101 protein-coding genes, 2 tRNA genes and 2 pseudogenes (1 of these 105 running past the window's edge) are annotated in these 113,582 nt (G+C 67.3%); 70 read left to right on the plus strand and 35 right to left on the minus strand.

Annotation, left to right across the window (positions count from 1 at the left end; all coding sequences use genetic code 11):
- From ACVK00_RS29870 to ACVK00_RS29885, 4 genes and pseudogenes are all read left to right on the plus strand, one after another.
- A pseudogene (locus ACVK00_RS29870) lies at positions 1-267 on the plus strand (DoxX family protein); the annotation flags it as partial.
- A 53-nt stretch (positions 268-320) separates the two neighbouring features.
- Positions 321-1,235: a VOC family protein gene (locus ACVK00_RS29875; RefSeq protein ID WP_228907353.1), complete on the plus strand. Its 915-nt coding sequence runs from the start codon at positions 321-323 to the stop codon at positions 1,233-1,235.
- Complete coding sequence (locus ACVK00_RS29880; protein ID WP_284892785.1) at positions 1,232-1,927, plus strand: YoaK family protein; 696 nt, start codon at positions 1,232-1,234, stop codon at positions 1,925-1,927. Before ACVK00_RS29875 ends, ACVK00_RS29880 begins: the two co-directional genes overlap by 4 nt.
- Positions 1,924-3,468, plus strand: a complete 1,545-nt coding sequence (locus ACVK00_RS29885; protein ID WP_284892783.1) for an alginate export family protein — start codon at positions 1,924-1,926, stop codon at positions 3,466-3,468. Before ACVK00_RS29880 ends, ACVK00_RS29885 begins: the two co-directional genes overlap by 4 nt.
- Before the next feature lie 213 nt (positions 3,469-3,681).
- On the opposite strand, the gene ACVK00_RS29890 is transcribed toward ACVK00_RS29885, so the two are convergent.
- On the minus strand, positions 3,682-5,268 hold the full coding sequence (locus ACVK00_RS29890) for an acid phosphatase (protein WP_284892782.1): 1,587 nt from the start codon (positions 5,266-5,268) through the stop codon (positions 3,682-3,684).
- A 221-nt stretch (positions 5,269-5,489) separates the two neighbouring features.
- Here ACVK00_RS29890 and ACVK00_RS29895 point away from each other — a divergent pair, with 221 nt between their 5' ends.
- The 3 genes from ACVK00_RS29895 to ACVK00_RS29905 all read left to right on the plus strand — a co-directional run bounded on the left by ACVK00_RS29895 (position 5,490) and on the right by ACVK00_RS29905 (position 7,834).
- A complete protein-coding gene (locus ACVK00_RS29895; RefSeq protein WP_284892780.1) occupies positions 5,490-6,839 on the plus strand; it encodes a cytochrome-c peroxidase in 1,350 nt (449 codons plus the stop codon).
- 127 nt (positions 6,840-6,966) lie between these two features.
- Positions 6,967-7,353: a hypothetical protein gene (locus ACVK00_RS29900; protein ID WP_212120517.1), complete on the plus strand. Its 387-nt coding sequence runs from the start codon at positions 6,967-6,969 to the stop codon at positions 7,351-7,353.
- A 10-nt stretch (positions 7,354-7,363) separates the two neighbouring features.
- The gene (locus ACVK00_RS29905; RefSeq protein ID WP_284892776.1) at positions 7,364-7,834 is read left to right on the plus strand and encodes an NUDIX hydrolase; all 471 of its coding nucleotides are present in this window, start codon (positions 7,364-7,366) and stop codon (positions 7,832-7,834) included.
- Between the two features lie 158 nt (positions 7,835-7,992).
- Here the strand turns inward: ACVK00_RS29905 and ACVK00_RS29910 are convergent, their stop codons facing one another.
- Positions 7,993-9,702, minus strand: a complete 1,710-nt coding sequence (locus tag ACVK00_RS29910) for a glutamine--tRNA ligase/YqeY domain fusion protein (protein WP_284892774.1) — start codon at positions 9,700-9,702, stop codon at positions 7,993-7,995.
- 254 nt (positions 9,703-9,956) lie between these two features.
- On the opposite strand from ACVK00_RS29910, the gene ACVK00_RS29915 reads away from it, so the two are divergent.
- Both ACVK00_RS29915 and ACVK00_RS29920 read left to right on the plus strand, forming a co-directional pair.
- Complete coding sequence (locus tag ACVK00_RS29915) at positions 9,957-10,166, plus strand: ornithine acetyltransferase (protein ID WP_011656605.1); 210 nt, start codon at positions 9,957-9,959, stop codon at positions 10,164-10,166.
- Positions 10,167-10,328: 162 nt separating this feature from the next.
- Complete coding sequence (locus ACVK00_RS29920) at positions 10,329-10,877, plus strand: RBBP9/YdeN family alpha/beta hydrolase (protein ID WP_228907361.1); 549 nt, start codon at positions 10,329-10,331, stop codon at positions 10,875-10,877.
- 96 nt (positions 10,878-10,973) lie between these two features.
- Here ACVK00_RS29920 and ACVK00_RS29925 read toward each other — a convergent pair whose 3' ends face one another.
- Positions 10,974-12,194 (minus strand): CaiB/BaiF CoA transferase family protein, encoded by a 1,221-nt coding sequence (locus ACVK00_RS29925; RefSeq protein ID WP_175668439.1) that lies wholly within the window; start codon positions 12,192-12,194, stop codon positions 10,974-10,976.
- Positions 12,195-12,430: 236 nt separating this feature from the next.
- Here ACVK00_RS29925 and alaS point away from each other — a divergent pair, with 236 nt between their 5' ends.
- Positions 12,431-15,055, plus strand: a complete 2,625-nt coding sequence (gene alaS / locus ACVK00_RS29930) for an alanine--tRNA ligase (RefSeq protein WP_284892768.1) — start codon at positions 12,431-12,433, stop codon at positions 15,053-15,055.
- 137 nt (positions 15,056-15,192) lie between these two features.
- Here alaS and ACVK00_RS29935 read toward each other — a convergent pair whose 3' ends face one another.
- A complete protein-coding gene (locus ACVK00_RS29935; protein WP_284892745.1) occupies positions 15,193-16,107 on the minus strand; it encodes a LysR family transcriptional regulator in 915 nt (304 codons plus the stop codon).
- A 124-nt stretch (positions 16,108-16,231) separates the two neighbouring features.
- Between ACVK00_RS29935 and ACVK00_RS29940 the strand changes: the two genes are divergently transcribed.
- The 8 genes from ACVK00_RS29940 (at position 16,232) to ACVK00_RS29975 (ending at position 23,232) form a co-directional block, all read left to right on the plus strand.
- Positions 16,232-17,470, plus strand: coding sequence for a YbfB/YjiJ family MFS transporter (locus ACVK00_RS29940; protein WP_284892742.1), 1,239 nt, complete (start codon positions 16,232-16,234; stop codon positions 17,468-17,470).
- Between the two features lie 119 nt (positions 17,471-17,589).
- On the plus strand, positions 17,590-18,126 hold the full coding sequence (locus tag ACVK00_RS29945; RefSeq protein ID WP_166726760.1) for an NUDIX domain-containing protein: 537 nt from the start codon (positions 17,590-17,592) through the stop codon (positions 18,124-18,126).
- A 130-nt stretch (positions 18,127-18,256) separates the two neighbouring features.
- A complete protein-coding gene (locus tag ACVK00_RS29950; RefSeq protein WP_284892739.1) occupies positions 18,257-18,694 on the plus strand; it encodes an acyl-CoA thioesterase in 438 nt (145 codons plus the stop codon).
- 13 nt (positions 18,695-18,707) lie between these two features.
- The gene (locus tag ACVK00_RS29955) at positions 18,708-19,646 is read left to right on the plus strand and encodes a branched-chain amino acid ABC transporter permease (protein WP_284892737.1); all 939 of its coding nucleotides are present in this window, start codon (positions 18,708-18,710) and stop codon (positions 19,644-19,646) included.
- Complete coding sequence (locus ACVK00_RS29960) at positions 19,639-20,865, plus strand: branched-chain amino acid ABC transporter permease (protein ID WP_284892735.1); 1,227 nt, start codon at positions 19,639-19,641, stop codon at positions 20,863-20,865. The genes ACVK00_RS29955 and ACVK00_RS29960 overlap by 8 nt, the downstream gene beginning before the upstream one ends.
- Positions 20,862-21,611, plus strand: coding sequence for an ABC transporter ATP-binding protein (locus ACVK00_RS29965; RefSeq protein ID WP_284892733.1), 750 nt, complete (start codon positions 20,862-20,864; stop codon positions 21,609-21,611). The genes ACVK00_RS29960 and ACVK00_RS29965 overlap by 4 nt, the downstream gene beginning before the upstream one ends.
- Positions 21,608-22,312 carry an ABC transporter ATP-binding protein gene (locus ACVK00_RS29970; protein ID WP_284892731.1) on the plus strand — a complete coding sequence of 235 codons (705 nt, stop codon included), beginning with the start codon at positions 21,608-21,610 and terminating at the stop codon, positions 22,310-22,312. Before ACVK00_RS29965 ends, ACVK00_RS29970 begins: the two co-directional genes overlap by 4 nt.
- 173 nt (positions 22,313-22,485) lie before the next feature.
- Positions 22,486-23,232 (plus strand): glucose 1-dehydrogenase, encoded by a 747-nt coding sequence (locus ACVK00_RS29975; protein ID WP_284892729.1) that lies wholly within the window; start codon positions 22,486-22,488, stop codon positions 23,230-23,232.
- A 22-nt stretch (positions 23,233-23,254) separates the two neighbouring features.
- Here ACVK00_RS29975 and ACVK00_RS29980 read toward each other — a convergent pair whose 3' ends face one another.
- The 5 genes from ACVK00_RS29980 to ACVK00_RS30000 form a co-directional block, all read right to left on the minus strand.
- A complete protein-coding gene (locus tag ACVK00_RS29980; protein ID WP_228907372.1) occupies positions 23,255-23,761 on the minus strand; it encodes a heme-degrading domain-containing protein in 507 nt (168 codons plus the stop codon).
- A gap of 86 nt (positions 23,762-23,847) precedes the next feature.
- A complete protein-coding gene (gene iolB / locus ACVK00_RS29985) occupies positions 23,848-24,666 on the minus strand; it encodes a 5-deoxy-glucuronate isomerase (RefSeq protein ID WP_354122959.1) in 819 nt (272 codons plus the stop codon).
- Positions 24,667-24,710: 44 nt separating this feature from the next.
- Positions 24,711-25,640 carry a myo-inosose-2 dehydratase gene (gene iolE, locus ACVK00_RS29990; RefSeq protein ID WP_228907373.1) on the minus strand — a complete coding sequence of 310 codons (930 nt, stop codon included), beginning with the start codon at positions 25,638-25,640 and terminating at the stop codon, positions 24,711-24,713.
- A gap of 61 nt (positions 25,641-25,701) precedes the next feature.
- Positions 25,702-27,585 (minus strand): 3D-(3,5/4)-trihydroxycyclohexane-1,2-dione acylhydrolase (decyclizing), encoded by a 1,884-nt coding sequence (gene iolD, locus ACVK00_RS29995; protein WP_228907374.1) that lies wholly within the window; start codon positions 27,583-27,585, stop codon positions 25,702-25,704.
- A 46-nt stretch (positions 27,586-27,631) separates the two neighbouring features.
- Complete coding sequence (locus ACVK00_RS30000) at positions 27,632-29,587, minus strand: bifunctional 5-dehydro-2-deoxygluconokinase/5-dehydro-2-deoxyphosphogluconate aldolase (protein WP_284892723.1); 1,956 nt, start codon at positions 29,585-29,587, stop codon at positions 27,632-27,634.
- Between the two features lie 307 nt (positions 29,588-29,894).
- On the opposite strand from ACVK00_RS30000, the gene ACVK00_RS30005 reads away from it, so the two are divergent.
- From ACVK00_RS30005 to ACVK00_RS30040, 8 genes are all read left to right on the plus strand, one after another.
- The gene (locus tag ACVK00_RS30005; protein ID WP_166725356.1) at positions 29,895-30,821 is read left to right on the plus strand and encodes a sugar ABC transporter substrate-binding protein; all 927 of its coding nucleotides are present in this window, start codon (positions 29,895-29,897) and stop codon (positions 30,819-30,821) included.
- A gap of 68 nt (positions 30,822-30,889) precedes the next feature.
- Entirely contained in the window at positions 30,890-32,464 is a 1,575-nt protein-coding gene (locus tag ACVK00_RS30010; RefSeq protein WP_228907376.1) for a sugar ABC transporter ATP-binding protein, read from the plus strand.
- 26 nt (positions 32,465-32,490) lie between these two features.
- Positions 32,491-33,516, plus strand: a complete 1,026-nt coding sequence (locus tag ACVK00_RS30015) for an ABC transporter permease (RefSeq protein WP_006753148.1) — start codon at positions 32,491-32,493, stop codon at positions 33,514-33,516.
- A 37-nt stretch (positions 33,517-33,553) separates the two neighbouring features.
- Entirely contained in the window at positions 33,554-34,468 is a 915-nt protein-coding gene (locus ACVK00_RS30020) for a sugar phosphate isomerase/epimerase family protein (protein ID WP_175697073.1), read from the plus strand.
- Positions 34,469-34,531: 63 nt separating this feature from the next.
- Positions 34,532-35,545: a Gfo/Idh/MocA family protein gene (locus ACVK00_RS30025; protein ID WP_284892719.1), complete on the plus strand. Its 1,014-nt coding sequence runs from the start codon at positions 34,532-34,534 to the stop codon at positions 35,543-35,545.
- Between the two features lie 58 nt (positions 35,546-35,603).
- Positions 35,604-36,530, plus strand: a complete 927-nt coding sequence (locus ACVK00_RS30030) for a TIM barrel protein (protein WP_126227584.1) — start codon at positions 35,604-35,606, stop codon at positions 36,528-36,530.
- Between the two features lie 63 nt (positions 36,531-36,593).
- The gene (locus ACVK00_RS30035; protein WP_228907380.1) at positions 36,594-37,766 is read left to right on the plus strand and encodes a Gfo/Idh/MocA family protein; all 1,173 of its coding nucleotides are present in this window, start codon (positions 36,594-36,596) and stop codon (positions 37,764-37,766) included.
- Between the two features lie 280 nt (positions 37,767-38,046).
- The gene (locus tag ACVK00_RS30040) at positions 38,047-38,931 is read left to right on the plus strand and encodes a MurR/RpiR family transcriptional regulator (RefSeq protein WP_284892715.1); all 885 of its coding nucleotides are present in this window, start codon (positions 38,047-38,049) and stop codon (positions 38,929-38,931) included.
- 61 nt (positions 38,932-38,992) lie between these two features.
- Here the strand turns inward: ACVK00_RS30040 and ACVK00_RS30045 are convergent, their stop codons facing one another.
- Positions 38,993-40,513, minus strand: a complete 1,521-nt coding sequence (locus tag ACVK00_RS30045; protein ID WP_166725363.1) for a CoA-acylating methylmalonate-semialdehyde dehydrogenase — start codon at positions 40,511-40,513, stop codon at positions 38,993-38,995.
- Between the two features lie 110 nt (positions 40,514-40,623).
- Here ACVK00_RS30045 and ACVK00_RS30050 point away from each other — a divergent pair, with 110 nt between their 5' ends.
- The 7 genes from ACVK00_RS30050 to ACVK00_RS30080 all read left to right on the plus strand — a co-directional run bounded on the left by ACVK00_RS30050 (position 40,624) and on the right by ACVK00_RS30080 (position 48,008).
- Positions 40,624-41,559: a LysR family transcriptional regulator gene (locus ACVK00_RS30050; protein WP_006759565.1), complete on the plus strand. Its 936-nt coding sequence runs from the start codon at positions 40,624-40,626 to the stop codon at positions 41,557-41,559.
- A gap of 128 nt (positions 41,560-41,687) precedes the next feature.
- Positions 41,688-41,915 (plus strand): sulfurtransferase TusA family protein, encoded by a 228-nt coding sequence (locus ACVK00_RS30055; protein WP_006753156.1) that lies wholly within the window; start codon positions 41,688-41,690, stop codon positions 41,913-41,915.
- A 229-nt stretch (positions 41,916-42,144) separates the two neighbouring features.
- Positions 42,145-42,627: a peptidase gene (locus ACVK00_RS30060; protein WP_284892702.1), complete on the plus strand. Its 483-nt coding sequence runs from the start codon at positions 42,145-42,147 to the stop codon at positions 42,625-42,627.
- Positions 42,628-42,895: 268 nt separating this feature from the next.
- Positions 42,896-43,600, plus strand: coding sequence for a response regulator transcription factor (locus tag ACVK00_RS30065; RefSeq protein ID WP_166725289.1), 705 nt, complete (start codon positions 42,896-42,898; stop codon positions 43,598-43,600).
- Entirely contained in the window at positions 43,597-44,958 is a 1,362-nt protein-coding gene (locus ACVK00_RS30070) for a FecR family protein (RefSeq protein WP_228907382.1), read from the plus strand. Before ACVK00_RS30065 ends, ACVK00_RS30070 begins: the two co-directional genes overlap by 4 nt.
- 10 nt (positions 44,959-44,968) lie before the next feature.
- Positions 44,969-47,356 carry a CHASE2 and HATPase_c domain-containing protein gene (locus ACVK00_RS30075; protein WP_284892699.1) on the plus strand — a complete coding sequence of 796 codons (2,388 nt, stop codon included), beginning with the start codon at positions 44,969-44,971 and terminating at the stop codon, positions 47,354-47,356.
- A gap of 37 nt (positions 47,357-47,393) precedes the next feature.
- Positions 47,394-48,008 carry a DUF4136 domain-containing protein gene (locus ACVK00_RS30080; protein ID WP_166725286.1) on the plus strand — a complete coding sequence of 205 codons (615 nt, stop codon included), beginning with the start codon at positions 47,394-47,396 and terminating at the stop codon, positions 48,006-48,008.
- Between the two features lie 55 nt (positions 48,009-48,063).
- On the opposite strand, the gene galU is transcribed toward ACVK00_RS30080, so the two are convergent.
- Together galU and ACVK00_RS30090 are read right to left on the minus strand one after the other, a co-directional pair.
- Positions 48,064-48,948, minus strand: a complete 885-nt coding sequence (gene galU / locus ACVK00_RS30085; RefSeq protein ID WP_166725285.1) for a UTP--glucose-1-phosphate uridylyltransferase GalU — start codon at positions 48,946-48,948, stop codon at positions 48,064-48,066.
- Between the two features lie 87 nt (positions 48,949-49,035).
- On the minus strand, positions 49,036-51,903 hold the full coding sequence (locus ACVK00_RS30090) for a valine--tRNA ligase (RefSeq protein WP_284892695.1): 2,868 nt from the start codon (positions 51,901-51,903) through the stop codon (positions 49,036-49,038).
- 214 nt (positions 51,904-52,117) lie between these two features.
- On the opposite strand from ACVK00_RS30090, the gene ACVK00_RS30095 reads away from it, so the two are divergent.
- Genes ACVK00_RS30095 through ACVK00_RS30105 form a run of 3 tightly spaced genes read left to right on the plus strand, consistent with a single transcriptional unit; the run spans position 52,118 to position 55,595 of the window.
- Complete coding sequence (locus tag ACVK00_RS30095) at positions 52,118-54,481, plus strand: UvrD-helicase domain-containing protein (RefSeq protein WP_228907386.1); 2,364 nt, start codon at positions 52,118-52,120, stop codon at positions 54,479-54,481.
- On the plus strand, positions 54,478-55,287 hold the full coding sequence (locus tag ACVK00_RS30100) for a 5'-methylthioadenosine/adenosylhomocysteine nucleosidase (protein ID WP_228907387.1): 810 nt from the start codon (positions 54,478-54,480) through the stop codon (positions 55,285-55,287). Before ACVK00_RS30095 ends, ACVK00_RS30100 begins: the two co-directional genes overlap by 4 nt.
- Before the next feature lie 11 nt (positions 55,288-55,298).
- On the plus strand, positions 55,299-55,595 hold the full coding sequence (locus ACVK00_RS30105; protein ID WP_228907388.1) for a hypothetical protein: 297 nt from the start codon (positions 55,299-55,301) through the stop codon (positions 55,593-55,595).
- Between the two features lie 69 nt (positions 55,596-55,664).
- Here the strand turns inward: ACVK00_RS30105 and ACVK00_RS30110 are convergent, their stop codons facing one another.
- On the minus strand, positions 55,665-56,903 hold the full coding sequence (locus tag ACVK00_RS30110) for an MFS transporter (RefSeq protein ID WP_284892691.1): 1,239 nt from the start codon (positions 56,901-56,903) through the stop codon (positions 55,665-55,667).
- Between the two features lie 395 nt (positions 56,904-57,298).
- On the opposite strand from ACVK00_RS30110, the gene ACVK00_RS30115 reads away from it, so the two are divergent.
- A complete protein-coding gene (locus ACVK00_RS30115) occupies positions 57,299-58,972 on the plus strand; it encodes a methyl-accepting chemotaxis protein (protein WP_354122960.1) in 1,674 nt (557 codons plus the stop codon).
- 18 nt (positions 58,973-58,990) lie between these two features.
- On the opposite strand, the gene ACVK00_RS30120 is transcribed toward ACVK00_RS30115, so the two are convergent.
- The 4 genes from ACVK00_RS30120 to ACVK00_RS30135 are packed head-to-tail and all read right to left on the minus strand — an operon-like array spanning position 58,991 to position 63,906.
- The gene (locus ACVK00_RS30120; protein ID WP_006755503.1) at positions 58,991-59,869 is read right to left on the minus strand and encodes an efflux RND transporter periplasmic adaptor subunit; all 879 of its coding nucleotides are present in this window, start codon (positions 59,867-59,869) and stop codon (positions 58,991-58,993) included.
- Positions 59,870-59,881: 12 nt separating this feature from the next.
- Positions 59,882-60,085: a DUF1656 domain-containing protein gene (locus ACVK00_RS30125; RefSeq protein WP_006755504.1), complete on the minus strand. Its 204-nt coding sequence runs from the start codon at positions 60,083-60,085 to the stop codon at positions 59,882-59,884.
- A complete protein-coding gene (locus ACVK00_RS30130; protein WP_228907391.1) occupies positions 60,082-62,283 on the minus strand; it encodes an FUSC family protein in 2,202 nt (733 codons plus the stop codon). The genes ACVK00_RS30125 and ACVK00_RS30130 overlap by 4 nt, the downstream gene beginning before the upstream one ends.
- Before the next feature lie 15 nt (positions 62,284-62,298).
- Complete coding sequence (locus tag ACVK00_RS30135; RefSeq protein ID WP_284892684.1) at positions 62,299-63,906, minus strand: efflux transporter outer membrane subunit; 1,608 nt, start codon at positions 63,904-63,906, stop codon at positions 62,299-62,301.
- 157 nt (positions 63,907-64,063) lie between these two features.
- Between ACVK00_RS30135 and ACVK00_RS30140 the strand changes: the two genes are divergently transcribed.
- Both ACVK00_RS30140 and ACVK00_RS30145 read left to right on the plus strand, forming a co-directional pair.
- On the plus strand, positions 64,064-65,005 hold the full coding sequence (locus ACVK00_RS30140) for a LysR family transcriptional regulator (RefSeq protein WP_228907393.1): 942 nt from the start codon (positions 64,064-64,066) through the stop codon (positions 65,003-65,005).
- 97 nt (positions 65,006-65,102) lie between these two features.
- Entirely contained in the window at positions 65,103-65,288 is a 186-nt protein-coding gene (locus ACVK00_RS30145; protein ID WP_166726478.1) for a hypothetical protein, read from the plus strand.
- A 56-nt stretch (positions 65,289-65,344) separates the two neighbouring features.
- On the opposite strand, the gene ACVK00_RS30150 is transcribed toward ACVK00_RS30145, so the two are convergent.
- Genes ACVK00_RS30150 through wrbA form a run of 4 tightly spaced genes read right to left on the minus strand, consistent with a single transcriptional unit; the run spans position 65,345 to position 68,649 of the window.
- Positions 65,345-66,172, minus strand: coding sequence for a metallophosphoesterase (locus ACVK00_RS30150; protein ID WP_284892681.1), 828 nt, complete (start codon positions 66,170-66,172; stop codon positions 65,345-65,347).
- A gap of 25 nt (positions 66,173-66,197) precedes the next feature.
- A complete protein-coding gene (locus tag ACVK00_RS30155; RefSeq protein WP_284892811.1) occupies positions 66,198-67,619 on the minus strand; it encodes an FAD-binding oxidoreductase in 1,422 nt (473 codons plus the stop codon).
- Between the two features lie 20 nt (positions 67,620-67,639).
- A complete protein-coding gene (locus ACVK00_RS30160) occupies positions 67,640-68,032 on the minus strand; it encodes a DUF2069 domain-containing protein (RefSeq protein WP_284892679.1) in 393 nt (130 codons plus the stop codon).
- Complete coding sequence (gene wrbA / locus ACVK00_RS30165) at positions 68,029-68,649, minus strand: NAD(P)H:quinone oxidoreductase (RefSeq protein WP_228907396.1); 621 nt, start codon at positions 68,647-68,649, stop codon at positions 68,029-68,031. Before wrbA ends, ACVK00_RS30160 begins: the two co-directional genes overlap by 4 nt.
- Before the next feature lie 144 nt (positions 68,650-68,793).
- On the opposite strand from wrbA, the gene ACVK00_RS30170 reads away from it, so the two are divergent.
- Complete coding sequence (locus ACVK00_RS30170; RefSeq protein WP_228907397.1) at positions 68,794-70,125, plus strand: YihY family inner membrane protein; 1,332 nt, start codon at positions 68,794-68,796, stop codon at positions 70,123-70,125.
- Between the two features lie 18 nt (positions 70,126-70,143).
- On the opposite strand, the gene ACVK00_RS30175 is transcribed toward ACVK00_RS30170, so the two are convergent.
- Entirely contained in the window at positions 70,144-70,461 is a 318-nt protein-coding gene (locus ACVK00_RS30175; RefSeq protein ID WP_228907398.1) for an Mpo1-like protein, read from the minus strand.
- A 157-nt stretch (positions 70,462-70,618) separates the two neighbouring features.
- Between ACVK00_RS30175 and ACVK00_RS30180 the strand changes: the two genes are divergently transcribed.
- The 3 genes from ACVK00_RS30180 (at position 70,619) to aroC (ending at position 74,449) form a co-directional block, all read left to right on the plus strand.
- Positions 70,619-71,074: a CBS domain-containing protein gene (locus tag ACVK00_RS30180; RefSeq protein WP_006755543.1), complete on the plus strand. Its 456-nt coding sequence runs from the start codon at positions 70,619-70,621 to the stop codon at positions 71,072-71,074.
- A gap of 142 nt (positions 71,075-71,216) precedes the next feature.
- Positions 71,217-73,151 carry an MFS transporter gene (locus ACVK00_RS30185; RefSeq protein ID WP_228907399.1) on the plus strand — a complete coding sequence of 645 codons (1,935 nt, stop codon included), beginning with the start codon at positions 71,217-71,219 and terminating at the stop codon, positions 73,149-73,151.
- Positions 73,152-73,348: 197 nt separating this feature from the next.
- Positions 73,349-74,449 (plus strand): chorismate synthase, encoded by a 1,101-nt coding sequence (aroC, locus tag ACVK00_RS30190; protein ID WP_284892652.1) that lies wholly within the window; start codon positions 73,349-73,351, stop codon positions 74,447-74,449.
- Positions 74,450-74,518: 69 nt separating this feature from the next.
- Here the strand turns inward: aroC and ACVK00_RS30195 are convergent, their stop codons facing one another.
- On the minus strand, positions 74,519-75,595 hold the full coding sequence (locus tag ACVK00_RS30195) for a LacI family DNA-binding transcriptional regulator (protein ID WP_284892650.1): 1,077 nt from the start codon (positions 75,593-75,595) through the stop codon (positions 74,519-74,521).
- A 238-nt stretch (positions 75,596-75,833) separates the two neighbouring features.
- On the opposite strand from ACVK00_RS30195, the gene rbsK reads away from it, so the two are divergent.
- The 3 genes from rbsK (at position 75,834) to ACVK00_RS30210 (ending at position 79,138) form a co-directional block, all read left to right on the plus strand.
- Positions 75,834-76,763 (plus strand): ribokinase, encoded by a 930-nt coding sequence (rbsK, locus tag ACVK00_RS30200; RefSeq protein ID WP_284892648.1) that lies wholly within the window; start codon positions 75,834-75,836, stop codon positions 76,761-76,763.
- Between the two features lie 63 nt (positions 76,764-76,826).
- The gene (locus ACVK00_RS30205) at positions 76,827-78,146 is read left to right on the plus strand and encodes an MFS transporter (RefSeq protein WP_284892646.1); all 1,320 of its coding nucleotides are present in this window, start codon (positions 76,827-76,829) and stop codon (positions 78,144-78,146) included.
- A gap of 44 nt (positions 78,147-78,190) precedes the next feature.
- Positions 78,191-79,138 (plus strand): dihydrodipicolinate synthase family protein, encoded by a 948-nt coding sequence (locus tag ACVK00_RS30210; protein ID WP_228907404.1) that lies wholly within the window; start codon positions 78,191-78,193, stop codon positions 79,136-79,138.
- Between the two features lie 112 nt (positions 79,139-79,250).
- Here the strand turns inward: ACVK00_RS30210 and ACVK00_RS30215 are convergent, their stop codons facing one another.
- Positions 79,251-80,924, minus strand: coding sequence for an electron transfer flavoprotein-ubiquinone oxidoreductase (locus ACVK00_RS30215; RefSeq protein ID WP_284892643.1), 1,674 nt, complete (start codon positions 80,922-80,924; stop codon positions 79,251-79,253).
- A gap of 178 nt (positions 80,925-81,102) precedes the next feature.
- Between ACVK00_RS30215 and ACVK00_RS30220 the strand changes: the two genes are divergently transcribed.
- Together ACVK00_RS30220 and ACVK00_RS30225 are read left to right on the plus strand one after the other, a co-directional pair.
- On the plus strand, positions 81,103-81,879 hold the full coding sequence (locus tag ACVK00_RS30220; RefSeq protein WP_006753332.1) for an SDR family oxidoreductase: 777 nt from the start codon (positions 81,103-81,105) through the stop codon (positions 81,877-81,879).
- Positions 81,880-81,911: 32 nt separating this feature from the next.
- A complete protein-coding gene (locus ACVK00_RS30225) occupies positions 81,912-82,343 on the plus strand; it encodes an acyl-CoA thioesterase (RefSeq protein WP_284892641.1) in 432 nt (143 codons plus the stop codon).
- A gap of 106 nt (positions 82,344-82,449) precedes the next feature.
- Here ACVK00_RS30225 and ACVK00_RS30230 read toward each other — a convergent pair whose 3' ends face one another.
- Entirely contained in the window at positions 82,450-82,995 is a 546-nt protein-coding gene (locus ACVK00_RS30230; RefSeq protein WP_011656664.1) for a PAS and helix-turn-helix domain-containing protein, read from the minus strand.
- Between the two features lie 223 nt (positions 82,996-83,218).
- Between ACVK00_RS30230 and ACVK00_RS30235 the strand changes: the two genes are divergently transcribed.
- Positions 83,219-83,923 carry a CoA transferase subunit A gene (locus ACVK00_RS30235; protein ID WP_006753329.1) on the plus strand — a complete coding sequence of 235 codons (705 nt, stop codon included), beginning with the start codon at positions 83,219-83,221 and terminating at the stop codon, positions 83,921-83,923.
- A gap of 1 nt (position 83,924) precedes the next feature.
- Positions 83,925-84,566, plus strand: coding sequence for a CoA transferase subunit B (locus ACVK00_RS30240; RefSeq protein ID WP_175655837.1), 642 nt, complete (start codon positions 83,925-83,927; stop codon positions 84,564-84,566).
- Between the two features lie 77 nt (positions 84,567-84,643).
- Here ACVK00_RS30240 and ACVK00_RS30245 read toward each other — a convergent pair whose 3' ends face one another.
- The 3 genes from ACVK00_RS30245 to ACVK00_RS30255 are packed head-to-tail and all read right to left on the minus strand — an operon-like array spanning position 84,644 to position 86,975.
- Complete coding sequence (locus ACVK00_RS30245) at positions 84,644-85,357, minus strand: SDR family oxidoreductase (protein ID WP_284892636.1); 714 nt, start codon at positions 85,355-85,357, stop codon at positions 84,644-84,646.
- A 38-nt stretch (positions 85,358-85,395) separates the two neighbouring features.
- Complete coding sequence (locus ACVK00_RS30250) at positions 85,396-86,406, minus strand: polysaccharide deacetylase family protein (protein WP_284892634.1); 1,011 nt, start codon at positions 86,404-86,406, stop codon at positions 85,396-85,398.
- A gap of 11 nt (positions 86,407-86,417) precedes the next feature.
- Positions 86,418-86,975 (minus strand): ester cyclase, encoded by a 558-nt coding sequence (locus tag ACVK00_RS30255; RefSeq protein WP_284892632.1) that lies wholly within the window; start codon positions 86,973-86,975, stop codon positions 86,418-86,420.
- 138 nt (positions 86,976-87,113) lie between these two features.
- Here ACVK00_RS30255 and ACVK00_RS30260 point away from each other — a divergent pair, with 138 nt between their 5' ends.
- The 13 genes from ACVK00_RS30260 to ACVK00_RS30320 all read left to right on the plus strand — a co-directional run bounded on the left by ACVK00_RS30260 (position 87,114) and on the right by ACVK00_RS30320 (position 100,067).
- The gene (locus tag ACVK00_RS30260; RefSeq protein ID WP_284892809.1) at positions 87,114-88,019 is read left to right on the plus strand and encodes a LysR family transcriptional regulator; all 906 of its coding nucleotides are present in this window, start codon (positions 87,114-87,116) and stop codon (positions 88,017-88,019) included.
- Positions 88,020-88,151: 132 nt separating this feature from the next.
- On the plus strand, positions 88,152-89,048 hold the full coding sequence (locus ACVK00_RS30265; protein ID WP_284892630.1) for an alpha/beta fold hydrolase: 897 nt from the start codon (positions 88,152-88,154) through the stop codon (positions 89,046-89,048).
- A gap of 81 nt (positions 89,049-89,129) precedes the next feature.
- Positions 89,130-89,483, plus strand: coding sequence for a RidA family protein (locus tag ACVK00_RS30270; protein WP_006758848.1), 354 nt, complete (start codon positions 89,130-89,132; stop codon positions 89,481-89,483).
- Between the two features lie 39 nt (positions 89,484-89,522).
- On the plus strand, positions 89,523-91,742 hold the full coding sequence (locus ACVK00_RS30275) for a RelA/SpoT family protein (RefSeq protein WP_228907413.1): 2,220 nt from the start codon (positions 89,523-89,525) through the stop codon (positions 91,740-91,742).
- Between the two features lie 96 nt (positions 91,743-91,838).
- Positions 91,839-91,915, plus strand: a tRNA-Val gene (locus ACVK00_RS30280).
- A gap of 271 nt (positions 91,916-92,186) precedes the next feature.
- Positions 92,187-94,094, plus strand: coding sequence for a threonine--tRNA ligase (gene thrS, locus ACVK00_RS30285; protein WP_284892807.1), 1,908 nt, complete (start codon positions 92,187-92,189; stop codon positions 94,092-94,094).
- A gap of 49 nt (positions 94,095-94,143) precedes the next feature.
- Complete coding sequence (gene infC, locus ACVK00_RS30290; RefSeq protein WP_166721564.1) at positions 94,144-94,668, plus strand: translation initiation factor IF-3; 525 nt, start codon at positions 94,144-94,146, stop codon at positions 94,666-94,668.
- A 190-nt stretch (positions 94,669-94,858) separates the two neighbouring features.
- Positions 94,859-95,056 (plus strand): 50S ribosomal protein L35, encoded by a 198-nt coding sequence (gene rpmI, locus ACVK00_RS30295; RefSeq protein ID WP_004191477.1) that lies wholly within the window; start codon positions 94,859-94,861, stop codon positions 95,054-95,056.
- A gap of 30 nt (positions 95,057-95,086) precedes the next feature.
- Positions 95,087-95,446, plus strand: coding sequence for a 50S ribosomal protein L20 (gene rplT, locus ACVK00_RS30300; protein WP_006052502.1), 360 nt, complete (start codon positions 95,087-95,089; stop codon positions 95,444-95,446).
- Between the two features lie 148 nt (positions 95,447-95,594).
- Positions 95,595-96,608 (plus strand): phenylalanine--tRNA ligase subunit alpha, encoded by a 1,014-nt coding sequence (gene pheS, locus ACVK00_RS30305; protein WP_006753318.1) that lies wholly within the window; start codon positions 95,595-95,597, stop codon positions 96,606-96,608.
- A gap of 96 nt (positions 96,609-96,704) precedes the next feature.
- Positions 96,705-99,134, plus strand: a complete 2,430-nt coding sequence (pheT, locus tag ACVK00_RS30310) for a phenylalanine--tRNA ligase subunit beta (protein ID WP_284891920.1) — start codon at positions 96,705-96,707, stop codon at positions 99,132-99,134.
- A gap of 72 nt (positions 99,135-99,206) precedes the next feature.
- Positions 99,207-99,593 (plus strand): integration host factor subunit alpha, encoded by a 387-nt coding sequence (locus ACVK00_RS30315; RefSeq protein WP_006753316.1) that lies wholly within the window; start codon positions 99,207-99,209, stop codon positions 99,591-99,593.
- A gap of 60 nt (positions 99,594-99,653) precedes the next feature.
- On the plus strand, positions 99,654-100,067 hold the full coding sequence (locus ACVK00_RS30320; RefSeq protein WP_228907416.1) for a MerR family transcriptional regulator: 414 nt from the start codon (positions 99,654-99,656) through the stop codon (positions 100,065-100,067).
- A gap of 77 nt (positions 100,068-100,144) precedes the next feature.
- On the opposite strand, the gene ACVK00_RS30325 is transcribed toward ACVK00_RS30320, so the two are convergent.
- Both ACVK00_RS30325 and ACVK00_RS30330 read right to left on the minus strand, forming a co-directional pair.
- Positions 100,145-102,355, minus strand: a complete 2,211-nt coding sequence (locus ACVK00_RS30325) for a hypothetical protein (protein ID WP_354122961.1) — start codon at positions 102,353-102,355, stop codon at positions 100,145-100,147.
- 354 nt (positions 102,356-102,709) lie between these two features.
- A complete protein-coding gene (locus ACVK00_RS30330; protein ID WP_284891915.1) occupies positions 102,710-103,588 on the minus strand; it encodes a tyrosine-protein phosphatase in 879 nt (292 codons plus the stop codon).
- Between the two features lie 341 nt (positions 103,589-103,929).
- Here ACVK00_RS30330 and ACVK00_RS30335 point away from each other — a divergent pair, with 341 nt between their 5' ends.
- The 3 genes from ACVK00_RS30335 to bamC all read left to right on the plus strand — a co-directional run bounded on the left by ACVK00_RS30335 (position 103,930) and on the right by bamC (position 106,243).
- Positions 103,930-104,643 (plus strand): methyltransferase domain-containing protein, encoded by a 714-nt coding sequence (locus tag ACVK00_RS30335; RefSeq protein ID WP_284891913.1) that lies wholly within the window; start codon positions 103,930-103,932, stop codon positions 104,641-104,643.
- A 173-nt stretch (positions 104,644-104,816) separates the two neighbouring features.
- Positions 104,817-104,893: transfer RNA gene (locus ACVK00_RS30340), tRNA-Pro, on the plus strand.
- 141 nt (positions 104,894-105,034) lie between these two features.
- A complete protein-coding gene (gene bamC, locus ACVK00_RS30345; protein ID WP_284891911.1) occupies positions 105,035-106,243 on the plus strand; it encodes an outer membrane protein assembly factor BamC in 1,209 nt (402 codons plus the stop codon).
- A 669-nt stretch (positions 106,244-106,912) separates the two neighbouring features.
- Here the strand turns inward: bamC and ACVK00_RS30350 are convergent.
- From ACVK00_RS30350 to ACVK00_RS30360, 3 genes are all read right to left on the minus strand, one after another.
- Positions 106,913-107,170 (minus strand): hypothetical protein, encoded by a 258-nt coding sequence (locus ACVK00_RS30350; RefSeq protein WP_006758856.1) that lies wholly within the window; start codon positions 107,168-107,170, stop codon positions 106,913-106,915.
- 136 nt (positions 107,171-107,306) lie between these two features.
- Positions 107,307-107,591 carry a hypothetical protein gene (locus ACVK00_RS30355; protein WP_284891909.1) on the minus strand — a complete coding sequence of 95 codons (285 nt, stop codon included), beginning with the start codon at positions 107,589-107,591 and terminating at the stop codon, positions 107,307-107,309.
- A gap of 222 nt (positions 107,592-107,813) precedes the next feature.
- Positions 107,814-108,488, minus strand: a complete 675-nt coding sequence (locus ACVK00_RS30360; protein WP_350227432.1) for a YdcF family protein — start codon at positions 108,486-108,488, stop codon at positions 107,814-107,816.
- Between the two features lie 199 nt (positions 108,489-108,687).
- Between ACVK00_RS30360 and ACVK00_RS30365 the strand changes: the two genes are divergently transcribed.
- Positions 108,688-109,005 carry a hypothetical protein gene (locus ACVK00_RS30365; RefSeq protein ID WP_006754206.1) on the plus strand — a complete coding sequence of 106 codons (318 nt, stop codon included), beginning with the start codon at positions 108,688-108,690 and terminating at the stop codon, positions 109,003-109,005.
- A gap of 191 nt (positions 109,006-109,196) precedes the next feature.
- Here ACVK00_RS30365 and ACVK00_RS30370 read toward each other — a convergent pair whose 3' ends face one another.
- Together ACVK00_RS30370 and ACVK00_RS30375 are read right to left on the minus strand one after the other, a co-directional pair.
- Positions 109,197-109,448, minus strand: a complete 252-nt coding sequence (locus tag ACVK00_RS30370; RefSeq protein WP_006758859.1) for a hypothetical protein — start codon at positions 109,446-109,448, stop codon at positions 109,197-109,199.
- 202 nt (positions 109,449-109,650) lie between these two features.
- Positions 109,651-110,046: pseudogene (locus ACVK00_RS30375) on the minus strand (transposase); the annotation flags it as partial.
- A 432-nt stretch (positions 110,047-110,478) separates the two neighbouring features.
- Here ACVK00_RS30375 and ACVK00_RS30380 point away from each other — a divergent pair.
- From ACVK00_RS30380 to scpB, 3 genes are all read left to right on the plus strand, one after another.
- Positions 110,479-111,381 carry a LysR family transcriptional regulator gene (locus ACVK00_RS30380; protein WP_166721490.1) on the plus strand — a complete coding sequence of 301 codons (903 nt, stop codon included), beginning with the start codon at positions 110,479-110,481 and terminating at the stop codon, positions 111,379-111,381.
- Positions 111,382-111,445: 64 nt separating this feature from the next.
- Positions 111,446-112,648, plus strand: coding sequence for a pyridoxal phosphate-dependent aminotransferase (locus tag ACVK00_RS30385; RefSeq protein ID WP_284891648.1), 1,203 nt, complete (start codon positions 111,446-111,448; stop codon positions 112,646-112,648).
- Positions 112,649-112,919: 271 nt separating this feature from the next.
- Positions 112,920-113,582, plus strand: the 5' portion of a protein-coding gene (gene scpB / locus ACVK00_RS30390; protein WP_354122962.1) for an SMC-Scp complex subunit ScpB. 360 nt of this gene lie beyond the right edge of the window; the window shows 663 of its 1,023 coding nt (coding positions 1-663); the start codon lies at positions 112,920-112,922; its stop codon lies off the right edge, out of view.

A 113,582-nucleotide genomic window follows, 5' to 3' on the forward strand; every position in this document is an offset into this window, starting at 1 on the left:
GCGCTGTGGGCGGCGCTGGCGGTGGCGGTGGAGATCGGCGGCTCGCTGTGCGTGGTGTTTCGCCGCTTCACGTGGCTCGGCGCGGGCAGCCTCGGTATGCTGACGCTGGTCGCGATGGCCGTGGCGAACGATTTCTGGAACCGCTCGGGCGCCGAACATTTCATGGCGCTGAACAGTTTTTTCGAGCATCTTGGGCTGATCGCGGCGCTTGTGCTCGCGACCATCCTCGACGATGCGCGGCAACCGGCCGACGATGGCCGCGGATGACCGGGATTGCCCGAGCCGATCCATCCTCTGATGAAACAACAAGGACTTCCGTTATGAAAACCCTTCGTTCCGCGCTGCTGGCGCTGACGATTGCCTGCGGTCTCGTCGCCGCGCCCGCCGCGTTCGCGAAACCGCCCGTGCCGCCCGCGGCTACGCCAACGGTGGCCGTTGGTCCGCAGTACGACACGACGCACGTGTGCGTGGCACCCGACGACTTCGACCGCTTCACCGACAGCGTCGTCGCGACGTTCGGCGGCACCAAGTCGAAGCAGGGCGTGTTCCAGGTCACGCCGACGCCGAGCCAGACGATGTCGCAGCTCGTGCTGACGCCGGTCGGGACGATCTCGGTGTTCGGCTTCAAGACGCCGATCCCGTATCCGTTCTGTGCCGAGCGTACCGGCTATCTCGTGACCGACATGGACGTCGCTGTGAAGTTGGCCCGCGAGCACGGTGCCGACGTGATCGTCGACACGTTCCCGGATCCGATCGGCCGCGATGCGATCATCGCGTGGACGGGCGGCGTGAAGATGCAGCTCTACTGGCATACCCAGGCGCCGCACTACGACGCGTTGCAGACCATCCCCGAGAATCGCGTCTACGTGTCGCCGCAAAGCGTGCGCAAGTTCGTGCACGATTTCGTCAAGTTCTCCAAGGGCAAGGTGGTGTCCGACAACCTGAAGGCGCCGGGCGTCGAGATCGGTCGCCCGAACGACACGTACCGCCGCATCCGCATCGAATCGGGCTTCGGCAAGATGACCGTGCTCGTGACGGACGGCAGTCTGCCGTACCCGTTCGGGCGCGAGATGACGGGCTACGAAGTGCCTGACCTCGCCGCCACGCTGAAGAAGGCCGAAGCCGCGGGCGTGACCGTGCTCGTGCCGCCGTTCTCGTCCGATGGCCGCGACGCGGCGCTCGTGCAGTTCCCGGGCGGCTACGTCGCCGAGATCCACGCGAGCGCGGCGCGATGAAGCACGAGGACACGATCCTTGCCGCGGTGGCCGGCTTCGTCGATACGCTGAGCTTCGTCGCGCTGTTCGGGCTGTTCACCGCACACGTGACGGGCAACTTCGTGCTGATCGGCGCGGGCATCGCGGGCTTCGGCCAGGGCGTGGTGCTGAAGCTCAGCGTGTTTCCCGCGTTCGTGTGCGGCGTCGTCGCGGCGAGCCTGATCGCGCGATCGATGTCCGGGCGGCCCGGCTGGCAGGGCACGCGCGCGCTGCACACGGTCCAGGCCGTGCTGCTGCTCGGCTTCTGCGCGGCCGGCCTGTGGGCGACGCCCGTCACGCAATCCGACAGCCTGCCGGTGCTCGTGGCCGGCATCGTCGGCACGTTCGCGATGGGCGTGCAGAACGCGCATCCGCGCGTGATGGCGCGCGCCGGCGTGCCGAACACCGTGATGACGGGCAACGTCACGCAGGCGATTCTCGATGTCGTCGATCTGCTGTCGGCCGGCACGACCGACAGCGCCCGCGTGGCGGCGCGCGCACGCTTCGGCAAGATGCTGCCGGCGATCGTCGCGTTCGCGCTCGGTGCGGCCGGCGGTGCGCTCGGGTTCCGTTGCATCGGCTTTGCGGCGCTGCTCGCGCCTGTCTGCGCGCTGGCGACGCTTGCGCTGGGTGCGGCCCAAGCGGCTGCACCGGCCACGCAGGAGCGCGCATGATCGGGCGAGAGGCGGGCAGGCACCGGACACATCACAGCCGCCGCTTCGAGCGAGCAGCCCGTCTGTCGATCGTGGCGGGGCTGTTGGTCGCGGGCGCCGACGCGGCGCTCGCGGAGACGGCGGCGGCATCGACTTCGACGCCGGCGCAAGAACCGGCGCCGGCTTCGGCTGCGTCATCGGTTTCTACATCGGCAACGACACCCGCGGCGACCACTGCATCGACCTGCACGGCCAAGCGGCCGACGGTGCTGTTCAACCGCTGGCAGGAAGACTGGTCGGTGCTCGCGAATCCATGCGTGCCGCGCGCGCCGCTCGACGGGCTGAAATACATTGCGCTCGGCAATGATCCGGCATCCTATCTTTCGCTCGGCGTGAACCTGCGCGAGCGGCTGGAGATCAACGACGCGCCGCTGTTCGGGATCGGCTCCGCGCAATCGGATACGTACCTGATCCAGCGCGTCGAAGTGCATGCCGATGCGCATCTCGGCCAGCACTGGCAGTTCTTCGCGCAATTGCAGGACGCGCGCGCGTTCGGCAAGAACACGGTGTCGCCGGTCGACCGGAACCCGCTCGATCTCGAGCAGGCGTTCGCGACCTACACGGGCGCGCTCGGCGGCGGCACGTTCAAGTTCCGCGTCGGCCGGCAGGAGATGGCGTTCGACTTGCAGCGCTTCATCGCCGCGCGCGACGGCCCGAACGTGCGTCAGGCGTTCGATGCGGTCTGGGCCGATTACGAATACGGGAAGTGGCGCTTCATCGGCTATGCGACGCAGCCGGTACAGAACCGCAACGCATCCGATTTCGACGACGTGTCCAATCGCAATCTCACGTTCAGCGGCGTGCGCTTCGAGCGGCAGTCGGTCGGGCCGGGCGACCTGTCCGGCTACTGGTCGCGGTACAACCGCAAGAACGCGCGCTTTCTCGACGCGAGCGGCCCCGAGCATCGCGACGTGTGGGACCTGCGCTACTCGGGCACGCAGGGCCGTTTCGACTGGGATCTCGAGACGATGCTGCAGACCGGGACGGTCGGCAACAACACGATCGGCGCATGGGCCGTCGGCTCGATCGCCGGCTACCGGCTCGACGCGCCGTGGTCGCCGCGCATCGCGCTGCAGGTCGATGCGGCATCGGGCGACCGGCATCCGCAAGACGGCCGCGTCGGCACCTTCAATCCGCTGTTTCCGAACGGCTATTACTTCACGCTGGCCGGCTTCACGGGCTACTCGAACCTGATCCACGTGAAGCCGTCGGTGACGCTGAAGCCGTCGCCGAACCTGTCGCTGCTCGGCGCGTTCGGTTTCCAGTGGCGCGAGACGACCGGCGACGCCGTCTATCAGCAGGCGAACGTCGCGGTGCCTGGCACCGCGGGCAAGGGCGGCCTGTGGACGGGGATGTACGTGCAGCTGCGCGCGGACTGGACGATCGCCGCGAACCTGATCGGCGCGGTCGAGGCCGTGCATTTCCAGGTCGGCGACGCGATCCGGCAGGCGCGCGGGCACAACGCGGACTACGTCGGCGTCGAACTGAAGTATGGGTGGTAGCGCGCGGCGGACACGCGGTTCCGCCGGAGCGGGCGGCCGCTGCCGCCGCCGAATGCGGGCGCGATGATGCTGGCGCTCGCGCTCGATGACGCCGGCCTCGCGCGCGCACGAGCACGCGACGCATGAAAAAGGGCGACCCCGCGTGAGCAGGGTCGCCCTTCGTTCGTCCGGGCCGGCAGCGCGGCCGGCCCGTTCGCGGTGATGGTGATGCCGTTACAGGTTCGGCGACAGCGCGAGCGCGTTCGTCAGGTCGCCCATCGGCTGCGCGCCGTTCGTCTTCAGCGCGTCGTCGCGCTGCTGCAGGCCTGCGAGGCGCGGCAGCGAGAAGCGGCGCGTGATGAAGCGCAGGATCGAACCCGTGTCGTACTGCGTGTGGTCCACGAAGCCCTTCTTCGCATACGGCGATACGATCAGCGCCGGAATGCGGGTGCCCGGGCCCCAGCGATCGGCGGTCGGCGGCGTGGCATGATCCCAGAAGCCGCCGTTCTCGTCGTACGTGACGACGACGACCATGTTCTTCCACTGCGGGCTTGCCTGCAGGTGCGCGATCACGTCGGCGATGTGCTGATCGCCGGAGGTGACGTCCGTGTAGCCAGGGTGTTCGTTCAGGTTGCCCTGCGGCTTGTAGAACGCAACCTGCGGCAGCGTGCCCGCGTCGATCGCCTTGATGAACTCGGCACCGTTCGCGCCGCCGTCGAGCAGGTGCTGCGCGCGGCTCGCGGCGCCCGGCGCCTGGTTCGCGAAGTAGTTGAACGGCTGATGGTGCGGCTGGAAGTTCGGCGTCGACAGATCGGCGCCGTAGATCACGTTCGACGTGCCGTTCTGGCTCGCCTGCAGCGCCTGGCCCCATGCGCCGCCATACCATGCCCACGAGACCCCCGCGTTGGTCATCAGGTCGCCGATGTTGGTCGCCGTCTGCGGCGGCATCGTCGACGCATTGGCCGGATCGGCGAGCAGCGGATCGCCGCCCGTGGCGGCCTTGTTGCCGCTCGGCTGGTACGCCGGCTGCATCGTGTTGACGCCATAGAAGTCAGGCGTCAGCGCGCCGTCGTTGACGAACTTCGGCGGGCCGCTCAGTGCGGAGGCCGGCGAGTTCGTGGCGACCTTCAGCGACTTGCCGTCGGCGTTCAGGACTGCGATCTTGCCGGCCGCCGGACTCTTGTCGGCGTTCGCGTAGAACGGCGCGCACGCACAGATCAGGTACTGGTGGTTCAGGAACGAGCCGCCGAACGCGCCCATGAAGAAGTTGTCGGCCAGCACGTACTGCTGCGCGATCTTCCACAGCGGCAGCTTCGACGGATCCGCCGTGTAGTGGCCCATCGTCAGGCCGCCCGCATCGGTCCATGCGGCATACATGTCGTTCTTGCCGCCGTCGATCTGCATCTGGTCCTGGTAGAAGCGGTGCACGATGTCGCGCGTCGCGATGCTCATCGACTGGTTGAAGCCGTTCGGATCGTCGATCGCGAACGGCGCGTTCGGCAGGTTCGCCGTCATCGCCTCGGTGACGGCCGGCGTGATGCCGGTGGCGGTCAGGCCGCCCCAGATCTTCGGCAGCGTCGCCATCGTCGAACCGTCGCGATCCTTCTGCACCGAGTTCGCGGCCGTCGCGTTCTGCAGACCGTTGGCACCCGGGAAGTTGCCGTACAGGTTGTCGAAGCTGCGGTTTTCCGCATAGATGACGACGACGTTCTTGACGGCCGACAGGCCTTGCTGCGTCACATCGTCGCCGCCGCAGGCGGTCAGGCTGAGCGCGGCCGCGAGGGCGATCGGCGTGTAGCGAATCCAGGCGTGCTTCTTCATGCGATGTTCTCTCTTTCGTCGTTTGTCGCGTGTGGGAACCGGGTTGGCGCAGGGCCGGCGCACGATCTTCGAGGCATCGGCCGGCTGCGCGCATTATCTGGAATCGATTTGACAGGCAGGTGTAGGGGTGCTTTCGATTAACTGTCGGTCGAACGTCATGTAACAGTCACGGAACTGACATAAGCTCCGGCCGATTGCCCACCGCTACAAGAAGAACGACGATGCACACCCTTCTGAAACCCGTCGCGTCCGCGCGATCGCTGATCGCTGCCGCGGCAACGCTGACACTCGTTGCGGGATTCGCGGCGCTCGCCGGTTGCGATGCGCGGCCCGGAGCGAATGCGCCGGCCGTGCCCGTCGTCCCGGCGGCACAGGCTGCTCCGGCCGCTCCGGCGGTCGCGCCGGCCAGCCAACCGCAAACGCGCGCGCAGGTATTCGAGGGCGTCAAGCAGATGACGGCACTCGGCAAGCAGTTGTTCTTCGATCCGTCGCTGTCGGGGTCCGGCAAGCTCGCGTGCGCGTCGTGCCATAGCGCCGAGCATGCGTTCGGGCCGCCGAACGCGCTGTCGGTGCAACTCGGCGGCGACGACATGCACCGCACGGGCTTTCGCGCGGTGCCGTCGCTGAAGTACCTGCGCGGCATTCCTCCGTTCAGCGAGCACTTCCACGATTCACCGGACGAGGGTGACGAAAGCATCGACGCGGGTCCGACCGGTGGGCTGACCTGGGATGGCCGCGTCGACACGCGCGATGCGCAGGCGCGCATTCCCCTCACGTCGCCATTCGAGATGAGCAGCTCGCCGGCGCGGGTTGCGAAGGCCGTTCGCGCCGCACCCTATGCCGATGCGTTCCGCCATGCGTTCGGCGACCGGGTCCTCGCCGACGACCAGGCGACTTTCGGCGCGGTGCTGCGCGCGCTCGACGCATTCCAGCAGCAGCCGGCGCTGTTCGATCCGTACACGAGCAAGTACGACGCGTATCTCGCCGGCCACGCGCAGCTCACGCCTGCGGAGCTGCACGGGCTGCAGCTGTTCAACGACGAGAAGAAGGGCAACTGCGCGAGTTGCCACGTGAGCCAGCGCACGCTCGAAGGCGGTCCGCCGCAGTTCAGCGATTTCGGCCTGATCGCGATCGCGGTGCCGCGCAACCGCGCGCTGCCGGTCAATCGCGATCCGCGCTTCCACGATCTCGGCGCGTGCGGCCCCGAGCGCACCGACCTGAAGGGCCGCGACGAATTCTGCGGACTGTTCCGCACGCCGTCGCTGCGCAACGTCGCGCTGCGCAAGACGTTCTTCCACAACGGCGTGTACCACTCGCTCGAGGACGTGATGCGCTTCTACGTCGAGCGCGACATCCATCCGGAGAAGTTCTATCCGGTCGTGCACGGCAAGGTGCAGGTGTACGACGATTTGCCGAAGCGCTACTGGCCGAACATCAACCGCGAGCCGCCGTTCGACCGCAAGCGCGGCGACGCGCCCGCGCTGAACGCGGCCGAGATCAAGGACGTGATCGCGTTCCTGAACACGCTGACCGACGGATATCAACCGGTGGCCGCGTCGGCTGCGCGCTAGAAGGCGTTCCTTGCGGCACGCATGCTATGCTCGCTCGCTGACGGGCGTGGCGCGTGCCGGATGGCCGGCCCCCGGTTCGCCGGCCGCGCGCCACGCCGTTCGATCGAACATCCAAGGAGAACAACACATGTCGATGCGTGCATCCCTTTCAGTCGTCACGCGCGTGCTGGCCGGCGCCGCGTGCGCAGCCGCGATGCTGCCCGCCCACGCACAAAGCAACCTGGGCTTCCTGAGCGACACGCCGCTGACCTACTTCAGCAAGACCGACCGCGCGTCGCTGACCAAGGCCGTCGCGCAGGTGCGCGACGAAGGCAAGGACGGCGAGACCACGACGTGGCAGAGCAACGGCCGCGGCACGCAGATCGATGCGAAGCTCACGCCGTCGACGTCCGAAACTGACGGCAAGACCTGCCGCGAAATCGCGACCGAAATCACCGCGAAGGGCCAGTCGATGACGCTCAAGCCGGTCTTCTGCAAGACTGCCGCAGGCAAGTGGCAACTGCAGAAACGCTGAGCGCGGTGCGATGAAGCGTAGCAGTGCGCCGCGCACGGTATCGTGCGGCGTCGTGATTCTCGACGGGGCCGGCCGCGTATTCCTCGCGCATGCGACGGATACCACGCACTGGGACATCCCGAAGGGGCAGGGCGAGCCCGGCGAGTCGCCGGTCGACGCGGCGCTGCGGGAGTTGCGCGAGGAAACCGGCATCGAGTTCGCGCCGGCGCGCCTCGTCGATCTCGGCCGCTTCGCGTACCGTCACGACAAGGACCTGCACCTGTTCGCGGTGCAGGTCGCCAACGACGAGATCGATCCCGCGCACTGCACGTGCACGTCGCTGTTCCCGAGCCGTCGCGACGGCTCGCTGATTCCCGAGATGGACGCGTATCGCTGGACCGCGCCCGGCGACGTCGATACGTATGCGAGCCGCAGCCTCGCGCGGCTGTTTCGCACGACGCTGTCGCTCGCGGACCTGCATCGGCGCTTGACGGGCGCGTGAGCGCTGCGGCTTCGATGTCGCGGATGGCACGAATGGCACGAATGGCGCGAATGGCACGAATGGCGCGCACGCAATAAAAAACCGACCCCGAGGGTCGGTTTTTTTTCATCGTCGCGCGACGTCGGCTCGACGTCGCACGCCGCGCGCGCCGCAGGCCGTCAGGCCGGCTTGCCCCAGCTGTCGCGCAGCCCGACGATCCGGTTGAACACGGGCTTGCCCGGTTTCGAATCGACGCGGTCGGCAACGAAATAGCCGTGACGCTCGAACTGCAAGCGCGTTTCCGGCGCGACATCGCCGGCGCCCGGTTCGACGTAGGCCTGCGCGATCTTCTTCGAATCGGGGTTCAGTGCCTCGAGGAAGTTCGCGCCGCCCGCGTCCGGGTGCGGCTCCTTGAACAGCCGGTCGTAGATCCGCACTTCGGCCGGCTGCGCATGCTTCGCGCTGACCCAGTGGATGTTGCCCTTGACCTTGTACGTGTTCGCGCCTTCCGTGCCCGACTTGCTGTCCGGGAAGTAGTTGCAGTGCACGGCCGTCACGTTGCCGTTGGCGTCCTTGTCGAAGCCCGTGCACTCGATCACGTAGCCGTAGCGCAGGCGCACCTTGTTGCCCGGGAACAGGCGGAAATAGCCCTTCGGCGGGTTCTCGACGAAGTCCTCGCGTTCGATCCACAGCTCGCGCGAGATCGGGAACGTGCGCACGCCGCGCTCCGGATGATGCGGATGCACGGGGGCCGTGCACGCTTCCTCGAGGTCTTCCGGATAGTTGTCGATCACGAGCTTCAGCGGATCGAGCACGGCGACCGAGCGCGGCGCCTTGTCGTCGAGATCGTCGCGCAGCGCGCCTTCGAACACGCTCATGTCGATCCACGAATCGACCTTCGTCACGCCGATCCGCTCGCAGAACAGGTGGATGCTCTCCGGCGTGAAGCCGCGGCGGCGGATCCCGACGATCGTCGGCATGCGCGGATCGTCCCAGCCTTCGACGTGACCTTCGGTGACGAGCTGCAGCAGCTTGCGCTTGCTGGTGATCGCGTACGTGAGGTTCAGGCGCGAGAATTCGATCTGTTGCGGCAGCGGACGCGTGAACATGCCGGCATCCGCGAGTTCGTTCAGCACCCAGTCGTACAGCGGGCGGTGATCCTCGAACTCGAGCGTGCACAGCGAGTGCGTGATGCCCTCGAGCGCATCCGAGATGCAGTGCGTGTAGTCGTACATCGGATACACGCACCATGCGTCGCCGGTGCGGTAGTGGTGCGCGTAGCGGATCCGGTAGATCACCGGGTCGCGCATGTTCATGTTCGGCGACGCCATGTCGATCTTCGCGCGCAGCACGTGCTCGCCTTCCTTGAACTCGCCGGCCTTCATCCGGCGGAACAGGTCGAGGTTGTCCTCGGGCGAACGGTCGCGGTACGGCGACGGCTTGCCGCCTTCGGTCAGCGAGCCGCGGTTCGCGCGCATTTCGTCGGCGCTCTGGCTGTCGACGTACGCCTTGCCGCGCTGGATCAGCAGCTCGGCGAATTCGTACAGCTTGTCGTAGTAGTCGCTCGCGAAATACTGGTGATCGACCGCATCCTTGCGCCAGTCGAAGCCGAGCCAGCGCACCGCGTCGACGATCGAGTCGACGTACTCGACGCTTTCCTTTTCCGGATTCGTGTCGTCGAAGCGCAGGTGGCACACGCCGCCGTAGTCGCGCGCGACGCTGAAGTTCAGGCAGATGCTCTTCGCATGGCCGATGTGCAGATAGCCGTTCGGCTCGGGCGGGAAGCGCGTTTCGACGCGGCCGCCCCATTTGCCGGTGCGGTTGTCGTCGTCGATGATGTTGCGGATGAAGTTGGAAGCCGCGGGGGCGTCGTTACGTTCGGTGCTCATGCGGTTGGCGTCAGGTTGTGTCGGCGCGTCGCGCCGGTTTAATCCTGTAATTCTACCTGAGCGGGGTCCGTCCCGCGCGGGTTGCGCCGCCGCAAGGCCCGGTTCGCGCTGCGTACCGCAATATCTCGATAATGTGTCGGCTGTAACACGACGTAAATCGGTTTGCCCGGCGCGTTCGGCTTTTCCTATGATGGCTTCACCGAGTCAATGCCGCCGGTCGGCCTTTTTGCCTGGCGGGAGGAAGCCAACAATCAATGATGAAGAAGACCACTTTTCTCGTTCGTACCGCGGTAATCGTCGCGGTCCTGTCGCAACTCGGCGCATGCGCGATGACGCATACGCAACGTAACGCCGGTATCGGCGCGGCCGCGGGCGGCGCGCTGGGCTACCTGATCACGGGCGGCCCGGTCGGCACGGTTGCCGGCGCGGCGGCAGGCGGCCTGGTCGGCGCCGGCGTGCGCTGATCGACGCCGGCGCGCATGCGCGCCGGCCGGTCGTGACGGCGTTCGCCGCGCGTCACGACCTCGCACATCCCTTCCGCGATTCGACAGGCAACATCAGGGAGGAACGGGTGTGCGACACTTCGTCGACATCACATAACGACTTCATTCGTCGACGAATCCTCCATGAGCGACTCTCCCGTTTTCGTGCTGCCGGGCTACGGCAACTCCGGTCCGTTCCACTGGCAAAGCCGCTGGGAGCGCGCCGACGCGCGTTTCGTGCGCATCGCGATGCCCGACTGGGACCGTGCGTTCCGCAACGGCTGGTGTCTCGCGCTCGATCGCGCGGTCGAGGCCGCGCCGGGCCCGGTGTTGATCGCCGCGCATAGCCTCGGCACGCTGACCACCGCATGGTGGGCGACCCGCTACGCGCGGCCGGCCGCGCTCGCGAAGGTGCGCGGCGCGCTCCTTGTCGCGCTGCCCGATCCGGCCGGGCCCGGGTTTCCGGCCGACGCGCACGGCTTCGGGCCGGTGCCGCACGAACGGCTGCCGTTTCCGACCTGCGTAGCCGCGAGCAGCGACGATTCGTACGGCTCGCTCGCGTTCGCGCGCGGCTGCGCGCACGCGTGGGGCAGCGCCTTCCATGATCTCGGCCCGCGCGGCCACCTCAACGCGGACAGCGGGCTCGGCGACTGGCCCGACGCACGCGGCTGGCTCGACGCGCTCGCGCGTTAGCCATCGATTCACTGGCCATTGGCTATCGGCCGTCGGCCGCACGCCGCCGCGCCGCCGCGCCGCCGAAGGCGCCGCGACGCACACGTCCCGGCGGGCTCAGATCGCCTGCTTCGCCTTGAGCGCCGCAATGCGCGCCGCGTCGTAGCCGAGCATGTCGCGCAGCACCGCTTCGGTCTGCGCGCCGAGCAGCGGCGGGGCCGTGCGCGCATCGGGCGGCGTCGCGCTCATCCGGATCGGATTGCGCACGAGCTTCACGTCCGCGCCGCACGGATGCGGCAGCGACACCTGCATTCCGCGCGCGACCACCTGTTCGTTGTCGAACACTTCGTCGAGTTCGTTGATCGGCCCGCATGGCACGCCGGCCGCTTCCAGCGTGCCGATCCAGTCGGCCTTGCCGCGTGTCTTCACCATCTCCGCGAGGATCGGCACCAGCGTGTCGCGATGGCGCACGCGCGACGGGTTGGTCGCGAACCGTTCGTCGTCGGCCAGCTCGGCCCGGCCCCCGGCCTCGACAAACTTGCGGAACTGCCCGTCGTTGCCGACCGCGACGATGATCCAGCCGTCGCTCGTCTGGAATGTTTGATACGGCACGATGTTCGGGTGCGCGTTGCCCCAGCGCACCGGCGGCTTGCCGCTCGCGAGGAAGTTGGTGTTCATGTTCGCGAGCAGCGCGACCTGCACGTCGAGCAGCGCCATGTCGATGTACTGGCCTTCGCCCGTGCGGTCGCGGTGCGCGAGCGCGGCGAGCACCGCGATCGTCGAATAGAGTCCCGTCGCGAGATCGGCGATCGCGACGCCGGCCTTCTGCGGGCCGCCGCCCGGCTCGCTGTCGCGCTCGCCGGTGATGCTCATGAAGCCGCCGATGCCCTGGACGATGAAGTCGTAGCCCGCGCGATGCGCGTACGGGCCCGTCTGGCCGAAACCCGTGACCGAGCAGTAGACGAGATCGGGCTTCACCGCGCGCAGCGATTCGTAGTCGAGCCCGTATTTCGCGAGCTGCCCGACCTTGTAGTTCTCGAGCACGACGTCGCTTTGCGCGGCGAGCTCGCGCACGATCTGCTGGCCTTCCGGCGTCGCGATGTCGACCGTGACCGAGCGCTTGTTGCGGTTCGCCGCGAGGTAGTAAGCGGCCTCGGCGGTATCGGCGCCGGCTGCGTCCTTCAGGTACGGCGGTCCCCAGTGGCGCGTGTCGTCGCCGGCGCCGGGGCGCTCGACCTTGATCACGTCCGCGCCGAAATCGGCAAGGGTCTGCGCGCACCAAGGGCCCGCGAGCACGCGGGTGAGGTCCAGCACGCGGATATGGCTCAGGGCACCCATCGTCGAATCGTCTCCTTTCATGGCTTGGCGTCGGGCAACGCGGATCGGCATGCCGACCATCTTAAGGCGAATCGGCCGCGCGGGTGGCCCAGGCAGGTCGTCCGGCACGGCGGGCCGCTGCCGTCTGGGCCGCCGGTCGGTATCGTATAATCGATCGTTTACGATATTTGCCCGCCGTGCGTCCGCGAGGACGGCCGGCGTTTGAAGCCGTCTCAGCCAGACATTCCCCGCACGCCATGAAAGCTGCCGAAATCCGCGAGAAATTCCTCAAATTCTTCGAATCGAAGGGCCACACGATCGTCCGCTCGTCGAGCCTCGTGCCCGGTAACGACCCCACGCTGATGTTCACGAACTCGGGCATGGTCCAGTTCAAGGACGTGTTCCTCGGCACGGACCCGCGTCCGTACTCGCGCGCCACGACGGCGCAGCGCAGCGTGCGCGCGGGCGGCAAGCACAACGACCTCGAGAACGTCGGCTACACGGCGCGCCACCACACGTTCTTCGAGATGCTCGGCAACTTCTCGTTCGGCGACTACTTCAAGCACGACGCGATCCGCTTCGCGTGGGAACTGCTGACCACGGTCTACCAGTTGCCGAAGGACAAGCTGTGGGTCACCGTCTACCAGGAAGACGACGAAGCCTACGACATCTGGGCGAAGGAAGTCGGCGTGCCGACCGAGCGGATCATCCGGATCGGCGACAACAAGGGCGCGCGCTACGCGTCGGACAACTTCTGGACGATGGGCGACACCGGCCCGTGCGGCCCGTGCACGGAAATCTTCTACGACCACGGCCCGGACGTGTGGGGCGGCCCGCCGGGGTCGCCTGAGGAAGACGGCGATCGCTACATCGAGATCTGGAACCTCGTGTTCATGCAGTTCAACCGCGACGCGCAGGGCAACATGACGCGCCTGCCGAAGCAGTCGGTCGACACGGGCATGGGCCTCGAGCGCCTCGCCGCGGTGCTGCAGCACGTGCACAGCAACTACGATATCGACCTGTTCCAGAACCTGATCAAGGCCGCCGCGCGCGTGACCGAGATCAGCGATCTCACCAACAACTCGCTGAAGGTGATCGCCGATCACATCCGCGCGTGCTCGTTCCTGATCGTCGACGGCGTGATTCCGGGCAACGAAGGCCGCGGCTACGTGCTGCGCCGGATCGTGCGCCGCGCGATCCGCCACGGCTACAAGCTCGGCCGCAAGGGCTCGTTCTTCCACAAGCTGGTGGCCGACCTCGTCGCCGAGATGGGCGCGGCCTATCCGGAGCTGAAAGAAGCCGAGCAGCGCGTGACCGACGTGCTGCGCCAGGAGGAAGAGCGCTTCTTCGAGACGATCGAGCACGGGATGTCGATCCTCGAGGCCGCACTCGCCGACGTCGAAGCGAAGGGCGGCAAGGTGCTCGACGGCGAACTCGCGTTCAAGCTGCACGACACCTACGGCTTCCCGCTCGACCTCACGGCCGACGTGTGCCGCGAGCGCGGGATGACGGTCGACGAGCCGGCATTCGACGACGCGATGGCGCGCCAGCGCGAGCAGGCACGCGCGGCCGGCAAGTTCAAGGCCACGCAGGGCCTCGAATACACGGGCGCGAAAACCACGTTCCACGGTTACGAGGAAATCGCGTTCGACGACGCGAAGGTCGTCGCGCTGTACGTCGACGGTTCGGCCGTCAACGAAGTGAAGGCCGGCCAGGATGCGGTCGTCGTGCTCGACCACACGCCGTTCTACGCGGAATCGGGCGGCCAGGTCGGCGACCAGGGCGTGCTCGCGAACGCCGCGACGCGCTTCGCGGTGGCCGACACGCTGAAGGTGCAGGCCGACGTGGTCGGCCATCACGGCACGCTGGAGCAGGGCACGCTGAAGATCGGCGACGTGCTGCGCGCGGAAATCGACGCGCACCGCCGCGCCCGCACGCAGCGCAACCACTCGGCCACCCACCTGATGCACAAGGCGCTGCGTGAAGTGCTCGGCGCGCACGTGCAGCAGAAGGGTTCGCTCGTCGACGCGGAGAAGACCCGTTTCGACTTCGCGCACAACGCACCGATGACCGACGACGAAATCCGTCGCGTCGAACAGATCGTCAACAACGAAATCCTCGCGAACGCGCCGGGCATCGTGCGCGTGATGCCGTACGACGAAGCGGTGAAGGGCGGCGCGATGGCGCTGTTCGGCGAGAAGTACGGCGACGAAGTGCGCGTGCTCGATCTCGGTTTCTCGCGCGAACTGTGCGGCGGCACCCACGTGCATCGCACCGGCGACATCGGCTTCTTCAAGATCGTCGTCGAAGGTGGCGTCGCGGCCGGCATCCGCCGGGTCGAGGCGATCACCGGCGACAACGCGGTGCGTTACGTGCAGGAACTCGATGCGCGCGTGAACGAAGCCGCGGCCGCGCTGAAGGCGCAACCGTCGGAACTCACGCAGCGCATCGCGCAGGTGCAGGACCAGGTGAAGTCGCTCGAGAAGGAACTGGGCGCGCTGAAGTCGAAGCTCGCGTCGAGCCAGGGCGACGAGCTCGCGCAGCAGGCCACCGAAGTCGGCGGCGTGTACGTGCTGGCCGCGACGCTCGACGGCGCGGACGCGAAGACACTGCGCGAAACGGTCGACAAGCTGAAGGACAAGCTGAAGAGCGCGGCGATCGTGCTGGCGGCCGTCGAAGGCGGCAAGGTCAGCCTGATCGCGGGCGTCACGCCGGATGCGAGCAAGAAGGTCAAGGCCGGCGAGCTCGTGAACTTCGTCGCGCAGCAGGTCGGTGGCAAAGGCGGCGGCCGTCCGGACATGGCGCAGGCAGGCGGCACGGAACCGGCGAACCTGCCGGGCGCGCTCGCGGGCGTCAAGGGCTGGGTCGAAGAACGTCTTTGATCGTCCCGGCTGATGCGATGCGGTCGAACTGAGCGCATCGCATCCATCGCATGAAAAAACGACCCGATCGGCACGTGTGCCGGTCGGGTCGTTTTGCTTTGTGCCGGTACTGCCTGCGCTGCCGGTCAAGGCCCGGCTCAGGCTGGCGCCACTATCGGCGCCGTGGCTGCATCGTCCGGCTGCCTTGCAGCCTCGCCGAGCGCATCGCGCAGCGCGGCGAGTGCCGCCGACGCGTAACCCTGCCGCCACGCGAGCACCGTATCGATCCCTTCGAGTTCGGCGATCGTGTGGGCCGTGACGTTGCCGGTTTCCGGCTGCAGATCGAGCACCGACCTCGGCGCGACCGCGACGCCCGCGCCAGCCGCGACGCACGCGACGATCGCGTGATACGAACCGAGTTCGAGCACGCGCGCGGCTTTCACCCCGTGCGCCGCATACCATTGCTCGACGTATTTCCGGTACGTGCAGCCGCGCTCGAAAGCGATCAGCGTCGGCAGGATCACGTCGCGCGGCGTGCGCACCGGCGGATGGCCGCGCGGCGTCAGCAGCACGAGATCCTCGCGGTAGATCGGCACCGTCTCGAACGTGTCCGGCAGCGTGTCCGGTGCGGGCGGACGCGCGAACAGCGCCGCGTCGACCTCGAAGTCGCGCACCCTGTCGATCAGCCAGCCGGTCGTGCCGGTCACGAGTTCCAGCGATACGTCGGGCCACGCATGGTGATAGCGCGCGAGCACGGTCGGCAGCCGGCTCGCGGCCGTGCTCTCCATCGTGCCGAGCCGCAGCCGCCCGCGCGGCGTGTCCTCGCGCACCGCGTCGCGCGCCTCGTCGGCAAGCGCGAGCAGCCGCTCCGCGTACGGTAGCAGCGTGTGCCCGGCCGGCGTCAGCACGAGCCGGCGGCCGTCGCGCACGAACAGCGCCGCACCGAGTTCCTCCTCGAGCTGCTTGATGCGCGTCGTCACGTTCGACTGCACGCGATTGAGCTTCGCCGCCGCACGCGTGACGCCGTTCTCGCGCACGACGGCCCGGAAAATCGCCAGTGCCGCCAGGTCCATGATTCTCTCCGGGAGATATGTGGATTCTTTATTATTCATTTTTAGAGAATGTTTGGTCAAGCTACGATACAAGCGTTCCGATTTCCGTTTCGGCCGGCGCGCACCGCGTGCGGCCCATGCCGCCATGTCCCGTTCCGATGCTCCGAGTGCCGCCGCCGCCGGCGCCCACCTGTCCGATGACGCCGACCGCCGCGCCCGCGCGGCCGCGCTCGCCTGCATGATCGGACTCGCGGTCGCGCTCGGCGTCGGCCGCTTCGCGTTTACGCCGCTGCTGCCGTTGATGCTCGCCGACGGCTCGATCGGCCTGAAGGCCGGCAGTTGGCTCGCGTCGGCGAACTACGCGGGCTATTTCGTCGGCGCGGTCAGCTGCGCGGCGGTGCGGGTCGCGCCCGCGCGGATGGTGCGCTTCGGGCTCGCCGCCACCGTGCTGCTGACCGCCGCGATGGGCGTCGGCCATCTGCTTTCAGCATGGCTCGTGGTGCGCTTCGTCGCGGGTGTCGTCAGTGCGTGGACGTTCGTGTTCGTGTCGCAATGGGGGCTGCGGCGGCTCACCGAGCTGCACGCGCCCGAGTGGAGCGGGGTGATCTACGCGGGACCCGGTGTCGGCATCGTGCTGACGGGGCTGATCGGCAGCGCGCTCGCCGGCCATCGCGCGGCGCCCGGCTGGCTCGGCTTCGCGGCGCTGTCGGCGGTGCTGTCGGTCGCGATCTGGCGCATATTCGGCACCACGCCGGCAGTTGCGCCGCCGGCCGCGCCCGCCCGGCCTGCGGCGACGGCCGCGGCACCGCACGACGCGCGGCGCCATCGGGCCGACGCCGCGTGGCTCGTCGTGCTGTACGGGATGCCGGGCTTCGGCTACATCATCACCGCTACGTTCCTGCCGGTGATCGCGCGCGCCGCGCTGCCGGCCGGCTCGCCGTGGCCGGACCTGTTCTGGCCGATGTTCGGCGCGGCGCTGATCGTCGGCGCGATCGCCGCCGCGCGGCTGCCCGGCCACTGGGACAATCGGCTGCTGCTCGCCGCCGGCTGCGCGACGCAGGCGCTCGGAATCGCGGCGGGCATCGTGTGGCCGAATGCAGCCGGGTTCTCGGTCGGCAGCGCGCTGCTCGGCCTGCCGTTCACCGCGATCACGCTGTTCGCGATGCGCGAGGCGCGGCGGCTGCACGGCGAGCGCGCGGCCGGGCTGATGGGCTATGCGACCGCGTCGTATGGGGTCGGACAGATTCTCGGTCCGCTCGTCGCCGCGCCGCTGACCGCGCGTTTCGGGTCGTTCTCGCCGGCGCTGTGGGTCGCGGCGGGCGCGTTGCTCGTCGGGGCCGCCGGCTTTGCGGCGACCGCCGCACGCGGGCGCGCGCGACCCTGACGTCATCGGGGCCGGATCGTCTGCGGCGCGGGCAAACTCGCTAGAATGAAGCCTTTCCCGCGCCGAGCGGGCGTGAGGCGGCCTGCGGGCCGCCGCCGACGTCCGCCAGATCCCCATCGATGACCACCGCCGACTACCGTTTTTGCCCGCGCTGCGCGAGCCCGCTGACCGAGCGCGCCGATCCCGAACACGAGGGCGGCCGCGTCCGCCAGGCCTGCCCGGACGACGCGTGCGGCTACGTGCACTGGAACAACCCGCTGCCGGTGGTGGCCGCGATCGTCGAACTCGACGGCAAGATCCTGCTCGCGCGCAACGCGGCCTGGCCGGACGGGATGTTCGCGCTGATCACCGGCTTCCTCGAGAACGGCGAGACGCCCGAGGACGGCATCGCGCGCGAGGTGTTCGAGGAAACCGCGCTGAAGGCCGAGCAGGTCACGCTCGTCGGCGTCTATGAATTCATCCGCAAGAACGAGCTGATCATCGCGTACCACGTGCGCGCATCGGGCACCGTCGCGCTGTCGCCGGAACTGCTCGAATACCGGCTCGTCGATCCGCCGCGGCTGCGCCCGTGGCGGGCCGGCACCGGCTACGCACTGGCCGACTGGATGCGCGCGCGCGGCCTCGATTTCGAATTCGTCGATCGAGCGGGGCAGTGACGGCCCGCGCCGCTCCCGATATTTCATCCGTCGCGCCGCGCACGCTCGCGTCGCGGCACCTCGCCGATTCCCGGCGTGCCGTCCCGCGCGGCCGCCGCGCGGCGTCCCACTCGTCCTGACCGCCATCGCCATGTCCGACAAGCCGCAGCCGCGTCCGCGCGACGCCTATCGCCACTTCCTGCCGATCACGACCCGCTGGATGGACAACGACGTCTACGGGCACGTGAACAACGTCGTCTATTACAGCTACTTCGACACCGTCGTGAACGAATACCTGATCCGCGCGGGCGTGCTCGACGTCGAGCACGGGCAGACGATCGGGCTCGTGGTCGAGACGCAATGCAACTACTTCGCGTCGCTCGTGTTTCCGCAGTCGGTCGACGCGGGGCTGCGCGTCGCGAAGCTCGGTACGTCGAGCGTGCGCTACGAGATCGGGCTGTTCGCGGCAGGGGAGTCCGCGCCGGCGGCGCAGGGGCATTTCGTGCACGTGTACGTCGATCGCGGCACGCGCCGCCCGGTGCCGCTGCCCGACGCGCTGCGCGCGGCGCTCGAATCGCTCGCCGGCTGACAGGCGCGCGGCGGTGCACGCGTTCGCGCTCCAGGCGTTCAACGGTCTCAGCTACGGGTTGCTGCTGTTCATGCTGTCGGCCGGCCTGACGCTGATCTTCAGCGTGCAGGGCGTGCTCAACTTCGCGCATGCGAGCTTCTACATGCTCGGCGCGTACGTCGGCTACAGCATCGCGGCCGGTGCGGGTTTCTGGCCCGCGCTGGTGCTCGCGCCGCTCGCGGTCGGGCTGCTGGGCGCCGGCTGCGAGCGCTGGCTGCTGCGCCGCGTGCAGGCGCGCGGCGGCCATACGAGCGAACTGCTGCTGACCTTCGGCCTCGCGTACCTGATCGGCGAGGGCGCGAAACTCCTGTGGGGCCTCACGCCGCTGCCGGCTCCGGTGCCGCCGCTGTTCGACGGCGCACCCGTGACCGCGTTCGGCCTCGCTCTGCCGCGCTACCGGCTCTTCATGATGACGATGTCCACGGCGATGCTGGTTGCGCTCGGCGCGCTGCTGCGCGCGTCGCGCATCGGGCTCGTCGTGCGCGCCGCGCTCACGCACCGCGCGGCCGTCGAGGCGCTCGGCTACGACGTGCCGCGCGTGATGACGGGCCTGTTCGGCGCGGGCACCGCGCTCGCGGCGCTGGCCGGCGTGATCGGCGCGCCGCTCGCGGTGATCGAACCGGCGCTGGCCGAGACGGTCGGGTCGGTGGTGTTCGCGGTGGTCGTGATCGGCGGGCTCGGTTCGCTCGGCGGTGCGTTCGTCGCGTCGCTCGCGGTCGGCTTCGCGCAGACCTTCGCGGCGTCCAGCGACACGTCGCTGCGCGACCTCGCGCAATGGGCGGGCGTCGCGCTGCCCGACAGCGTCGCGGCCGTATCGATCGCGCAGCTCGCCCCGCTGGTTCCGTACCTGCTGCTCGTCGCGGTGCTGGTCGCCCGTCCGCGCGGCTTGTTCGGCGAGCGTGTCGATGGATAGCCGCGCGCGGGCCGGCGCGCTGCGCCGGGTGCTGTTCGCCGCGGGCGTCGCGCTGCCCGCGTGGCTGTGGCCGCATGGCGCGGTGCTCGGTTATCTCGCGCAGACGGCCGCGCTCGTCGTGCTCGCGCTGTCATACAACCTGCAGCTCGGCACGACCGGGCTGCTGTCGTTCGGTCATGCCGCGTTCGCGGGCCTCGGCGCCTTCGCCGCCGCGCACTGGTTCAATCACGTCGGCGGCCCGCTGCCGCTGTTGCCGCTCGTCGGCGGCGTGGCGGGCGCCGGCTTCGGCTTCATGGCCGGGCTGCTCGCGACACGCCGCGCGGGCACCGTGTTCGCGATGATCACGCTCGGTCTCGCCGAATGCGTCGCGGCCGCCGCGTGGAGCGTGCCCGCGTGGTTCGGCGGCCTCGGCGGCGTGCCGATCGACCGCGCGAGCGGCACGCCCTGGGGCGGCTGGCATTTCGGCGCGCCGGCGCAGGCCTACGCGGTGATCGCCGCGTGGTGCATCGTGTCGGCGCTGGCGATGCGCGCGCTGACGCGCACGCCGCTCGCGCGGCTCGCGAACGCGGTGCGCGACAACCCCGCACGCGTGGCTGCGCTCGGCACCGAGCCGCGCCACGTGCGGCTCGCGATGGTCACCTGCGCGTCGTTCTTCGCGGGTATTGCCGGCACGCTGACGCTGATCGACGTCGAGATCGCGACGTCCGACAGCCTGTCGATGGCGCGTTCGGCGACCGTGCTGATCGCCGCGGTGATCGGCGGCACCGGCACGTTCTTCGGGCCGGCGGCCGGTGCCGTGGTGCTGACCGCGCTGAGCGTGGTCGTCGCGGGCGTGTCGCGTGCATGGGCGCTGTATCTCGGCGTGCTGTTCGTCGCGGTCGTCGTCGCGGCGCCCGGCGGAATCGCGGGCCTCGCACAGACGCTCGCGCATGCGTTGCGCCGCGACGCGCCGGCCGCCGAGCGCTGGCGCGTGTTGTGCGGCGTCGGCGCCTGCGTGTTCTGGGGCATCGCGATCGTCTGCGCGGCCGAGCTCGGCTATGCGTGGCGCTTCGCGCAGGACGACGGCGCCGGCATCGCGTTCGGCGCGTGGGGCATCGATGCCGATGCGCCGGCCGGCTGGGTCGTCGCGTGCTCGGCGGCCGGCATCGGCACGCTGCTGTGGGGCTGGCGCGCGCGGTTGATAAACCACGGGCACGGCAAGCGGGAGGACGGGCGATGAACGGCAACGCGATCGCGCTGCATGGCATCGTGCAGCGCTTCGGCGCGCAGACGGTGCTCGACGGTATCGAGCTGAGTGTCTGCGCCGGCGAGCGCCACGCGCTGATCGGGCCGAACGGCGCGGGCAAGTCGACGCTGTTCGGCGTGATTGCCGGCGCGACGCGGCCGACGCGCGGGCGCGTCGAGCTGCACGGCGTCGAGCTGCGCGGACGCGGGCCGGTCGTCGCGAGCCGGCTCGGCATCGGCCGCAGTTTCCAGCAGACGAGTGCGTTCGCGCGGCTCTCCGTGTTCGACAACCTGCGCTGCGCGGCGCTGCATGCGCCGGACGAGCGGCGGCGCTGGTGGAACCGGCTGCGCGAATCGGCGTCGGTCGATCGCGCGGCCGCGCGCGTGCTGCACGACATCGGCCTCGATGCGCGGCGCGATGCGCCGGCCGGCGAACTCGGCTACGCGGAACAGCGCGCGCTCGATCTCGGCATCGCGCTCGCGAGCGGCGCGCGCACGCTGCTGCTCGACGAACCGACGGCCGGCATGAACCGCGACCAGGCGGCGCGGATGATCGCGCTGATCCGCGCGACGACGCAGGGCCGCACGGTGCTGATGATCGAGCACGACATGGATGCGGTGTTCGGCTTCGCCGAGCGCGTCACGGTACTGGTGCGCGGCGCGGTGGTCGCGACCGGCGCGCCCGACGCGATCCGCGCGGACCCGGCTGTGCGCGCCGCCTATCTCGGCGACGGCGCATGAGCGCGCTACTCGACATTCGCGGTCTGCGCGCGTGGTACGGGATGCAGCCCGTGCTCGACGGCGTCGATCTCGCGCTCGCGCCGGGCGAGACGCTCGCGCTGCTCGGCCGCAACGGCTCGGGCCGCTCGACGCTCGCGAAGGCCGTGATGGGGCTCGTGCGCACCGCGGGCTCGGTGCGCATCGCCGGCGCCGAATGCGCGGGCGCCCGCACGTTCGAGATCGCGCGGCGCGGCGTGGCTTACGTCGCCGAAAGCCGCGACGTGTTTCCGCTGCTGAGCGTGCGCGAGAACCTGCGGCTCGGGCTGCGCGGTGTGCGCGGCGCCGCCGAACGCGCGGCGCTCGACCGGCTGTTCGCGCGCTTTCCGCTGCTGGCCGCGCGGATCGACGTGAAGGCCGGGCGGCTGTCGGGCGGCGAGCAGCAGGTGCTCGCGCTGGTGCGCGCGCTTGCCGGCCGCCCGCGCGTGCTGATCGTCGACGAACCGGCCGAAGGGCTCGCGCCGCTCGCGGTCGACGAGGTCGGTGCGTGCCTCGCCGCGCTGCAGGCCGACGGCGTCGCGATCCTGCTGATCGAGCAGCGACTGCAGCTCGCGCCGGGGCTCGCGCGGCGCGTCGCGGTGATGGGGCGGGGACGGATCGTCTACGACGGCGCGCTCGACGGGCTCGGCGGCGACGTCGTCAGTGCGTGGCTGAGCGCCAGCTGAGGGCAGGCTGAGCGCAAGCGCGCCGATTGTTCGGCAAACCCCGCCAGTCAATTCGCGTCGAGCCGCTTTATCGCCGTCGCGCGAACCGCGAATATTGCCAGCAAGGCCGGCGCGCCGCGCACGCGGCAATCGGCTCCCATCCATGGAAAGTCTTCCGACTGAGGAATGAAATCATGAGCAAGCTGACAGACAAGGTTGCGATCGTCACGGGCGGGTCCAAGGGCATCGGCGCCGCGATCGCGAAGGCGCTGGCTGCAGAAGGTGCGTCGGTCGTCGTCAACTACGCGAGCAGCAAGGCCGGTGCCGACGCCGTCGTGAGCGCGATCGTCGAAGCGGGCGGCCGCGCGGTCGCGGTGGGCGGCGACGTGTCGAAGGCAGCGGACGCGCAGCGCATCGTCGATGCCGCGATCGAGAACTATGGCCGTCTCGACGTGCTGGTCAACAATTCCGGCGTCTACGAATTCGCGCCGATCGAGGCGATCACCGAAGAGCACTATCGCCGGCAGTTCGATACGAACGTGTTCGGCGTGCTGCTGACGACGCAGGCCGCCGTCAAGCATCTCGGCGAAGGCGCGAGCATCATCAACATCAGCTCGGTCGTGACGAGCATCACGCCGCCCGCGAGCGCCGTGTACAGCGGCACCAAGGGCGCCGTCGACGCGATCACCGGCGTGCTCGCGCTCGAGCTCGGCCCGCGCAAGATTCGCGTGAACGCGATCAACCCGGGGATGATCGTGACCGAAGGCACGCACAGCGCGGGCATCATCGGTTCGGATCTCGACAAGCAGATGCGCAACGACACGCCGCTCGGCCGCCTTGGCGAGCCGGACGACATCGCGTCGGTCGCCGTGTTCCTCGCGTCGGACGATGCGCGCTGGCTGACCGGCGAGCGCCTCGTCGCGAGCGGCGGGATGCACTGACGCGTCCGGTCGGCGCGCGCCCCTACGCGATCATCGCGAGCGCGTTCGCGCCGACATGCCAGCGCAGGCTCTCGACGACGAGTGCGTGATCGTGTTCGTCGTCGAGCCCCGCGATCGTCATCGCGCCGACGAGTGCACCACCGCTTGCGCCGCCGGCAACCCGCAACGGCACGCCGCCGCCGTCGAGCGCATAGTCGGCGTCCGACAATCCCTGCGACTGCAACGACCAGCCGGCACGGCGAAAGCGCGCACCGACCTCGAGCGAGCTGACGCCGAAACGCAATACCGTGTTCTGCCGGCGGCGGATCGCGTCGCTGTCGTCGGCGCGGCTGCCGTCGAGCGCGCAATAGAACAGCGGTGCGGCTTCACCGACGATGCCGACCGCGATCGGCAGCCCGCGTCGCGACGCGAGATTGACCGCGATGTCGCCGAGCCGGCGCGCGACGTCGGCATCGAAATGCGGCAGCATCGGCGCCGACGCGGTGGCGCCGCAGGGCGCGGGTGCGAAGCGCGGGAAGGGGATTGCCATGGCAGCTCCGTGTCGTCGCGAGTCCGGCTCGTGCGCGCGCGTGCCGCGTCGCGCGCCGGCCGTCGATCGTTCAGCGCATCAACGTGTCAGCGCTTGGGCGCCGCGTCGAGCATCCACTCGTGCGCGGGATCGTTCCTGAACGCCCATGCGCGGCTCGGCCCGGCCATCACGTTCAGGTAGTACAGGTTGTAGCCGTGCGGCGCGACCACCGGGTGATAGCCGCGCGGCACCATCACGACGTCGTGGTTCTCGACCGCGCACGCTTCGTCGAGGCTGCGATCGTCCGTGTACACGCGCTGGAACGCGAAACCCTGCGGCGGATCGATCCGGTGGTAATAGGTTTCCTCGAGCGACGTTTCGTCGGGCGCCGCGTCGCGATCGTGCTTGTGCGGCGGATAGCTGCTCGAATGGCTCGCGGGCGTGATCACTTCGACGACCAGCAGCCGGTCGGCGGCCGGGTTGTCGCCCATCAGGATGTCGCACACGTAGCGCGTGTTGGTGCCTTGCCCGCGCACCGCGCGGCGCATCCGTTCGCCGTCGAGGCGCTGCACGCGCTTGTCGCCGCTCGCGTAAGGCGCGGTGCACAGCGCAACTTCCGCGTCGCGCGTCGCGACCAGCGTGACGGTCTTGCCGCCCGGCACGTACAGCGCGTCCGGCGACACGTCCTCGAACACGCTGTCGCGCTTGCCGAGCGCATCGTAGGCTTCGCCGTCGACTTGTGCGCGCAGCGTGCCCGTGAGCACGACGACGCACAGTTCGCGCGTGCCCGTGTCGAGCGTTTCGGTGTCGCCGGCCTTCAGGCGCAGCGCACGAAAGCCGACGTGTTTCCAGCCGGCCGACTCGGGCGTCACGTTGCAGATTTCGCGGGCGGCGGATGCCTTGACCAGCAGGGGAGAAATCGTCATGGAACGGGGCTCCACAATGGGGGGAATAGCGGGGATGACAGGGTTCACGCGCTCAATCGGTCGACGATCGCGCGCAGCGACTCGTAGCCCTTCTTCGCATACTGGTAGCTCGGTGCGACGGCCGGGTCCTGCTCGGCCTCGACGACGAGCCAGCCTTCGTAGCCGGCATCCTTCAGCGTGCGCAGCGTCGCTTCATAGTCGAGCGCGCCGTCGCCCGGCACGGTGAAGGTGCCATTGATCACGCCGTTCAGGAAGCTCCAGCCGCCGTTGCGCGCCTGCGTGACGACCTGCGGCCGGACGTCCTTGCAGTGCACGTGCACGACGCGCGACACGTGCTTCTTCAGCAGTGCGACCGGATCGGCCGCGCCGCCGAAATACGCGTGACCCGTGTCGAACAGCAGGAACACCTTCGCGGGATCGGTCAGCGCCATCAGGCGGTCGACGTCGTCCGGCGATTCGACGTAGGCGCCCATGTGGTGATGGTAGGCGAGCTTGATCCCGTAAGTCTCGAGCAGATGTGCGCCGAATGCGTCGAGGCGCGCCGCGTAGCGCCGCCAGGTTTCATCGTCGACGAAGCGCGGCCGCTTCGCGACCGGCGTGTCGATGCTGCCCTGGATCGTCCCCGCGCATTCGCCGTACACCACGACCTTCACGTCATTCACCTGCAGCTTCGTCATGTGCGCGCGGCAGCGCTCGATCTCGGCGGCGACCGCGTCGGCATCGCTCATGCCCGGCTCGACTTCCGCGAGGAAGCCCGAATACCAGCCCGACACGCACACGAGCCCGAACTCGGCGAGCTTCGCCTTCAGCTCGGGGCCCGTCTTCGGAAACTTGTTGCCGAGCTCGAAGCCCGCATAGCCGATCTCGGCGCCTTCCTTCAGCGCCGTCTCGAGCGGCGTCTCGCCGCCGAGCGACGGCAGGTCGTCGTTCATCCACGACAGGGGATTGATACCGATGCGAACGTTCCAGCTCATGACGCGGTTCCTTGGTTCGGTTGTTGTTTTCGCGGGGCGGCCCAGGGGAAGGGAAAACGGTTCAGCGCCGCTGCCGGGTTTTCTCGTCGAGATACGTCTGGTGCGCACGTTCGACGTCGGCGCGCGCGGATACCTGCGGCACCGCGACTTCCCACCACGCGCCGCCGTCCGCGGTCGTGCGCTCGTGCGTCGTGTCGATCACGAGCACCTGGCTCGTCGTGGCCGCGCGCGCACGCTTCATCTCGCTGCGCAGTTCGCCGACGTCGCGCACGTGCACGGCTTCGGCGCCCATCGCGCGCGCATGCATCGCGAAGTCGATCGTCGAGCGCTCGCCGCCTTCCGGCACGCAGTCGTCGAGCATGTTGTTGAAGCTGGCGCCGCCGCAATTCAGTTGCAGCCGCTCGATGCAGCCGTAGCCGCGGTTGTCGAGGATCACGACGATGATCTTGCGGCCGAGCATCACGGACGTCGCGAGTTCCGCGTTGAGCATCATGTACGAGCCGTCGCCGACGATCACGATCACTTCGCGCTCGGGCCGCGCGAGCTTCGCGCCGAGGCCGCCCGCGATCTCGTAGCCCATGCACGAGTACGCATAGTCCATGTGGTAGTTGCCCGGCACGCCGCTGCGCCACAGCTTGTGCAGCTCGGCCGGCAGCGTGCCGGCCGCGCACACGACGAGATCGTCGCGCGCGCTGTCGCGCCCCGCGTCGGCCGCGGAGTCGCGCACCGCGCCGATCACTTCCGCGTCGTACGGCAGCGTGTCGTTCGGCACGCGCGTGGTCAGCTCGGTCACGCGCGCGTTCCACGCGGCGGCCTGGTCGCGGTTCGCGGCGGTCCATGCCGCATCCGCGCGCCAGCCCGCGAGCGCGGCGGACAACTGGCCGAGGCCGGTGCGCGCATCGGCGATCAATTGCCGGCCGCGCTTCTTGCCCGCGTCGAACGGCTGCACGTTCAGGCTCAGCAGCGTGGCATGGCCGAACAGCGCGTGCGAGCCGGTCGTGAAGTCCTGCAGCCGCGTGCCGACCGCGAACACCACGTCGGCCTGCGCGGCCGCACGGTTCGCGGCGGGCGAGCCCGTCACGCCGATCGACCCGAGGTTCAGCGAGTGGTCCCACGCGAGGCTGCCCTTGCCGGCCTGCGATTCGGCGACCGGCACGCCGTGCGTGTCGGCGAACGTGCGCAGCGCGTCCCACGCCTGGCTGTACAGCACGCCGCCGCCGGCGACGATCAGCGGCTTCTTCGCGGCCTTCAGCACGTCGAGCGCATCCGCGAGTTCGAGCGCGTCGGCCGGCGACCGGCGCATCCGGATCAGCGGCGGCGCGAAGAAGTCCTCGGGCCAGTCGTACGCGAAGGTCTGCACGTCCTGCGGCAGCGCGAGACACACGGGGCCGCACTGCGCGGGATCGCTCATCACCTGGATCGCGCGCGGCAGCGCGACGAGCAACTGCTCGGGCGACGTGATCCGGTCGAAGTAGCGCGTCACCGGCCGGAAGCAGTCGTTCGCGCTGACGTCGCCCTGTTCGAAATCCTCGACCTGTTGCAGCACCGGGTCGGGCAGCCGCGACACGAACACGTCGCCGGGTAGCAGCAACAGCGGCAGCCGGCCGACGTGCGCGAGCGCGGCGGAGGTCAGCATGTTGGTCGCGCCGGGGCCGATGCTCGACGTCGCGGCCATCATCCGCTGGCGGAAATTCGCCTTCGCGAACGCGACGGCCGCATTCGCCATGCCTTGCTCGTTATGCGCGCGCAACGTCGGCAGCCGGTCCCGTTCGGCGTGGAGCGCCTCGCCGAGCCCGGCGACGTTGCCGTGGCCGAAGATCGCGAACACGCCGCCGCAGTACGGCAGGATCTCGGTGCGGCCGTCCGGCTGGACGACTTCGGCGCGCAGGGCGGCCAGGTAGCGCACGAGCGCCTGGCTGACGGTCAGTCTCACGGTGGTGGTCATCGTCTGTCGATAAGGAAGAGTCGGGTGGTCGTCACAGGCGCCGGCATCAGGCCGCGGCGGCGCGCGCGGCGGCACGGCGGCCGAGCCACGCGTCGACCAGCTGCGTGAAATTGCCGGCCACTTCGTCGATCAGCGCCTGGTCGTCGCTCTGGCCGGCGAGCCAGCGCAGCGACGCATCGGCCCACAGCGTGCGCCCGACCATGAAGCCCTTGACGATCGGGTTGGTCGCCGAGCGGAAGCTGTCGACCAGGTACTGCAGCGGCTGGTTCAGCCCGAGGATCACCGCGCCGCGGCAGTGGTGGTCGCGCTCGGCCACGAGCGTTTCGAGCCGCGCCCAGCCGTCGGCGCTCAGCGGCGGGAGCTTCCACCATTCGGGCATCACGCCGAGGTTATAGAAGCGCGCGACCGTGCGCAGCACCGCGTCGTCCTCGGTGCCGGCCGGCGTGACCGCGCGCGGCGGAATCATTTCAAGCAGCAGCTCGTTGCCGCTTGCGCGCGTGGCTTCCCACAATTCCAGCACGCGCTGCTCCTGCTCGACGCGCAGGTCGACGTCGTCGTCGGGGTGGTAGTGGACGAGGCACTTCACGACCTGTTCGGTCGGCCAGTGGGTGAGCGACGAGCCGACCGAGCGCGTGTCGTCGAAACGCAGCGGCCGCGAGCCGGGCAGCTCGACCGGACGGCCGACCCACCAGCCACGCCCGGTGGCCTGCGCGAGCGCGTCGCTGCCGTATGCGCCGCCGTCGATCAGCACGCCGACGTGGCCTTCGATATGACGATCGCGTTCGACTTGTTCGACCGCGCGCACGAGCAGGCGCTTGAGCGTCTTGATCCGCGCTTCGTCCGCGCCGGCCTGCACCGCGAGTTCGTAGAACTGGCTGCGATGGTCGAACGCCATCACGCACAGTTCGTCCCATTCGCGGCGCGGCACCGTCACGCGATGCAGGTGCGCGAGCGTGCGATCGGCGTCGACCTGCGGGTTGCGGCTGCCGCCGAACCAGTGCGCGAGCTCGGCCGGCGTCGGCATCGCGGCCGAGCACGCGTGGCGCGACACGACGATCGCGCCGCACGCATTCGCGATGCGCGTCGCTTCCCGCCAGTCGCGCCCGCGCAGCAGCCCCGACAGCAGGCCCGACAGGAATGCGTCGCCTGCGCCGAGCACGTTCAGGACTTCGACGCGTTCGCCGTGGAAAGTCGGTGCATCGTCGATGCGCGTGGGGATGTCGCCCTCGATCACGCAGCAGCCGAGCGCGCCGCGCTTGACCACCAGCACCGCGCCGCTCGCGCGGCGCACGGCCTCGAGCGACGCGATCAGGTCGTGCGGCACGCCGCCCGCGATCAGGAATTCCTCCTCGGTGCCGACCAGCAGGTCGAACTCGCCGAGCACCTGCTGCAGCTGTCGCGTGACCTGCGCATCCGGCACGTAGCGGTTTTCGCCCGCGCCGCGCGCGGTCAGCCCCCACAGCACCGGCCGGTAATCGATGTCGAGGACGCGCACGACGCCGTGGCGGCGCGCGTAGCCGAGCGCGGTCAGCGACGCTTCGCGGGTGGCCGGCGTCGAAAGATGGGTGCCAGTGATCGCGAGCGCGCGGCAGCCGGCAATGAAGTCCTCGCGGATCTCGTCGGCGCGCACGGCCATGTCCGCGCAGTTCTCGCGCACGAACAGCAGCGGGAACGTGTCGCGGTCCTTCAGCCCGAGCAGCACGAGCGCGGTCAGGCGTTCCGGATCGGTCTGCAGCTGGCTCGTATCGCAACCTTCGCGCTCGAGCGTCTCGCGCACGAAGCGGCCCATCTGCTCGTCGCCGACGCGCGAGATCATCGCGGTTTTCAGCCCGAGCCGGGCGACGCCGAACGCGACGTTGCCCGACGAGCCGCCGAGATACATTTGGAAGCTGCGCGCGTCCTCGAGGCGGCTGCCGTACTGCTGCGCGTAAAGATCCACGGCGACGCGGCCGAGGCAGGCGAGATCGATGGGGCGGTCAGTCGGAAAGTTCAACGGGCTCATATCACGTATCACGCTCGCGGCCGGCGTTCGACCTGCCGGCGGATTGAGGGGACCGATCCCGCGACGGTTCTGCGTCACGTATGCCGCACGGCACGAGAACGCCTGCCGCAAGGAATCGGGCTACGGAACGGAGTCTAGACTTTTTGGAAATCCAGTTCCCTAGGTGAAATCACGTAGAAATAAATTTCCAAATTTTCGAGGAAGTGATCTACAGTTTCATCCGGATGCTTCGGTCCGTAACGGACTCGACGCCGACGGCGCGCAACGCGCCGCTTTCCGCCCCCGGAGATGAGGAGACAGAGTGATCATGAAGACCCAGCTGATGGCCGCCGCGGCCGCCGCGATCCTGACCATGCCGCTCGCGCATGCCGAGAAGATCGGCGTGACGATGGCATCGTTCGACGACACGTTCCTGACGATCCTGCGCAACAGCATCGGCGACGCGGCGAAGAAGGACGGCGCGACCGTGCAGATCGAGGATGGCGGCAACGACGTCGGCAAGCAATTGAGCCAGGTCCAGAACATGATCGCGCAGAAAGTCGACGCGATCATCGTGAATGCGGTCGACACCGACGCGACGCCGAAGATCACGAAGATGGTGAGCGCCGCGAAGATTCCGCTCGTCTACGTGAACCGCAAGCCGGTCGACTTCGACAAGCTGCCGGCCGGCGTCGCGGTGGTCGCGTCCGACGAGAAGCAGTCGGGCACGCTGCAGGCGCGCCAGGTGTGCAAGCTGCTCGGCGGCAAGGGCGACATCCTCGTGCTGATGGGCGAGTTGTCCAACGAGTCGGCACGTGCGCGCACCAAGGACATCGAGGACGTGATCGCGACCAAGGACTGTTCCGGCATGAAGATCGTCGACAAGCGCGAAGGCAAGTGGAGCCGCACGCAGGGCCAGGACATCACGATGAACTGGCTGAGCTCCGGGACGAAGTTCGACGCGATCGTGTCGAACAACGACGAAATGGCGATCGGCGCGATCAACGCGCTGAAGGCCGCGCGCAAGCTGACGCCGAAGACGGTCGTCGCGGGCATCGACGCGACGCCGGACGGGCTCGCGGCGATGAAGAGCGGCGAGCTGAAGGTGTCCGTGTACCAGAACGCGGCCGGGCAGGGCGCGCAGGCCGTCGCGACCGCGCTGAAGCTGGCGAAGAAGCAGCCGGTCGACCGCTACGTGAACGTGCCGTTCGAGCTCGTCACGCCGGAGAACATGAACCAGTACGCGAAGCACTGACCGGTTTTTCCGCTGAACTGCGCGGGCCCGGCGCGTCCGGGTTCGCGTGTGACTTTCGAGGAACGTCCATGTTTACAGCCAGGATGGCGCGCTCGATGGCCAACGAAAGCGCGCCGGCCGCGTCGTTCGCCGCGCCGGGTTCGTCCGGTGCGCCCGTCGCCGATTGCCTGCTCGAGGTGCGCGGCGTCGGCAAGTCGTTTCCCGGCGTCGTCGCGCTCGACGGCGTGCAGTTCCGCGTGCGCCGCGGCACCGTGCATGCGCTGATGGGCGAGAACGGCGCCGGCAAGTCGACGCTGATGAAGATCATCGCCGGCGTCTACACGCCCGACCAGGGCGAGATCCTGATCAACGGCGAGCCCGTCGTGCTGAGCGGCCCGCTCGACGCGCTCGATCGCGGGATCGCGATGATTCACCAGGAACTCAACCTGATGCCGTACATGACGGTCGCGGAGAACATCTGGATCCGCCGCGAACCGAAGAACCGCTTCGGCCTGATCGATCACGCCGCGCTGCGCCGCCGCACCGCCGCGCTGTTCGAGCGGCTGTCGATCGACATCGACCCGGAAGCCGACGTGCGCACGCTGACCGTCGCGAGCCGCCAGATGGTCGAGATCGCGAAGGCCGTGTCGTTCGACTCCGACGTGCTGATCATGGACGAGCCGACCTCCGCGCTGACCGACAAGGAGGTCTCGCACCTGTTCCGGATCATTCGCCAGCTGCGCGAGCAGGGCAAGGGCATCGTCTACATCACGCACAAGATGAACGAGCTGTTCGAGATCGCCGACGAGTTCTCGGTGTTCCGCGACGGCAAGTACATCGGCACGCACGCGTCGACCGACGTCACGCGCGACGACATCATCCGGATGATGGTCGGCCGCGAGATCACGCAGATGTTCCCGAAGGAGGAAGTGCCGATCGGCGAGGTCGTGCTGGCCGTGAAGAACCTCGGCGTCGACGGCGTGTTCCGCGACGTCAGCTTCGAACTGCGCGCGGGCGAGATCCTCGGCGTCGCGGGCCTGGTCGGCTCGGGGCGCTCGAATGTCGCGGAGGCGCTGTTCGGCGTCGTGCCGGCGACCGCCGGCGAGATCCGCATCGACGGCAAGCCGGTGCGCATCGCCACGCCCGCGCAGGCGATGAAGCACGGGATGGCGTTTCTCACCGAGGACCGCAAGGACACCGGCTGCTTCCTGAATCTCGACCTGCTCGCGAACATGGAAGCGGCCGTGCTCAGCAACCGCTACGTGAAGTTCAATTTCGTGCGGCAGGCGCAGCTCAAACGCGACTGCGAGGAAATGAGCCGGATGCTGCGCGTGAAGACGCCCGGGCTGCACGAGGAAATCCAGAACCTGTCGGGCGGCAACCAGCAGAAGGTGCTGATCGGCCGCTGGCTGCTGACGCAGCCGCGCATCCTGATCCTCGACGAACCGACGCGCGGGATCGACGTCGGCGCGAAGGCCGAGATCCACCGCCTCGTCAGCGCGCTCGCCGGCAAGGGCGTCGCGGTCCTGATGATCTCGTCGGAGATGCCGGAGGTGCTCGGCATGAGCGACCGCGTGATGGTGATGCACGAAGGCCGGATGACCGGCATCGTCGAACGCAAGGACGCCGACCAGGTCCGCATCATGGATCTGGCCTCGCGCTGAGCCGAAACAAGATTGGAGACAAAGCAATGGGCAACCTGAACCCGGTCGCGGACGCGCAGTCCCTGACGATCAAGACGCGGCACGCGAAGTGGCCGCCCGAACTGAGCATCTTCCTGGTGCTGGTGGGCATCAGCCTGTTCTTCGAGGTGATCGGCTGGCTCGTCGTCGGCCAGAGCTTCCTGTTCAACGCGGAGCGGCTCGAGATCATCGTGCTGCAGATGGCCGTGATCGGCATCATCGCGGTCGGCGTGAACCTCGTGATCATCACCAGCGGGATCGACCTGTCGTCGGGCTCGGTCGTCGCCGCGGCGGCCGTCGTATCGGCCAGCCTCGCGCAGGTGTCCGATTTTCCGCGCGCGGTGTTCCCGCACCTGACCGACCTGCCGGTCATCTGGCCGGTGCTGGCCGGCGTGTGCGTCGGGCTGCTGGTCGGCCTGCTGAACGGCTCGCTGATCGCGCTGACGGGCATCCCGCCGTTCATCGCGACGCTCGGCACGATGGTCGCCGCGCGCGGCTTCGCGAAGTGGTTCACCAACGGGATGCCGGTGTCGATGCTGACCGACCCGTTCGCTGCGATCGGCGCGGGCGCGAACCCGGTGATCATCTTTCTCGTGGTGGCCGCGATCTTCCACGTCGTGCTGCGCTACACGCGCTTCGGCAAGTACACGTATGCGATCGGCGCGAACCGCCACGCGGCCGTCGTGTCGGGCATCAACGTGACGCGTCACCTGGTGTTCGTCTATGCGATCGCGGGCCTGTTGAGCGGGATCGCCGGCACCGTGACGGCCGCGCGTGCGATCTCCGGCCAGTCGGGCATGGGCGTGATGTACGAGCTCGACGCGATCGCGGCCGTCGTGATCGGCGGTACGTCGCTGTCGGGCGGCCTCGGGCGCGTGACGGGCACCGTGATCGGCGTGCTGATTCTCGGCGTGATGACGTCGGGCTTCACGTTCATCCGGATCGACGCGTACTACCAGGAGATGGTCAAGGGCGCGATCATCGTCGCGGCCGTGATCGCCGATCAGTACCGCAACAAGAAGTCGCGCCGCTGAGCGGCCGAGACCGATACCCAAGTCGCTAGGAAAGAAGATGAAGATCGCTCTGGATCCCTACATGATTCGCCACCTGCCGCTCGACCGGCTGCCGCATGCGGTCGCCGAGCTCGGCTACGACCAGATCGAGTTGTCGCCGCGTAGCGATTTTCTCGACTGGTGGGTGATGCCGCGCGCGACGCGCGCGCGCATGACCGCGTTCCGCCACGCGTTGCGCGCAAGCGGCGTGGGGCTCGCGTCGCTGCAGCCGATGTACCGCTGGGCCAGCCCGTTCGAGGACGAGCGGCAATGGGCGGTGCGCTGCTGGAAGAAGGCGATCGAGGTCGCCATCGAGATGGAATGCGCGCTGATGGTGTCCGAGTTCGGGCGCGGCGCGTCGCCGGAGCGCTCGGTCGGTGAGCGGCCGGGCGCGAACCCGAAGGAGCTGTGCGAAGCCGCCTGGTTCCGTTCGATGGACGAGCTGCTGCCGATCCTCGAGCGCGAACGCATCGTGCTGTCGGTCGAGCCGCATCCGGAGGACTGGATCGAGCAGCTGCAGCCGGCGATCGACATCGTCACGAATCTTGGCTCGCCGTCGCTGAAGCTGTCGTACATCGCGCCGCACACGTTCTACTACGGCGACGACATGGCCGCGATGATCGCGCAGGCCGCGCCGATCCTCGCGCACGTGCGCGTGGCCGACACCTTCGACCATCGCAAGAGCAGCCAGCTGCGCTACATCGTGAACCCGCCCGGCTCGAACCAGATCCGCGTGCACCAGCATCTCGACATCGGGCAGGGCGAGATCGACTGGGACATGTTTTTCCGCGCGCTCGGCGACGCCGGCTTCGACGGCGTGATGTCGTCGTGCGTGTTCGCGTGGGAAGACCGCGCCGAAGCGTCGTCGCGCTACATGCGCGACACGATCCAGCGCTACGTCGATCGCCATTTCGATCGCGCGGCGGCGCGCTGACTCACGACTGACCGGCGCGGCGCCGGCCGCGCCATGGATGAACGACAGACTGGAGATATCCGGATGACCTTGCAAATCGGCGTGATCGGCTGCGGCGCGATCGGCCAGGACCATATCCGCAGGCTGACGCGCACGCTGTCCGGCGCGCGCGTGGTGGCCGTCAACGACATCGATCCGCAGCAGGCGCGCGATGCGGTGACGAAGTACGGGCTCGACGCGGAAATCTACGGCGATGGCCACGAAGTGATCGCGGCCGCCGACGTGCAGGCCGTGCTCGTCACGTCGTGGGGGCCGACGCACGAAGCGTTCGTGCTCGACGCGATCGCGCACGGCAAGCCGGTGTTCTGCGAAAAGCCGCTCGCGGTGACGGCGCAAGGCTGCATGCGGATCGTCGAGGCCGAGGTCGCGCACGGCCGCCGGCTCGTGCAGGTCGGCTTCATGCGGCCGTACGACGAAGGTTATCGCGCGCTGAAGCACGTGATCGATAGCGGCGGAATCGGCGCGCCGCTGATGCTGCATTGCGCGCACCGCAACCAGTCGGTCGGCGAGCGCTACACGACCGACATGGCGATCACCGACACGCTGATCCACGAGCTCGACGTGCTGCGCTGGCTGCTCGGCGAGGACTACACGAGCGCGCAGGTCGTCTACCCGAAGAAGACGCGCCACGCGAGCGCGCATCTTGCCGATCCGCAGATCGTGCTGCTCGAAACCGCGAGCGGCGTGCGCATCGACGTCGAGATCTTCGTCAATTGCCAGTATGGCTACGACATCCAGTGCGAGGTCGTCGGCGAGCACGGCATCGCGAAGCTGCCCGATCCGCCGGCCGTCGGGCTCAAGCATGCGGCGCGGCAATCGGTCGAGATCATGACCGACTGGAAGGAGCGCTTCATCGCGTCGTACGACGTCGAGCTGCAGGCATTCGTCGACGGCGTGCGGCAAGGTGCGCTGACCGGCCCGTCCGCGTGGGACGGCTACGCGGCGGCGGTCGCGGCCGACGCGTGCGTGCGAGCACAGCAGAGCGGGGCGGTCGAGCCGATCGCGATGGCCGAACGCCCGGCGTTCTATCGCGGCTGAGCCACGGCCGCGCCACCCGCACGCGGCACCGCGCCGCTTTTCTACCGGACTGACCGACATGACGATGAAGATTGGCTGCGCGCCCTGCTGCTGGGGCGTCGACGACGTGAACAACCCGCACCTGCCGTCGTGGCGGCACGTGCTCGCCGAGGCCGCGCAGGCCGGCTACTCGGGCATCGAGCTCGGGCCCTACGGCTATATCCCGCTCGAACTCGACGTGGTGAGCGCGGAGCTCGAACGGCAGCGCCTGAGCATCACCGCCGGCACGATCTTCGACGATCTGGTGTCGCCGGAGAACCTGCCGAACCTGCTGCGCCAGACGCGCGAGATCTGCGCGCTGATCACGCGACTGCCGAAGCTGCCGACGCAGCACGGCCAGCGCTACGCGGCGCCGTACCTGGTCGTGATGGACTGGGGGCACGAGGAGCGCGACTACGCGGCCGGCCATACGGCGCGCGCGCCGCGCCTGGGCGCCGAGCGCTGGGCGCGGATGGTCGACCACATCCGCCGGATCGCGACGATCGCGCGCGACGAATTCGGCGTGCGCGCGGTGATCCATCCGCATGCGGGCGGCTACATCGAGTTCGCGGACGAGATCGACCGGATCGTCGCCGACATCGCGGCCGACACGGCCGGCCTGTGTCTCGACACCGGCCACCTGTACTACTCGGGGATGGATCCCGAGACCTGGCTGCGCCGCCATGCGGCGCGGCTCGACTACGTGCATTTCAAGGATATCGACGCGGCCGTCTACGACGCGGTGATGGGCGAGCACATCGCGTTCTTCGCGGCCTGCGCGCGCGGCGTGATGTGCCCGATCGGCAACGGCGTGCTCGACTACCGCGCGATCCGCCGCGCGCTCGACGACATCGGCTATGCCGGCTACATCACGATCGAACAGGAGCGCGATCCGCGCAACGCCGGCACGAGCCTGCGCGACGTCGCGGCGAGCCGCGCGTTTCTCGCGTCGGCCGGATTCGCATGAACGATCGACCGCCTGAACCTTTGAACATCTGAACACCTGAACACGGACAGGAACACGACAATCATGATCGACGGACAGATTCTGCTCGGACATTCGATTCCCTGGGGCATGGTCGGCGGCGGCCTTGGCAGCCAGATCGGCTACAGCCACCGGTCGGCCGCGTTGCGCGACGGCAGCTTCCGGCTGGTCGCCGGCGCGTTCGATATCGATGCCGAGCGCGGCCGGCAGTTCGGCGTGAAGCTCGGCGTCGACGCCGGGCGCTGCTATCCCGACTACCGGACGATGTTCGATGCCGAGGCACGCCGCGCCGATGGCATCCGCGCGGTGTCGATCGCGACGCCGAACAACACGCACTTCGAGATCTGCCGCGCGGCGCTGAATGCGGGGCTGCACGTGGTCTGCGAGAAGCCGCTGTGCTTCACGACCGCGGAGGCCGAGGCGCTGCAGCGGCTGTCGGTCGAGAAGAACCGCATCGTCGGCGTGGCATATGGCTATTCGGGCCACCAGATGATCGAGCAGGCGCGCGAGATGATCGCGCGCGGCGATCTCGGCGAGATCCGCATCGTGCAGATGCAGTTCGCCCACGGCTTTCACAGCGAAGGCGTCGAGGCCGCCAGCGCGGCCGCGCGCTGGCGCGTCGATCCGAAGTTCGCGGGCCCGAGCTACGTGCTCGGCGACATCGGCACGCACCCGCTGTACATCTCGGAGGTGATGGCGCCCGAACTGAAGATCCGCCGGCTGATGTGCTCGCGGCAGAGCTTCGTGAAGAGCCGCGCGCCGCTCGAGGACAACGCGTTCACGATCATGGAATACGACACGGGCGCGATCGGCTACGTCTGGTCGAGCGCGGTGAACGCCGGCTCGATGCACGGGCAGAAGGTGCGCGTGATCGGCTCGAAGGCGAGCGTCGAATGGTGGGACGAGCATCCGAACCAGTTGCGCTACGAAATCCAGGGGCAGCCCGCGCAGGTGCTCGATCGCGGGATGGGCTATCTGCATCCGCACGCATTGCGCGAGGATCGCATCGGCGCCGGGCATCCGGAAGGGCTGTTCGAAGCGTGGTCGAACCTGTATGCGCGTTTCGCGCTCGCGATGGACGCGGCCGATCGCGGCGACACGCAAGCATTGAAGAACATCCGCTTTCCGGACGTTCACGCAGGCGTCGAAGGCGTGCGCTGGGTCGAGAACTGCGTGCGCTCCGCCGATGCGGGCGGCGTGTGGGTCGACTATCGTTGAGTCATGGCGGCCGATGCGCGGCATCGGCCGTCGGCCGCCGGCGTCGGTAGAGGCCCTGATCTTTACGGCGCGGCGAGCGCATTGGAAAATGGATCCCGGTACGGTTCCAGTATCGCCGTGGAGCGTGTGCAGGTGATGATCGAGCGCGTGGGAGCGAGCATGCGGCACGGGCCGTGCCGCAAACGTGATTAAATTCGCCCTTCATGCATGTATTCAGGGGAGTCCCGGGCCGCGCCCGCAAGCCGCGCGCGCATCGGGGCCGTCAACTTCGCGCTATCCGATGAGTTCATCCGAGAAACCTCCCGCCACCGTCGAGGAGTTCCTGCAGCATCTGACGCAGGAGTACGACGGGCTCAGCAATCGCCTGAAGGTGATCGCGCGTCACGTGGAAACGCATCGCGATCAGCTTGGCCTGGAGGGCATCCAGTCGCTCGCAGAGGCATGCGGCGTCCAGCCGTCGGCCGTCGTGCGGTTCGCGAAGCATTTCGGCTTCTCCGGCTTCTCCGAGATGCAGCGGCTGTTCCGCGAGGGCCTGGCCCAGCAGATCGCGCCGGGCCGCGCGTACAACCTGCGGTTGCGCGACGTGATCGAATCGGGCTCGTCGAGCCTGCAGCCCGAGCAGATCGCCGACGAATTCATCAAGGGCAGCATCGCCGGGATGCAGCAGCTGCGGCAGACGCTCGATCCGCACGCGCTCGCGCAGGCCGTCGACCTGCTCGCCGACACGCAGGCAATCTGGATCGCCGGCTCGCGCCGCGCGTTTCCGATCGCCGTGTATCTCGACTATGCGCTGCAGCACACCGACAAGCGCATCGGCCTGTTCAGCGCGCTCGGCAGCATGCATCTCGGTCAGATCCGCTCGGTGCGCGAGGGCGACGTGATGATCGTGATCTCGTTCATGCCGTATGCGGAAGAGACGGTGCAGGTCGCGCAGCAGGCCGTGCAGCGCGGCGCGCGCCTGATCGCGATCACCGACAGCCGGATGAGCCCGCTCGCGCGGGAGGCCGAGGTGACGCTGATGGTGCAGGACAGCGCGACGTTCGGGTTCCGCGCGCTGACCGCGACGATGGGCCTCGCGCAGAGCCTGTTCGTCGCGCTCGCGTACCGCCTCGAGCTGTCGTACCTGCCGACCGCCGACGGCGCGCACGGCACGAAGGCCGGCTGACACCGGCCATGTGCTTGCCCGCCGCCCGCGGGATTCCCCGGCGGGCGGCGCACCCGTCCGCTTACTTCGCGGTCGGCATCGCGAACTCGGCGCCCTTGCCGATGCTCGACGACCAGCGCTGCATCACCGATTTCTGGCGCGTGTAGAAGCGCACGCCTTCCTCGCCGTATGCGTGCATGTCGCCGAACAGGCTCTTCTTCCAGCCGCCGAAGCCGTGCCATGCCATCGGCACCGGAATCGGCACGTTGATGCCGACCATGCCGACCTGGATGCGCCGTGCGAATTCGCGGGCGATGCCGCCGTCGCTCGTGAAGCAGGCGACGCCGTTGCCGAACTCGTGCGCGTTGATCAGGTCGACGGCTTCGCCGAAGTCCTTCACGCGCACGCAGCCGAGCACCGGCCCGAAGATTTCTTCCTTGTAGATGCGCATGTCGGGCGTCACGTGATCGAACAGCGTGCCGCCGGTGAAGAAGCCTTCCTCGCGGCCCGGCACGCGCAGCCCGCGCCCGTCGACCACCAGTTGCGCGCCTTCGCTGACGCCTTGCTCGATATAGCCTTCGATGCGCTTGAGCGCTTCGCCGGTGACGATCGGGCCCATCTCGACTTCCGGCGACATCCCGTCGCCGATCACCAGCTTGCGCGCGCGCTCGGCGACCGCCGGCACGATCCGGTCGGCCACGTCGCCGACCAGCACCGCGATGCTGATCGCCATGCAGCGTTCGCCGGCCGAGCCGTACGCGGCGCCGATCAGCGCATCGACCGCCTGCTCGATATTCGCGTCCGGCATCACGACGAGGTGGTTCTTCGCGCCGCCGAGCGCTTGCACGCGCTTGCCCGACTGCACCGCGCGCTGCTGCACGTAGGCCGCGATCGGCGTCGAGCCCACGAAGCTGACGGCCTGCACGTCCGGATGGTCGAGCAGCGCGTCGACCGCGCCCTTGTCGCCCTGCACGACGTTGAACACGCCGGCGGGGAGGCCGGCCTGCGTGAGCAGGTCGGCGATGAACAGCGCCGCCGACGGGTCGCGCTCGCTCGGCTTCAGCACGAACGTGTTGCCCGTCGCGAGCGCGACCGGGAACATCCAGCACGGCACCATGCACGGGAAGTTGAACGGCGTGATGCCCGCGACGACGCCGAGCGGCTGGCGCATCGTCCAGTTGTCGATGCCGGTGCTGACCTGGTCGGTGAAGTCGCCCTTCAGCAACTGCGGCACGCCGCACGCGAACTCGATGATGTCGATGCCGCGCGCGACTTCGCCCTGTGCGTCGGAGAACACCTTGCCGTGCTCGGCCGTGATGATCGCCGCGAGTGTGTCGCGGTGCTCGTTCATCAGTTGCAGGAAGCGGTGCAGCACGCGGGCGCGGCGGATCGGCGGCGTCTCGGCCCAGGCCGGGAACGCGGCATGGGCCGACGCGACGGCGCGCTGCACTTCGTCGCCGTCGGCGAGCGCGACGCGGCGCACCGCGCGGCCCAGCGCCGGGTTGAGGACGTCCTGGAAGCGGCCGCTGCGGCCGGCAACGGGCGCGCCGTCGATGTAGTGGCCGACGTCGGCGTCGGACGTATAGGCGGGAACCGGGTTCATCGTGTCTCCTGGGGGATGGGGGGCGGACGGAACCTAGTCTAGGCAAAGCGGCGGGGCGGGAGAAGGCCGCGCAGCTTGATTCACTGTTCAGAATTCTGAATAATCACCGGATGAATCAGCAAAATGTCCAGGCGCTCTGGCCGCATATCCATTCGCTGACGGTGCTCGCCGCGGCCGGCAGTTTCACGGCCGCCGCGCAGCGGCTCGGCATCAGCAAGGCTGCGATGAGCCAGCGCATCGCCGATCTCGAGAAGGCCGCCGGCGTGCCGCTCGTGCGGCGCACCACCCGCAGCGTGCGGCTCACCGACGCGGGGCAGACGCTGGTCGACAGCACGCGCGACGCGTTCGAGTCGATCGGCCAGCATTTCGCGCGCGTGAAGGATCTGGCCGGCGAACCGCGCGGGCTGCTGCGCGTGACGGCGCCCGTCGCGCTCGGGCGCCAGCAGGTCGTGCCGCACCTGCCCGATTTCCTGCGGCAGCATCCGGGCGTGCACATCGAGCTCGACCTGTCCGACCGGCTGCATTCGCTGACGCAGGAGGGCTTCGATCTCGCGATCCGCCATACGACGACCGCGCCGCAGACCCACGTCGCGTGGAAGCTGTGCGACACGCGTTCGCTGCTGGTCGCGAGCCGCGACTACCTCGACGCGCGCGGCGCGCCGCGCCACCCGAGCGAACTCGTCGATCACAGCTGCCTGTGCTACCTGCGCGACAACGAGCCGGCCGCCTGGAGCTTCGAGCCGGACGGCCGGCGCCGCCAGCGCGTGAGCGTGCCGGTGCGCGGCAGCTTCGCGGCCAACAATAGCGAGGCGATGCGCGAGGCCGCGCTCGGCGGGCTCGGCATCGCGCTGCTGCCGGATTTCAGCGCGCAGCGCGATCTCGACGCAGGCCGGCTCGTCGCGCTGCTCGACGGCTGGCGGCCGTCGGGCGCGTTCGGCGACCATATCTTCGCGATCCGGCCGTACAGTCCGGTCGTGCCGAGCGCGGTGCGCGCGCTCGTGCGGCACCTGCGCGAGCGGCTCGCAGGCGGTTTTTCGGGAGCCTGAGCGGCGAGCGCGGCCGTGCCTGCCCGCATGGCCGCGCCTGGGCCGCGCGGGCAGGCCCGGCCGCGCTGCGGTAAAATCGCCGCTTCCTCCCGCGCCCGTGTGGCGCGTCATTCGAAGGTCGACAGCCGATGCAGATTCACAAGGAAGTGGACGCGCGCGGGCTTAATTGCCCGTTGCCGATCCTGCGCGCCAAGAAAGCGCTCGCCGATATGGAGAGCGGGCAGATCCTCAAGGTGCTCGCGACCGATCCGGGCTCGCAGCGCGATTTCGCCGCGTTCGCGAAGCAGACGGGCAACGAGATCGTCGAAGTGACGACCCAGGACAAGACCTTCGTATTCCTGATGCGCCGCCGCTGACGGCCCGCATCACGCGCCTCTCGCGGCACCCGGCCGGGCGGGCAGCGCCCGTTGCGGGCCGGCCGCGCCTCCGATGCTCTGACAATTCTTAAACCTCGTCGCATGACCGGCTGCGTATACTGACCCGGCCGGTCGTCCGTCTCGGATGGATGCGCCGGCCACGGTACGTCATACGAGGCGGGCACGGGGGCCATGCCTGACGCTACCGTCGTACAAACGGGGAGAGGACATGTCCTTCAGACCAGGGACCATTCGAAGTCCGTCCGCAGCGGAACGCATCGCGCCCGCACACGCGGCGGGGTTGAGCCGGATCGAGCTCGACCCGCAACAGGATCGCCACGCGCGTGCCGCGCTGGAGGCCTATGCCGATTCGGCGGCGGCCGAGATGCCGTGGCTGGCCGAATCGCTCGACGAACGGCTGCGCGACGCCGCGCAGGACGGCGGCGCGGGCCTCACGTATTGCGGTGCGACGGTCGAGCGCGTGTTCGATCTCGCGCATGCGTGGGCGGCGAGCCAGCCCGACTATGCGGCGCCGGCGTGGGAGCGCGTGCGCGGCCAGTTGGAGCGGATGCTGGGGCAGCCCATGCTGGGGCAGCCCATGCTGCGGCAGCCGTCGCTGCGGCAGCCGGAGCAGCCGTCGCTCGCGCGGCGGCGGCGCGTGCCGACCGACGATTTTGCCGAGCCGATGGCCGGCCTGGCGGGCGCCGACTAGGCGCGCGATCGCGTGACGGGAAGGATTATTCGAATAAAGGACCGTAGTCCGCGCAATTTCTTGGCGAATTTCATACTACTATGATGAAATCGCCGGTTCGTCCGTGCCCTGTTTTTGAGATATTTTGCCGGGGCGCCGTGTCGCGCAGGGTGCGCGCGCGGCAAACGACGGCTCGCCGGCCGGTGTCGGAAGCCGCGCCCGTGTGCGGCGCGGCGGGGTGAGCGCGGGAAGCTGAACTGGACGAATCGATTTCGATTTGCGGGGTGCTATGAGAATTGCTGTACTGGATGACGATCCGGCCCAGACGGATTTCGTCAGTCAAACGCTGACGGCCGCCGGCCACACGTGCTATGCGTTCAAGGAAGGCAAGGCCCTGAAGAAGCGTCTGCAGCGCGAGACGTTCGATCTGCTCGTGCTCGACTGGAACGTGCCCGACATGTCCGGCGAGGAAGTGCTCAAGTGGGTGCGTGCGAATCAGGCGGAGCACAGCCTGCCGATCATCTTCATGACGAGCCGCGACGACGAGGCGGGGATCACGCAGATCCTCAACGCCGGCGCCGACGATTACGTGGTCAAGCCCGTGTCGGGCCCGATCCTGCGCGCGCGCATCGGCTCGCTGCTGCGCCGCGCGTATCCGGTCAACGCGGAGGCGACCGTTCGCGAGTTCGACCAGTTCCGCTTCGACGTGAACCTGAAGCAGGCCTATGTCGGCGACAAGGCCGTGAGCCTCACGCAGAAGGAATTCGAGCTCGCGCTGCTGCTGTTCCAGCATCTCGACCGGCCGCTGTCGCGCGCGCACATTCTCGATCTCGTGTGGAAGCAGGCGACCGACATTCCGTCGCGCACGATGGACACGCACATCTCGATGCTGCGTACGAAGCTCGGCCTGCGGCCGGAAAACGGCTATCGCCTCGCGCCGATCTACGGCTACGGCTACCGGCTCGAGCGGGTCGGCCAGGGAGAGCCGGAGTGACCGCGCGAATCATGCAGCGCACGCCGAGCCTGCGCGCGGCGGCCCTGCGTGCGGCGTGCGCGGTCGCGCTTGCGTTTGCGGCACAGCAGGCCGCCGCGCGGCCGCCGGCTGCCGCGGGCAAGATGGTCGTCTACCGCACGCAAGCCGGCGACACGCTGTACGACGTCGCCGCGCGCTACCTGCAGGGCCCGGACGACTGGCAGTTGCTGCAGCAGATCAACGGCGTGCCCGCCCCGAAGCACCTGCAGCCCGGCATCGCGCTGAAGCTGCCGGTCGCGCGGCTGCGCAAGGAAAAGCTGTCCGCGCGCGTGGTCGCGGTGCAGGGTGCGGCCGAGCGCGCGTCCGGCGACGCCTACGCGCCGCTCGCCAACGATGCGACGCTCAACGAGGGCGACCGCGTGCGCACCGGCGCGAACGGTTTCGTGACGATCGAGCTCGCCGACGGCACGCACATGAGCCTGCCGCCCGACAGCCAGCTCGACCTGAAGACGCTGCGCCGCACCGTGCTGACCGGCACGCTCGACCGCGAGTTCGAGCTCACGCGCGGCTCGGTCGACAGCGAAGTCACGCATTTGAAGAAACGCGACGATCGCTTCCAGATCCGCTCGCCGTCGGTCGTGGCCGGCGTGCGCGGCACGCGGTTTCGCGTGAACTACGACGCCGCCGGCAACGCGGCGACGCGCGTCGAAGTGCTCGACGGCACCGTCGGTGTCGCGGGCAAGCGGCAACCGGCCGACCCGACGCTCGTGCATGCGAACTTCGGCAGCGTCGCGACGTCGTCCGGCGCGATCGGCGCGCCCGTCCAGCTGCTGCCCGCACCGGCGCTCGCGCATCCGGACAAGGTGCAGGACGAGCCCGACGTCGCGTTCGACATCGCGCCGCTCGCCGATGCGCACGCCTACCGCCTGCAACTCGCGCACGACGCGGGAATGCTCGACCTGTTCCGCGAAACGCGCACCGATACGCCGAGTGCGGTGTTTCGCGACGTGCCCAACGGCACGTATTTCGTGCGGGTCGCCGCGATCGACACCAACGGCCTCGAAGGCATGCCGCGCACCTATGCGTTCGAGCGACGCCAGATGGGGCTCGACGCGAGCGCGTCGCCCGGCGCCGGCGGCTACGAGTTCCGCTGGTCGCCGAACGGCTCGGGCAAGGATGCGCGCTACCGGTTCGTGCTGTCGCGCTCGAAGGACCTGAGCGCGCCGGTCGTCGACCAGGTCGGCCTGCAGGCGCGCAAGATCACCGTCGCGCACCTGCCGCCCGGCGACTACTACTGGGCCGTGACGGTCGAGGAGTTCGAAGGCGGCAAGTTCTACCAGAAGACGAGTCCGGTCAGCGCGTTCACGTTGTCGCGCTGATCCGCGGCACATGAAAACCGACTCCGTTTCTCCGCGGCGGCGCCTCGGCCGCCGCTTCCTGATCGAGTGGATCGCGATCGGCTGCCTCGGGATCGCGGTGATTCTCGCGTGCGCGCTCGGCCGGCTGTCGTCGAGCGTCGACGGGCTGATCTACGACCGGCTGCTGATGTTGCGCAGCCTGCCGCTGTCGCCCGACATCGTCGTCGTCGACATCGACAACCAGAGCGTGTCAGCACTCGGCCGCTGGCCGTGGCCGCGCAGCGTGCATGCGCGGCTGCTCGACACGCTGGCGCGTGCGCAGCCGGCCGCCGTCGTCTACGACGTGCTGTTTACCGAGCAGTCGCCCGAGGATCGCGCGTTCGCGGACGCGATGGTCCATGTGCCGACCTTCCTGGCCGTGCTGCTGAGCCCCGAGCAGGCGGACGGCACGCGCATCGTCGATCCGCCGGTGGCCGAGCTTGCGGCCCGCGCGACGGGGCTCGGCCACATCAATCTCGAAGTCGATCCCGACGGCATCGTGCGCAGCGTCGCGCTGTTCGAAAGCGACGGACGCGTGCGCTGGCCGCAACTGATGGTACCCGTCTACCGCGCGATCGAGGCCGGCCGGCTGCATCCGGTCGGCGGGGCGCCCGGCGCGACTGCGCACGACCTGTCGCGCGACGCGACAGGCGAGGGCCGCTACCTGATCCCGTTCAGCCGCAACACACCCGCGTATCCGACGCTGTCGTTCGACGACGTGCTCGAAGGGCGCGTGAAACCCGACGCGCTGCGCGGCAAGATCGTCGTCGTCGGCGTGACCGCTTCGGGCCTCTACGACCGCTTCGCGACACCGGTGTCGGGCGAGTTCGGCCCGCTCGCCGGCGTGTACATCCATGCGAACGTGCTCGACATGCTGACGACCGGCAGCGCCATCCTGCCCGTGTCGCGCGCGGGGCTGTTCGTCGCGTCGCTGCTGCCGCTCGCGGTGCTGCTGGCCGGTTTCCTGATGCTGTCGCCGTGGCGCGGCCTGCTGTTGACGCTGAGCCTGGCCGCGGCGGCCGTCGTCGCGAGCTTGGCGCTGTTGTTCGAGGCGCGCGTGTGGCTGTCGCCCGCGCCCGCGATCTTCGGGCTGATCGCCGTGTACCCGATCTGGAACTGGCGGCGCCTGGAAATGACGATGTCGTACCTGCGCCGCGAACTGCAGCGGCTGGCCGACGAGCCGCACCTGCTGCCCGAGGCGCCGCGCACGCGCAGCGTCGGCGGCGACGTGCTCGAACGTCAGATGGCGCTGATGGCGCAGGCCGCGCAGCGCGTGCAGGACATGAAGCGCTTCGTGTGGGACAGCCTCGACAGCATGCCGGAGCCGATCTTCGTCACCGATCTGGCCGGCACCGTGCTGATCGCGAACCATGCGGCGAAGCGCTACGGGTCGCGGCTCGCGCTGCCGTTGCCGGAAGGGCGGCCGCTGCGCGCCGCGCTCGGCGAGCTGACCTTCATGAAGACCGTCGACGGCAACGTCGAACACGACGTCACGATCCGCGAACACTGGCCGGCCGCGCTCGACCCGACGCTCGAGGCCGAACACGACGCGATGGCGCGCGGCATCGAGGTGCGCGACCGCGACGGGCTCGACCATCTGTTACGCTACGCGGCATGTACGAACGCGCAGGGCCGCGTGACGGGCTGGATCGCCGGCCTCGTCGACGTGACCGAGCTGCATGCGGCCGAGCGGCAGCGCGAGGAGGCGCTGCACCTGCTGTCGCACGACATGCGCTCGCCGCAGTCGTCGATCCTCGCGCTCGTCGAGATCGAGCGCGAACGCGTCGAGACCGACGCGACGCGCACGCTGCTCGCGCGGATCGAGCGGTATGCGCATCGTGCGCTGTCGCTCGCCGACGAGTTCGTGCAACTGGCGCGCGCGGAGTCGCAGGCGTACCAGCTCGAACCAACCAGCCTCGTCGACGTGCTGATCGACGCGAGCGACGAAGTCTGGCCGCAGGCGCAGGCGAAGCGCATCCGCATCGATACCGATGTCGGCACCGACATGGGCTGGACGCGCGCCGACCGCTCGCTGATCACGCGCGCGTTCGTCAACGTGCTGAACAACGCGGTCAAATACAGTCCGTCCGACACGGTGATCACGTGTACGCTGACGATCGAGCACGCATCGAGACGGATGTTCTGTACGATTCGCGATCAGGGGTACGGCATCGCGCCGGAAGATCAGCGGCATCTGTTCGAGCGTTTCAAGCGGTTCCATGCCGGCGAGCGGCCCGAAATCTCGGGTTCCGGGCTCGGCATGGCATTCGTGAAGACGGTCGTCACGCGCCACGGCGGCAGCGTGACGGTCGACAGCGAAGTGGGTGTCGGCACCGCGGTGACGGTGTCGCTGCCCGCGATCGACGAGCCGTCCGCCTGACAGGGCCGGGCACGACGGCAGGCATTTGGGGGAAGTCATGAGAAAGGAATGGGCAGCGACCGCATTGGCGGCGTCGCTGTTGACGGGTTGCGCCGGCGTCACGACCGGCGTGAGCGCGCTCGGGCAGCCGAATGCGTTCGCGTCCGGTGCGCACGGCTACGATGTCGTCCGCACGGCCGCTCAGGCCGACGATGCCGAATACCGCCGGATCGAGACGCTCGTGCGCGACGAGCTCGCGCATCGCGGCTTCGACGCGCAAGCGGCGAAGGATGCGCGCTACCGGCTGTCGATCGCGTATGCGACGCAGCCGGCGTCGGTCGCGGCGACGGCCGACCAGTGCGGCGCGGCGAGCAGCGCGTGCGTGACCGTCGACGGGCCGGCGCCGTTCGCGCTGCCGTTCGCGGGCAAGGTGTACCGCCACGTGCTGACGCTGCGTTTCGTCGACGCTAACTCGGGCGCCGACGTCTATCGCGTGTCGGCGTCGCTGCGCGATCGCGATGCGGGCACGCAGCAGGCTGCGCCGACGCTCGTGCGGAGCGCGCTCGCGAAGCTGCCGTTCGAGCAGGGTGACGGCTGGCTCGTGAAGACGAAAAAAGACGACGCGGGCGCAATGCCGGGCGTCGTCTCGGTGAAGCCGGCCGCGACGCGCTGACGCGCCGGCCGTGAGGGCGGGCCCGCCGGGTAGGCGAGGCCGGCCCGTGCCGCGTTCAGGCGGCCGGTTGCCCGTTGCCGCGCGTGCGCAGGTACGCGTCGAACTCGGTGCCGACTTCCGGGTGGCGCAGCGCGAATTCGACCGTCGCCTTCAGGTAGCCGAGCTTGCTGCCGCAGTCGTAGCGCGTGCCCTGGTACTTGTAGGCCAGCACCTGTTCGTCGGCGAGCAGCGCCTGGATCGCGTCGGTGAGCTGCAGCTCGCCGCCCGCGCCCGGCTTCAGCGCGCGCAGGTGTTCGAAGATCCGCGGCTTCAGGATGTAGCGGCCGACCACGCCGAGGTTCGACGGCGCGACTTCCGGCGCAGGCTTTTCGACGATCGCCGACATCTTGACGATCGACTCTTCCCACTCCTTGCCATCGATGATCCCGTACGACTTCGTCTCCGACGGGGGAATCTCTTCCACGCCGATCACCGAGCTGTGATAGTGGTCGAACACGTCGACCATCTGCTTCATCACGGGCGGGTTGCCGTCGAGCAGGTCGTCGGCGAGGATCACCGCGAACGGGTTGTCAGCCACGAGCTTTTCCGCGCACAGCACCGCATGGCCGAGACCGAGCGCTTCCGGCTGGCGCACGTAGAAGCAGTCGACGTGGCTCGGCTTGATGCTGCGCACGAGCTCGAGCAGCTTTTCCTTGCCGCGCGCCTCGAGTTCGGCCTCGACCTCGTACGACTTGTCGAAGTGGTCCTCGATCGCGCGCTTGCTGCGCCCGGTCACGAAGATCATCTCGGTGATGCCCGCGGCGATCGCTTCCTCGACGGCGTACTGGATCAGCGGCTTGTCGACGACCGGCAGCATTTCCTTCGGGCTCGCCTTCGTTGCAGGGAGGAACCGCGTGCCGAGACCGGCAACGGGGAATACCGCCTTGGTGACTTTCAACATGATCGAACCTTTATTCCTGTAATCGACTTGTCAGACGGTCTATGTTCACGTTCCGATTATAGTGAACGCAAACGACCTTACCGTTTGTTACGCAGGCAACCGATCGAGCTGGGCACGCAGTTTTTCCAGCGTGCTCTGGAACTCGGCGACGCGCTTCTGCTCCTGTTCGACCACGGCCGGCGGCGCTTTCGCGACGAATGCCTCGTTGCCGAGCTTCGCGTTGCACTTCGTGATCTCGCCCGTCAGGCGCGCGATTTCCTTCGACAGGCGCTCGCGCTCGGCCGCGACGTCGATCTCCACCTTCAGTACCAGCTTGTTCGGGCCCACGATCGCGATCGGCGCGCCGTGCGCTTCCTTGTCGAGCGTCGCTTCGTCCGCGAGGATCTGCACTTCCGACAGGCGGGCGAGGGCCTGAACGTACGGCGCGAACGAGCGCAGGCGCTCGGCGTCGCCGGCCGCGAGCAGCGGCACCTTGGTCGCCGGCGACAGGTTCATCTCGCCGCGCAGGTTGCGGCACGCGTCGACGATCGCCTTCAGGTCGGCCGCCCATTGCTCGGACGCCTCGTCGATCTTCTGCAGGTTCGCGACCGGATACGCCTGCGTCATCAGCGATGCTTCGCCCTCGGCCTTGCCTTGCGGATAACGGCCGGCGAGCGGCGCGACCTTCTGCCAGAGCGCTTCGGTGATGAACGGGATGATCGGGTGCGCGAGGCGCAGCACCGTTTCGAGCACGCGCAGCAGCGTGCGGCGCGTCGCGCGCTGCTGTTCCGGCGTGCCGTTCTGGATCTGCACCTTCGCGAGTTCAAGGTACCAGTCGCAGTACTCGTCCCACACGAACTTGTAGATGCTGGTCGCGATGTTGTCGAAGCGGTAATCGGCGAAGCCCTTCGCGATGTCGGCCTCGGTGCGCTGCAGGAGCGACACGATCCAGCGGTCGGCCGCCGAGAAGTCGAGGTAGCCGCCGGGGCCGCAGTCGCCCGCGCCGCACACTTCCGGCTTGTCGTTGCCGCAGTCGTGGCCTTCGCAGTTCATCAGCACGAAGCGCGTCGCGTTCCACAGCTTGTTGCAGAAGTTGCGATAGCCTTCGCAGCGCGCGAGATCGAAGTTCACGTTGCGGCCGAGCGTCGCCATCGACGCCATCGTGAAGCGCAGCGCGTCGGTGCCGAACGCGGCGATGCCGTCCGGGAATTCCTTGCGCGTCTTCTTCTCGATGGTGGCGGCCTGCTTCGGGTTCATCAGGCCCGTCGTGCGCTTCGCGACCAGCGTTTCGAGGTCGATGCCGTCGACGATGTCGATCGGGTCGAGCGTGTTGCCCTTGCTCTTCGACATCTTCTGGCCTTCCGCGTCGCGCACGAGGCCGTGCACGTACACGGTGTGGAACGGCACCTTGCCGGTGAAGTGCGTGGTCATCATCACCATCCGGGCGACCCAGAAGAAGATGATGTCGAAGCCCGTGACGAGCACCGACGACGGCAGGAAGTGCTCCAGTTCAGGCGTTTCGTTCGGCCAGCCGAGTGACGAGAACGGCACGAGCGCCGACGAGAACCACGTATCCAGCACGTCCTCGTCGCGCTTGAGCGCGCCGGCGTAGCCCTTCGCGGCGGCCTGCGCGCGCGCTTCTTCCTCGTTGCGCGCGACGAACACCTCGCCGTTCTCGCCGTACCACGCGGGAATCTGGTGGCCCCACCACAGCTGGCGCGAGATGCACCAGTCCTGGATGTTCTCGAGCCACTGGTAGTAGGTGGTCGTCCAGTTTTCCGGCACGAACTTGATCTGGCCGTTGCGCACGACGTCGAGCGACGTTTCGGTGATCGACTTGCCCGGGTTGAACGTGCCTTCCGGCGCCGCCTTCGTCATCGCGACGAACCACTGGTCGGTCAGCATCGGCTCGATCACGACGCCCGTGCGGTCGCCGCGCGGCACCATCAGCTTGTGCGGCTTCACGGAGTCGAGGAAGCCTTGCGCGTCGAGGTCGGCGACGATCGCCTTGCGCGCGTCGAAGCGGTCGAGGCCGCGATACTGCTCGGGGCCGTTGTCGTTGATCTTCGCGTCGAGCGTCAGGATCTCGATCGGCGCGAGGTTGTGGCGCAGGCCGACCTGGTAGTCGTTGAAGTCGTGCGCGGGCGTGACCTTCACGACGCCCGTGCCGAACTCGCGGTCGACGTAGTCGTCGGCGATCACAGGGATCTCGCGGCCCGTCAGCGGCAGCGTGACCAGCTTGCCGATCAGGTGCGCGTAGCGCTCGTCTTCCGGGTGGACCATCAGCGCGACGTCGCCGAGCATCGTCTCGGGACGCGTCGTCGCGACGGTCAGCGAGCCCGAACCGTCGACGAGCGGGTAGCGGATGTGCCACAGGTGGCCGTTTTCCTCTTCGCTCGCGACTTCGAGATCCGACACCGCGGTGAGCAGCACCGGATCCCAGTTGACGAGGCGCTTGCCGCGGTAGATCAGGCCCTGTTCGAAGAGCGTGACGAACACGTCGCGCACGGCGGCCGACATCTTGTCGTCCATCGTGAAATATTCACGCGACCAGTCGGTCGACGCGCCGAGGCGGCGCACCTGGCCGGTGATCGTCGAGCCGGACTGCTGCTTCCACTCCCACACGCGCTCGACGAACTTCTCGCGGCCGAGGTCATGGCGCGACACGCCCTGCGCATCGAGCTGGCGCTCGACGACGATCTGGGTCGCGATCCCCGCGTGGTCGGTGCCGGGCACCCACAGCGTGTTCTCGCCGAGCATCCGGTGGTAGCGCGCGAGGCCGTCCATGATCGTCTGGTTGAACGCGTGGCCCATGTGCAGCGTGCCGGTGACGTTCGGCGGCGGCAGCTGGATCGCGAAATCGGGGCGCGCCGGGTCGAAGGCCGGGGCGGCATAGCCGCGTTTTTCCCACTCCGGCCCCCATTGGGACTCGATGGTGTGGGGTTCGAAACTCTTCGCAAGCGTGCTGTCGCTCATGGTTGGAAATCTGCCGAAAAATGCGTGAATTGGATGCCGAATCCGACAATTATAAATGGATGCACATCGGCCAGCCATTGCAGGGTCCGCGCCGGTCCGTCGGGAGGCGCTCGCGGCGCGGCGGCGGCGCGAGGCCGAACGGATCGGAAACGGCATCGCGCGGCCGACTTATAATGTCGGGTCCGCATTTTTCTCGCACGCCCGCTGCCGCTCCATGCCCGATCTGCTCGCCAATCTGAACCCTGAACAATACGCCGCCGTCACGTTGCCCAACGAACCGGCGCTGATCCTCGCGGGGGCGGGCAGCGGCAAGACCCGCGTGCTGATCACCCGCATCGCGTGGCTGATCCAGCAGGGCTACGCGTCGCCGCCCACCGTGCTGGCCGTCACCTTCACGAACAAGGCCGCGCGCGAGATGATGGCGCGCCTGTCGGCGATGATGCCGATCGACACGCGCGGGATGTGGATCGGCACGTTCCACGGGCTGTGCAACCGGATGCTGCGCACCCACTGGCGCGACGCCGGCCTGCCGCAGACTTTCCAGATCCTCGACACGGCCGACCAGCTGTCCGCGATCAAGCGGCTGATGAAGGCGGCGAACGTCGACGACGAGAAGTACCCGCCGAAGAATGTCCAGTACTTCATCAACAACGCGAAGGAGCAGGGGCTGCGTCCCGACAAGGTCGACGCGACCGACAACTTCAACCGCAAGTTCGTCGAGCTGTACCAGGCGTACGACCAGCAATGCCAGCGCGAAGGCGTCGTCGACTTCCCCGAGCTGCTGCTGCGCTGCTACGAGCTGCTCGCGTACAACGCGCCGCTGCGCGCGCACTACCAGGCACGCTTCAAGCACATCCTCGTCGACGAGTTCCAGGACACCAACAAGCTGCAGTACGCGTGGCTGAAGATGCTCGCGGGCGGCGAGAACGCGATCTTCGCGGTCGGCGACGACGACCAGTCGATCTACGCGTTCCGCGGCGCGAACGTCGGGAACATGCGCGACTTCGAAGACGAATTCCGCGTGCGCAACCTGATCAAGCTCGAGCAGAACTACCGGTCGCACGGCAACATCCTCGACGCGGCGAACCAGCTGATCTCGAACAACGCGCACCGCCTCGGCAAGAACCTGCGCACCGACGCCGGCCATGGCGAGCCCGTGCGCGTGTACGAGGCGAGCACCGATGCGCAGGAAGCCGGCTGGATCATCGAGGAGATCCGCTCGCTGATCAACGCCGGGATGTCGCGCAGCGAAGTCGCGGTCCTGTATCGCAGCAACGCGCAATCGCGTGCGATCGAGCACACGCTGATGACCTCGGGCATTCCGTATCGCGTGTACGGCGGCCTGCGCTTCTTCGAGCGCCAGGAAGTGAAGCATGCGCTCGCGTACCTGCGCCTGATCGACAACCCGAACGACGACACCGCGTTCGCCCGCGTCGTGAACTTCCCGACGCGCGGGATCGGCGCGCGCTCCATCGAGCAGCTTGCGGATGCCGCGCGCCTGTACGACTGCTCGATGGCCGCCGCGATTCCGTACGTGACCGGCAAGGCCGGCACGAGCCTTGGCGGGTTCGCGACGCTGATCGCGAAGATGCGCGCCGAGACGCAGCAGATGAGCCTGCCCGAGACGGTCGAATACGTCGTGCGCGCGAGCGGCCTCGCCGATTTCTACCAGGGCGAGCGCGAAGGCCAGGACCGCCTCGAGAACTTGCAGGAACTCGTGAACGCGGCCACCGCGTTCGTCAGCGAGGAAGGCTACGGGCTCGACGCGCCGGCCCGCTCGATCCCGCTGCGCGCGGGTGCGATCGCGGCGCCGGAGCTCGGCGTGGACGCGAACGATCCGTCGGTCGACGTGCTGGATCCGGCGCCGCTCGATGACCCCGCGCAGAACCCCGACACGATGACGCCGCTCGCCGGCTTCCTGTCGCACGCATCGCTCGAAGCCGGCGACAACCAGGCGCAGGCCGGCCAGGACGCCGTGCAGCTGATGACGGTGCACGCGGCGAAGGGGCTCGAATTTTCGGCCGTGTTCATCACCGGCCTCGAGGAAGGGCTGTTCCCGCACGAGAACAGCGTGCTCGAATCGGACGGCCTCGAGGAAGAGCGCCGGCTGATGTACGTCGCGATCACGCGCGCGAAGGAGCGGCTCTACCTGTCGTTCGCGCAGAGCCGGATGCTGCACGGCCAGACGCGCTACAACGTGCGCTCGCGCTTCTTCGACGAATTGCCGGAGCACGTGCTGAAGTGGTTGACGCCGAAGGTCGAGGCGGGCTCGCGCTGGGGCGGCCGCTCGGACAACGCCGGCTGGGGACGCGACTGGTTCTCGCGGCCGGGCGGCGGCAGTCGCGAGCAGGTCGTCGACGCGGCGGTTTCCGCGCCGCTGCCGGCGTTCGCGAACAAGCAGCGCGCGGCCGACACGGGCTTTCGCGTCGGCCAGCAGGTATTTCATACCAAGTTCGGCGAGGGCACGGTCACCGCGCTCGAAGGCAACGGCGCCGATGCGAAGGCGCAGGTGAAGTTCAAGCGGCACGGCGAGAAGTGGCTCGCGCTGGCGGTCGCGAAACTGCAGGCGGTGGAATGATGAGCATTGACATGGTTGAAATGGTTTCGACGCGCCCGCTCGGCATTCTGGCCGCGCTGCCCGAGGAGCTTGGCGACCTGATCGCCGCGATGCGCGCCGAGGGCGTGATGAAGACGATCACGCTCGGCCGCCGCGACTACCACCTCGGCACCGTGCACGGCGCGGCCTGCGTCGTCACGCTCGCGCGGGTCGGCAAGGTCGCGGCCGCCGCGACGGTCAGTGCGCTGATCCATGTGTTCGGCGTGTCCGGCGTCGTGTTCACCGGTGTCGCCGGCGGCGTGTCGCGCACGGTGCGCGTCGGCGACGTCGTCGTCGCCGATACGCTGCTGCAGCACGACCTCGATGCGTCGCCGCTGTTTCCGCGCTACGAGGTGCCGCTGCTCGGCATCACGCGGTTCGCGACCGACCTGGAACTGACGGCCCGCCTGAAGGCCGCATGCACGCTGTTCGTCGCCGAGGAGGGCGCGCAGTTCGCCGAGCGTTTCGGGCTGGCCGGCGCGTCGCTGCACGGCGGGCTGATCATCAGCGGCGACCGCTTCGTGTCGAGCGAGCACGAGGTCGTCGCGCTGCGCGACGCGCTGCCCGACGCGCTTGCGGTCGAGATGGAAGGCGCGGCGATCGCGCAGGTGTGCGCAGAACACGACGTGCCGTTCGCCCTCGTGCGCACGATCTCCGATACGGCCGACGACCACGCGACGCAGTCGTTCTCGCACTTCCTGTCGGCGATCGCGAGCAGCTATTCGTCCGGCATCCTCAAGCGTTTCCTGACGCTGCATGCGACGGAGCGTGGCGCCGCAGTCATTTAGGGAGGCGCGCCGTGCTCAGGCGCTGCAATGACGGTACGCATCGCGCGGCTTGGTTCGCCGCGATCGCATTAACGATCCCGGTCTATCTCGGCCTGGCGAATTCTCCTCTGGATGAATGGTTTCAAAGCGGCGCCGGTTGGCGAGCGTTCGAACCGTTGTTCAACGTGTTCGACATGCTCGGTGTCCACGGCCAGGGTGACATCCTGATCAGTACCATGCTCGGCGTCAGCTTCGTGATCGCGTTGGCGCTGGTCCTGTTGGGCGCTCGAATTTTCGATCGTGGGATGCGAAAGTCCCCGCACCGATAGTCCTTTGGCGACACACTTCGCAACGTTTATTGAGGCACCGGCCGCGGCACGCATGCCGCGGCCGGCTCGTCACGCCTTCTTGCGGCGAGCGCTTTCGAGGTTCGGCAGGAACACCGTCAGCACGCCGATCAGCGGCAGGAACGAGCACACCTTGTAGACGAACGTGACGCTCGTCGCGTCCGCGAGCTGGCCGAGCACGGCGGCGCCCACGCCGCCCAGGCCGAACGCGAAGCCGAAGAACAGGCCCGCGACCATCCCGACCTTGCCGGGCATCAGTTCCGTCGCGTAGACGAGGATCGCGGCGAACGCCGACGCCAGCACGATGCCGATGATCACGCTCAGCACGCTCGTCCAGAACAGGTTCGCGTACGGCAGCAGCAGCGTGAACGGCGCGACGCCGAGGATCGACACCCAGATCACGTACTTGCGGCCGATCCGGTCGCCGACCGGCCCGCCGATCAGCGTGCCGGCCGCCACGGCGGCGAGGAACACGAACAGGTGGATCTGCGCGGCCTGCACCGACAGGTGGAACTTGTCGATCAGATAGAACGTGAAATAGCTGTTGATGCTCGCGAGGTAGAAGTACTTCGAGAACACCAGCAGCACCAGCACGCCGATCGCGGCGAGCACGCGGCGCTGCGACAGCGTCGGATGGCCGGCCGCCGCGGCCTTCTTCTTCATCGACGGATGCTTCTTGTACCAGTGGCCGATCTGCGTGAGCACGACCATCGCGACGAGCGCGGCCGCCGAGAACCACGCGATGCTGTGCTGGCCGTGCGGGATGATCACCAGCGCGGCGAGCAGCGGGCCGAGCGCCGAGCCGGCGTTGCCGCCGACCTGGAACAGCGACTGCGCGAGCCCATGCTGGCCCCCCGACGCCATCCGCGCGACCCGCGACGATTCCGGATGGAACACCGACGAGCCGCAGCCGACCAGGGCCGCCGCCACCAGCAGCGTCGGGAAGTTCTGCGCGGCCGACATCAGCAGCAGCCCCGCGAGCGTGAAGCCCATCCCGACCGGCAGCGAATAGGGCTTCGGCCGCTTGTCCGTATAGAGCCCGATGAGCGGCTGCAGCAGCGATGCGGTGATCTGGTAGGTCAGCGTGATCAGGCCGATCTGCGCGAACGACAGCGCGAACTGGCTCTTGAGCATCGGATAGATCGCGAGGATCAACGACTGGATCATGTCGTTGAGCATGTGCGAGAAGCTGATCGCGCCGAGCACCGGGTAGACGGTGCGCGGCGCGGGTGGAGCAGACGGCTGGGCTGCGGCGGCGTTGCCGGCACCCGTATCGAGGCTGGTTTCCATGTGAGCTGAGCGAGTTGAGGTGACGGGACGCGCTCTGACAGGGATCGGCGCGTTCGAATCGTTGTTGCGTCAAAGAAGTGTAATGTGGCGTATCGAGAATGTCAGGCCAACTTTTATCGCAATTCGGACATCGCCGCCAGCCGCGGGGCCGGCTGATCGGCCATTCCGCCCTTTTTTGGCCGGGTATAACGCAGGCAGCGCGTCTGCCGTGAGCGCGGGCACACTGGGCTCGGCTCGGTGTTTGTCCGGACTCAAGGAATGGCGAGAGCGGCCGTAGAACGACGCAACGGCAACAGAGGCGCGCCGCGCACCGCACCGGCCACGAGCCGGGCGGGCATCACGGTGACCGCCGGACCCGACCTGTCCGGCGGTGGGATCAATACGGGGATATATCGATGAAAGCAGCATCATTGCATCCGCGGCCGGGTGCGGCCACTAGCGCATCCGGTGCAGCAGCCAGGCCCGCCACACGACGTCCGCGCGCAGCCCGGCGCGAAAGCCGGCCCTGGACGGTCAAGGCGACGTTGCGCGCGGCGTTCGCGATCCTGCTGGTCGGCACGCTCGCGATCGGCGTGTTTTCGCTATGGCAGATCAGCCGGTTGAACGCGTCGATCGCGTCGGTCTACGAGCAGGGGCACGTCGCGAGCCGCGCGGCGGAGGAAGTGCGCGCCGAGGTGCTGCGTGCGAGCCGCGCGCAGAAGATGCTGCTGACCGCGACCACCGCGAAGGAGCGCGACGACCTGGGCGCCGAGGTTCGCGCCGGGCTCGCGTCGATCGGCCAGGCGCTCGTGACACTGCAGCGTTACGCGGATCCGGCCGATGCGGACGATTCCGCGCGACTGCGCGCATTCTCGATGGCGGTCGGCACGTGGAGCGGCCATCTGCGCGATTTCGTCGCGCTCGTGCAGGCGCAGCCGCTCGACCTGTCGCAGATGAACTGGCAGGTCGGCACGCAGGACGTGTCGCTACTGGTCGAGACCGGCAAGCTCGAGAAGCTCGTCGCCATGCTGGTGAAGACGCGCGGCGCGAAGTCGAAGGCGACGCTCGATGCGTCCGCAACGATCTTCTCGTCGTCGTTCGCGATGATCGCGGCGATGACGGCCGCGCTGTTCGTGCTGGCGATCGTGATCGCCGAACGGGTCGTGCGCCGCCTCGCGTCGCAGCTCGGCGGCGAGCCCGCCGATGCGAAGGCGATCGCCGCCGACATCGCGCGCGGCGACCTCACGCGGCCGATCCCGCTCGGCCGCCACGACCGCGACAGCATGGTGCGTGCGCTGTCCGACATGCAGACCGGGCTCGCGGCGACCGTCGGCGAGATCGCCGTGAGCGCCGAGGCGATCGCGGCTGCGTCCGGCGAGATCTCGACCGGCAATCTCGACCTGTCGCGGCGTACCGAGCAGCAGGCCGTCGCGCTCGAGCGCACCGCGGCCAGCATGGAGCAGCTCACGTCGACGGTGCGGCAGAACGCCGAAAACGCGCGGCAGGCGAGCGCGCTCGCGGCCAATGCATCGGCCGTCGCGGAGGCCGGCGGCGAAGTCGTCGGGCGCGTGGTCGCGACGATGAGCGAGATCGACGACAGCGCGAAGAACATCCGCGACATCATCGGCACGATCGAGGGGATTGCCTTCCAGACCAACATCCTCGCGTTGAACGCGGCGGTCGAAGCGGCGCGCGCAGGCGAGCAGGGCCGCGGTTTTTCGGTGGTTGCGGGCGAGGTGCGACTGCTCGCGCAGCGCGCGGCGAGTGCGGCGAAGGAGATCCGTGGATTGATCGGCGCGTCGGTCGAGCGCGTCGCGAACGGCGCGGCGCTCGCGCACGATGCGGGCCGCACGATGGACGACGTGGTGCGGGCGGTCAAGCGCGTGACCGACATCATCGGCGAAATCTCCGCGGCGTCGGACGAGCAGAGCGCCGGGATCGACGAGATCGGCCGCGCGGTCATGCAGATGGATTCCGGCACCCAGCAGAACGCGGCACTCGTCGAACAGGCGGCTGCCGCGGCGAATGCGCTCGACGAGCAGGCGCAGGCGCTCAAGTCGCTGGTCGGACGCTTTCGCATCGCGGCGTAAGCGCCCGGCCGCCGGCGCTTACGACTTCTTCTTCTGCTGGTCCGGGTCGATGATGACCGTGCAGGTCGTGCCCGCCGACAGCACCACGTCGGCCGGCACTTCGTCGATCCGGATGCGTACCGGCACGCGCTGCGCGAGGCGCACCCAGTTGAAGGTCGGGTTCACGTCCGCGACGAGGTCGCGGCTTTGCGGGTTGTCGCGATCGTAGATGCCGCGCGAGATGCTCTCGACGTGACCTTTCATCACGCCGCCGCTCATCAGCCGCATCTCGGCGGGGGCGCCGATCTTCACGCGCGGCAGCTTGGTTTCCTCGAAGTAGCCGTAGACCCAGAACGAGTGGCTGTCGACGATCGCGAGCTTCGCCTGGCCGGCTACCGCGTAGTTGCCCTTGAACGTCTGCAGGTTCGTGACGTAGCCGTCGACCGGCGCGACCACGCGCGTGCGTTCGAGATTGAGCTTCGCGGCGTCGAGCGCGGCGATCGCCTGCTGGTACTGCGCGTCGGCGCTGGACGCGCTGTGCGCCGCGTTCTCGCGGTTTTCCTTCGACACGACGAGCGCGTCGAGGTCGGCGCGGCGGGCCGCGTCGTCGCGGCGCATCTGCAGTTCCGCGCGGCGGGCGGCGACGGCCGCCTGGGCCTGCTCGACCGCGATCTGGTAGTGCGACGGGTCGATCTGCATGATCAGGTCGCCTTTTTTCACGAGCTGGTTGTCATGCACGGGCAGCTCGACGATCGCGCCCGACACGTCCGGCGCGACGTTGACGATCTCGGCGCGCACGCGCCCGTCGCGGGTCCAGGGATCGTCCATGTAGTGCACCCACAGCGAGCGCCCGATCAGGATCGCGACGAGAAGGATGACGGCGGTCGCGACGAAGCCGAAGAGTTTTCTGAGAATCATGATGGTTCGGAATCAACGGTAAACGGCAAGACTCAGTCCGCCGCAAATGCAGACGAGAAGGCACGCGCGGAACAACGACGGGTGCCAGACGTGACGGTAGAGGCCCGTATAGGCGAGCACGCGGTCGACGGCCCAGGTCGCCAGCGCACCCAGGACGAACATCAGGACCACCGTGGGCATGTAGGCATCGAGAATGGCGATTTCACGCGGCATCATGACGAGGCTCCTTGTTGGGGACGCACGGGGCGGTTGCGGTTGAGCGGCTCGAGCGGCGATTCCGGATCGAGCAGCGCCGTGCGTACGAAATGCAGATGGCTCAGGATGCGCTGCAGCCGGTGGCGCTCGTCGCGCGACGACGTGACGGCATCGAGTGTGTGCCGGGTTGCGTCGATCGCGGCGTTGACCGCCGCGAGCGTCGCGTCGAAGCGCTTCGCGCTCGGCTTGCTGAACAGCGCGGACAGCGCGGTGCGCATCGTCTCGATCGCGCGTCGCCACGGCGTCGTCGGCGCATGGCGCGGGTCGGACGGCAGCGTCGCCAGCTCGGCCCGCAGGTCGAGCACCGCGTTGCCCGTTTCCAGCACCGCGAACATCCAGCGCAGCGCGTCGCGCTGCACGTCGGGCTGGTCGGCCGACAGCGTGTGCGCCTGATACATCAGGTCGCGCGCGCCGCTCTCGAAGCGCGTGCGCAAGCCGGCCAGCCGTGCGTGGCAGGCCGCGACCACCTGATGGCGCAGGTCGGCGAACAGCCGCTTCTTCAGCCACGGCGCGGTCGGCGGGAACAGCACCGCGAACGCGATCGCCGAAACCAGCATCGACAGCACCAGCGCGAGCGCATCGTTCATGAAGCTCGTCGGGTCGTAGTGCGTGATGTTGTCCGGGCCGGCGAGGAAACAGAAGAAGATCAGGTAGCCCATCCCGTAGCCCGCGAGCTTCGGCTTCAACGTCATGTAGATGCCGATCGCGAGCAGCGGCGCGAGCGCCACGCACAGCAGCGGGAAGCCGTCGATGTGCGGGTAGATGCCGAACATCAGCAGGAAACCCGTGCAGACGGCCAGGGCCGTCCCGATGCCCATCTGCGCGGACATCGCGGTCGGGCGCGGCGTCGACGACGCGAGCGCGCAGGTGGCCGCCGCCGTCAGCGTCATCGTCACGCCGCTCGGCCACGCGGTCTCGATCCAGAACCAGCCGAGCACGAGGATCACGGTCGCGGTGCGGATCGCGGCGATCACCATCGCCGTCACGTTGGTGCGCGGCTCGTAGCGCTCGATCCAGCGTTCGCGCTCGTGCGTCGCGGTCGACAGCGACGCATAGGTCGCCGCGTATTCGTGCAGGTCGGTGATGAAGCGGTACAGCAGCTCGGCGGCCGTGTCGAAGTCGAGCAGCGGAAAATCCGGCTGCGCTTCGAGCGCCGCGCGCGTCGCGCGAATGCGGCGCGGCAGCGCGTCGCGCCATGCAAGCAGCTGTTCGGCCGCGCGCGCCGCGTCGGTCGACGTCCGCACGGGTTCGCCATTGCGGGTCAAGAGCGGCGCGATCTCGCGGAAGTACGGCTCGATCGCATCGATCGCGGCCTGTGCGCCGGCCGCGCGCAGCCGGTTCATCAGCTGGTGCAGCGCATGGAAGCGGCTCGACACGCTCATGAACTCGCTGTTCAGCCGCGCGAGGCGGCCGCTGCGCATCCGCGTGTCCGGATCCTCGAACACGGCCATGCTGCGCGCGGCCTCGAAACCGACCACGTCGGCGACGAAGCGCGTATGGATCGTTTCGATGTGCGCGCGGTCGAGCTTGCCCGACAGGGCCGCCGCGACGTAGTCGACGAAGCTGCCGAAGCGCTTGCGTACCGTCGTGCGCATCTGCTCGCCCGTGTACTGCGGAAACACGAGCGCGCTGACGACGCCGGCCGACACGATCCCGATGATGACCTCGGACACGCGCGTCATGGCGCTCATGAACGCGCCGTCCGGATGCTGCGACGCGGGCAGGCCGATCAGCGCGGTCGTATAGCCGGCGAGCAGGAAGCCGTAGCTGCGGAAGTTGCGGTTGCGCGCGGCACCGGCCGTGCACAGTGCGATCCACAGCGCGACCGCAAGCAGGAACAGCTGCGGCTGCTGCGGGAACAGTCCGACGAACGTGAGCGTCGCGATCAGCCCGAAGATCGTGCCGGCGACCCGGTAGAAGCTTTTCGCGAGCACGGCGCCGCTTTGCGGCTGCATCACGATGAACACCGTGGTCATCGCCGTCTTCGGCGCCGGCAGGTCGAGCCGCATCGACACGCCGGTCGCGATGAACGCGGCGAGCAGTGCCTTGAACAGATAGAGCCACGCGGCGCCGTCGCTGCGGGCCCAGTCGCCGAACGCGGCGTACCAGGCCGCGAGCGGGCCGCCGGCGTGCGTGGAAGCGGAGGAGGAGACTGACATGGCGGTCGCTCCGCGTTACCGTGCGGCCGGCGTGGCGCGCGCGCCGGCCGTCGCGACCTGCGCGGGCCGGGCGATGGCCGCGACGGGCTTCGCACCCGATGCGGCTGCCGGCGCGGCGGCACCAGCGGCGGATTCGTCGCGCGACGGATGGTCGCCCGACGGATGGCCGTCCCGTCCGTCCTGACCCGTTTCGACGCCGCCGCCGAGCGCGGCCATGAGTTGCGCGTGCGCGGCGAGGCGTTCCGCGTCGATGCGGGCCGCCGTCTCCTGCGCGCGCAGCAGCTGCTGTTGCGCGATCAGCACGTTCACGTAATCGGTCAGCCCGCGGCGGAAGCCTTCGCGCGACAGCTGGTAGCTGCGATCGTTGGCGGCCACCGAGCGCGCGGCGTCCTTCTTCTGCGTTTCGAGCGAGCGGATCCGCACGACCTGGTCGGCGATGTCCTTCAGCGCGCCGACGACCGTCTGGTTGTAACGCTCGACCGCCTGGTCGTAGCCGGCATCGGCGGCACCGAGTTGCGCGCGCAGGCGGCCGCCTTCGAAGATCGGCAGCGACAGCGCGGGGCCGGCCGTCCAGCCGCCGTTCATCGCACGCAGGAAGTCGGTGAACGGCGCGGTCACGCCGAAGCCGCCGACCGTCGCGAGCAGGTCGATGTTCGGGTAGAACGAGGCTTTCGCGACGTCGATGCCGCGGGCCTGCGCGTCGACCGTCCAGCGGGCCGCAACGACGTCCGGGCGGCGGCCGAGCAGGTCGGCCGGCATCGCGGACGGCAGGCCGGCCGGCGCGTCGAGCGACAGGCTCGGCCGCTTGATCGCGTCGCCGGCGCCCGGGCCCTTGCCCGCGAGCGCGGCGAGCTGGTGGCGCGCGAGCTGGATGGCTTCTTCGTAGGTGTCGATCTGGCGCTCATAGTCGGGCAGCGTCGATTCGGCCTGGCTGACTTCGAGCTGCGTGCCGAGCCCGGCCTGCAGACGCTTGCGCGCGAGATCGGCCAGCGAGCGCTGGCGTTCGAACGTCTCATGCGCGAGGTCGAGCAGCGCGTAGTTCATCGACATGCCGACATACGCGCGCACGACGTTGACGTCGAGCTCGAGCTTCGCCGCCCGTGCGTCGGCCGCGGTCGCATGCGCGGTGTCGAGCGCGCGCTCGGTCGCGTTCTTGTCCTTGCCCCAGAGATCGAGGTGGTACGACAGGCCGAGCGTGCCGGTGTTGTTCCATGTGTCGGTGTCGGCCAGCGGCCCCGGGCCGTAGTAGACGTTGTCGGGCCAGTGCTGGCGCATCAGCGACAGGTTGCCGTTGATCTGCGGCAGTTCCGCCGACCGGGCCACGCGTGCCATCGCCTGCGCTTCGCGCACGCGGGCCTCGGCTGCCGCGAGGGTCGGGTTGCCGGCCTGGGCGGCGGCGATCCACGCGTCGAGCTGCGGATCGCGGTACGCGCGCCACCAGTCGGACGCGGGCCAGCCCGCGTCGCGGTCGGCCGCGCGGATGGCCGCGCCGGCGTCGAGCGTGTTCGCGTCGATGCGGGTGGACTTGGGCTTGTTGTCGCCCATGCTCGCGCAGCCGGTCATTATTAATGAGACTGCAAGAACCGCCAGTGCCAGCGTCCCTTTTGTTGCCGGAGACCGCACGATTTTCTCCCTTTCGGATATAGATGAGTCGGATGCGATTATATTTTTCAGTGATTCCTGAATAAATGGACAACGGTGCAAGTCATTTTTACGAATCCTGAGATAATATTTGTTGGCCCCTGTGCAACAATCCACCCGGATTCAAAGGGGTAATGGGATGGATACGTTACAAAACATGCGGGTATTCGTCCGCGTGGTCGACGCGGGAAGCTTTACCGCGGCCGCCCAGCAGATGAATTCGACGACCGCCTATGCGTCGCGCGCCGTGTCGGATCTCGAGGCGCACCTGCGCACGCGCCTTCTCAACCGGACGACACGCCGGATCGCGCTGACCGAAGCGGGCGAGCGTTACCTGCAGCGCTGCGAGCAGATCCTCGCGTACGTCGACCAGGCTGAAGCCGAAGCGGGCGACGCGCACGCGCGCCCGTCGGGCAAGCTGAAGGTCCATTGCTTTACCAGCCTCGGGCAGCACTACCTGGTGCCGGCCATTGCGCGCTATCGGCAGCGCTATCCGGACGTCCACGTCGAGCTGACGCTCGCGCAGCGGATGCCCGACCTGCTCGACGAGGGGTACGACGTCGCGATCGTCGTCGGCCGCGACCTGCCCGATTCGGGGCTCGTGTCGCAGCGGCTCGGCGAGAGCTACAGCGTGGTGTGCGCATCGCCCGCCTATGTCGACGCACACGGCGCGCCGCATACGCCGGCGGATCTCGAGCAGCACATCTGTCTCGGGATGGTCGCGCCGGGCTTTCACTTCGCCGAGTGGGCGCTGTCGGGGCCGCGCGGCGACGAGGTGATTCCGATCACGGCGCCGCCGTTCCGCGTGAACGTCGCCGAGGCGCTCGCGGTAGCCGTGCGGGAAGGGATGGGGATCGGCGGGTTGCCGCTCTATTCGGCGATCGGCGGGCTGCGCAGCGGCGACATCGTGCGCGTGATGCCCGAATACCGGTCGCACGTGATGAACATCTACGCGCTGTATCCGTCGCGTCAGTACCTCGACGCGAAAATCCGTACCTGGGTCGATTTCCTGCGCGACGAGTTGCCGGCCACGCTCGAAGCCGACGAAGCGGCGCTCGCGCAGTTCACGGCTGCGACATGATGGCGCGCCCGAGCCCGATCTGACGAGATTTGTCGTTCGCGCAACATTTTTTTACCATCGGGCGGCAGACAGTTTGATACTGTTGAAACATAGAGACATGGATCTGCCCACACCCGGAGTCGCAATGGATACGCAATTGATGATCGGCCTTGGCGTTCTGCTTGGCGCGGCGGCGGCCGCCGCGGCCACGCGTGATCTGCTGCGCGCGATGAAGGCACGCATGAAGCCGGTGCCGGTGCGGGTGCGCGCGTCGTCGAACGGATCGCGCCGCGCCGACCGCTGATCGGCCGGCATTCCGGATCGGAGAGGGCCGCATCGCGCGGCCGCATGGCCCGGCGTTCAGCCGAGCTCGACCACTTTGTCCCACGCAAACGCGGGATTTTCCAGCTCGCCGGTGCGCCGGTAGATGTAGCCGCGCGGGTTGCACACCACGTGCGTGCCGCTGTCGGTCACGTAATCGAATGAAGTATGCGTGTGGCCGTGGATCCACAGGTCCACGGGTGGCCGCACGAGTTCCGCCATGTCCGTGACGAATCCCGCCGACGCCAGGTCTTCCGCGTAACGCTCCGCGAGCGAGCGCAGATGCGGCGCATGATGGGTGACGACGATCGTCCGGCCCGCGAACGGCGTCGCGAGCCGCGCTTCCAGCCACGCGCGGCCGTGGTGGTGCAGCGCGATCGCGTCGGCGGGCGTGAAGTCCCGCTCCGGCGTGCCGCCCGCATGCAGCGCGGCTTCATGCGGCCACGTCACCTGGATCAATCCCTTGAAATCGAGCATCACGCGCAGGCCGGCCTCGATCGCGCGCGCGACGCTCGCATCGTCCGCGCCGAACAGCGTGAAATCGCTCCACAGTGTCGTGCCCAGCACCCGAAAGCGCCGCGCCGGATCGACGTACACGCCGTTGTTCAGATAATGCACGTGGTCGAGCGTATGCGCGGCGTCGCGCATCGCGGTTTCGAGCGCGCCGAATTCCCCGTCGTAGTACTCGTGGTTGCCTGGCACGTAGACCACCGGCACGTCCGGATCGAACGTCTCGGCGGCCCAGCGCAGGCCTTCCGCATGATTGTGGATGTCGCCGGCCAGCACGACGAGATCCGCGTCGGCATGCACGATCGTGTCGGGCTGGTTGCATTCGAGATGCAGGTCGGACAGGACGCGGATTCTCATGGACGTCGCTCCGGGGTGGGGGGCTTCAGCGCAGGACCTTGCCGGGATTCATCAGCCCGCGCGGGTCGAGCGCCGTCTTCAGCGTGCGCATGAGCGCCGTTTCGACCGGCGACTTGTAGCGCTGCGCGTCGTCGATCTTCAACTGGCCGATCCCGTGTTCCGCGCTGATCGTGCCGTGGTGGCGATGCACGTTGTCGTAGACGATCCGGTTGATCGGCTTCTGGAATTCCGCGAGGAACGCCTTCGGGTCGCCGCCTTCGGGCGTCTGCACGTTGTAGTGCAGGTTGCCGTCGCCGAGGTGGCCGAACGTGACCATCCGCGCGCCCGGCGCGGCCTGCTGGATCGCCGTGTCGGTTTCGTCGATGAAGCGCGCGATCGACGAGATCGGCACCGCGATGTCGTGCTTGATGTTGAGTCCCTCGTCGGCCTGGGCGAGCGGAATGTGTTCGCGCAGGCCCCAGAACGCGCGCGATTGCGCGAGATTTTCCGCGACCACCGCGTCGACCACGAGCCCGGCCTCGAATGCCTCTTCCATCAGCTTCTCGAACAGCGCGCGCGCATGCGCTTCGCTCTCGTTGTCCGACAGCTCGAGCAGCACCGTCTGCGCATGGGGGCGATCGAACGGGTAGCGCAGCTGCGGATAGTGCTTGCCGACGAGTTGCATGCAGAAGTCCGACATCAGCTCGAAGCCGGTCAGCAGCGGGCCGGCCGCGCGCTGCGCGAGCGCGAGGAAGTCGAGCGCCGCGTGCGGCGACGCGAGCGCGGCCAGCGCGGTGACTTGCGCGGCGGGCAGCGGATGCAGCTTCATCACGGCGGCCGTGATGATCCCGAGCGTGCCTTCCGCGCCGATGAACAGGTCGCGCAGGTCGTAGCCGGTATTGTCCTTGCGCAGCCCGCGCAGGCCGTCCCAGATCTCGCCCTGCGGCGTCACGACCTCGAGCCCGAGGCACAGTTCGCGGGCGTTGCCGTAGCGCAGCACCGCGGTGCCGCCCGCGTTGGTCGACAGGTTGCCGCCGATCGTGCAGCTGCCTTCGGCGGCGAGGCTCAGCGCGAACAGCCGGCCGCCTTCGCGGGCGCGCGCCTGCACGTCCGCGAGGATCACGCCGGCTTCGACCGTGATCGTGTTGTTGTGCGGATCGAGCGCGCGCACGCGGTTCAGGCGCGCGAGGCTCAGCACGGCCTGGCCGCCGCTCGCGTCGGGTGTCGCGCCGCCGGCGAGGCCCGTGTTGCCGCCCTGCGGCACGAGCGCGACGCCGTGCGTGTTCGCGAGCCGGACGAGCGCGGCGACTTCCGCCGTATCGGCCGGTTTCAGCACCGCGCACGCGCTGCCCTTGTAGCGGCGGCGCCAGTCGGTCAGGAACGGCTCGGTGTCGTGCGGATCGGTCAGCACGCCGGCGGCGCCGATCGCGTCGCGGCAGGCGGATACGAAGGCTTCGGAAGAAATCATCACGGTCGGTCGCGTAAGGGTCAGGACGCAGCGCGCTGCTTTTTCGCCGCGCGCTTGAACGGCGCGACGTAGGCAAGCGCCGCCACGAAGAAGCCGACGGCGAGCGCGGTCTCGCACCAGCCGAGCGTCGCGGACAGCCCGCGGTCGGACATGCCGCGCACGATGCCTTCGGCAAAATAGACGAGGATCAGCATGCTCGCCCACTGCATCGTATAGATGTTACGCCGCCAGACGCCGGGCAGCGCGAGCGCGAGCGGCACGGCCTTGAGCATCAGCGCCGAGCCGCCCGGGCGCAGCGGCGCGAGCCACAGCTCCCATGCGAGCGACAGCGCGATCAGCGCGACCAGGCACGCGGCGGCGGCCAGTGCGTAGCGCGGCCGGGCGACGACGGCGGGGCGGGGGGGCGAGTTCATGCGGCTTCGGTCGCCTGAGCGGCGGACAGCGCGGCCGCCGCGCGGGCGAGCCGCACGCCGAGCGCGGCCGCGAGCGCTTTTTCGTCGGCCGACAGCCCCGCGGCCGCGCTGCGATCGTGCTGCGACACGTGCGACGCGCCGTAAGGCGTGCCGCCGGTGCGCGTCGTGCTGAGCGCGGCTTCCGTGTACGGGATCCCGACGATCATCATCCCGTGATGCAGCAGCGGCAGCATCATCGACAGCAGCGTCGATTCCTGGCCGCCGTGCAGGCTGCCGGTCGACGTGAACACGCTCGCCGGCTTGCCGGTCAGCGCGCCCGACAGCCATTGCGGGGTCGTGCCGTCGAGGAAATACTTGAGCGAGGCGGCCATGTTGCCGAAGCGGGTCGGCGAGCCGAGCGCGAGGCCCGCGCATTCCTCGAGATCGCGCAGTTCCGCGTACGGCGGGCCGTCGGCGGGGATGTCGGGGGCGGTGGCTTCGCAAACCGTCGAGACGGACGGCACGGTGCGGATGCGCGCCTGCATGCCGGGCACGCTGTCGACGCCGTTCGCGATCGCGAGCGCGAGATCTCGCGTGGCGCCGTGACGGCTGTAATAGAGGACGAGAATGTCTTTCATGGGCGACGGGGCCGCGTGCGGCCGCGCGGATGCCCGGTGCAGTCGGCCCCTGCTGGATCGAGCGGCTATTATAGGGGCTGAAGTCGTCGCGCAGCGCGGCGGCGGCGCGCCGTCGGGCGCGCGGCATCAAGAAGGAGAAACCGTTTGCCGAAGTTGAGCGTCGATCTCGACACCATCAAGCGCCTCGCGCAGTTCGCGGCCCGGCGCAGCGCCGAGGATCGCATCCCGCAAGTGGCGGGCAGCCTCACGTTCACGACGATGCTGGCACTCGTGCCGCTCGTGACGGTCGCGTTCGCGCTGTTCACCGCGTTCCCGATGTTCTCGTCGTTCCAGATCTCGCTGCAGGGGTTCCTCGCGGACCACCTGATGCCTGCGCAGTTCAACGTCCAGATCTTCAAGTACCTGAACCAGTTCGCGTCGAAAGCCAAGGGGCTGACGACGGCCGGCCTGATCGTGCTCGTCGTCACGTCGGTGATGACGATGATGACGATCGAATCCGCGTTCAACCTGATCTGGCGGGTGCGCAAGCCGAGACCGTTCGCGCAGCGCGTGCTCGCGTACTGGGCGCTGATCACGCTCGGCCCGCTGCTGTTCGGCGTGAGCCTGTCGATCTCGTCGTACCTGTTTACGCAGTCGCTGGCGTTCACCGGCGCCGCGCCGTCGACGTCGATCGTCGAGTGGCTGCTCGCGCTCGTGTCGCTGCCGCTGACCGTGCTCGCGTTCACGCTGCTGTACGTGTACCTGCCGAATTGCACGGTCGCGTGGCGCGACGCGGTGATCGGCGGGCTGTTCGCGGCCATCGCGTTCGAGCTTGCGAAGCGCGGCTTCGGCTATTACGTGCGGCGCATTCCGACCTATACGGCCGTATACGGCGCGTTCGCGGCGCTACCAGTGTTCCTGCTATGGGTGTACCTGAGCTGGTTCATCGCGCTGCTCGGGGCGATGGTCGCATCCGCGTTGCCGGCGATCCGCGTCGGGCAGTTCCATCGCATCCACTATCCGGGCAGCGACCTGCTCGACGCGCTCGAATTGCTCGCGCGGCTGGCCGAGGCGCACGCGGTCGGCAAGGCGGGCTACACGGCGACGCGGCTCGCGACCATGTTGCGCTGCGACATGGAAACCGCGCAGCGGCTGCTGCTGACGATGGAGGAGCGGGAATGGATCGCGCGGCTGGATGGCGGTGAAGTCGGGCCGCGCTACATCCTGCTGGCGAACCCGGCGCGCCTGACGCTCGCGCAGCTGTTCGACGTGCTGGTGATCGACCGCACGGAGTTGACCTACCAGCTGCAGCGGCGGCGCAGCCACGTCAATGGCGCGGCCTTGCTCGAGGTGCTGTCGAACGACCGCTTCGACGTATCGCTCGCGTCGCTGATCGCCGCGCACCGGCTGACGGGCGCGCAGCCGGCGGAAAGCGTGCCCGGGCCGGTGCCCGGCGGGGCGCCCGACCCGCACGCGCGGCCGCCGAAAACGGCGTGACGCGGTGCCGGGCGGGTGTCACAGCCCAATCTTGCCCGTGCAGATGTCCTTGAACATCACCCAGTCGCCCATCAGGCTGTAGATCGGGTGCCGGAACGTGGCGGGGCGGTTCTTCTCGAAGAAGAAGTGTCCGACCCACGCGAATCCGTAGCCGCACACGATCGCCGCCGGCAGCCACAGCCAGTGGCCCGTCGCGATCGCCATCGCGACGCAGCCGATCACGCCGAGCGAGCCGATGAAATGCAGCCGCCGCGACGTCAGGTTCTGGTGTTCGTTCAGGTAGTACGGGTAGAAATCAGCGAAGCTGGCGAATTGCTCCGTATGCGTATGCGCCATGGCCGTCTCCTCTGGCCGCCGTCCATGCAGCCATTGTGCGGCGGGCGGCCCGCGTCCGCAAGCGCCGGCGGCCGCGCCGCGCGGGCCCGCGCTTTCCTTTTGACAGGCTTTCCGATAGGATCGAAAGCGATTTGCATTCAAGCATGAGGGGACTACGATGCGCGTCAGCGATATTCTGAAAGTGAAGGGCAACACGCTGTTTACGGTGACGCCCGATAAGCCGCTGCGCGAAGCGGTCGATACGATGGCCGAACACGATATCGGTTCGCTCGTCGTGATGGAGTACGGCGATCTCGTCGGGATGCTGACGTTCCGCGAGATCATCCTGCGCCTGCATGTCAACGGCGGTGCGATCGGCGACGTGCAGGTGCGCAAGGTGATGGACGAGCCGCTCACCTGCACGCCGGAAACCGATGTCAACGAAGTGCGCCGGATGATGCTCGAGCGCCATGCGCGCTACATGCCGGTGCTCGACAAGAAGGTGCTGATGGGCGTCATCTCGTTCTACGACGTCGCGAAGACGGTCGTCGAGGCGCAAAGCTTCGAGAACCGGATGCTGAAGGCGTACATCCGCGACTGGCCGGAATCGGAAGCCGAAGCGCACAAATCGTGAAGCGCGTCGCGCCCGGTGCCATGACGCGCGGGCGCTGCCATTCGACGACCGGCGGCGCAGGTTCAGCCTGCGCCGCCGTTTTTTCAACAACAACAACACGAGGCCCGCGCAGCTTCGCCCAGACGATGCGCGCGTATTCCGCATGAGCGATCACACGCAAGTCTCTTCCGCGTCGCGCGGCGAACGGCGCGCCCACGCGTCGCAGTTCGACCTGTTGCGCCAGCGCCGTTTCGCCCCGTTCTTCACGACCCAGTTCCTGGGTGCGCTGAACGACAACGTATTCAAGATCGGTTTCACGTCGCTCGTCACCTATCACACCGCGCGTTTCTCCGGCGTCGATGCGAAGACGGCCGCGTTCCTGATTTCCGCGATCTTCATTTTGCCGTTCGTGCTGTTCTCGGCCACGTCCGGCCAGATCGCCGACAAATACGACAAGGCGACGCTCACGCGTTTCGTGAAGACCTTCGAGATCGCGCTGATGCTGGTCGGCGCGGCCGGGTTCGTCACGCACAGCGCGACGCTGCTGTATCTGTGCACGTTCATGATGGGGATGCACTCGACGCTGTTCGGCCCCGTCAAGTATTCGTACCTGCCGCAGCATCTCGGCGAGCATGAGCTGGTCGGCGGCAACGGCCTCGTCGAGATGGGCACGTTCATCGCGATCCTGATCGGCACGATCATCGGCGGCGCGGCTGCGGGCATCGAAGGCAGCGGCGAGCGCGTGCTTGCCGTCAGCGTGGTCGTCATCGCGCTGGCGGGGCGGCTCGTCGCGCAACGCGTGCCGCCGACGCCGGCGCCGCAGCCCGATCTCGTGATCAACTGGAACCCGTTCAGCGAGACGTGGCGCAACCTCGGCCTCGCGAAGCAGAACCGCACCGTGTTCCTGAGCCTGCTCGGCATCTCGTGGCTGTGGTTCGTCGGTGCGACGTTCCTCACGTCATTCTTCAATTTCGCGAAGGACGTGCTGTCCGCGAGCCCCGACGTCGTCACGGTCCTGCTCGCGACGTTCTCGGTCGGGATCGGCCTCGGCTCGCTGCTGTGCGAGCGGCTGTCGCAGCGGCGCGTCGAGATCGGCCTCGTGCCGCTCGGCTCGATCGGCATCAGCGTGTTCGCGATCGAGCTGTATTTCGCGAGCCGCTCGCTGCCGTCGCCCGGCCATCTGCTGTCGGTGGGGGAATTCCTGGCCGGTGGGCGCCACTGGCGCATCCTGGCCGACCTGTTCCTGCTCGCGATGTTCGGCGGTTTCTACAGCGTGCCGCTGTATGCGCTGATCCAGAGCCGCAGCGCGCCGACCCACCGTGCGCGGATCATCGCCGCGAACAACATCCTGAACGCGCTGTTCATGATCCTGTCGGCCCTGATGGCGATGGGGCTGACCCACGCCGGTGTCGGCATCCCGGGCCTGTTTCTCGTCACCGCGCTGCTGAACGTCGTCGTCGCGACGTACATCTACCTGCTCGTTCCCGAGTTCCTGTTGCGCTTCGTCGCGTGGGTGCTGGTGCACACGTTCTACCGGATTCGCCTCGTGCATGCGGAGCGCATCCCGGAGGAGGGCGCGGCCGTGCTCGTGTGCAACCACGTGAGCTACGTCGATGCGCTCGTGCTGGCCGCCGCGAGCCCGCGGCCGATCCGGTTCGTGATGGATCACCGCATCTTCAAGGCACGTTTTGCGAGCTGGGTGTTCCGGCATGCGAAGGCGATTCCGATCGCGCCGCGCCACGAGGATCCCGACATGCTCGCGCGTGCGTACGACGCGTGCGAGGCCGCGCTGAAGGACGGCGAACTCGTGTGCATCTTCCCCGAAGGCAAATTGACCAAGACGGGTGACATCAACACGTTCCACCGCGGCATCACCGAAATCCTGGGCCGCACGCCGGCGCCCGTGATTCCGATGGCGCTGCGCGGGCTCTGGGGCAGCTATTTCTCGCGCCATTCCGATGCGCGGATGCCGCGGCCCATCAAGCGCGGCGTGATGAGCCGGCTGACGCTCGCGGTCGGCGAGCCGATATCGGCATCGATCGCCACACCCGAGGCGCTGCAGGCCGCGGTGACCGAACTGCGCGGCGCGCGCAAGTAAGCGCGGCGGGCCCGGCGGCATCGTGCCGGGCCGGATGGATGGCCGGCCCGTGTGGTCTGAACGGTTCACACGGCCCGCCGGCCCGGGACGGCTGGCATAATAGCGGTTTACCTCTTTTTCTCGACCGGCAAACGATCGGCCTGCCCGCGGCCCCGGCAGCGCATCGGTTTGTCCACTTCTCTTTGGGCGGTTCCATCATGTCCGGCAATACCCTCGGCACGCTTTTCACTGTCACGACCTTCGGCGAATCGCACGGTCCCGCGATCGGCTGCGTGATCGACGGCTGCCCGCCGGGAATGGGGCTGACCGAAGCCGACATCCAGTTCGAGCTCGATCGCCGCAAGCCCGGCACGTCGCGGCACGTGACGCAGCGCCAGGAGGCCGACGAGGTCGAGATCCTGTCGGGCGTGTTCGAAGGCGTGACGACCGGCACGCCGATCGCGCTGCTGATCCGCAACACCGACCAGCGCAGCAAGGACTACGGCAACATCGTCGAGACGTTCCGTCCCGGCCATGCCGACTACACCTACTGGCAGAAGTACGGCATCCGCGATTACCGCGGCGGCGGCCGTTCGTCCGCACGCCTGACCGCGCCGATCGTCGGCGCGGGCGCGGTCGCGAAGAAGTGGCTGCGCGAGCGTTTCGGCGTCGAGGTGCGCGGCTACATGAGCGGCCTGGGCGAGGTCGACGTGCCGTTCGTCGACTGGTCGCATGTGCGCGAGAATCCGTTCTTCTCGCCGAACGCGGCGATCGTTCCGGAGCTGGAAGCCTACATGGACGCACTGCGCAAGGACGGCGACTCGATCGGCGCGCGCATCGACGTCGTTGCGTCGGGCGTGCCGGTCGGCTGGGGCGAGCCGGTATTCGACCGTCTCGACGCGGACATCGCGAAGGCAATGATGAGCATCAACGCGGTGAAGGGCGTCGAGATCGGCGCGGGCTTCGACAGCGTCGCGCAGCGCGGCTCGGTGCACGGCGACGAACTGACGCCGGCCGGCTTCATCGGCAACCATGCGGGCGGCGTGCTCGGCGGGATTTCGACCGGGCAGGACATCACCGTGTCGATCGCGATCAAGCCGACGTCGAGCATCCGCACGCCGCGCCGTTCGATCACGAAGGCCGGAGAAGAGGCGACGGTCGAAACCTTCGGCCGCCACGACCCGTGCGTCGGCATTCGCGCGACGCCGATCGCCGAGTCGATGCTCGCGCTGGTGCTGATCGATCATGCGCTGCGCCATCGCGCGCAGTGCGGCGACGTCGAGACGTCGACGCCGAAGATCGCAGGCAGCGCGACCTGATGCGCGCGGGCCGGCGCCTGCCGGCTCGACCGATGGAATGCGAAACGGGGCGCCTTGAGCGCCCCGTTTTCATTGAGCTGCCCGCGCCGGCGGTGGCGGCGCGGCCGATTCACGCACCCGCAGTTCCGGCAGCACAGCGTAACCGGGCCTGGCTTCGCCGTTCCCGAGCGCGTCGAGCAACGCGTGGGCGGCCTTGCGCCCGATCGCGGCGGTGTCGACCCACATCGTCGTCAGTGACGGCCGGATTTCGCGCGCCAGCGCGACATCGTCGAATCCGGTGATAGACAATTGCGACGGCACGTCCAGCCCCAGTGCCTGCGCCTCGAGCAGCGCGCCGAGCGCGAGGGCGTCGTTGCCGCAAATCACGGCCGTCGGGCGCGTCGCCCCGCTGTCGGCAATCGCGCGCAGGCTCGCCCGCCCGAACGCGATCGTTGCCGCGCCCTCGTGCTGGTGTACCGGGCGAACCGCGAGCCCGCGCGCGGCAAGCGTGTCGTGAATGCCGCGCAGGCGGGCCTGCACGCGGTCGTTGTCCGCGGAGGGCTGCATGATGATCGCGAAATCGCGATGGCCGAGGTCGAGCAGGTGCGTGGTCAGCCGTGCAAATGCCGCGCGGTTGTCGAAGCCGATGCAGCAGTGCGGGCTGTCGTCGCGATACGCGTAGGTCACGACATACGGCACGCGATGCTGGTGGAGCAGTTCGAATACTTCCGGCGGATACGCTTCACCGACCAGCGACACGGCTTCCACGCCGCGCGACAGCATCGCGCGCACCTGTGCCAGCGCTTGCGCGGGGTCGTAATTCGAGCAGCCCAGAAAGAGGGTGATGCCGTGTTCGGCCATGACCGCCTGCATTCCCGCTACCTGCGACGCGAACACCTGGTCGTCGAGTGTCGGGATGATCGCCCCCGTGATGTGGGTGCGCGTGGACGCGAGTGCGCGGCCGGCGGCGTTCGGAATCCAGTTCAGCGCGCGTGCGGCGTCGCGCACGCGCTGCTGTACGTCGGCCGATACCTTGCCGGGATCGTTGTACACGCGCGAAACGGTCGCGGTCGACACGCCGGCGAGTTTCGCGACATCCCCGAGCACCGACCGGCCGCTGCCCCGGCGTGCGCGCGTCGCGCCACCGCTGGAAGGAGGCGTGCTCATCGGGCCCCCCTGGCCACGGCTGTCGCGCAGACGCCGCCCGTTCTGAAAAGCGCCATCGTTTACCCTCGATTCATCGTGGTCCCGCTTGCATTTCCATTCCTGCCTGTGAGAATGTAAGCGCTATCTTGATGCGAATCCGTATTATGTCAGACATAGATTCCAGCTGCATTGTGAAGTTTTTGTCGACGTCGGCCTTTCCGGCCATTTTGTTTGTCTCAAATGTAAGCGGTTACATTCGATGATGAGTTCTGTAAAGCCACCCCGAATCGCCGTCGTCGGCAGCGTCAACGTCGATCTCGTCACACGCGCGCCGCGTCTGCCCGTACCGGGCGAAACACTGCTCGGCACCTCGTTCCAGACCGTCCACGGCGGCAAGGGGGCGAACCAGGCGGTGGCTGCCGCGCGCCTCGGTGCGTCGGTCGCGATGATCGGCTGCGTCGGCAACGACGCGTTCGGGGCACGCCTGCACGACGCGCTTGCGGCGGAGCGTATCGACGTGACGCACCTGCACCGGATCGACGGGGAGGCAACCGGCGTCGCCACGATCACGGTCGACGCACACGGGGCGAACAGCATCGTCGTCGTGCCCGGTGCGAACGCATGTCTCGATGCCGCATTGATCGACGCGTCGCGCGACGTGATCGCCGGCGCGGCGCTGATGGTGTGCCAGCTCGAGGTGCCGATCGAGACCGTCGCGCGCGCCATCGGCAGCGCCATCGCCCATCGGACGCCCGTGCTGCTCAATCCGGCGCCCGCCCGGCCGCTGTTCGACGCATTGCTGGCCCGCATCGACTACCTCGTCGTCAACGAAACGGAAGCGGAGTCGCTGACCGGCATCGCCGTCGGCGACGACGCATCGGCGGTGCGCGCCGCCGATGTGCTGTGCGCGAAGGGCGTCGGCAACGTGCTGGTCACGCTCGGCGCGCGCGGCGTCTGCTGGCGAGGGACGGCAGGGCACGGCCGCCATCGGGCGAGGGCGGTGGTCGCCGTCGATACGACGGCGGCCGGCGACACCTTCGTCGGCGGGTTCGCGGCGGCCCGTGCGAGCGGTGCGTCGATGGATGACGCAATTGCATACGGCCAGCACGCGGCCGCGATCAGCGTGACGCGCCACGGCGCGCAGACCTCGATTCCCACACGCGAAGAAGTGGAGCGTGCGGCCGTATAGATTCCGCGACGACGGAAAGGGCCGGAGCCCGGCCAACCATTCAGGACAATGGAGACAGACGCAATGAACGAGAATCATGCAGTTCCGACTGCGCCCCCACGTATCCGGCGCGGACAACGTATCGCGCTCGCGCTGTTGATGGTGAGCGGTATCGTCAACTATCTCGACCGCGGCACGCTGGCCGTCGCGAGTTCGGCCATCCGGAACGATCTGGGTCTGTCGCTCTCCGAGATGGGCTTGCTGCTGTCTGCATTTTCGTGGAGCTATGCGTTATGCCAGTTCCCCGTCGGCGGACTCGTCGATCGCATCGGACCGCGCCGTTTGCTGGGCGTCGGGCTGATCGTCTGGTCGCTCGCGCAGGCGTCGGGCGGCATCGTCGCCACCTTCGGCTGGTTCATCGTCGCGCGTATCGTGCTCGGCATCGGCGAGGCGCCGCAGTTCCCGTCGGCGGCGCGGGTGGTGAGCAACTGGTTTCCGCTGCGCGCGCGCGGGACGCCGACCGGCATCTTCAACGCGGCATCGCCGCTCGGCACCGCGCTCGCGCCGTTGCTGCTGGCGGTGCTCGTCGCCTCGTTCAACTGGCGCTGGGCGTTCGTCGCGACGGGGGCGCTCGGCCTCGTCGTGGCCGTCATCTGGTTCGCCCTGTACCGCGATCCGGCGCGTGCGCAATTGACGGCAGCGGAACGGACGTATCTCGATGACGATGCGCAGACTGCCGTCGCGATGCCGAAGCTGACCTTCGCCGACTGGCGCAGCCTGTTCTCGCACGGTACGACCTGGGGCATGCTGATCGGATTCTTCGGGTCCGTGTATCTGAACTGGGTCTACCTGACCTGGCTGCCGGGGTACCTGACGATGGAGCGTCACATGAGCCTCATTCGCACCGGGTTTGCGGCGTCGGTGCCGTTCCTGTGCGGATTCGTCGGCTCGCTGGTCGCCGGCTGGCTGTCGGATGTGGTCACGCGCCGCAGCCGCTCGCCGGTCGTGAGCCGGCGCAACGCGGTGGTCGTCGCGATGCTCGGGATGGTCGCATTCACGATTCCAGCCGCGCTCGTGCAGAGCAACACGGTCGCGCTCGCGTGCATTTCGGTCGTGATCTTTCTCGCCAATGCGGCATCGGCGTGTTCGTGGGCGCTCGCGACGGCGGCCGCACCGCCGAGCCGCATCGCATCGCTCGGCGCGATCCAGAATTTCGGCGGTTTCATCGGCGGGGCGCTCGCGCCTATCCTGACGGGTGTCATCGCGCAGAAGTGGTCGTTCGTGCCCGCGCTGCTGACGGCGGCGGCAATCGCATTCGCCGGTGCGATGGCCTACCTGCTGCTGGTTCGCAAGCCGATTCCCGAGCAGGCCGCGAGCACCGCCTCCGGCGCGCTGCCGGCCTGAGCGCCGCGCCACCATCACGTATTGACGAAAGCAAGGAGAAACAGATGCAACACCATCAGCAGTCGAGCGCGACCATCGAGGGGATCGTACCGGTGATGCTGACGCCGTTCGACGACGCCGGTGCCATCGATTACGCGGGGCTCGAGCGACTCATCGAATGGTATCTGGCGCACGGCTCGGATGCGCTGTTCGCGGTCGCACAATCGAGCGAGATGCAGTTTCTGAGTCTGGCCGAACGGGCGGAACTCGCGCGTTTCGTGGTCGAACGCGTGGCCGGGCGCGTGCCCGTCGTCGCGTCCGGGCACATCAGCGACGATCTCGATGCGCAGGTCGCCGAGCTGCGCGCGGCCGCGGAATCGGGCGCGCAGGGCGTCGTGCTCGTGACCAATCGGCTCGACCCGCAGCGCAAAGGCAGCGCCGCGTTTCTCGACCATCTTCACAAGCTGCTTGCGCGCCTGCCGTCGGATTTGCCGCTCGGCTTGTACGAATGTCCGGCGCCTTACCGCCGATTGCTGTCCGACGACGAACTGCGTGCGTGCATCGACACCGGCCGCTTCGTGATGCTCAAGGACGTGAGTTGCGACCTGGCGACGGTGAAGCGGCGCGTTGCGCTCGCCGCGGGATCGCCGCTGAAGATCCTCAATGCGAACGCCGCGATCGCGTGGGATGCGATGAAGGCGGGCTCCGCCGGCTTCAACGGCGTGTTTACCAACTTTCATCCGGATCTGTATCGGTGGTTGCGCACGCAGGGCGACTCGGATCCGGCGCTCGCCGACGAGTTGTCGACGTTCCTGGTGGTCTCGGCCGTATCGGAAGTGCTGGGCTACCCGGCGCTGGCGAAGATCTATCACCAGCGGATCGGCACGTTCGCGTCGATTCGCTGCCGCGCGATCGACTATGACGTGCGCGAGCGGTTCTGGGCGCTCGATGCGGTGCTCGACAAGATCGTGTCCGGTACCGAGCACTTCCGTCGGCGGATCGCGGCGCGCTGACCGGGCCGCTCGGGCGTGTCGTGCATGCGTCGCACGCCGGAGCGCGGGCAGGGCAGCATCGACGGTCGAACGGGCGAAAAAAACGCCGCGCGAGGCGGCGTTTTCCGGCGGGTTACATGTTCGGGTAATTCGGCCCGCCACCGCCTTCCGGCGTGACCCACACGATGTTCTGCGTCGGGTCCTTGATGTCGCAGGTCTTGCAGTGCACGCAGTTCTGCGCGTTGATCACGAGCCGATCGCTGCCGTCGTCGTTCTTCATGAACTCGTACACCGCCGCCGGGCAGAAGCGGGCCTCCGGCCCTGCGTACGTGCGCAGGTTCACGTTCACCGGCACGTTCGCATCCTTCAGCGTCAGGTGCGCCGGCTGGTTTTCCTCGTGATTCGTGTTCGAGATGAACACCGACGACAGCCGGTCGAACGTCAGCTTGCCGTCCGGCTTCGGATACTCGATCGGCGTGCACTGCGACGCCGGCTTCAGCATCTCGTGGTCCGCATGCTTGTGGTGCAGCGTCCACGGCACGTTGCCGCCCATCACCTTCTGCTCGAGCCCGACCATCAGCGTGCCGAGGTACAGCCCCTTGGCCATCCATTGCTTGAAGTTGCGCGCGCGGTACAGCTCCGTGTACAGCCACGATTGCTTGAACGCATCCGGATACGCGTTGAGTTCGTCCGACTGACGGCCGGCCTGCACCGCGTCGAACGCGGCGTCGGCCGCCAGCATGCCGGTCTTGATCGCCGCGTGGCTGCCCTTGATCCGCGATGCGTTCAGGAAGCCCGCGTCGTCGCCGATCAGCGCACCGCCCGGGAACACCGTCTTCGGCAGCGACAGCAGGCCGCCCGCGGTGATCGCGCGCGCGCCGTACGACACGCGCTTGCCGCCCTCCAGGAATGCGCGGATCGACGGATGCGTCTTGTAGCGCTGGAATTCCTCGAACGGCGACAGGTACGGGTTCGTATAGCCCAGGCCCACCACGAAGCCGACCACCACCTGGTTGTTGTCCATGTGATACAGGAACGAGCCGCCGTACGTATCGGACTTCAGCGGCCAGCCGGCCGTGTGGATCACGAGGCCCGGCTTGTGCTTCGCGGGATCGATTTCCCACAGCTCCTTGATGCCGATCCCGTACGCCTGCGGATCCGCGTTCGCGTCGAGCTTGAACTTCGAGATCAGCTGGCGGCCGAGGTGGCCGCGGCAGCCTTCGGCGAACAGCGTGTACTTCGCGTGCAGCTCCATGCCGAGCTGGAAGTTCTCGGTCGGCTCGCCGTCCTTGCCCACGCCCATGTTGCCGGTGGCGACGCCCTTCACCGAGCCGTCGTCGTTGTACAGAATCTCGGCAGCCGGGAAGCCCGGGAAGATCTCGACGCCCAGCGCTTCCGCCTGTGCCCCCAGCCAGCGCGTGACGTTGCCCAGCGAGATCACGTAGTTGCCGTGGTTCTGGAAGTTGGCGGGCAGCGCCCAGTTCGGCGTGGTGACCGCGCTCTGCTCGGACAGGAACAGGAAGCGGTCTTCCGTCACCTCGACGTCGAGCGGTGCGCCGCGTTCCTTCCAGTCGGGGAACAGTTCGTTGATCGCGCGCGGATCCATCACCGCGCCCGACAGGATGTGCGCGCCGATCTCGGAACCCTTCTCGAGCACGCACACGCCGATCTCGGTGCCTTTCTCGGCGGCCAGCTGCTTGAGCCGGATCGCCGCAGACAGCCCGGCGGGGCCGCCGCCGACGATCACGACGTCGTATTCCATCGATTCGCGCGGGCCGTACTGCTCGATGAGGCTTGCGGGGGTCATTGGCGTTCCTCTAACCGTTAGAATGCTTTTATTCGGGAGCGTATTGTCTGCGAAACGAAACGCTTGCCGCAACAGCATGCGAATAGATTAGCACGATCGTTCTATTTTTTGTGCCAGGGTTATGCTGCGTGGGACAGGGCGCCCGTCGCGGCGAAACGATATCGAAAGGGGATGTGCAATGGGTCGATCGATCAATCTGGAAGGCAAGGTCGCGCTGGTCACGGGCGCATCGAGCGGTCTCGGGCAACGCTTCGCGCAGGTGCTGTCGCAGGCCGGTGCGAAGGTCGTGCTCGCGAGCCGCCGCGTCGAGCGCCTGAAGGAACTGCGCGCGGAGATCGAGGCGGCGGGCGGTGCCGCACACGTCGTGTCGCTCGACGTCACCGACGTGCAGAGCATCAAGGCGGCCATCGCGCACGCGGAGACGGAAGCCGGTACGATCGACATCCTCGTGAACAATTCGGGCGTCTCGACGATGCAGAAGCTCGTCGACGTGACGCCGGCCGATTTCGAATTCGTGTTCGATACCAACACGCGCGGCGCGTTTTTCGTCGCGCAGGAAGTCGCGAAACGGATGATGATGCGCGCGAACGGCAACGGCAAGCCGCCGTACCGGATCATCAACATCGCGTCGGTGGCCGGCCTGCGCGTGTTTCCGCAGATCGGCCTGTATGCGATGAGCAAGTCGGCGGTCGTGCAGATGACGCGCGCGATGGCGCTCGAATGGGGCCGCCACGGGATCAACGTCAACGCGATCTGTCCGGGCTATATCGATACCGAAATCAATCATTACCTGTGGGAAACCGAGCAGGGCCAGAAGCTGCAGTCGATGCTGCCGCGCCGGCGCGTCGGCAAGCCGCAGGATCTCGACGGGCTGTTGTTGCTGCTCGCGGCCGACGAGTCGCAGTTCATCAACGGCTCGATTATCTCCGCCGACGATGGCTTCGGCCTCGCCTGACTGGATGACACTCAGCAACAAAGAAGACTGCAATGAGCGATTATTCCCCCGTATTTGAAATGTCGATGCCGATCCGCTGGGGCGACATGGATGCGTTCGGCCACGTGAACAACACGGTCTATTTCCGCTACATGGAACAGGCCCGGATCTCGTGGTTCGAGGAACTCGGCATCGCGGGCGGCAACGGTGAGGGGCAGGGGCCCGTGATCGTCACGGCGTCGATGGAGTTCCTGAAGCAACTGCACTATCCGGGCGACGTGATCGCGCGGATGTCGGCCGCGAAGCCTGGCCGCAGCAGCTTCGACACAGGTTTCGAGCTGACGCGCGCGGACGATCCGCAGCACGTCTATGCGCGCGGCAATGCGCGCTGCGTGTGGGTCGACTATGCGCTCGGCAAGTCGGTGGCGCTGCCGCAACTGTTGCGCGATACGATCGAGCGCGCGCTCGCGGCGAAGGTCGGCTGAGCGCCGCGGCATCGAACCCGGTGCGCGGGCGCCGGTGTGTCGCCATTTCCTGAGAGTCCCCCGAATCGGCCGTGTCACGCGGCCGATTGCCATTCCGGCGCGCGTGTTACTGGCCGAGCAGGCGCTGCAGCAGTTCCGGCGTATTGTTCGTGCCGTACTTGCGCATCAGCCGCGCGCGGTAGATGTCGACCGTGCGCGAACTGATGTCGAGCATGCGCCCGATCTGCTTGCTGGTCTTGCCGGTCGCGAGCTGCGCGGCGATCTCGCGTTCGCGCGGCGTCAGCTCGACGGCGACGCGGCGTGTCGCGCTCAGGTCCTCGAAGGTCCAGATGCCGGCCGCGAGCGGCGCGGTGCGGTCGAGCGCGCGGCCCGTCACGTGGCACCAGAACAGCTCGCCGTCGGCCCGTTTCATGATTCTGTCATCGGCGTAGATGCCGTTCGCGATCATCACCCGCGAAATGCGTTCGCCGATCCGCTGGAATTCGCCCGGCGACGGATAGAGCACCTCGTACGACTTCCCGAGCAGATCGGCCCGCGCGCAGCGGAAGATCGACGCGAGCGCGTCGTTGCAGTCCTCGATCACGCGGTCGCGCGACATCACGAGGCCGAGCGGCGCGAGGTGAAAGGCAGTCTGGTAATCGAGAGCGGGCATGGCGCAGGCAAGCGGAGGGAAACGCTTATGTATTTTTGCGTATTGTGCCGTATCCGCGCCGCATCGTACCCTTTCAGGCATCTCGCGGCGGTTTGTCGCGATATAAAAACAGCGCGCCTCGACGCAGGTATCGCCGTGCATGCATAGAATGATGCGGCGGGCTTGCGGCCCAGTGGGCGCGTGAACCGGTTTTGCTGGTTTCCATAGAGGAAGGGACAAACAGATGAACAAAGTCTATCCAAGCGCGGCCGCCGCGCTGGAAGGGATCGTCCGTGACGGACAGACCTTCGCGGTGGGCGGCTTCGGCCTGTGCGGGATTCCCGAGGCGCTGATCGGCGCGTTGCGCGATTCGGCCGTCAAGGGCATCACCTGCATCAGCAACAACGCGGGCGTCGACGGCTTCGGTCTCGGCCTGCTGCTGGAAACGCGCCAGATCAAGAAGATGATCTCGTCGTACGTCGGCGAGAACAAGGAGTTCGAGCGCCAGTATCTGGCCGGCGAACTCGAGCTCGAATTCACGCCGCAGGGCACGCTCGCCGAGAAGCTGCGCGCGGGCGGCGCCGGCATTCCCGCGTTCTTCACGAACACCGGCTACGGCACCGTGATCGCGGAAGGCAAGGAAACGCGCCAGTTCGGCGATCGCCACTACGTGCTCGAGCCGTCGCTGACGGCCGACGTCGCGCTCGTGAAGGCGTGGAAGGCCGACAAGTCCGGCAACCTGATCTATCGCCGCACCGCGCGCAACTTCAACCCGATGTGCGCGATGGCGGGCAAGATCACCGTCGTGGAAGTCGAGGAGATCGTCGAGAACGGCACGCTCGATCCGGACCAGGTCCACACGCCGGGCATTTTCGTGCAGCGCATCGTGCTGAACGCGACGCCCGAGAAACGCATCGAACAACGCGTCGTACGCGCGAAAGGAGACTGACATGGCCTGGAATCGTGACCAGATGGCCGCGCGCGCGGCGAAGGAACTGCAGGACGGCTTCTACGTGAACCTCGGCATCGGCCTGCCGACGCTCGTCGCGAACCACGTGCCGGAAGGCGTCGAGGTGTGGCTGCAGTCGGAGAACGGCCTGCTCGGCATCGGCCCGTCGCCGACCGAGGACGAAGTCGACGCGGATCTCATCAACGCCGGCAAGCAGACCGTCACGACGCTGCCGGGCTCGTCGATTTTCTCGTCGGCCGATTCGTTCGCAATGATTCGCGGCGGCCACATCAACCTCGCGATCCTCGGCGCGATGCAGGTCAGCAAGACGGGCGACCTCGCGAACTGGATGATCCCCGGCAAGATGATCAAGGGGATGGGCGGCGCGATGGATCTCGTCGCGGGCGTGAAGCGCGTCGTCGTGCTGATGGAGCACGTCGCGAAGGGCGACCAGCACAAGATCCTCGACGAATGCAACCTGCCGCTGACGGGTGTGGGCGTGGTCGACCTGATCATCACCGATCTCGGTGTGATCGAAGTGACGCCGGCCGGCCTGAAGGTGCTCGAGCTCGCCGACGGCGTGAGCGCGGAAGAGATCCAGACGAAGACGGGCGCACCGCTCGATGTGAGCGCGGTCGCCTGAGCACCGTCCTTTGCGCATGACCATCGACGTCCCGCGTTCCTGACGGAACGCGGGGCGTTTTGCCATGACCGCATGCGTCACGCGATCGCGCCGCCGCCGTCGATCAGCACCGTCGAACCAGTCGCGTAAGGCGTCGTGGCCAGGTAGACGATCGCGTTCGCGACGTCCTCGGGCTGGCCCACGCGGCGTGCGGGAAGGCGCTGGGCGGCGCCCGCGTACATCGCATCGCGCGCGTCGGGTGCGAGCTTGTCCCACAGCGGCGTCGCGATCAGGCCCGGCGACACGGTGTTCACCCGCACGGGCGCCAGTTCGAGCGCAAGGCCGCGGGCGAGCGCCTCGAGCGCCGCGTTGATCGCACCCTGCAGCACCGACGACGCGTTCGGCCGCACGCTGAGATAACCCGACACGAATGTCAGCGAGCCGCCGGGTGCAATATCGATCGAGCGGGCGATGCGGTATGCGCCCCAGAACTTGCTGTCCATCGCTGCCTGCGCGTCGGCAAGCGGCAGTGCGCGCAGCGGGCCCGTGGCCGTCTTCGCGGCCGAAATCACGACGTGGTCGAACTGGCCGACGCGCGCGCAGAACGCATCGACGGCCGCCGTATCGGTGATGTCGAGCGCTTCGGTGCGCACGTGCTCGTCCGGCGTGGCATCTGCACCGGCCCTGGCCGGCTTGCGCGATGCGATCGTGACGACAGCGCCGCGTTGCGCGAAGGCTTTCGCTGCCGCGGCGCCGATGCCCGAGCTGCCGCCGACGACAAGTACTTTGTTTCCGTGGAGTGGATCGTTCATGGTGGTCGTTCCGAGGAGAAGAGGTGAGTGCAATCCGGTCAGATCGTTTCGGTTTCGCGCAGCGTCGACGGGCTGCGCAGCGCGAAGCGGGCGATGTCGTCCTTGCGCATGAAGGCCACCCCCGGATGCGATCGAGCGTAACGCAGGAAAGCGTCCCAGGCGCGGACCATCTGCGGCGTGCCGCTGATCCGGTCGTGCGCGCTGATCGACATCAATCTGCGCCGCTGCCCGGCTTCCGCGTACAGCTCGTCGAAATCGAGCTTGATCTGCTCGAGAAACATCGTCGGCGAGTAGTTGCGGCCCTCGATCAGCAGGATGTCGTTGTTGCGCAGGGTGTACGGGACGACCACGAAATCGCGACCGCCGACGGTCTCGATGAAGGGCTCGTCCCGGCTGACGTCGTCGATGTGATACACGTAACCGAGTTCCTGCAGCAGCGGCAGCGTGTGCGGCCCGCGCCGCAGCCAGTTGCAGTTGTAGCCGATCGGGCGCTGTCCCGTCGCCGCTTCGACCATGTCGCGGGCTTCGGTGAGGAAGCGACGTTCGTCGTCGCGAGTCATCGCGAATTGCGAGCGCCATGTCGGGCCGTGCGCGGCCGCTTCGTGGCCGCGCGACACGATCTCGCGCGCCAGGTCGGGATGCCGGCGTGCGGCCTCACCAATCATGTGCGACGTGACTTTCACACCGTGCCGATCCCACAGGTCAAGAAGGCGCGGAATCCCTTCACGATAGCCATACGCGAACCACGTGGCCGACGCCAGATCGACCGGCACCGACGATGGAAATTCGACGGGCGGGAACGGGCTGTCCGCGCCCTTGGGCGGTTGTCCGCCGGCCTCGAATTGCATCGAGATCGAGATGACGAGCCGCGTATCGTTCGGCCAGAATCCGCCGGTGCTCGTGTCTTTCGGCTGCGGTGCCGGCGCGGCGGCGGCCGGCCGGGAGGCGCCCGCGACCACCGCGACGCCGGCCGCCAGCCCGGCGCCGGCCTGTGCAAGAAACGTGCGGCGCGCCGGAGGCGTCGCCGAATTGGAGTCGTTGTCAGTCATCGTCTTCTCCGTCAGCCGACGAGCCCGAGCTGGCGCATCAGCGTCAGGTTGTCCTCGATGTGCCAGTTTTCCGCAATCCGGCCGTGGTCGATCCGGTAGATGTCGGTCGCGATGAAGTCGACCGTCTGCCCGCTGCCGGCCGTGCCATTGAACGTGCCGGTGAAATGCCCGCGAAAATGCAGGTGCACGACGACTCGGTCGCCCGCGACGATCATCTGCTCGATGTCGCAACGCAGGTCCGGGATGGCCGCGCGCATCGTCTGGGATGCCGCGAGCGGTCCCGGTACGCCCTGCGCGCGGCCGGCCGGAAGTGTGCGGTCGATGAAGCCGGCAGCGAGTGCCGTGCGGGCGAGGGTGGCGTCGCCGGTATCCCAGAACGTGCCGTAGCGACGCGTGGCGAGGATCTGCGCGCGTGCCTGCTGGGCCGGCAGGTCGGCCGCGACGGTCAGGCCGTGCGGCTCGACGAGGCCCGCCGCGCGGGAGGCGGCAGGCGACAGCGCAACGACGCAGGCGGCCGCGGCGATGACGCGGGTGATCGGGCGAGCGGCCGAAAGAAGGCGAATCGACATGGTTTCGGGGGTCCTGTGTATGGCGTCGTGCGACGACGCGGAACAGGTATGGTAGGTTTTCGATTTCCATCTAAATACCGTCGGAAATCGAATGGATTATTCGAAAAAAGGAAAGGTTCAATCGGGGCCGGTGCCGCGATGCTGATCGACGATCTCCCGGCGCTCGATACCTTCGCGAGAATCGTGTCGGCCGGCAGCCTGTCGGCGGCGGCGCGCGAGCTGGACTTGTCGCTGTCCGTCGTCAGCAAGCGGCTTGCGCATCTCGAGTCGCAGCTCGGCGTGCGTCTGCTGCACCGGACGACGCGGCAGCAGACGCTGACCGACGACGGTGCGCAGTTTCACGCGCAGGTGCTGCGCATCCTGGCCGAAGTGGAGCGTGCCGAAACGCTGATGACCGATCGCCGCGGCACGGTCGGCGGTGTGCTGCGCGTCACGGCGCCGGGCGAGCTCGGCCGACTGCGGATCGCGCCGCTCATCGCGGCGTTTCAGCGGCGGCATCCCGAGCTGATCGTGCAACTGGTGCTGACCGACACGATCGTCGATCTGCTCGCGCATGACATCGATGTCGCCGTGCGGATCGGCAGCCTCGCCGATTCGACCATGATCGCCCGCGAGCTCGCACCGAATCATCGTGTGCTTTGCGCGTCGTCGAGCTATCTCGCCGCGCACGGGGTGCCGGCCGATCCGGCCGAGCTTCGTGCGCACCGATGCATCGTGATGGGCGACCAGCCGCGTGCCGAGTGGCGGTTCGACGGTGCACAGGGCACGGTTGCGGTCGAGGTGACGGCCGCGCTGCTGACGAACGACGGCGGCGCGGCTCGTACGTTGGCGCTGGAGGGGGCGGGCATCGCGCTGAAGTCGATCTGGGACGTCGGTGCCGATCTCGATGCCGGTCGACTGGTTCGCGTGCTGCCCGCATTCGCGGCGCCCGCGGCACCGCTTCATGCGGTTTATCCCGGTGGTCGTCACGTGCCGTTGCGCGTGCGCGCATTCGTCGATTTCCTGCGCGAGCAGTTGCGCGGCGCGTGGGGCCGCGGCGACTGAGCACGCTGTGAACGATGTGCCGGCGGTGGCGTGTGCGTGACGACCTGCGGTGACGAAGCGGTTTACAATCGTTTGCATCGGGCGACGCAAGCGTTGTCCGCCGCGCCGCCACCGTTCGACAGGATGCCAACGATGCCGATCACCTCAGCGAATCCTCCGATTCCCCGTCAGCGACGCGTGCAGTGTGCAAGCGCCGCCGGCCTTCACCACGTCGCCTATACCGAATGGGGCGACCCGGCCAATCCGCGCGTGCTGGTCTGCGTGCACGGCCTGACCCGTTCGGGGCGCGACTTCGACCGGCTCGCCGCCGCGCTGTCCGATACGTATCGCGTCGTCTGCCCCGACGTCGTCGGGCGCGGTCGCTCCGACTGGCTCGCCGATCCGCGGCATTACGCGATTCCGCAATACGTGGCCGATATGGTCACGCTGATTGCGCGGCTCGATGTCGAGTCGGTCGACTGGTTCGGCACCTCGATGGGCGGGCTGATCGGCATGGCGCTCGCGGGGCTGCCCGGTTCGCCGCTGCGCCGGATGATCGTCAACGACGTCGGCCCGCGCATCGAACCCGATTCGCTGACGCGCATCGGCGAATACCTCGGCGTGCAGCCGCACTTCGCGACCGAGCAGGAAGGTGTCGACTATCTGACGTCGCTGTCGCTGCCGTTCGGGGAGTTGACCGGCGACGAATGGCGCGAGATCAACCGGCCGCTGCTGCGCGAGCTGCCCGACGGCGGCTGGACGATGCGCTACGATCCGCGCATCGCCGAGCCGTTCAAGGCGACGACGCCCGAACTGGCCGCGCTCGGTGAGGTCGCGCTGTGGCGCGCGATCGAGACGACCGATGCGTCGCTGCTCGTCGTGCGCGGCGCCGAGTCCGACCTGTTGTCGCGCGAGACCGCCGCCGAGATGGTGCGCCGCGGCCGGCATGTGACGCAGGCGGAAATTCCCGGCACGGGGCATGCACCGGCATTCCTGGATGCCGACCAGATTGCGCTCGCGCGGCGGTTTTTCGTCGAAGGCGTCTCATAAACGCGTCATAATATGCGGTTCGGCGGCATGCGGGCCGCGTCGTCGCCGATTCTTCACCCACTCAAACGACCGGAACATTCCATGGCAGTCATTCGTCACCACGTCGGAGCCCGTCTCTCCGAAACCGCGATCCACAACGGTACCGTGTATCTGGCTGGCCAGATCGCCGAAGACACCACCCAGGACATCAAGGGCCAGACGCGCGAAGTGCTGGGCCACATCGACCGCCTGCTCGCCGAAGCGAACAGCGACAAGGCGCATCTGCTGTCGGTGCAGATCTACATTTCGGATCTCGCGAACTTCGAAGGCATGAACGCGGAGTGGGACGCGTGGGTCGCGCCGGGCAACACGCCGCCGCGCGCGACCGTCGAGGCGAAGCTCGCGGATCCGGCGCTGCTGGTCGAGATCGTCGTCGTCGCCGCGCAGCGGAGCTAAGCGAAGCATCACGATGACCGCAATACGCCAGGCCGTGCGATGACCGAGTCCGTTACCGCTTCTTCCGTCGCGGCGCCGTCGTTCGACGACGTGCTCGCGTTCGTGCGCGAGCGGGCCGGCGACGCGCGCCTGTCGACGGGCGAACTGCTTGCCGATCACTCGGCGGGCACGGCGTCGATCATGCGCACGTTGAACGTCGACCCGCACGCGATGCAGGCGGCCGCGCTGTTCGTGCTGACGCCGCACCTGAACGATCCCGAGCGGGAACTGACCGAACGGTTCGGCGAAGAAGTCGCGCGGCTCGTGTCCGACGTGCGCAAGCTGCTGCGGCTCGGCACCGTCAGCCTGCGCGCCCAGAATGCGATGCCTGAAGCCGGGCGCGATGCGGCGGAAGAGCGGCGCACGCAGATCGAGGCGCTGCGCAAGATGCTGCTCGCGTTCGCGCAGGACATCCGCGTGGTGCTGATCCGGCTGGCGTCGCGGTTGCAGTCGCTGCGTTATTACGCGGCGGCGAAGATCGATCCGCCGCCCGACGTCGCGCGCGAGACACTCGAGATCTACGCGCCGCTCGCGAACCGTCTCGGCATCTGGCAACTGAAGTGGGAGCTCGAGGACCTCGCGTTCCGCTTCGAGGATCCGGTCACCTACAAGCGCATCGCCAAGCTGCTCGACGAGAAGCGCATCGAGCGCGAGGCCTACGTCGCCCAGGCGATCGAGCGGCTCCAGCACGAGCTGGCGGAAGCGCACATTCCGGCCGACGTGAGCGGGCGGCCGAAACATATCTACAGCATCTGGCGCAAGATGCGCGGCAAGGAGCTCGACTTCGCCGAGCTGTACGACGTGCGGGCGTTCCGCGTGATCGTGCCGGACATCAAGGATTGCTACGCGGTGCTCGGCATCGTGCATCACCTGTGGCAGCCGGTGCCGAAGGAATTCGACGACTACATCTCGCGCCCGAAGCCGAACGGCTACAAGTCGCTGCATACGGTCGTGATCGGCGACGACGGCCGCGCGTTCGAAGTGCAGATCCGCACGCAGGAAATGCACCGCTTCGCGGAGTACGGCATCGCCGCGCACTGGCGCTACAAGGAAGCCGGCGCGCGCGGCTATGGCGGCCAGTTCTCGGCGAGCGACAAGTACGACGAGAAGATCGCGTGGCTGCGCCAGCTGCTCGCATGGAAGGACGACGTCGAAGTGTCGGGCGACCAGGCGTGGGCCCAGCTGCGCGAGACGTCGCTCGACGACGACCACATCTACGTGCTGACGCCGCAGGCGCGCGTGATCGCGCTGCCGCAGGGTGCGACGCCGGTCGATTTCGCCTACCACCTGCACAGCGAGCTCGGCCATCGCTGCCGCGGCGCACGCGTCGACGGCGTGATGGTGCCGCTGAACACGTCGCTCGCGAACGGCCAGACGGTCGAGATCGTCGCGGTGAAGGAGGGCGGGCCGTCGCGCGACTGGCTGAACCTGCAGCTCGGCTACCTGAAGAGTTCGCGTGCGCGACAGAAGGTGCGGGCGTGGTTCAACTCGATCGAGCAGGAAGAGAACATCGCGCATGGCCGCGCGCTCGTCGAAAAGACGCTGCAGCGCGAGGGCAAGACGTCGGTCAATCTCGACAACCTCGCCGCGAAGCTCGGCTTCAAGTCGCCCGAGGAACTGTTCTCGGTCGTCGGCAAGGAAGAATTCAGCCTGCGCAACGTCGAGCACGCGCTGTCCGATGCGCCGCCGCCCGAGCATGCGCCCGAGGCTCCCGCGGATTTCGAGAAGCGCAGCAGCGGGGCGAGTGTCGCGCACGGCGCGTCGACCGGCGTGCTGGTGGTCGGCGTCGATGCGCTGCTGACCCAGCTTGCGCGCTGCTGCCGTCCGGCGCCGCCCGACCCGATCAGCGGTTTCGTCACGCGCGGCAAGGGGATGTCGATCCACCGCAGCGACTGCCCGACGTTCCGGCGGATGGCCGAACGGGCGCCGGAGCGCGTGCTGCAGACGACCTGGTCGGCCGACGTGCTGGGCGGGCGCGGCGTGTCCGTCTATCCGGTCGACCTGATGATCGAGGCGAGTGACCGGCAAGGCTTGCTGCGCGACATCTCGGAAGTGTTCGCACGCGAGAAAATGAACGTGGTGGGCGTGAAGACGCAGAGCCGCCGCAATGCGGCGTTCATGCAGTTCACGGTCGAGGTGTCGAATTCCGCGCAGGTGCAGCGTGCGTGCACGCTGCTTGGCGAAGTGCAGGGCGTCGTGCGGGCGGGGCGCAAGACGTGACGTCCCCGTAATGGGGGCGGAACGTAATCGTTTTGCTGCGTCCGCATAAAAACACTTGCCAAGTCAGCGTTAGCTCCATATAATCTTAGCTTCTCTAGGCTCGTAGCTCAGCTGGTTAGAGCACCACCTTGACATGGTGGGGGTCGTTGGTTCGAGTCCAATCGAGCCTACCAACGAATTGAGAATGCCCGGTTTCCGGGTATTCGATGCAGTAGATAACTCAACGCGAACAGGGCGAATACGGTTATGACACCGCGAACGTTGACCGAAACCTTTTCGGAGCGACGCTAGTCGAGGAACGTTTTCGCCCTTTCAGCCTGAGTGAAGTATCGAATGCGGCCCCTCGAAAGCGGGGCCGCATTTTTTTTGTCGCGAAATTTCGCGCGTGATTTTTTATATCGCGTACCTGGTTTGCCGCCCACTGTCGGCATCACGGAGATTGCTATGGTTTCGATACGCTTGCCTGACGGCTCAGTTCGACAATACGAGCATCCGGTGACAGTTGCCGAGGTTGCGGCCTCGATCGGTCCCGGCCTCGCGAAGGCTGCGCTTGGAGGCAAGCTCGACGGCGAGCTCGTCGACACGTCCACGGTCATCGATCGCGACGCAGCGCTCGCGATCGTCACGGACAAGGATGCCGACGGTCTCGACATCATCCGTCACTCGACCGCCCACTTGCTCGCGTACGCCGTGAAGGAACTGTATCCGGATGCGCAGGTGACGATCGGTCCCGTGATCGACAACGGCTTCTACTACGACTTCTCGTACAACCGCCCGTTTACGCCCGAAGATCTGGAAAAGATCGAAAAGCGCATGCAGGAAATCGCGAAGAAGGACGAGCCGGTGACGCGCTGCGTCGTGTCGCGCGACGAGGCGGCCGGCTATTTCCGCAGCATCGGCGAGAAGTACAAGGCCGAGATCATCGAATCGATTCCGCAAAGCGACGAAATCAAGCTGTACTCGCACGGCGGCTTCACGGATCTGTGCCGCGGCCCGCACGTGCCGTCGACCGGCAAGCTGAAGGTCTTCAAGCTGATGAAGGTCGCGGGCGCGTACTGGCGCGGCGACTCGAAGAACGAGCAGCTGCAGCGCATCTACGGTACTGCCTGGACGAAGAAGGAAGACCAGGATCAATATCTGCACATGCTCGAGGAAGCGGAAAAGCGCGACCACCGCAAGCTCGGCAAGCAGCTCGACCTGTTCCACATGCAGGAAGAGTCGCCGGGCATGGTGTTCTGGCATCCGAAGGGCTGGGCGCTGTGGCAGCAGGTCGAACAGTACATGCGCCGCCGCGTGAACGACGCCGGCTACCTCGAGATCAAGACGCCGATGATCATGGACCGCTCGCTGTGGGAAGCATCGGGCCACTGGCAGAACTACCGCGAGAACATGTTCACGACGGAGTCGGAGAAGCGCGACTACGCGATCAAGCCGATGAACTGTCCGGGGCACGTTCAGGTGTTCAAGCACGGCCTGCGCTCGTACCGCGACCTGCCGCTGCGCTACGCGGAATTCGGTTCGTGCCACCGCAACGAGGCATCGGGCGCGCTGCATGGCCTGATGCGCGTGCGCGGCTTCGTGCAGGACGATGCGCACATCTTCTGTACCGAAGAGCAGTTCATCGCCGAGTCGATCGCGTTCAATACGCTGGCGATGAGCGTGTACAAGGATTTCGGGTTCGATCACATCGACATCAAGCTGTCGCTGCGCCCCGAACAGCGTGCGGGCACGGATGAAACCTGGGATCGTGCCGAGCAGGGCCTGCGCGACGCGCTGACGGCGTGCGGCCTGTCGTGGGAAGAGCTGCCGGGCGAGGGTGCGTTCTATGGTCCGAAGATCGAATACCACATCAAGGATGCGCTCGGCCGTTCGTGGCAGTGCGGCACGCTGCAGCTCGACATGGTGCTGCCGGAGCGCCTCGGCGCCGAGTACGTCGCGGAAGACAACAGCCGCCGCCGGCCGGTGATGCTGCACCGTGCGATCGTCGGTTCGATGGAGCGATTCCTCGGCATTCTGATCGAGCACCATGCCGGCGCGATGCCGGCCTGGCTCGCGCCGTTCCAGGCAGTTGTGCTCAATATCGCCGAAAGTCAGGTGGAATATGCGCACTCTCTGACCCAAACGTTGCAAAAACAAGGGGTTAGAGTGGCGGGCGATTTGCGCAACGAGAAGATTAGCTATAAAATACGCGAGCACACGCTGGAAAAGGTGCCTTATCTCCTCGTCGTGGGTGATAAGGAGCGTGATGCGCAAACGGTAGCCGTGCGTGCCCGTGGCGGCGTCGATCTTGGCGTTATGCCGATCGAAGCCTTCGTTGAGCGTCTGCAGGAAGACCTGCGCTCGTTCAAGTAACCGCCCTGGCAGCGCGGCTCGTTTTTTTAATTTTTAGAGGAAACGTAACATCGCTACTGATAAGTCGTCGCATCGCATCAACGGTGAAATCTCTGCGCCGGAAGTGCGTCTGGTCGGGATCGAGAACGAACCGCTCGGTATCGTAAAACTCGCTGATGCTTTCCGTAAATCGGAAGAACTGGATGTTGATCTGGTGGAAATCGCGCCGCAAGCGGTTCCCCCGGTCTGCCGTCTGATGGACTACGGCAAGTTCAAGTATCAGGAGTCCAAGAAGCAGCACGAAGCGAAGCTGAAGCAGAAGGTCATCCAGGTGAAGGAAGTCAAATTCCGCCCGGGTACCGATGACGGTGACTACAACGTCAAGCTCCGCAATCTCATGCGCTTCCTCGAAGAGGGCGACAAGACGAAGATCACGTTGCGTTTCCGCGGCCGTGAAATGGCTCACCAAGAGATCGGCATGCGGATGCTGGAACGTCTGCGCACGGATCTCGAGGAAGTCGGCCAGGTCGAGCAGATGCCGAAGATGGAAGGGCGCCAGATGATCATGGTGCTCTCGCCGAAGAAAAAGAAGTAACGGGCCCGCGCGCACGGCGCGCAGGTTCGAAAGTGGTTCGGTGCGTTGCCCGGTCAGGGCGGCGCGCCAACAATGACGGCGGCTGCGCAAGCGGTTCGCCGTACACAAGTGGACTGGGTTTCGAAGGGCGGGTCAAGGGCGCATGCCAACCGCACACCCATCGCCATCTAATAAACTGGAGTTGTTCGTCATGCCTAAGATGAAGACCAAGAAGAGTGCTGCAAAGCGCTTCGTGGTGCGTCCGGGCGGTACCGTCAAGCGCGGTCAAGCCTTCAAGCGTCACATCCTGACCAAGAAAACCACGAAGAACAAGCGTCACCTGCGCGGCGCAACGGCAGTTCATGATTCCGATCTGAACTCCGTCCGCGCAATGCTGCCGTTCGCGTAACCCCTCAACTGATACTCTAAGGAGAGAAACATGCCTCGAGTCAAACGTGGGGTAACCGCACGGGCCCGCCACAAGAAGATCATCAAGCTGGCCAAGGGTTATCGCGGCCGTCGCAATAACGTCTACCGCATCGCCAAGCAGGCGGTGATGCGCGCTGGTCAGTACGCGTACCGCGATCGCCGCAACAAGAAGCGTGTGTTCCGCGCACTGTGGATCACGCGTATCAACGCGGCAGTTCGCCAGCACGACATGACCTACAGCGTGTTCATCAACGGCCTGAAGAAGGCGTCGATCGAACTCGACCGCAAGGTCCTGGCTGACATGGCGGTGTTCGACAAGGCTGCTTTTGCTGCGATCGTCCAGCAGGTGAAAGCCGCCGTTGCAGCCTAATTGCGAAATTAGCACTGCGTGGTTAGTTGCAGCGATGTTCCGGTAGTTTCGGCCGCTGCAGCGAAAACGGGGCTCTTCCGAGCCCCTTTTTTGTTTGGTGGGCAGATTTGCTCGCCAAGACCGAATGACGTTGGAAATGATGGGATCTATGGATCTGGACCAGATTGTCGCCGACGCGCAGCAGTCCTTCGAACAGGCTGCCGACATCACCACGCTCGAAAACGAGAAAGCACGATTTCTCGGCAAGTCGGGTGCGCTGACCGAGTTGCTCAAGGGCCTCGGCAAGCTCGATCCCGAAGCACGCAAGACCGAAGGCGCACGCATCAACGTCGCGAAGCAGCAGGTTGAAGCCGCGCTGACCGCACGTCGCCAGGCGCTCGCCGACGCGCTGTTGAACCAGCGCCTCGCCGCCGAGGCGATCGACGTCACGCTGCCGGGCCGCGGCGCAGGTGCAGGCAGCCTGCACCCGGTGATGCGCACGTGGGAGCGCGTCGAACAGATTTTCCGCTCGATCGGTTTCGACGTGGCCGACGGTCCCGAAATCGAGACCGACTGGTACAACTTCACGTCGCTGAACAGCCCGGAGAACCATCCGGCGCGTTCGATGCAGGACACCTTCTACGTCGAAGGCAAGGATGCCGACGGCCGCCAGCTGCTGCTGCGCACGCACACGAGCCCGATGCAGGTGCGTTACGCGCGCATGAACCGTCCGCCGATCAAGGTGATCGCGCCGGGCCGCACGTACCGCGTGGACAGCGATGCGACTCACTCGCCGATGTTCAATCAGGTCGAAGGGCTGTGGATCGACGAAAACATCAGCTTCGCCGACCTCAAGGGCGTCTATACCGATTTCCTGAAGAAATTCTTCGAGCGCGACGACATCCTCGTGCGCTTCCGTCCGTCGTATTTCCCGTTCACGGAACCGTCGGCCGAGATCGACATGATGTTCGAGCACGGCAAGAACGCCGGCAAATGGCTCGAGATCTCGGGCTCGGGGCAGGTGCATCCGACCGTGATCCGCAACATGGGCCTCGATCCCGAGCGCTACATCGGCTTTGCGTTCGGCAGCGGCCTCGAGCGCCTGACGATGCTGCGCTACGGCGTGCAGGATCTCCGGCTGTTCTTCGAGAACGATCTGCGTTTCCTGCGCCAGTTCGCATAACGCACGCGCCGCGCCGACATGTGCCCGCGCACGCCCCGCCGGACGTTTCCGACGGGGCCCGGGCGTCGATCTAACCTGTTTCGAACGTAGACATCCATGCAATTCCCTGAATCCTGGTTGAGAACCTTTGTCGACCCGCAGCTGACGACCGACGAACTGTCGCACGCGCTGACGATGGCGGGGCTCGAAGTCGAATCGCTGAGCAAGGCTGCGCCGCCGACGTCGAAGATCGTCGTCGGCCGCGTGCTCGAAGTCGTCAAGCATCCGGATGCGGACAAGCTCAATGTCTGCCAGGTCGACGCCGGCACCGGCGCGACGCTGAATATCGTTTGCGGCGCACCGAACGTGGCGCCCGGCATCAAGGTGCCGGTCGCACTGGTCGGCGCGGAACTGCCGCCGGCGGAAGAGGGCGGCAAGCCGTTCGCGATCAAGCTGTCGAAGCTGCGCGGCGTGGAGAGCCAGGGGATGCTGTGCTCGGCGCGCGAGCTGAAGCTGTCCGAAGACCACAGCGGCCTGCTGATCCTGCCGGAAGACACGCCGGTCGGTCAGGACATCCGCGACACGCTCAATCTCGACGACACGATCTTCGAAATCAAGCTGACGCCGAACAAGGCCGATTGCCTGTCCGTGTTCGGCATCGCGCGCGAGACGGCCGCGATCACCGGCGCTCCGCTGACGCCGGTCGATATCCGTCCGGTGCGCGTCGAGCTCGACGAGACGCTGCCCGTGCGCATTGCCGCGCCCGATCTGTGCGGCCGCTTCTCCGGCCGCGTGATCCGCGGCGTGAACGCGCACGCGAAGACGCCGCAATGGATGGTCGAGCGCCTCGAGCGTTCGGGCCAGCGCAGCGTGTCGGCGCTCGTCGACATCTCGAACTACGTGATGTTCGAGCTCGGCCGCCCGTCGCACGTGTTCGACCTGGACAAGATCCACGGCGGCATCGAGGTGCGCTGGGGCAAGCGCGGCGAGTCGCTGAAGCTGCTGAACGGCAATACGGTCGAACTCGACGAAACGGTCGGCGTGATCGCGGACGACCGCCACGTCGAAAGCCTCGCGGGCATCATGGGCGGCGACAGCACGGCCGTCACGCTCGACACGACCAACATCTACCTGGAAGCCGCGTTCTGGTGGCCGGACAGCATCCGTGGCCGCGCGCGCAAGTACAACTTCTCGACCGATGCGGCCCATCGCTTCGAGCGCGGCGTCGACTACGCGACGACCGTCGAGCACGTCGAGCGCATTACTCAACTGATTCTCGAGATCTGCGGCGGCAAGGCCGGCCCGATCGACGATCAGGCGGTCAACCTGCCGCAGCGCGCGCCGGTGAAGATGCGCGTATCGCGCGCGAACCGCATCATCGGCGTGAAGATCGACGCCGACGAGATTGCGGACATCTTCACGCGTCTCGGCCTGCCGTTCGAGCGTGACGACGACGCATTCCTGGTCACGCCGCCGTCGCACCGCTTCGACATCGAGATCGAGGAAGACCTGATCGAGGAAGTCGCACGCATTTACGGCTTCGAGAAGATTCCGGCGCGTCCGCCGGTCGCGACGAGCGAGATGCGCGCGACCAACGAGACGCAGCGTTCGATCCACGACATCCGTCATGCGCTCGCGGCGCGCGACTACGCGGAAACGGTCAACTTCAGCTTCGTCGATGCGGAGTGGGAGCACGATTTCGCCGGCAACGACAACCCGATCCGCCTGCTGAACCCGATCGCGAGCCAGCTGTCGGTGATGCGCACGACGCTGTTCGGCAGCCTGATCTCGGTGCTGCGCCACAACCTGAACCGTCGCGCGGATCGCGTGCGCGTGTTCGAGGCGGGCCGCGTGTTCCTCGCCGATCCGTCGGTGAAGGCCGGCGAGCTGACCGTCGAAGGCTACACGCAGCCGAAACGTGTCGGCGCGCTCGCGTACGGCCCGGCTGTCGACGAGCAGTGGGGCGTGGCGACCCGCGCAGTCGATTTCTTCGACGTGAAGGGCGATCTCGAGGCGCTGCTCGCGCCGGCCGCCGCGCGCTTCGTGAAGGCCGAACATCCGGCCCTCCATCCGGGCCGCAGCGCGCGCATCGAAGTCGATGGCCGCGCGGTCGGCTGGATCGGCGAGCTGCATCCGCGCCTGATGCAGAAGTACGAGCTGCCGCATGCGCCGGTGATGTTCGAAATCGACTCGGACGCGCTGATCGCGCGTGCGCTGCCGGCACCGACCGACGTGTCGAAATTCCCGCCGGTACGGCGCGATATCGCCGTCGTGGTCGATCAGGCGGTCGAGGTTCAGGTACTTTTCGACGAAATGAAGAAGGCGCTGGCCGACGACGCCTGCCGATTCGTTCAGAAGGTTGTACTCTTCGACGAATTTCGTGCAAAATCAAATACTTCCGGTGGCCTTGCCGCGCACGAGAAGAGCCTTGCCTTCCGCGTGACGCTGCAGGACGCGGCTGGCACGCTACAGGACGAGGTCGTCGATCAGGCGATCCAGACGCTGGTCGAGCGAATGGCTCGTGCCGGTGCTCGCCTGCGCGGCTAAGGAGAGGGGCCGCCCGTTGGCGGGCGGCTTTTCCCCATCGTAAGTTTTGGTTTAACGCGCTGTATGGCAGATATGAACGACATGACCTCGAGTGAATTCGAAGCCCTCCTGACGGCGCAACGCAGCGCCATGAACCGCGACGCTTCGGCGCCGGCGTCCACCGAGACGCCGACGCTGACGAAAGCGGAACTGGCGGAGCTGCTGTTCGACAGCGTCGGGCTGAACAAGCGTGAAGCGAAGGACATGGTCGAGGCTTTTTTCGAAGTGATCCGCGACGCGCTCGAAAACGGTGAAAGCGTCAAGCTGTCGGGATTCGGCAATTTCCAGCTGCGCGACAAGCCGCAGCGTCCGGGCCGTAATCCGAAGACGGGCGAGGCGATTCCGATCGCGGCCCGCCGGGTCGTAACCTTCCACGCGAGCCAGAAGCTGAAGGCGCTGGTCGAAAACGGCGTGGAATAACGCCCGCGCGTTGACGTCTCCGCGCGGCCGCCGCGCACCCTTACCGACGGTTAACCGACGATGACCACTACGGTTGAGAAAGTCGTCTTGCCTCCGATTCCCGCGAAGCGCTACTTCACGATCGGTGAAGTCAGTGAGCTGTGCGGGGTCAAGCCGCACGTGCTGCGTTACTGGGAACAGGAATTCACGCAGTTGCGGCCGGTGAAGCGGCGTGGCAATCGCCGGTACTACCAGCATCACGAAGTGCTGCTGATCCGGCGGATTCGCGAGTTGCTGTACGAACAGGGGTTCACGATCAACGGGGCGCGCAACCGGCTCGATTCGCCGGGCGGCGAACGCGGTGCCGTGGCACCGGTCGAGCCGGACATGCCGGCAGCCGATGAGCGTGCGCCGGGCAAGCAGGGGGCAACGGTCGACGTGAACGCGTTGCGGCAGGCGCTCCTCGACGTGATCGACGGACTGAAGCACGACTGAGCGTGACGCTCGAATCAAGAAAAAGCCCGGTTGGCGAAGTGCCACCGGGCTTTTTTCATGCACGCGGGACCGTGCTGTCAGCGCGATGCGAGCGGATTCGGCTTGCCCATGTCGACGACCAGCGTGCCGTCCGGCAACATCCGCACCGAGCCCTGCGCGACCTGGCTGCGGTAGCCGTACAGGTCGAAACGCATCGGGCCGGCCTCGGCAGAGTTCCGAATCAGTGCGCGCACATTCAGTTCGAGTACGTTGAACATCTTCATGTCGCCGCCGTCCATCCACATGTAGCTCGGCGCGTCGATCTGCGGGCGCTTCGGCACCGGTGCGTCGGCGGCACGCCGGAACGTGAGGCGCAGTCCGTCGCGTTCGACCGTCGCCTGGGCGAGTTTTCCGTTCAGCACCGGCGGTGGAAATACGGTGTACTGATCGAGCACGAGCGTGTCGCCGCGCAGTTCCGCGCCGCGGCGCTGCAGCGGCGTCAGCGACGCGAGTTCGATGCCGAGCGAGCGCAGCAGCTTCGCCTGCGGAATGCCGAGCACCGACACCTGCGACGGCTTGAACGCCAGGTGCCGGTCGTCGAGCACCGACAGCGAGCCCTTCATGTCGGTCGGCAGCCATACGCCGGGCACGTGATTCCAGAGCTTGATGCCGCCCTGCACGCGCAGGTCCTGGCCATCCGCGCTCAGTTGCAGGTCGTTCAGCGAGCGCGGCGAATAGTCGAGCAGATAGTTGTTGAAGAGCGCCGACATCGCCTTCCACGATTCGACGACCGTTCCGCCGAGAATGCGGATGTCGTACTGGTTCGGATCGTCGAGGTCGACCGGCTCGCCCGGCCGTTTCGCGATGAGCTGCACGTCGAGATCCTCGACATGGAAGCCGATGTCGCCGGACAGGTTGAAGTCGACGTTGTGCAGATGGATCGTCGGGTTGCGGTTCGACACGTGCCGTTCGTTGAACGGCGTGGTCGACGAGCGTCGCATCGAGACTTTCTGCATGCCGGGCTGCGCCGCGGTGGCCGCGAGCGCAAACGCTTCCCAGTGCTGGCGCAAGTCGCGCAACGCGTTCTGCTGCGCGGCGAGGAAGCTGTCGTTCAGGCGTGCGGCCGCATTGCCCAGCGGCGCGCCGCTCGCGGGGCCCGCATACGACGGCATCCGGATCGCCATCGCACCGCTTTCGTCGAAATTGAAATAGCCGGCCGACACCTGGTCGCGATAGTGGTACAGGTCGAACACGAAATTCTGGTCGCGCTTCGTCGGATCGACGGGGCTGATCAGGATGTCGGCATTCATCGGCATCGAGCGCATGAATTTCACGTCGCCGCCGCGAATGTACATCGCCTGTTGCGGCGCGTTGGCGGGCAGCGCGAAGCCGGCGTGCGAGCCGTCGTCGAGCGTCAGGTCGAGTCCGGCCGGCGTCACGCGCAGCGTGGTGATCCGGATCTTCAGCCGCGGCGGCGGCATCAGCTTGTCGACCGACATCACGAGGTCGTCGCCGACGAGCCGCGCGATCGGTGTCTCGACCTTCAGCAGGTCGGCCATCTTCACGTTGGCCGCGCGCATCACCGGCTGCGCATTGATGCCCGATACGCGCACGCCGCTCGGGTGGAACACGAGCTGACTGCCGTCGCGGATCGCCAGCGTGCCGGTCAGCGAGAACGGCACCCAGCCGTCGCGCTGCATCTCGCCTTGCAGATGGATCACGCCGTCGCCGGCCGATACGGCGAGCTTGCGCAGCGGTGCGTTGCGGTAACCGAAGATGTAGCTGTCGAAGAGGGCGGTCAGCTTCGTGTTGTCGAGCGTGACCGTGCCTTCGTGCACGTCGATCTCGAAGCTCGTCGGATCATCGAACACGATCGGCGCGCCGGCCTGCGTCGGCACGAGTGTCGCGGACAACTGGTGGATGAAGAAGCCGAGGTTGTCGACGATGCGGAAATCGACATCGCGCAGAAACGTCATCGCACCGTTCTGGCCCGAGTCGCGCAGCGTGAACGGGCGCGGCTGCGTGAGTCGGATCGACGCGAGCGAAGGCACGGTGCGGGCGATCTGCTGTTCATGAGCGAGACGTTCGGCCTTGGCGCGCTCGATTTTCGTCGAGGCGACCGACGCGTTGCCGTCACGCTGCGCGGCTGGTTCCGCGCAGCCGGCGCAGAGCAGCGCGAGCGCCAGCGCGCCGCAGCCGAGTGCACGGGAGGTGCCGCGTGAAACCGAGGCTGCCGCGCGTCGCTGGGCAGCCATCCAGTCGAAAATTGCCGAAGGCGTGCGATGGTCGCGCCGGACCGCATTCCGCATCGTTTGTCTCCAAGTCTTGTCGTGATCGACGAGGGCGCGCGGCCGATGCGCGGCGCGGACGTCGATGCGGTGCAGTGTGGCATAGCGCGGTAGAGCGGCGTCACCAAACAACGGGAGTCCGGGCAAGGCCGGGCGGCGCACGACAGGACAATGGATTCCCGGTGGCAGGGCGGCAAGATCAAACGGTCGTTTGGTTTTGCGGCGGGGGCGGCCGGCGCGCTGAGCCGATCGTCAAACCGGCGCCGGCATGGGCCGACGCGGGTTTTCGTGCCGGGTGAGAGCCGCGTTCGATTCGGGACGCAGGCGGCGGCGCGGCGGCGGACGCGGTATCGCTGCCGTCGCCGGCACGGCCGATCAGACCAGCATGCGCTGCCGGATCGCATTCTGCGTCGGCTGGTCCAGTTGCAGGCCGTTATCGATGTACGACGCCATCGAGCCGTACGACGTGACGACTTGATCGAATGCCGCCTGCAAATAGGCGTCCTGCGCGCTCTGCAGCGCGGCCATCATGTCCGCCGCATCCTGGCCGCCGCTCTTGCGCGCCTGCGCGACATAGGCGGCGATTTCCGACGCGCTGTAGACGTTGGTCAGCAAATAGTCGGCGAGAATCGTCTGCCGGGGGACGCCGAGGATCGTGTGCAGAATGGCCGTCGCCCAGCCGGTGCGATCCTTGCCGGCGGTGCAGTGGAAGACCAGGTTGCCGCCGGACGCGGCAAAGCCGGCGAATAGCGTGCGGTAACTCGTCCGCGCCGTTTCCGACGTCACGAACGCCCGATACATGCGCTGCATGAAGGCCTCGGCCGTCGCGCCACTGGTCGGAAGCGGACCGAGCCCAGCGGCACCAAGCACGTTGAGGTTCTGCCAGGTGGCGCCGGCCAATGGCACATCCGGCTGCGCCTGGATCTCGGAAGTCGTGCGCAGGTCGCACACCTGCGTGATGCCGAGCGTATCGATCGTTGCGAGGTCGGCAGCGGACAACGCGAGCGCGGAAGACCGGTAGATCACGCCTTTTTTCATCGCTGCGCCGCTCGCGGTGGCATAGCCTGTTCCGTCGGGTCCCGCGGTGTCACGAAAGTTCGCTGCCGACCCGAGCCTGGGCGTCGTGACGGGGGCGACCGCGATCGAGTCGCCGCCGCACGCGGACAGAAGCGACGTGCTTCCCAGCGCGATGCCGAGCGTGCCGGCACCCAGCTGGAGAAAGTGTCGACGGGAAATTTCGTTTTTCTGATTCATTCACTGGCCTTTTTCGGAGACGGTGACAGGAAGTCGCGACCGCGGTTGCGACCGAAACCGCTGCCGGCATGCCGCACGGCGCGACAAAGCGCGGCGGTGCCGTTTCGGTCGGCATGCAGCCGGACGATGCGCCGTGCGCGTCGATTTCGCGTCAATCTCGCGCCGGGTAAGCGCACGGTAGCGATCCGCGGCGAAACGGCCATCGTCCTTTTCGATTAGGACGCGACGTGGATTGCCGGTGCGATTCACGCAACTTGTCGTGGGTGCCACGGCCGAGGCGCGGTAAGATCGGCATCAGTGGCTGGATGGATCAGCATGGTGGCCGACACGGGGGAGGCGTCATGGATCTGAAGGAGCTCGACGTATTGGGAGCGGATGTAGGCGATCACTGGTACTACGCGTCGAAGGCGCGCGCGATCCGTCGGCTTCTGGGCCCGTCGGACGCGAGCCGGATCCTCGACGTCGGTGCGGGCTCGGGGTTCTTTTCCAAGCATTTGCTCGAGCGCACGCAGGCGACCGAAGCGTGGTGTGTCGATACGAGCTACCCCGACGATACCGACGGGGAGACGGCCGGCAAGCCCGTCCATTTTCGGCGCGCCGTCGATCGATTCGATGCCGATCTCGTGTTGCTGATGGATGTCCTCGAACACGTCGATGACGATGTCGGGCTGCTTGCGCGATATGTGGCGGGCGCGCCGAAGGGCAGCCGGTTCCTGATCACGGTCCCTGCGTTTCAGTTCCTCTGGAGCGCGCATGACGATTTTCTCGAGCACAAGCGCAGGTACACGCTCGACGGTCTTGAAGACGTCGCGCGTCGTGCGGGGCTGGAGGTCGAGCACGGCGCCTACTACTTCGGCCTCACGTTTCCGCTCGCGGCGGCATTGCGGCTGAGCGAGCGGGCGCGTCGGCAACCGCGCGAACCGGCGTCGCAATTGCGCCGGCACCATCCGGTCGTCAATGGTTTGCTCAAGCTGATCTGCCGGGCCGAGTTGCCGATGTTCCGGTTCAATCGGATGGCGGGCCTCACGGTCATCTGTGTCGCGCGCAAGCGGTGAGCATCGGGCGGATCGCATGGCCGGCGTATGGGCGCGGCACGATGCGCGTTGCCGCCCGCGTCGAGGGCCGTCACGTGGTGTCACGCCACCTCGAAAAAATTTCGCAGGAACATTCACAAAATGCATGCGACCCGTTCTAAACCGGACAACTGTCTGTTATAATTTTTTTCTTTCGGGGCGTAGCGCAGCCTGGTAGCGTACCTGCATGGGGTGCAGGTGGTCGGAGGTTCAAATCCTCTCGCCCCGACCAGATAAAGAACCCGCGTCAGTTCAGGCTGACGCGGGTTTTTTCTTGGCCGTCGCTTTTTTGCACATCCCGGCGCGGCCCCGGTAAAATGCAAGGTTGATCCACGGAAAGCGCCGTGATTTAGCGGAAGAGGATTCCCCGAACATGACTGATCTTCGTCTTACCATGCGGTTCGCTGCAGTGCTCGCCACCGGCGCGCTCGTCGCCGGTTGCGGTACGTCGTCGCCCACGAAAGTGGACTACAAGAGCGATTCGAAATCGAAGGAAGCGTCGCTCGCAGTGCCGCCCAACATGCTTGACGAGACGGCCGATCAGCGTTCGCTGCCGCCGCAGGGCGGCGCGACTTCCCTGTCTGCGCTTCAGCAGGTCCAGCACGCGGCACCCGCGTTGGACACCGTCGCGCCCGCCGTTTCCGGCATGCATATCCAGCGCGACGGCACCGAGAGCTGGCTCGTGATCGACGGCAAGAAGCCCGCCGACATCTGGCCGCAGGTTCGCCGCTTCTGGCAGGAGCAGGGCTTCCTGCTCGTCGTCGACCAGCGCGACAAGGGCGTGATGGAAACCGACTGGAACGAGACCCACCCGCAGATCAACGACGGCCTGATCCGTAGCGTGATCTCGAAGGCGATGGGCAACTCGTACGTGACGGCCGAGCGCAACAAGTACCGCACGCGCCTCGATTCGGCGCCGAATGGCGGCACCTATGTGTTCATCAGCCAGAAGGGCATGCGCGAGGCGATCACCGGTGCGAACAACGATTCGAGCAAGTGGGAAGCAAAGCCGAACGATCCGGCGCTCGAGACGGAATACCTGAAGCGGGTGATGGCGGTGCTCGCCCAGAACGAGCAGCGTGCGAAGAACGGCGAGCCGCCGATCGCGAACATCAACGACAACACGGTGCCGAAGGACAAGAAGGCGGACACCGACGCGTCGAAGGCCGCCGCCGCGGCGATCGCCGCGCAGAACGTCGCGCGTACGTCGTCGCAAGCGAACGACGTCGACTCGGCTGCGGTGCCGTCCGAAGTCACGCTCGGCGAGCCGTACGACCGTTCGTGGCTGCACGTCGGCCTCGCGCTCGATCGCGCGAACTTCACGGTCGACGATCGCGATCGCACGAAGGGCCTGTATTTCGTGCGTTATGTCGACCCGAAGGACATCAGCGCGGCCGAGCAGGGCTTCTGGAGCCAACTGTTCCACGGCAAGAAGGAAAAGCAGGCGAAGCAATATCGCGTCAACGTGAAGGCGCTGTCGTCCGACCAGACGCGCGTCGCAGTCGTCGACGATTCGGGTGCGATCGATACGTCGACGCCGGCCCGGCAGATCATGGGGCTGCTCGTGAATCAGCTGCGCTGATCGCGGTACGATCCCGGCCTTCGAAAAAGCCCGCCTTCCGGCGGGCTTTTTTCATTGTCGCGCGTGGTGGCGCTGGCGTGCGCGGGATGTTCGATCCCTCGTCGTGACGTTACGTAACATCCGCGCGTTACGGCCGCAGAACAGGTGTTACATCGTCATGACCGCAGAAAATATCCTTATGGATCAACGGTGTACTTTCGTAAATGTGCCTGGCACGCAAACTGCTTTATAAGTTGGAATCGTGAGGACAGGGAGGGTGGCGTCAGAGAGCGGGTGGGCTTCGTGACCGTCCGACCAACGGTATCCACGTCTTCAGATGCCGGTGCTGCAAGCGCCGGCGCAAAACCGATGACGATCCGCGCCATGCGCGGATCCCGATGGCCCCGTCGCCTTTCCTCGTAGGGCGACGGTTTCGCCCGCGCTTCTTCTGAAGCGCGGGCAATTTTTTTTGTGGGGCGGCAAAGCGAGTGCGTGCCGACCCGGCCGCGGGGATTCGTATTGGTCGAGCGTTGGGAGGGCGAGGCTGCGTTGGCCGTGCATGCGCATTCGTCGCACATTCTGGCTTGCCGCGGAGCGGTCGCGGACGAAACGATCGTTCCGGGATCCGCGCGCTGCGGAGATTCGTGTGAGCGGGGCGGCGCGGCCGGACGTACCGGCCGCTGCGATCCGTCAGTGCGACGTGCTGGGTACGTCGAGAATCAGGATGATCGTCCAGTCGGCATCGCCGTCGTGATGATACTGGCGTTCGGCGACGATGAACGGTTGCTGCTTGCCTTGCGGGCCGAGGAAAAGCACATCGCCCTCCATCGGCAGGCACTCGATCGGTGGCAACGCGAGGAAGGCGTCGGTCGAGCCGCGCGGCATCAGTTGCTTGATCTTGCGAGTGGCTTCTTCGGTCCACTCGATGTCGAGTTGAATGTTGCTCATGCTGTCCTCCGCACCGGGGTGCGCACGGGTGGAAAATTTCGGTGCGCGACTTTAGCACAGCGCGCAGGCGCCGCAACCAAAAAAGCCGAACCCGGTTGCCCGGATTCGGCTTTTCGCGTGTGCGGTGCCGCCGAACTTACTGGCTGGCAGCTTCTGCCGGAGCGGCCTTCTTGCCGGCCTTCTTGCCGGCCTTCTTCGCTGCCTTGTGATGCATCGCCTTCTTGGCGTGGTGATGCTCTTCCTGCGCCGCCGGCTGTGCAGCCTCGGCCGCCTGCTGCTGTTGCAGTGCCTGTGCGCGCTGCTCGATCTCGGCGATCTTTGCCGGATCGGTGATGGTCTGGATTTGCGTGCTCTCTTGCGCATACGCTGCGCCAGTCAGCGCCGACATCGCGACCAGAATAGCCAGGGACGTCTTCTTCATTGCTTTACCTCCGCTAAGTGGTGATGAACCCGAATGTTGCCGTTTTGTCTGGCGACTGCAATCGAGTGCGTGTCGAGTGTAACAAAAGTGACGGATCAATGTGCACCGGATCGCGGCGCAGTGCAAGGCCCCGTTGAAGTCGCGCAACACTTCGTGCGTTCCGTCACGCGCATGCCATCCCGGGGCGGCACGGTCGCTTTTGCTCCGGTGCCCGTCGTGCCGTCAGAACCAGCCGAGCCATCGATAGACGTGGAATTGCGCGACGCCGACCAGCTCGTGCAACGCTTGGTTCGCGTCTTCCAGGTTGTGCCAGCGGGGCAGCAAGCCCATTTGAGCGCGCCGGCGGTTCGAATAAACGGGCTGCGGATCGATGCCGAAGTGGCGGAAATCGAGCAATGCGCGGCGCATCTGGTACGACGACGCGACGAGAATGCGCGTGTCGTCATGTTGTGAGCGTAGTATAGAAGCAGTGAATTTCGCGTTTTCGTAGGTCGTACGGCTGTTCGGCTCGAGCACGAGGTCGCGGGGAGCGACACCTTCCGCCACCAGCCGGCGCCCGTAGACGGCCGCCTCGGTTTCGCCGTGATGTTGCGGGTCGCCGCCCGACATCACCACGGTGCAGCGGGTGGCCTGCTGCAGGCACGTGCGATAGAGCGCGGCGGTCTTGCGGATGCGCGCTTCGCCGTCGGGAGGTGCACGCAGGCCGGTTTCGCCGCGCCGCGTGCCGATGCCGATGATGATCAGCGTGGTCCGGCCGTGCATGTCGGGGCGTTCGACCGGCGTAACACCGGCTTCGGTCCATGCGATGAGCGGCGCCGCGAGCCAGCCTGTCGCGAGCAGCCAGAACGCCGCGGCGCCGGCGATTGCGATCTGTCGCCGCCGCTTGCGGCAGAGCATGAAACAGATGAAGAGAAGTACAAATGAATCGAACAGAATCAATTTGATTGGGGTATGGTGTCTTTTTATGGACGGCTGACGATCTGGCCCTAACGCGACGCCGAACGTCGGCCCCCAGAATCGGTGGCGGTATCGGCGGGCGGAGCTCCCGCCCGGCGCGCCGCTTCGCATTGTCGCTGCACTTTAAGAAAGAATCGAGATGGCCACGTATTCCAACGAAGCGGTGCTCGACGCATTGAGACGAGTGCAGTACCGCCAGGTACCGTGGGCGCGCCGCCCGGGCGTGTTCGAGTATCTCCGGTCGCTAGGACTGATGGACACGGTCAGGCAGAAGACCGTTGCTCCCGCACCGGGTTTTCATGCGCCGGTCGACATCGCGGTGCTGACCGACAACGGTCGAGCCGAATGCGCGCGCCTCGAGCGCGACGAGAAATTACTTTCCTGGACCGATCGCCGTATGGACGACTACGCATTGAGCGAAGCCAGTGCCGTGGCGATTCTCGAAAGCCGCCTGTAGCGGCGCGCGCCTGTCCTCGCGCACCCACCCGCGCGACACTCCGAAAAAAAGCCCGTATCGCGAGGATACGGGCGTACCGGATACTTTTGCTGTTGCCACGCTGTGCTCATGGCAACGAATGTGACTCGTCGCATGTCGAGCAGTTCCCGAATCGGGGAATTTTCTTTGACGAAAACCTGCAGGATGTCGGGCTACGGATGACGCGGCAGCTCGGACGGCTGCGAGCCGATGCGGGCCCGTGCGTTGCTGGCGATGTCGCCGCGCAGGTCGCCGCGCGGCACGGTCTGCCGGTTGGGCGACGTGGCGGGTGGTTGCTGGCGAAGGGTGTTCCGGTGTTCTTGCTGGCGGTGAGGCGGCTTCCCGTGATCGTCGGCACGAGCGGGGGCGGTCAGCGCCAGCGAAATGACAATGCCGCATGCGACGAGCAGTGACATTGGTTTCATGGCGGGGGCTCCCTTCAAGCCGCCGGCGCAGCTTGTTGATATGACGCTAAGGTAAGCGCGGGAGTGCAGGTTTGCTGTAAATAATAGTAAAGAGATGTATCGCAGCACGACAGCGATGATCGACGACGACGCGAGCGCCGCACAATGAACGAGGCGCTGAAAGAAACCGGGCGGCCGAAGCCGCCCGATCGAGCATGCGTTACGCCATCTTCACGGGGGCGCGCCAGGATTCCGGATTGGTCCAGAATGCGCCGCGCAGCCGGTCGCGGCTCGGCGGTGCAGGCGGCTTCGCCGCGCTTGCCCCGATGCGACCGCGCAACGAGATCTGGCGGCCGCTCGTGCCGAGTCGCTTGACGATTTCGGCGAGTGTACCGTCTGCCTGCCATTCGTCGAAGCGACGGCGGCAGGTCGGCGGCGACGGATAGCGGCCCGGCAGCTTGGACCAGCCTTCACCCGTCGACAGTACCCACAGCACGGCATTGACCACGGAACGGGCCTCCACGCGGGGACGGCCGCGCCGTTCGCTTCGTGCGGGTTCCGAGCAAAACAGACCCTCGACCAGCGCCCACTCGTTATCTCTCAAATCGTCGAACAGCATCATGTCCTCACCTCAGCGAAGCTAACTCCGGTGCGCTGCCCTGCGCCGCGCACTCTTCAGGCACTCGAACGTCGAGTGCCGGGTGGGGGCGTCCGGTTGGCCGGCAGCGGCGTTTCTGCCTTCCCGTCCGACGAAAACCTGCGCCCTGTGCGTCAGATAAAGCACGATGTGTGCCACGTCGGAGGCGATTCCCTCGAGAGCCGCTTGGCAGCGGGCTAACGGCTAAGTCAGCTAGGGGCGTATAAGACGCCAAAATAACCCGCCAGCAAATCGGGACAATCACCAATCTTGTGCACTTCGCCCGTGCCGCGTGCGTTCGCGCGAATATTGCACCGCAGCGAAACATGGGTGATCGATGCCGGATTCGCACATCGAAGCGCGTTTCGCGCATTAAAATCGCGCATCGGTATCCACGATTGATGAGGTGAGGGGATGAACGTAACGCTGCGCCAGCTTCGCGTCTTCATCGAGGTTGCGCGGCTCAGGAGCTTCAGCCGCGCGGGCGACGAGATCGGGCTCACGCAGTCCGCGGTGAGCCGTTGCGTGCGTGAGCTCGAGACGGAACTCGGGCTGAAGCTGATCGACCGGACGACGCGCGACGTGCAGTTGACCGATGTCGGTGCCAACCTGATCGCGAGCGTGTCCCGCCTGATTGACGATCTCGACGACACGCTGCGCGAGATTCGCGAGATCGGCGAGCAGCGGCGGGGGCGCGTGATCGTCGCCGCGAGCCCGACGATCGCGTGCCGGCTGATGCCGCGTGTCGTCGCGTCGTGCGAGCGCCAGTTCCCGTTCGTCACGCTTGGCTTGCGCGACGACGTGCAGAGCGACGTGCTGCGCAAGGTGAAGTCGAGCGAGGTCGATTTCGGCGTTGTCATCGGGCCGCTCACCGTTGCCGATCTCGTGTGCGAACCGTTGATGACCGATTCGTTCTGCCTGGTCGCGCGCGCCGATCATCCGCTTGCGGCGCGGGCGGAGGTGCCGTGGACGGCGCTCGACGGCGAGCGCCTCGTGCTGCTCGACCATGCGTCCGGAAGCCGGCCGCTGATCGACGCCGCGCTGGCCGCCCATCGGGTGAATGCGACGGTCATGCAGGAGCTCGGGCATTCGGCGACGGTGTTCGGGCTCGTCGAGGCCGGCGTCGGCGTGAGCGTGCAGCCGTGGCTGTCGCTGCCGCTGCCGGCAGGATCGACGCTGGTCGCGCGGCCGCTGACGCCGCGTACCGAGCGCACCGTCGAGCTGGTGCGCCGCCGCGACCGGTCGCTGTCGCCCGCCGCGCAGGCGATCTGGGAGCTCGCGCGCCAGATGCCGGCGCGGGCGGAGGACCTCGATTGAGGGTGCGGATCCGGCGCGCACGCCGGTACACTACGCGGATCCTGTTCCACGGGGGCGGTTCTCGATGACGCATTCCGCAGATGTCGGCCCGGCGACGGGCGCACCGGCGGCACGCAGCGCAGTCCAGGCGCTGCGTCCGTCGCTGATCAGGGAAGTGGCGAACGCCGGCTTCGACGTGCCCGACATGCTGCCGTTCTGGTTCGGCGAATCCGATCGCGTGACACCGGCATTCATTCGCGACGCGGCCGCGGCGGCGCTGCGCGACGGCGCAACCTTCTATACGCAGAACCTCGGCACCGTCCCGTTGCGCCGCGCGATCGCGGACTATGTGAGCGCGCGTCACGGCGCGACGCCGGTCGATACGGTCGCCGTGACGAGTTCGGGCGTGAGCGCGCTGATGCTGGCTGCGCAACTGCTGGCCGGTCCGGGCGATCGCGTCGTCGCGGTCACGCCGCTCTGGCCGAACCTTGTCGAAATCCCGAAGATCCTCGGTGCACTGGTCGAATGCGTGCCGCTCGGCCATGGCGATGCAGGCTGGCGGCTCGATGTGGACCGGCTGCTCGCGGCGCTGACGCCCGACACGCGGATGCTGTTCGTCAACTCGCCGAACAATCCGACCGGCTGGACGATGTCCCGCGACGACCAGCAGGCCGTACTCGCGCATTGCCGACGTCATGGCATCTGGGTGGTCGCCGACGAGGTGTACGAACGACTCGCGTTCGGTGCGGCCGGCGCGCCGTCGTTCCTCGATATCGCGTCGCGCGACGAGCGGCTGATCGTCGTGAATTCGTTCTCGAAGGCTTGGGCGATGACGGGCTGGCGGCTCGGATGGCTGGTCGCACCGGCACGGGTCATGGGCGATCTGTCGAAGCTGGTCGAATACAACACGTCGTGCGCTCCCGGTTTCATCCAGGCCGCGGGCGAAGTCGCGCTGCGCGATGGTGAGCCGTTCGTGCAGTCGTTCGTCGCGGCGCTGCGCGGCGCGCGTGACCATCTGGTTGCGGCGCTGCGCACGCTGCCGGGCGTCGACGTGCCGCCTCCGCCGGGCGCGATGTATCTGTTCCTGCGCTTGCCGGGCGCGGAAGACAGCCTCGCGTTCTGCAAGTCGCTGGTGCGCGAGGCAGGGCTCGGACTGGCGCCGGGGCGCGCGTTCGGCCCGGAGGGGGAAGGGTTCGTGCGCTGGTGCTATGCATGCGATCCGGCGCGGCTCGAAGCGGGCGTCGAGCGCTTGCGCCGCTTTCTCGCGCGCGGCGCGGGCTCGCGCTGAAGCGGGGACGGAGCGCCTGGGGCATGCGGAACGGCGGGGCCGTTCGGCTCATCTTTACGCACCGGGCGATTTTGCGTAATATGGCGCTCAGTCACGCGGTTCCGTCGTTGAGCCGTGCTGTTCCGTCCGGTTTGGGCCTGGCTTGAAGTTGGTTCGCCGCCCCCGGTTCGTGCTCCCATCAATATGACCGATCAGAATCGGGCGAGCGCGTCTTCCGTTACTTTCGTCTGTTTGATCCGGTTCGTTTGACCACAGGGTCTGGCCTAGCTGCATGAATACCCAAGAGGCGAAGATCGTCCTCGAGACTGCTTTGATCTGCGCGCAGGAACCGCTGAAGCTCGGCGATTTGCGCAAGCTCTTTGCCGACGGCGTGTCGGCTGACACGGTCCGCACGTTGCTCGAAGATCTGAAACAGGATTGGTCCGGCCGCGGTGTCGAACTGGTGGCGCTGGCAACCGGATGGCGCTTTCAGAGCAAGCCGGCGATGCGTCACTACCTGGATCGACTGCATCCCGAGAAGCCGCCGAAATATTCGCGCGCGGTGCTCGAAACGCTCGCGATCATTGCGTATCGGCAACCCGTTACGCGCGGCGACATCGAAGAGATTCGCGGCGTCACGGTCAATACGCAGGTGGTCAAGCAGCTTGAGGACCGTGGCTGGATCGAAGTGATCGGGCATCGCGACGTGCCGGGGCGTCCGGCGCTGTATGCGACGACCAAGCAGTTCCTCGACGATCTCGGCCTGAAGGCGCTGGACGACCTGCCCGCGCTCGAGGAGCCCGCCGCGAACATCGAGGCCGCGCTGCTCGCGCAGCAGGCGATGGATTTCGACGGCGATGTGTTGACGGTGGAAGCGACGCCGGAAGCGGGCGAAGCGGCGGTCGACGAACCGCATGCGCAGCATGACGAATTGCCGGGTGACGCGGCGACGGAC

The organism is Burkholderia sp. PvR073, assembly GCF_054055695.1.

Coding starts and splice junctions, on each gene's coding strand:
- ACVK00_RS29875 (WP_228907353.1), top strand. CDS start 321: ATGAAAACCCTTCGTTCCGCGCTGCTGGCGCTGACGATTGCCTGCGGT.
- ACVK00_RS29880 (WP_284892785.1), top strand. CDS start 1,232: ATGAAGCACGAGGACACGATCCTTGCCGCGGTGGCCGGCTTCGTCGAT.
- ACVK00_RS29885 (WP_284892783.1), top strand. CDS start 1,924: ATGATCGGGCGAGAGGCGGGCAGGCACCGGACACATCACAGCCGCCGC.
- ACVK00_RS29890 (WP_284892782.1), bottom strand. CDS start 5,268: ATGAAGAAGCACGCCTGGATTCGCTACACGCCGATCGCCCTCGCGGCC.
- ACVK00_RS29895 (WP_284892780.1), top strand. CDS start 5,490: ATGCACACCCTTCTGAAACCCGTCGCGTCCGCGCGATCGCTGATCGCT.
- ACVK00_RS29900 (WP_212120517.1), top strand. CDS start 6,967: ATGTCGATGCGTGCATCCCTTTCAGTCGTCACGCGCGTGCTGGCCGGC.
- ACVK00_RS29905 (WP_284892776.1), top strand. CDS start 7,364: ATGAAGCGTAGCAGTGCGCCGCGCACGGTATCGTGCGGCGTCGTGATT.
- ACVK00_RS29910 (WP_284892774.1), bottom strand. CDS start 9,702: ATGAGCACCGAACGTAACGACGCCCCCGCGGCTTCCAACTTCATCCGC.
- ACVK00_RS29915 (WP_011656605.1), top strand. CDS start 9,957: ATGATGAAGAAGACCACTTTTCTCGTTCGTACCGCGGTAATCGTCGCG.
- ACVK00_RS29920 (WP_228907361.1), top strand. CDS start 10,329: ATGAGCGACTCTCCCGTTTTCGTGCTGCCGGGCTACGGCAACTCCGGT.
- ACVK00_RS29925 (WP_175668439.1), bottom strand. CDS start 12,194: ATGGGTGCCCTGAGCCATATCCGCGTGCTGGACCTCACCCGCGTGCTC.
- alaS (WP_284892768.1), top strand. CDS start 12,431: ATGAAAGCTGCCGAAATCCGCGAGAAATTCCTCAAATTCTTCGAATCG.
- ACVK00_RS29935 (WP_284892745.1), bottom strand. CDS start 16,107: ATGGACCTGGCGGCACTGGCGATTTTCCGGGCCGTCGTGCGCGAGAAC.
- ACVK00_RS29940 (WP_284892742.1), top strand. CDS start 16,232: ATGTCCCGTTCCGATGCTCCGAGTGCCGCCGCCGCCGGCGCCCACCTG.
- ACVK00_RS29945 (WP_166726760.1), top strand. CDS start 17,590: ATGACCACCGCCGACTACCGTTTTTGCCCGCGCTGCGCGAGCCCGCTG.
- ACVK00_RS29950 (WP_284892739.1), top strand. CDS start 18,257: ATGTCCGACAAGCCGCAGCCGCGTCCGCGCGACGCCTATCGCCACTTC.
- ACVK00_RS29960 (WP_284892735.1), top strand. CDS start 19,639: ATGGATAGCCGCGCGCGGGCCGGCGCGCTGCGCCGGGTGCTGTTCGCC.
- ACVK00_RS29965 (WP_284892733.1), top strand. CDS start 20,862: ATGAACGGCAACGCGATCGCGCTGCATGGCATCGTGCAGCGCTTCGGC.
- ACVK00_RS29970 (WP_284892731.1), top strand. CDS start 21,608: ATGAGCGCGCTACTCGACATTCGCGGTCTGCGCGCGTGGTACGGGATG.
- ACVK00_RS29975 (WP_284892729.1), top strand. CDS start 22,486: ATGAGCAAGCTGACAGACAAGGTTGCGATCGTCACGGGCGGGTCCAAG.
- ACVK00_RS29980 (WP_228907372.1), bottom strand. CDS start 23,761: ATGGCAATCCCCTTCCCGCGCTTCGCACCCGCGCCCTGCGGCGCCACC.
- iolB (WP_354122959.1), bottom strand. CDS start 24,666: ATGACGATTTCTCCCCTGCTGGTCAAGGCATCCGCCGCCCGCGAAATC.
- iolE (WP_228907373.1), bottom strand. CDS start 25,640: ATGAGCTGGAACGTTCGCATCGGTATCAATCCCCTGTCGTGGATGAAC.
- iolD (WP_228907374.1), bottom strand. CDS start 27,585: ATGACCACCACCGTGAGACTGACCGTCAGCCAGGCGCTCGTGCGCTAC.
- ACVK00_RS30000 (WP_284892723.1), bottom strand. CDS start 29,587: ATGAGCCCGTTGAACTTTCCGACTGACCGCCCCATCGATCTCGCCTGC.
- ACVK00_RS30005 (WP_166725356.1), top strand. CDS start 29,895: ATGAAGACCCAGCTGATGGCCGCCGCGGCCGCCGCGATCCTGACCATG.
- ACVK00_RS30010 (WP_228907376.1), top strand. CDS start 30,890: ATGTTTACAGCCAGGATGGCGCGCTCGATGGCCAACGAAAGCGCGCCG.
- ACVK00_RS30015 (WP_006753148.1), top strand. CDS start 32,491: ATGGGCAACCTGAACCCGGTCGCGGACGCGCAGTCCCTGACGATCAAG.
- ACVK00_RS30020 (WP_175697073.1), top strand. CDS start 33,554: ATGAAGATCGCTCTGGATCCCTACATGATTCGCCACCTGCCGCTCGAC.
- ACVK00_RS30025 (WP_284892719.1), top strand. CDS start 34,532: ATGACCTTGCAAATCGGCGTGATCGGCTGCGGCGCGATCGGCCAGGAC.
- ACVK00_RS30030 (WP_126227584.1), top strand. CDS start 35,604: ATGACGATGAAGATTGGCTGCGCGCCCTGCTGCTGGGGCGTCGACGAC.
- ACVK00_RS30035 (WP_228907380.1), top strand. CDS start 36,594: ATGATCGACGGACAGATTCTGCTCGGACATTCGATTCCCTGGGGCATG.
- ACVK00_RS30040 (WP_284892715.1), top strand. CDS start 38,047: ATGAGTTCATCCGAGAAACCTCCCGCCACCGTCGAGGAGTTCCTGCAG.
- ACVK00_RS30045 (WP_166725363.1), bottom strand. CDS start 40,513: ATGAACCCGGTTCCCGCCTATACGTCCGACGCCGACGTCGGCCACTAC.
- ACVK00_RS30050 (WP_006759565.1), top strand. CDS start 40,624: ATGAATCAGCAAAATGTCCAGGCGCTCTGGCCGCATATCCATTCGCTG.
- ACVK00_RS30055 (WP_006753156.1), top strand. CDS start 41,688: ATGCAGATTCACAAGGAAGTGGACGCGCGCGGGCTTAATTGCCCGTTG.
- ACVK00_RS30060 (WP_284892702.1), top strand. CDS start 42,145: ATGTCCTTCAGACCAGGGACCATTCGAAGTCCGTCCGCAGCGGAACGC.
- ACVK00_RS30065 (WP_166725289.1), top strand. CDS start 42,896: ATGAGAATTGCTGTACTGGATGACGATCCGGCCCAGACGGATTTCGTC.
- ACVK00_RS30075 (WP_284892699.1), top strand. CDS start 44,969: ATGAAAACCGACTCCGTTTCTCCGCGGCGGCGCCTCGGCCGCCGCTTC.
- ACVK00_RS30080 (WP_166725286.1), top strand. CDS start 47,394: ATGAGAAAGGAATGGGCAGCGACCGCATTGGCGGCGTCGCTGTTGACG.
- galU (WP_166725285.1), bottom strand. CDS start 48,948: ATGTTGAAAGTCACCAAGGCGGTATTCCCCGTTGCCGGTCTCGGCACG.
- ACVK00_RS30090 (WP_284892695.1), bottom strand. CDS start 51,903: ATGAGCGACAGCACGCTTGCGAAGAGTTTCGAACCCCACACCATCGAG.
- ACVK00_RS30095 (WP_228907386.1), top strand. CDS start 52,118: ATGCCCGATCTGCTCGCCAATCTGAACCCTGAACAATACGCCGCCGTC.
- ACVK00_RS30100 (WP_228907387.1), top strand. CDS start 54,478: ATGATGAGCATTGACATGGTTGAAATGGTTTCGACGCGCCCGCTCGGC.
- ACVK00_RS30110 (WP_284892691.1), bottom strand. CDS start 56,903: ATGGAAACCAGCCTCGATACGGGTGCCGGCAACGCCGCCGCAGCCCAG.
- ACVK00_RS30115 (WP_354122960.1), top strand. CDS start 57,299: ATGAAAGCAGCATCATTGCATCCGCGGCCGGGTGCGGCCACTAGCGCA.
- ACVK00_RS30120 (WP_006755503.1), bottom strand. CDS start 59,869: ATGATTCTCAGAAAACTCTTCGGCTTCGTCGCGACCGCCGTCATCCTT.
- ACVK00_RS30125 (WP_006755504.1), bottom strand. CDS start 60,085: ATGATGCCGCGTGAAATCGCCATTCTCGATGCCTACATGCCCACGGTG.
- ACVK00_RS30130 (WP_228907391.1), bottom strand. CDS start 62,283: ATGTCAGTCTCCTCCTCCGCTTCCACGCACGCCGGCGGCCCGCTCGCG.
- ACVK00_RS30140 (WP_228907393.1), top strand. CDS start 64,064: ATGGATACGTTACAAAACATGCGGGTATTCGTCCGCGTGGTCGACGCG.
- ACVK00_RS30145 (WP_166726478.1), top strand. CDS start 65,103: ATGGATCTGCCCACACCCGGAGTCGCAATGGATACGCAATTGATGATC.
- ACVK00_RS30150 (WP_284892681.1), bottom strand. CDS start 66,172: ATGAGAATCCGCGTCCTGTCCGACCTGCATCTCGAATGCAACCAGCCC.
- ACVK00_RS30155 (WP_284892811.1), bottom strand. CDS start 67,619: ATGATTTCTTCCGAAGCCTTCGTATCCGCCTGCCGCGACGCGATCGGC.
- ACVK00_RS30160 (WP_284892679.1), bottom strand. CDS start 68,032: ATGAACTCGCCCCCCCGCCCCGCCGTCGTCGCCCGGCCGCGCTACGCA.
- wrbA (WP_228907396.1), bottom strand. CDS start 68,649: ATGAAAGACATTCTCGTCCTCTATTACAGCCGTCACGGCGCCACGCGA.
- ACVK00_RS30175 (WP_228907398.1), bottom strand. CDS start 70,461: ATGGCGCATACGCATACGGAGCAATTCGCCAGCTTCGCTGATTTCTAC.
- ACVK00_RS30180 (WP_006755543.1), top strand. CDS start 70,619: ATGCGCGTCAGCGATATTCTGAAAGTGAAGGGCAACACGCTGTTTACG.
- ACVK00_RS30185 (WP_228907399.1), top strand. CDS start 71,217: ATGAGCGATCACACGCAAGTCTCTTCCGCGTCGCGCGGCGAACGGCGC.
- aroC (WP_284892652.1), top strand. CDS start 73,349: ATGTCCGGCAATACCCTCGGCACGCTTTTCACTGTCACGACCTTCGGC.
- ACVK00_RS30195 (WP_284892650.1), bottom strand. CDS start 75,595: ATGAGCACGCCTCCTTCCAGCGGTGGCGCGACGCGCGCACGCCGGGGC.
- rbsK (WP_284892648.1), top strand. CDS start 75,834: ATGATGAGTTCTGTAAAGCCACCCCGAATCGCCGTCGTCGGCAGCGTC.
- ACVK00_RS30205 (WP_284892646.1), top strand. CDS start 76,827: ATGAACGAGAATCATGCAGTTCCGACTGCGCCCCCACGTATCCGGCGC.
- ACVK00_RS30210 (WP_228907404.1), top strand. CDS start 78,191: ATGCAACACCATCAGCAGTCGAGCGCGACCATCGAGGGGATCGTACCG.
- ACVK00_RS30215 (WP_284892643.1), bottom strand. CDS start 80,924: ATGACCCCCGCAAGCCTCATCGAGCAGTACGGCCCGCGCGAATCGATG.
- ACVK00_RS30220 (WP_006753332.1), top strand. CDS start 81,103: ATGGGTCGATCGATCAATCTGGAAGGCAAGGTCGCGCTGGTCACGGGC.
- ACVK00_RS30225 (WP_284892641.1), top strand. CDS start 81,912: ATGAGCGATTATTCCCCCGTATTTGAAATGTCGATGCCGATCCGCTGG.
- ACVK00_RS30230 (WP_011656664.1), bottom strand. CDS start 82,995: ATGCCCGCTCTCGATTACCAGACTGCCTTTCACCTCGCGCCGCTCGGC.
- ACVK00_RS30235 (WP_006753329.1), top strand. CDS start 83,219: ATGAACAAAGTCTATCCAAGCGCGGCCGCCGCGCTGGAAGGGATCGTC.
- ACVK00_RS30240 (WP_175655837.1), top strand. CDS start 83,925: ATGGCCTGGAATCGTGACCAGATGGCCGCGCGCGCGGCGAAGGAACTG.
- ACVK00_RS30245 (WP_284892636.1), bottom strand. CDS start 85,357: ATGAACGATCCACTCCACGGAAACAAAGTACTTGTCGTCGGCGGCAGC.
- ACVK00_RS30250 (WP_284892634.1), bottom strand. CDS start 86,406: ATGACTGACAACGACTCCAATTCGGCGACGCCTCCGGCGCGCCGCACG.
- ACVK00_RS30255 (WP_284892632.1), bottom strand. CDS start 86,975: ATGTCGATTCGCCTTCTTTCGGCCGCTCGCCCGATCACCCGCGTCATC.
- ACVK00_RS30260 (WP_284892809.1), top strand. CDS start 87,114: ATGCTGATCGACGATCTCCCGGCGCTCGATACCTTCGCGAGAATCGTG.
- ACVK00_RS30265 (WP_284892630.1), top strand. CDS start 88,152: ATGCCGATCACCTCAGCGAATCCTCCGATTCCCCGTCAGCGACGCGTG.
- ACVK00_RS30270 (WP_006758848.1), top strand. CDS start 89,130: ATGGCAGTCATTCGTCACCACGTCGGAGCCCGTCTCTCCGAAACCGCG.
- ACVK00_RS30275 (WP_228907413.1), top strand. CDS start 89,523: ATGACCGAGTCCGTTACCGCTTCTTCCGTCGCGGCGCCGTCGTTCGAC.
- thrS (WP_284892807.1), top strand. CDS start 92,187: ATGGTTTCGATACGCTTGCCTGACGGCTCAGTTCGACAATACGAGCAT.
- rpmI (WP_004191477.1), top strand. CDS start 94,859: ATGCCTAAGATGAAGACCAAGAAGAGTGCTGCAAAGCGCTTCGTGGTG.
- rplT (WP_006052502.1), top strand. CDS start 95,087: ATGCCTCGAGTCAAACGTGGGGTAACCGCACGGGCCCGCCACAAGAAG.
- pheS (WP_006753318.1), top strand. CDS start 95,595: ATGGATCTGGACCAGATTGTCGCCGACGCGCAGCAGTCCTTCGAACAG.
- pheT (WP_284891920.1), top strand. CDS start 96,705: ATGCAATTCCCTGAATCCTGGTTGAGAACCTTTGTCGACCCGCAGCTG.
- ACVK00_RS30315 (WP_006753316.1), top strand. CDS start 99,207: ATGAACGACATGACCTCGAGTGAATTCGAAGCCCTCCTGACGGCGCAA.
- ACVK00_RS30320 (WP_228907416.1), top strand. CDS start 99,654: ATGACCACTACGGTTGAGAAAGTCGTCTTGCCTCCGATTCCCGCGAAG.
- ACVK00_RS30325 (WP_354122961.1), bottom strand. CDS start 102,355: ATGCGGAATGCGGTCCGGCGCGACCATCGCACGCCTTCGGCAATTTTC.
- ACVK00_RS30330 (WP_284891915.1), bottom strand. CDS start 103,588: ATGAATCAGAAAAACGAAATTTCCCGTCGACACTTTCTCCAGCTGGGT.
- ACVK00_RS30335 (WP_284891913.1), top strand. CDS start 103,930: ATGGATCTGAAGGAGCTCGACGTATTGGGAGCGGATGTAGGCGATCAC.
- bamC (WP_284891911.1), top strand. CDS start 105,035: ATGACTGATCTTCGTCTTACCATGCGGTTCGCTGCAGTGCTCGCCACC.
- ACVK00_RS30350 (WP_006758856.1), bottom strand. CDS start 107,170: ATGAGCAACATTCAACTCGACATCGAGTGGACCGAAGAAGCCACTCGC.
- ACVK00_RS30355 (WP_284891909.1), bottom strand. CDS start 107,591: ATGAAGAAGACGTCCCTGGCTATTCTGGTCGCGATGTCGGCGCTGACT.
- ACVK00_RS30360 (WP_350227432.1), bottom strand. CDS start 108,488: ATGCTCTGCCGCAAGCGGCGGCGACAGATCGCAATCGCCGGCGCCGCG.
- ACVK00_RS30365 (WP_006754206.1), top strand. CDS start 108,688: ATGGCCACGTATTCCAACGAAGCGGTGCTCGACGCATTGAGACGAGTG.
- ACVK00_RS30370 (WP_006758859.1), bottom strand. CDS start 109,448: ATGAAACCAATGTCACTGCTCGTCGCATGCGGCATTGTCATTTCGCTG.
- ACVK00_RS30380 (WP_166721490.1), top strand. CDS start 110,479: ATGAACGTAACGCTGCGCCAGCTTCGCGTCTTCATCGAGGTTGCGCGG.
- ACVK00_RS30385 (WP_284891648.1), top strand. CDS start 111,446: ATGACGCATTCCGCAGATGTCGGCCCGGCGACGGGCGCACCGGCGGCA.